This window comes from Massilia sp. DD77 (assembly GCF_036961685.1).
Taxonomy (GTDB): domain Bacteria; phylum Pseudomonadota; class Gammaproteobacteria; order Burkholderiales; family Burkholderiaceae_D; genus Telluria.
Genome location: NZ_JBAMDH010000007.1, coordinates 1 through 115,343 on the forward strand (window position 1 = coordinate 1; position 115,343 = coordinate 115,343).

The following is a 115,343-nucleotide window of genomic DNA, read 5'->3' on the forward strand; positions in this document are numbered from 1 at the left end:
TCCGCACCGCCGGCGCCGCGCACATCGCCGCGCAGGCTGTTGGTTGCGTCAAGACCACCCAGGCGCCCCATGCCGCCGGCGCCGCCCGCCATGCCGCCGAATGACCCTCCCAGCGAGCCGCCCAGTGAGCCGCCCAGTGATCCGCCTAGCAGCTGGGCGTGGGCGACATGGGTCATGCCGATGGCGAGGGCGATGGCGGCGTACTTGGCGATGTGCTTGATCTTCATCTTGGTTTCTCCTTGTGGGTGGCGCGGACTATCCGCTGCCCTTGCAAGGAAAACGAAGCGTGGAGACGTTTTCTTCCATCCAGCTGAAAATAATTTTAGCGCAGTGCGGATGGATCGGTGCGCAGGCTCGCGCCCACGATGCCGTATCCAGTTTCATTACTGACGCTGCCTGGCTTGCCGCCCGCCGCCTCGGCCGCCAGGTCCTTCAGCGCGGCGGCAGCCGCAAGCCGGTCCGGTTTCGGCAGGCGTCCCGCCAGCAAGGCGGCCACGATGGGCGCCGCGAACGAGGTGCCGCGCACCTGCCGGTAAGGCGGCGCACCAGGCGCGGCGCTCACCATCTGGCTGCCGGGCGCGGCGAACATCACCTGCGGCCCGCGCGCCGCTTCCGGCAGCGGCTTGCCGCGCCGGTCCACGCCGGTGACGCCGACGACGCCCCGATAGCTCGCGGGATACAGCGGCGGCGCGCCGGGACCGTCGTTGCCGACCGCCGCCACCAGCAGATGCCCGCGCTCCTGCATGGCGGCGACGGCGCGTCCCAGCAAGGCGTTGGGCGGTCCGACCAGGCTGATGTTGATCACCCCGACCTGCTGCCGGGCCAGCCAATCCAGCGCCGCCGCGATGCGGTCGGCGGCGCCGCCGGCCGGGTCGCCGCAGTAGACGTCGGCTGCGTACAAGGCCGCTTCCGGCGCGGCGCCGCGCAGGACTTCGGAGCGTCCCACCATCAGCGCCGCCACCGCCGTCCCATGGGCGTCCGGAACATGACGGCCGCCGCAGCCCCAGCGCGTAACGGCGGCGCCGCCGAACACGGGGTGCGCGGCGTCGACCCCGCCGTCGACCAGGCCGACGCCGCGTACCCCTTGGGCTGCGCCGCGGCCCTCCGGTACGCCCGGCGCGGCGCCGCTGCCGGTGTAGACGTGATTGAAGTCATAGATCCCTTGCGGATCGAGGACGCGCAGGCGCTCGACCAGCTCCGCCGTCGCCGCGCCGGCGGGCACGCGCAGCACCACCAGCCTCTCATGGAGGGCCGCCAAGGCTTCCTCGCGCACGACCACGAGTCCGGCCTGCGCGGCGGCCTCCAGCGCGGCGGTACTGGGCGACCAGGCCAGGACCTCGCCGCGCACGGCCGGCTCGCCGCGCGGATCGGCTTCCAGCAGCGCGGGATGGCGGCGCAGCAGCGCACGCACCGTATCCAGCCGCAAGCCGCCGAGCTCCGGCAGCGGCGCACGCTGGAGCAGCTGTTCCGCGGGCCGGCGCAGACGCTCCAGCTCGACCGGACCGATCTGCTGGGGCAGCGGCAGGCGCGGCAAGCCGAGCTGGGCACAGGCCGGGCCGGCGGCGGCCAGGGCTGCGATCGCCAGCGCGGTGCGCGGCTTCTTGATATTTACGAGAAGGAACTTCATGCGCAGATCATATATGATTGGAAGAATGAAGGAATAACGCCCGGGACAGGGAAGAAAATCCCTCGCCCATTCGTTTTCTCCCTATGGATACCTGACGACACCATGCTGGACAAGGACATTGCCGCCCTGCTGCCGCGCATGCGCCGCTTCGCGCGTGCGCTGACTTTCCACCGCGAAGACGCCGACGACCTGGTGCAGATCGCGATGGAGCGCGCGCTCGGCCGCAGCGAACAGTGGGAACCCGGCACCCGTCTCGACAGCTGGATCTTCCGCATCATCAAGAACGCCTGGATCGACGAGGTGCGCAGCCGGACCCGGCGCGCCGAGTTGTTCGCGCCCGAGGAAGAAGGCGAGCACGTCGGCGACAACCAGGCCGCCGCCCACCAGCAGCGGCTGGCGGTCCAGAAGGCGATCAGCCTCCTGACCGAGGAGCACCGGCTGGTGGTCGGCCTGGTCCTGGTCGACGGCCTGCCCTACAAGGAAGCGGCCGAGGTGCTCGAGATCCCGGTCGGCACCCTGACCAGCCGCCTGGCCCGGGCCCGCGACGCCCTCCAGCAACTTTTGGCCGACAAACCATAGGCCGACCCACCGGCGAGGAAATCATGACTTTCGACAATGCTACCTTGATGGCCTACGCCGACGGCGAACTGGACCCGGTCCAGCGCGCCGCGGTCGAGCAGGCCATGCGCGACGATCCCCTGGTGGCCGCCGCCGTGGAACGCCACCGCGCCCTGCGCCGCGACGTGTCCGGCGCCTTCGCCGCCATCCTCGACGAACCCGTGCCTGAACGGCTGCAGCCCGACCTGGCGGCGCGGGTGGTGCAACTCAACGCGGCCCGCGTGCGCCGGGTCCAGCCGGCCGAGCAGCCGCAGCGGCCGGCCCGGCGGCGCTGGTCCTGGCCGGAATGGGGCGCGCTGGCCGCGTCCCTGGCGCTCGGCATCCTGCTGGGCCAGAACGGGCCGGGCGGTGGCGCCCAGCCCGCGATCGGAGGCGATGGCGGGACCCTGGCCGCCCACGGCGAACTGGCGCAGGCGCTCGACCAGCAGCCGAGCGGCGCCAGGACCGGCGTGGCCCGGGTGAGCATCAGTTTCGCCGCCCGCGACGGCGGCTATTGCCGCGGTTTTGTCTACGGCCCCTCGGCCGGGTTGGCCTGCCGCCAGGGGGATACATGGCGCATTCCTGTGCTGGCCGAAAGCCCGTCCCAGGCGGAGGGAAGCTACCGGCAGGCCGGCAGCGCCCTGCCGCCGGCCGTGCTGGACGCGATCGATGCCCGCATCGCGGGTGCGCCCCTGGACGCGGAGGGCGAAGCGGCGGCCCGCGGCCGCGGCTGGAAAACCCCCTCCACGCCCAGATAAGGATGCGCCGTCACAAAAGTTGCCTTGACGACAAATATCTGACAAGAAAAACTTAATGCCAGTACAATGATTGTTGCCGAGCACGGTATCGTGCCCGCCTCCCTGTACTGCGCAACGACGGATGAAGACACGTACCTACCTGTTCCTGATGGCGGCCGCCATCCTGCTTCCAGTGGCGATCGCCTTCTGGATCGGGCTGTCCATGCTGCTGGACTGGGAGAGGGAGTCGCGCATCGGCAGTGTCAAGGAAATGGCGCGCGCCACGGCCTTCCAGATCGACCGCGAAATCGCCGCCGCCGAGTCCTCGCTGCGCGGCATTGCCCACTCGGAAAGCCTGCGCAGCAGCGACTACGAACGCCTGCACCGCTGGGCCACGTCGATCAACGAGGGCAGCCTGTGGTCCTGGACCATGCTGGCCGACCAGCGTGGACGGGGCCTGTTCAATACCCTGGTCCCCTACGGCACGCCGCTGCCGGCCAAGGCCGGGGCCTGGGCCGCCCACGTGACGCCGGAACGCGGCACGCGGGTCTCCGGCTACTTCATCGGCGCCCTGTCGCAGCGGCCGACGGTGTCGGTCGACGTACCGGCGCCGGTCGGGGGCGGCAAGCACTACATCGTCAGCCAGATCTTCGACGTGCGCCACTTCGAGCGCATCCTGAACCACGACGCGCTCGGGCGCGATTGGGTGGTCGGCATCTTCGACGCCACCGGCACCACCCTGGTGCGCAACCGCCACGCGGGCAGCACCGTGGGCAAGCCGATGCGTCCCGATTTCCTGGCCGCCACCCGCGCCACCAGCAGCGGTGTGTTCCGCCACACCACCCACGACGGCGCCGAAGTCTATGGCGTCTTCACCCGCTCCCAGACCAGTAACTGGACGGTCGTGATCGGCGTGCCGGTCGCCGAGATCGAAGCGGCCGCGCGCACCGCGACCCTGTACGCGGCCATGGCCCTGATGCTGCTGATGGGCCTGGCCCTCGCGGTGGCCGCCTTCCTGGGCAACAAGCTCGAGGCCGCGCTGCGCCATGCGGCGGCGGCGGCGCGCTCGCTGGGCCAGCGCGCCCTGCCGCGCCCGGAGCCGACCCGGGTGGAGGAGGTCGACGCCCTGCTCAGCGGCCTGCATCACACCAGCGAAGCGCTGGCGCGCGAAAGCGGCGCGCGCCAGTCGCTGCAGGACGAGCGCGAACAGCTGCTGCTGAGCGAGCAGCATGCGCGCAGGCTGGCCGAGGCCCAGAGCCGGGCCAAGGATAATTTCCTGGCCATGCTGGGGCATGAACTGCGCAATCCGCTGGCGGCGATTTCGGGCGCCATGGCGGTGCTCGACATGCCATCCGTGAAGCCGGAGCTCGCGGCCAATGCGCGCACGATCAGCCGCCGCCAGATGCGCCACCTCACCCGCATCGTCGACGACCTGCTCGACGTCCAGCGCATCCTGTCGGGCAAGATCGTGCTGCAGCATGCCCGTGTCGACCTGGCCGAACTGCTGCGCGCCTGCTGCTCGGCCAAGTCGCTGGTGGACGCCGGCAGCCACCAGTGGAGCGTGGAAGTCGAGGACGCCTGGGTCGACGGCGACCGTACCCGCCTGGAACAGATCATCGACAACCTGCTGCACAACGCCATCAAGTACACCCCGGCGGGCGGCAGCATCGCGGTGCGCGCACGCTGTGTCGCGGGCCGCGCCGTGGTCGAGGTCAGCGATACCGGCGTGGGCATCGCGCCCGAGCTGCTGCCGGTGATCTTCGACGTCCTGGTCCAGGGTCCGACCAGCATCGACCGCGCCCAGGGCGGTCTGGGACTGGGCCTGGCCCTGGTCAAGCAGCTGGCGGCCTTGCACGGAGGAAGCGTCCACGTCGAGAGCCCGGGACAGGGCTGCGGCAGCACCTTTACGGTCAGCTTCCCGGCCTGCGCGGCGCCCGAGGACGCTGCCCCGCAAGGCAAGGACAGCACGTCCGCCGCCAGCGCCGCCTGACGCCAGGGGAGCCGGGTTTGTAAATCGGGCCTTGCGCCCATACCTGTCCGGGAACGACTTCGATAGGGACGCCATGCGGAGCTTCCTGCGCAGTATCCTGCTCGCCGCCATCCTGCTCCTGGGCTTCGCCCTGATCGAGCCCTGGCTCCGGCATCTGCTGTATGCGATGCGCCTGACGGCGATGCCGGCGCCCGCCACGCTCGCCATGCCGGTGCAGGGTGTGCGCGCCGCGGGCCTGCGCGACACCTGGCACGCCGCCCGCGGCGCAGGCCGCCGGCACGAAGGGATCGACATCTTCGCCAGGCGCGGCACGCCGGTGCTGTCCAGCACCGAGGGGATCGTGCTGCGGGTCGGGACCAACCGCCTCGGCGGCCTGGTGGTCTGGGTGCTCGGCCCGGCCGGGCAGCGCCATTACTACGCCCACCTGGACGGCTATGCGGACGTGCACGCCGGCATGCGGGTGGCGCCGGGCCGCGTGCTCGGCTATGTGGGCGACAGCGGCAACGCGAAAGGCACGCCGCCGCACCTGCATTACGGAATCTATGCGGCCGGCGGCGCGCTCAACCCCTACCCGCTGCTGCGCGCCCCGGAGCGGGAGCGCGAAGCCGCGGCGCGCTGATCAGAATCCGTCGACCGCGGGCGCGCCCTGCACCTGGGTGGGCGGTGGCGGCGGCGCGATCTCGCTTGGAGGAATCGAGCGCTCCTCGACGGGCACCTCCTCGTTCGCCTCGTCGATTTCTTCCTGGGTCGGCTGAGGCGCCGGCTCGGCTTCTTCTTCGGGCACCATGACTTCCACCGGCATGTCGCCCGGCAGTTCCTCGAATTCCTCCTCGGTCTCTTCCTCGTAGCGCGGCGCAGCCTGCGGACGGCCGCCCGGGAACAAAGCTTCCCGGTCCAGCCTGCCGCTGTCGAGGGCGGAGCGGAAGAAGTCGCCCACCAGCAAGGCCGCGTTGTGGCCGCCCTGGCCCCAGTAGGTGCTGCGGATCGTGACCCGGTTGTCGTTGAAACCGACCCAGGCGCCCGCCACCAGGTTCGGATGCATCAGGATGAACCAGCCGTCGGTGTTGTTCTGGGTGGTGCCGGTCTTGCCGGCGACGTCGCCCTGGATCCCGAATCGGTAGCGCACCCCGCCGCCGGTGCCGCGCGTGACCACGCCGCGCAGCATGTCGATCAGGGTGACGGCGGTTTCCTGCGACAGCGCGCGCTCCGGCACGGCGGCGGCGAAATCGGCCACCACGCGGCCGTCGCGGTCGAGGATGCGGCGCACGAACACGGGCTTGCGGTATTCGCCCTGTGCCGCGATGGTGGCATAGGAACTGACCATCTCGAGCAGGGTCACGGGGCTGGTGCCCAGCGCAAGCGAAGGCACAGCCGAGAGCTTGCTCTGGCGGATTCCCATGCCCTGGGCCAGGCGCACGATGGGCGGAAGGCCGACTTCCTGCATCACCTGGGCGGTGATGGTGTTCTTGGAGTAGATCAGGCCGTCGCGCATGGTCATGCTGCGCCCGCTGTTGCCCGACATGTCGGTCGGGCGCCAGACGGTGCCGTCGGCGGCGCGGATGTCCTGCACCACGTCGCGGTAGGTCTGGTCCGGGGCAATGCCCTTTTCCAGCGCCGCCGCATAGACGAAAGGCTTGAAGGTCGATCCCGGCTGGCGCAGGGCCTGGGCCACGTGGTCGAACTGGTCGCGATCGAAGTCGCGGCTGCCGACCCAGGCGCGTACTTCGCCATTCGCCGGGTCGATGGCGACGAAGCCGGCCTCCAGGCGCGACTTGGACGCCTTCAATTCGTTCATGAACTTGCGATCGGCCTTGAGGCGCTTGAGCACGGCCGCCGGGGTCTCGCCCTCCTCGACCGCGCGCCGGTAGTCGCCGGTCTCGCGCACGAAGGCGTCCAGGGTGCGCTGGCGCGAACTCCAGTAATAGGCGAAGGGGTTCACGTCGCCGCGCATGGACTGGTACATGCCGGCCGACGTCGAGCGCACCAGGCTGGCCTGGGACCATTCGACGTCGGCGACCGCCTGCAGCGCGCTGGCCTGGCGCTCGACCGCGCGCTCCGCGGCTTCCTGCAGGCCCAGGTCGAGCGTGGTTTCGGCCACCAGGCCGTCGAGCTGCAGGTTGTAGTCGTTCTCGTCGGCCCATTCGAGCAGCCACTTGCGCACATGGGCGGTGAAGTGGTCGTCGCGCCCGCTGCGGTCGGGCAGGCGCGCAAAGCGGACCCGCAGCGGACGCTTGGCGAGCTGGCGGTAGCGATCTTCGCTCAGGGCGCCGTGCTTGCGCATCTGCGACAGCACCACGTTGCGGCGCTTGAGCGAACGTTCCGGGTTGGTCACCGGGTTGTAGTAGTGGGTGCCCTTGAGCATGCCGACCAGGGTCGCCGCCTCCAGCACGTCGAGGCGCGCGGCCGGCTTGTTGAAGTAGGTGCGCGCCGCCATCTCGATGCCATAGGCGTTGTACAGGAAAGGGACTGTGTTCAGGTAGGCTTCGAGGATCTCGGTCTTGCTGTAGGTGTTCTCGATCTTGATCGCGGTGATCAGCTCCTTCATCTTGCGGTTGATGCTGCGCGCGCGCCCGATCTCTTCGGGGAACATGTTGCGCGCGAGCTGCTGCGTGATGGTGGAGCCACCCTGGGCGTCGCCCTTCATGGTCGCCCACAGGGCGCCGGCGATACGCGTGAAGTCGACCCCGTGGTGCTCATAGAAGCGATGGTCCTCGGTGGAGATCAGGGCCTTGATCACTTCCGGCGACACCTGCGACAGCTTGACCCGCTCCTGCAGGCCCTGCTCGAAGGTGCCGAGTTCCTTGCCGTCGGCCGACAGGATCTTGGAGGCGCGCGCCGTGCGCGCCTGGTTCAGGTCTTCGATGCCGGGCGTGAGCGGAATCAGGGCCAGCAGGTACACGAAGAAGACCATCAGGAGCCCGGCCAGCGACCACAGGGCGATCAAGGCGCTCTGCTCCCACAGCGGCCGGTCGCGCAGGCGCTCCCTGGCCCTTGTCATCCCGGCCTGCGCGTGCCGGCTCGCGCCCGCCACCAGACGTTTTCCATGGCGTGCTACCTGGTTGCCGGGCCTGCTCGTCTTCTCTTCCTGGTCCACTGATCGTCCTGCTTTCGTGCGCTTGGGTGAAAGGTGGGGATCGCGTCCGCCGCGACCCGCCGTGGCTGAAGTATAGCCGACCGCCGTAGCGCCCACGGTGCGCCAGCGCCCACAGCGCTAGGCGTCGAGCGCCGCCGGCTGCACGCGGCCGGCGCGCAGCAGCGGCTCGACGTCCTGCACCGGCTGCGGCTGGCAATACACATAGCCCTGCACCTCGTCGCAGCCGCAGTTGCGCAGGTAATCGAGCTGCTCCAGCGTTTCCACGCCTTCCGCGATCACGTTCAAGCGCAGGCCGTGGGCCAGCGAGACGATGGCGTCGACCATGGCGGCGCTGTCGGCGCTGGAGACGATGTCCTTGACGAAGGAGCGGTCGATCTTGAGCACGTCCACCGGCAGGCGCTTCAGGTAGGACAGGCTGGAATAGCCGGTGCCGAAGTCGTCGATCGAGAGCTTGACGCCCATGCGCTTCAGGCAGCCCATGGTCTCGATGGCCGCTTCGACGTCGGCCATCATCATGCTCTCGGTCAGCTCGATCTCGAGCGAGTCTGGCGGCAGCCCGGATTCCTCGAGCGCGCGCGCCACCGTCTCGACCAGGTCGGGTTCGGCGAACTGGCGCGCCGACAGGTTCACCGCCACCCGCAGCGGCCCCAGGCCGGCCCGACGCCAGCGCTGGTTCTGGCGGCAGGCGCTGCGCAGCACCCAGGCGCCGATCGGGACGATCAGGCCGGTCTCCTCGGCCAGGCCGATGAAGCGGTCCGGGCGCACGGTGCCGAGCTGGGGGTGGCGCCAGCGGATCAGGGCCTCGGTGCCGACCACGTAGCCGCTGGCCAGGTCCACCTGGGGCTGGAAGTGCAGCTCGAACTGGTTGTCCTGCACCGCGAGGCGCAAGGCGCCTTCGAGCGCCAGCCGGTCGATCGCGCGCGCATTCATGTGCGGGGCATAGAACTGCACCGCGTTGCGGCCGGTTTCCTTGGCCCGGTACATCGCGATCTCGGCATGCTTGACCAGGGTCTCGGCGTCCTTGCCGTCGGCCGGATAGCCGGCCACGCCCGCGGTGCAGCCCAGCGCCAGCACCTGCCCCTCCATCTCGAGCGGCTCGGACACGGCGGCGCGCACCACCTGCAGGCGCGCCGCGGCCTGGCGCTCGTCGGCGCAGCCGCACAGCACCAGCATGAAGTTGTCGCCGCCCACGCGCGCCGCCGTATCGGCCGGGCGCATCGCCGTGCCGATGCGGCGCGCCAGCGCGCGCAGGGCTTCGTCGCCTACGCGCCGTCCGAGGGTATCGTTGATCAGCTTGAAGTGATCGATGTCGAGCGCCACCGCCCACACCGGCTTGTCACCCGCGTTGCCGATCGCGCGCTCGATGCGGTCGGCCAGCAGCGCGCGGTTGGCCAGACCGGTCAGGGTGTCGTACTGGGCGCGGTGCTCGAGCTCGGCCTCGTAGCGCTTGGCCTTGGTGACGTCGTAGACGGTGACGACGAAATGCTCGGTGACGCTGCCGGGGCGGCGCACCGGCGCGATGTACACGTCGCTGTACAGCTCCACGCCGTCGCGGGTCTCCTGGCGCACCAGCGCATGCCCTTCGCGCCGCTCGCGCAGGGCCTGGCGCAGCTCTTCCATGGCGGGTTCATCGGCATTGTCGCCGCCCAGCATCGCCAGCGGCCGGCCGGCCAGCTCCTCGACCGGGTAGCCATAGGTGCGCACGCAGGCCGGATTGGCGTATTCGATCGGGAAGCCCGGCCGCAATGCGCTCACCAGCAGGATCGGATTGGCGCTGGCCTCGATCGCGCGCTCGTACAGGCGCAGCGAGGTGGTGGCCAGGTCGAGGGCCGAGGTGCGCTCGTCGACCAGGGCTTCGATGCGCCGGGTGCGCGCGCTGCGCTGCTGCACCAGGCCCGCCATCGCCAGGCTCAGGACCAGGCCGAAGGCCAGGGCCGCGAGCTCGGCCAGGTGATGCGCGATCCCCGGTGGACGCTGCTCGACCACCAGTTGCCAGCGCGTGCCGCCGACCTGGAATTCGCGCTCCAGGCGCAGGTCGGACTCGCCGGCCAGCTCCTGCCACCAGGGCAGCGGACCAGGCGGCTCGCCCTGGCGGAACGCCCGCAGCATGACGCCGTCCTCGCCCACCGCGTTCACCGCCAGCGAAAAGTCGCTGTCACCCAGCAGGTGCACGGCATCCAGGCTGCCGCCCACCAGCAGGGCCACGTCGATCACCACCACGGTCAGCCCCTGGGCCGCCTGGCGCCGCTCGGCCACGCCGTCGAGGCGCGCGCCCGGCCGGTAGACCGGCATGGCGATCAGGATGCCGCGGCGCTGCCATTCGCCCTGCACCAGGTCGATCAGCGGGCTGGCCACCGGCTCGCCGGTATCCACGGCGCGCATGCTGAAGCCGCGCTGCGCGGGATTGGACAAGGCATCATAGCCGTAGACAGGCTCGTTGCCGACTATCGGTACCACGTAATCGTTAACCAGGTAGCGTTCGCGCGGCGCCGCGCGCACCAGGCCGATGGGACCGCGCTCGCGGATGGAAAAGTCCGGCCACAGGCGGGCCCGCTCGGATTCGAAGGCTGCGCGCTCGCGCCCGCTGACGAAACGCTGGAACTCGAGCGCCTGAAGGTAGCCGTGGCGCCGGATCAGCGGCTGGGCGAAGGCGTCGAACTGGTCGCGGCCCACCTCGCCCGCCACCTGGAAGAACAGGTTCGTCGCGCGCAAGGCGTCCGTCGCCTCGTCGAAGGCGCGGGTGACGGCGGCGGCGCGCACCGCCGCGCGCTGCGCAAACTCGGCCTGCGTCCGCTCGGACTCGGCTTGCCGCAGGCCGGCACACAGCACCACGGTCAACGCGAGACCCAGCAGGAATGTGGCCACCGCCGCGCGCGAGAGGGCGCCTGTCCCCGTGGAGGTTGGGTTCGCTGGCGTGCTTCGCATTGCCCGATGCTAGCAAAGAAGCGCTGCATCCGTTGTGACGTTACGGCGTAGCAAAATATGCACGCCGGTGCGGCGCCCTCCTGCCGCGGGCGGGCCGCTTCGGGTATCATCGCGGCATGCGACCAGATACCCCTTCCCTTCCTTCCGATACGCCGCCACAGCGGGTCTTGCGCCAGTTCCGCATCGTCTTCAACGCCGTCAAAACCCACTTCCGCCAGGTCGAACGCGACACCGGCGTGGGCGGTGCCCAGCTATGGGCCTTGTCCGTGATCGAGCGCCAGCCCGGCATCGGCGCCACCAGCCTGGCGCGCGAACTCGACATCCACCAGTCCACCGCCAGCAACCTGGTGCGCAGCCTGGTCGAACGCGGCTTCGTCGCGGCCAGCCGCGAAAGCGCCGACCGGCGCAATGTCGCGCTGCGCGTGCTGCCCGCCGGCGCCGAAGTGCTGGCGCGCGCGCCCATGCCCTTCACCGGCGTGCTGCCGGACGCGCTGGCGAGTCTCGACGAGCAGACCCTGCTGCGCCTGGAACAGGATCTCGATGTCCTGATCGAACAGCTGGATACCGACGACACCGGCAAGATTCCGCTGTCTCAGCTTTAATTTGCAGCGCGGACGACCAGCTCTGCGCGCAAAAAAAGGCGCTGTGCCGCCATGTGTTGAAGATGCCGAGCGCGCTGCGCAGGCATCGCTCCAACGTGGCGATGCGCGCCCCGTCCAGCGCCCATTGCCAGCCCAGCTAATCCGGCAGGTAGCACGAAGCGACGCCATGAAAGCGCGCCAGCCATTGCCTCAAGCGCACATGCCAAGCGTTCACGTCTTGGACGTGGACGGCTCCACGGAGGCGCTCGCCGGCGCGCAGATCGACGAACTCATGTGAAATGACCGCTTCGCGCGCAAAGGAGCGGTAAGCGGCCTGCCCATCGGTCACCAGCAGGACAGCGGAATCGAGCACGGGCAACAGGTGCTGGTGAGGTTGATCCTTGGTGGGGGCGCCGCGTCCGGTGACGAAGTCGCGGGTGCCGCCGGCGCCGTCGCGCGCGACCAGCACGCACACGTACCCGCGGGCGATGCCGCGGGACGCCGCAGCCAACTGCCGAAGCGCTTCTTTGCCATCGCCGCTCCGCTGGCCTGTGAGAATGCGATCTGGACGCCGACGAAGCTCGGCAGTTCAAATTCAACACCCAGCGGTGACAGCGCAAAAAAAAAGCCCCCGCATATGGCGGGGGACAAAGAAGCGGACGACGCCGCTCCGTAGCTGATCGTGCGCCGAGCCGTTGCAGGCCGGTGCCACCCATCCATACTGCCGTAAAAGTGTTACGAAAGCAATCGCATTTGTGCGAATGCACCACCTTGTTCTCTACTTTCCCTGCACCTGGGCCAGCTCGCAGCGCGACTTGCTGCCTTCGACCGCGCAGCGGTTGCGGCGCCGGCCTTCGCGGTCCCACACGCCCACTTCCCAGCTCGCCGCCCCGGTGCGCTCCAGCGTCATGAATCCGAACCCGTCGACCCAGGAGCTGAAGTGCTCCACGATCGCGCCCGGCGCCGGCCCGGCCCCCGGCGGAATCGCCGCCGGCAGCGGCACCGTGTCCTCGGCGGTGCCCGAGAAGCCGCTCACCAGCTGGGTCGGATGGCGGCTGGAGAAGCTGACCTGCTCCCACAGGTGGACGTGGCCCGACAGCAGCATGCTGATCGAGGCCGGCAGGTAGCCCTTGTCCATGTCGCCGAAGGCGTCCAGCAGTCCCTTGTCGCCGCCGAACAGCGTGACCTTGCCCGTCTTCGCATCCTGGTTGGCGCCGAAGGCGAACAGCGGATGGTGGTCGACACCGATGTTGTAGGACGCGTTGCGCGCCAGCGCGTCGATCCGGCGCCAGGCGTCGCGGTAGCGCGCGCGGCGCGGATCGCTCTCGGGCAGTCCGCGCCAGTTGGTGTTCGAGGTATCGAACACGATCAGCTGGGCGCCGTTGCCGAGCGGCACCGCGTAGGGATCGCCGTGGTCGCCCAGCGCATCGTCGCGCGGCTGGTCGCAATCGCGACCCGCCTGGTAGGGACGGGGGTCGAGGTAGCGCCAGAAGGCCTGGCCCGAGCGGGCGCAGGATTCATGGTTCCCGCGTGTCATGACCCAGGGCGCCGCGCGCAGCAGCGCCGCGCCGGGTGCGAAGAAGTCGGCGCGCCAGGTATCCCAGCCATAGCCCCAGGGGCTGCCGGCGCAGCCGGGCCGGCCGGCCGGGCATGGGTCTTCGCGGTAGTGGTAGTCGCCCACGTGCACGACCAGGTCCGGCTTCCATGCGGCGGCGGCGGCGGCCACCTGGGCGAACGGATAGCTGGCGGGATCGTTGCAGTCTTGCCAGGTGCCCTTCTTGAGGCGGCAGCCGGTATCCCCGAGGACCACGATGCGGCGCGGCGCGGCCGCCGGCAGCGCAAGGGCCTGGCCACGCACGCTGGCGCTGCGCGCGCCGGGCGGGAGCGGGAACTCGCAGGCCAGCACCGCGCTGTTCGGCGCGCCGCGCAGCGCCGGGTCGGCGTTCGGCCGCAGCGGAATCGGGCCATGGGGCACGCGCACGCGCATCGGCGCGGCCTGGCCGTCGACCGCGATGTCCGGACAGGCGCGCGCGCGGGTAACGAGACGGGCCGTGCCCTGCCCCTGTTCCCCCAGCACCACGTAGGCGGGTTCGTCGGCCGGCGCCAGCGGCAATGGCCGGGTGACGCATCCGGCGAACAGGGCCGCGCAGGCGGCGCCGGAAAGGGCGGCGGCGCGCGGGGAGAAGTGTAAACGCATGAAGAGTCCGAAAGGTGGTGAAGCGGATTAGTCCTGGCGCAGGTGCAGCAGCGGATACGGGCGCCCGGCGTCGTCCAGCGGCGAGCGTCCGGTGCGGCGGAAGCCCATGCGCTCGTAGAAGCCGACGGCCGCCGCGTTCTGTTCGTTGACGTCCACCGTGAGATGGCCTTCCAGCCGGGCCGCATGCTCCAGCATGGCGCGCCCGAGCCCCTCTCCGTGGTGGGCCGGGTCGATGAACAAGGCGTCGACGTGGCTCCCGCTGAGGCCCATGAAGCCGACCGGCGCGCCCTCGTGCTCGATCACCCACAGCCTGGCCTGCGGCAGGTAGTGGTCCGCCACCAGGCGCTCGATCTCGACGAAATCTTCCTCGCGCAGGAAATCGTGGGTGGCGCGCACGCTGCGCCGCCAGATCCCTGCCAGCGCCCGCGCGTCATGCGGGCCGGACAGGCGTAGCTGCGTCATGACTCCTCCGGTTTCTGCAAATGCCGCAATTGTGCCCGAGCCGGGCGGCACTGGGAATGGCATTTCCCGCTCGGGCGCCCAATCCGGCGAGCTGCGCAGCAGGAAATGCTTAAGATACCTGGACCATTCGGAGAAAACCATGGAGAGCATGCCAAGCTGGCTCCAGGCGGGTCTCTGGGGACTGGTGGCCGGCGGCGCCTTGCTGCTGGGCGCCGTCGCCGGCTACCGCTTCGCCGTGCCGCAGCGACTGACGGCCGCCATCATGGCCTTCGGCAGCGGCGTCCTGATTTCCGCCTTGTCCTTCGAACTGATGGACGAGGCCTACGCCACCGACGGCCTGGCCTCGTGCGCGGTCGGCTTCCTGTCGGGCGCCGCCGTGTTCACCCTGGCCAACTGGTTCCTGGCGCGCCAGGGCGCCCGCCACCGCAAGCGCTCCGGCGGCCGTCAGCCGAGCGAGGCCCAGGACAGCGGCAGCGGCCTGGCCATCGCCATCGGCGCTCTGCTCGACGGGATCCCGGAGTCGATCGTGATCGGCCTGTCCATGCTGGGCGGGAACGGCGTGAGCCTGGTGGCGGTCGGCGCGATCTTCCTGTCCAACGTCCCCGAAGGCCTGTCCAGCGCGGCCGGCATGAAGCGCGCCGGCCGCTCGCCGCGCTATATCTTCGGCATCTGGGGCGGCATCGCCCTGGCCTCGGCCATCGCGGCGCTGGCCGGCTACAGCGTGTTCGCCGACTCGCCGCCGGAAGTGGTGGCGGCCACCATGGCGGTGGCGGCGGGCGCGGTGCTGGCCATGGTGGTCGATACGATGATCCCGGAAGCCTTCGAGGAGACGCATGACTTCGCGGGGATGATCACGGTGCTCGGCTTCCTGGCCGCCTTCGCCCTCAGCAAGAGCGGCATCTAGGCCGCTAGCGCGCCGGCTGGGTGCGCAGATAGGCCAGCAGGTCGGCGACCTGGCGTTCGCTGGACAGGCCCCAGAAGCGCATGGCATTGCCCGGCACGACGGCGTCGGGGTCGCGCAGGAAGGCGGCGAGCTTCGCTTCGTCCCATGCGAAGCCGGCCTGGCGCAAGGCCGGCGAATACTCGTAATCGGGCAAGCTACCGGCGCGGCGGCCGAGGATGCCGTTCAGCTCGGGCCCGAACACGTTGCGGGCTCCCGGTCCGACCTGGTGGCAGTTGGCGCAGCGCGCGAACACTTTGCGTCCGGCCTCGGGGTCGGCCCGGGAGCCGGACTGCCCCCGCTCCTCCGCACAGCCCGCCAGCAGGGCCGGCGCCAGTGCGGCCAGCAGCAGCGCGGCCGGGCGGGCAGGAAGCCTCACTTGACCCGCTGCTTCTCGAGCTTGCGCGCCAGGGTGCGCCGGTGCATGCCCAGGCGGCGCGCGGCTTCCGAGATGTTGAAGTCGGTCTCGGCCAGCACCGCGTGGATCTTTTCCCATTCCAGGGTCTTGATCGAGGTCGAGCGCTTGGTGACCTCGATGTCGGTGGTGCCTGCCACGTGGCCGAACGCCGCCTCGATGTCGTCGGCGTCCGAAGGCTTGGCCAGGTACTGCACCGCCCCCAGCTTAATCGCCTCGACCGCGGTGGCGATGCTGGCGAAACCGGTCAGCACCACGATCAGCATGTCCGGTTCGTGCTCGTGCAACAGCTGAACGCAGGACAGGCCCGAGCTGTTGCCCTTGAGCTTGAGGTCGACCACGGCATAGCCGGGCGTGTGTTCCCGCAGCACGGCCACCGCTTCCTCGTAGCCGTGCGCCACCAGCACCCGGTAGCCGCGGCGCTCGAAGGAGCGGCTCAGGGTGCGGGCGAAGGCTTCGTCGTCTTCGATGATGAGCAGCAGGGGCTCAGGAGTGGACATCGCGGTTTTCCTCTTCGAGTTCGATCGCGGACAGGGGCAGGCTCAGGACCACTTCAGCCCCTCCCTCGCTGCGGTTGCGCGCACTGACCGTGCCGCCGAGTTTGCGCACCACGTTGACCGCCAGGAACAGGCCCAGGCCGCCGCCGGGCTTGCCCTTGGTCGACTGGTAGGGCTTGCCCAACTGGGCCAGCATGGCGGGTGCGAAACCGGGACCGCGGTCGACCACGGCCAGGCGCAGTACGCCGTCCTCGATATGGGCATCGACGCCGACCCAGTCCGGCGAGGCCTCGAGCGCGTTGTCGAGCAGGTTGTCGATGGTCTGCTTGAGCGCGGAATCCGACGCCACCGGCAGGTCTTCGTGGATGCGGTTATTGTAAGTGAAGCCGCGCACCGGACGGCTGTGCTGCCATTTGTCCACCAGCCCGTCGAGGAAGGCGCGGATCGTGGTGCGCACCGCCGACTCGCCGCGCGCCTCGCCGGCCGAGAGCAGGATGCCGCTGACGATGGACTTGCAGCGCTTGAGCTGGGTCTGCATCTCGGTGATCTCTTCCAGCAGCTCGGGATTCTTCTTGAACTCGGGCATGCGCTTCCAGTCGCCGAGAATGACCGAGACGGTGGCCAGCGGGGTGCCCAGCTCGTGGGCCGCGCCCGAGGCCAGCAGACCCATGCGCACTATGTGCTCTTCTTCCGCCGCGCGCTGGCGCAGCCCGGCCAGCTGGGCCGCTTTCTCGCGCAGGTTGTCCGAGATGCGCGAGATGAACATCACCAGCAGCGCCGCGTTCAGGGCAAAGCAGACCAGCAGGCCCTGCACGTAGATGCTGCCGATGCCGCGCGCGTGGTCGAAGGGCAGCGCGAGCGGCTCGGCGTACATGGCCAGGCCCGCCATGCACAGGATGGTGATGGCGACGATCGACCAGGTCCACGCCACTTCCAGCAGCACCGCCGAAATGATCACCTGCAGCAGGTAGAGGAAGGCGAAGGGATTGGTGGTGCCGCCCGACAGGTAGAGCAGCACGGTAAGGCTGGCGACGTCGACCAGCAGGGCCATGAACATCTCGCCGTTCGATACCGGCCGGTGTTCGTGCCAGCGCAGGTGGCTGGCGATGTTGAAGGCGATCAGGCAGGCCAGCACCTGCAGCATGTGCACCAGCGGCAGCTCGATCCGGAAGATCAGGATAGCCGACGCGATGGTGGTGATCTGGCCGATGACGGCGATCCAGCGCAGCTCGATCAGCTGCAGCATGTTCTTGTGGCCGGCGGCGAATTCCACGTTCGCGGCCGCGGCCGAAGGCGAGCTCTTGGCCGCCTTGGCGAAGAAATCCAGCGGTGATTGCATCAAACCAGTGTCCCGTTCAGTCGTCGGTGTGCCGGGCGCCGTGGCGGCCGACCCACCACCAGGCGCCAAGCACCATCAGGGCCAGAGCATACCAAGTGAAGGCGTAAACGAGGTGGTTATTTTGGAAGGAAATGACAGTCAGTCCACCGACCGCGCGTTCGGGCGCCCCTGTCGGGTCCTGGCCCTTGCCGGCGTCGATGAAGTAGGGGGCGACCGGGGTGAGCCCGCGCGCGGCGCCGATGGCCGCGACGTCGCGCGAGTACCAGCGGTTGCCCGCCGGGTCGTTCTCGCGCAGGAAGCCGCCGCCAGGCTCGTTGATGCGCAGCAGGCCGGTGACCGTCACGGTCTCGCCCGGGGCCGTGCAGGGCGCACCCTGCGCGCGGCGCGCGGGGTAGCGCCCTGCCCGGTTGCCGGCGGCCGGAATGAAGCCGCGGTTGACGAAGACGATGTGGCCCTGGGCCGTGCAGAGCGGGGTGAGCAGCCAGAAACCCGCGCCGAGCTCGGAGAGCGCCTGGACCGGGGTGGTGTATGCGTAGAGGTAGTGCCCGGACAGCTGGACGCGCCGGTATTCGTGGGAGTCTTTGGAGACCGTCGCCCATTGCGCCGCGCCGGGCGCCGCAACGGGGGCAGCGTGCACGCGTGCGTCGACGCGTGCGATCAGGTCCAGTTTCCATTGCAGGCGTAGCACCTGCCAGGTCCCCAGTCCTGCGAACAGCACGACCAGCAGCAGGGCCAGCACCGCCAGCACACGCCGCGCAAGCGCGGAGCGTGGCTGGGGCTGGGATACCGCCTGATCGTCCCCGGCCTGCATTACGGCATGTCGTGGGTGCCGTGCAGGGTGTCGCTCGCGCCACCCATCGCCGGCATCATGTTGGCGTTCATGTGGTGCATGACCCAGATCGAACCGGCCAGCACGATGACCAGCAGGACGACGGTGAGAATCAGCGCCATCATGTTCCAGCCGCCCTCCGACTTGGCGTTCATGTGCAGGAAGTAAATCATCTGCACGACGAGCTGAACGGCGGCGAAGCCCAGGATCACATACTTGGTGGTGTCGGGCGGCAGGACGTTGCCCATCACCAGCCAGAACGGGATCGCGGTCAGGATCAGCGACAGCACGAAGCCGATCGCGTAATCCTTGGCGCTGTAGTGCGTCACATAGACGTCATGGTGGCCGTGATCGTGACCATGAGCGCCGTGCCCGTGGCCGTGGTCGTGGTGGTCGCTCATGGCAGCACTCCCATCAGGTAGACAAAGGTAAACACGAAGATCCAGACCACATCCAGGAAGTGCCAGAACAGCGACAGGCATTGCAGGCGGCGGAAGTTCTCCGCGCCCAGGCCATGCTTGCTGATCTGGATGATCAGGGTCACCAGCCACACGGTACCGAACAGCACGTGCAGGCCGTGGGTGCCGACCAGGGCGAAGAACGCGGTCAGGAAGCCGCTGCGCTGCGGACCTGCGCCTTCATGGATCAGGTGGTAGAACTCGTACAGTTCCAGCGACAGGAAGGCCAGGCCCAGCAGGCCGGTGACGGCCATCCAGCCGATGGTCGCGCCGACTTTCTTGGCCTGGGCCGAGATCATCGCGAAGCCGAAGGTGATCGACGACAGGAGCAGGAAGCCGGTGTTAATGGCGATCAGCGACAGGTCGAACAGCTCGGCGCCGGTCGGACCGCCGGCGTAGTTACGGCCCAGCACCGCATAGGTGGCGAACAGGGACGCGAAGATGAGGCAGTCGCTCATCAGGTAAATCCAGAAGCCGAGCAAGGTGCCCTGCTCCGGATGGTGCTCGCGCACCATGTAGCGCGCGGTCACCTCGTCGGCGCTCAGGGCGCCGTTCATGGTTTTAATCTCAGACATGGCTTTCCAGCAAACGGGTATGCGCTTCCTCGGTGCGGGTCACTTCTTCCGCCGGGATGTAGTAATCGCGCTTGTAGTTGAAGGTGTGGATGATGATCGCGGCCAGCAGGACGACGAAGGACACGGCGGTCAGCAGCCACATGTGCCAGATGATCGCGAAGCCCACCACGCACGACAGCGCCGAGATGCCGAAACCGGCCCAGGTGTTCTTGGGCATGTGGATCGCGACGAAGTCCTTCAGCGGACGCTGGTAGCCGTTCTTCTTCATGTCGGCGAAGGTGTCGTTGTCGTGCACCACCGGGGTGAAGGCGAAGTTGTAGTCCGGCGGCGGCGACGCGGTCGCCCACTCCAGGGTACGGCCATCCCACGGGTCACCCGTCACGTCGCGCAGCGACTTGCGGTCTTTCCAGGTGAAGAAGATCTGCAGCAGCAGCGCGCCGATACCGCCGGCGATCATCAGGGTGCCGAACAGCGAGACCTGGAACAGCCACTGCACCGAGGTGTCCTCGAAGTGGCTCACGCGGCGGGTGTAGCCCATGAAGCCCAGGATGTACGGCGGGGTGAAGGCGACCCAGAAGCCGATCGACCACAGCCAGAACGAGACCTTGCCCCAGAACTGGTTCAGCTTCACGCCGAACATCTTCGGCGCCCAGTAGTTGAAGCCGGCGAACAGGCCGAACACAACGCCGCCGATGATCACGTTGTGGAAGTGGGCGATCAGGAACAGCGAGTTGTGCAGCACGAAGTCGGCCGCAGGGATCGCCAGCATCACGCCGGTCATGCCGCCGATGACGAAGGTCAGCATGAAGGACACGGTCCACATCATCGGCAGTTCGAAGCGGATCCGGCCGCGGTACATCGTGAACAGCCAGTTGAAGATCTTGGCTCCCGTCGGGATCGAGATGATCATCGTCGTGATGCCGAAGAAGGAGTTGACGCTCGCGCCGCTGCCCATGGTGAAGAAGTGGTGCAGCCAGACCAGGTAGGACAGCACCATGATGACGCAGGTCGCATACACCATCGAGGTGTAGCCGAACAGGCGCTTGCCGCAGAAGGTCGAGACGACTTCCGAGAAGATGCCGAAGGCCGGCAGGATCAGGATGTAGACCTCCGGGTGGCCCCAGATCCAGATCAGGTTCACGTACATCATGGCGTTGCCGCCGCGGTCGTTGGTGAAGAAGGCGGTGTCGAACAGGCGGTCCATGCCCAGCATGGCCAGCACGGCGGTCAGGATCGGGAAGGTGATCACGATCAGGATGTTGGTGCACAGCGAGGTCCAGACGAAGACAGGCATCTTCATCAGGCCCATGCCCGGTGCGCGCATCTTGACGATGGTGACGATCAGGTTGACGCCGGACAGCAAGGTGCCGACACCCGCGATCTGCAGCGACCAGATGTAGTAGTCGACGCCGACGCCCGGGCTCGCGAGGATGCCCGACAGCGGCGGGTAGGCCAGCCAGCCGGTACGCGCGAATTCACCCACGAACAGCGAGGCCATCACGAGGACGGCGCCCATGGTGGTCATCCAGAACGAGAAGTTGTTCAGGAACGGGAAAGCCACGTCGCGCGCGCCGATCTGCAGCGGCACCACGTAGTTCATCAGGCCCGTCACCAGCGGCATCGCCACGAAGAAGATCATGATCACGCCGTGGGCGGTGAAGATCTGGTCGTAGTGGTCCGGCGGCAGGAAGCCGTGGTTGGAACCGAAGGCGAACGCCTGCTGGGCGCGCATCATCAATGCGTCGGCGAAGCCGCGCAGCAGCATCACGACACCGAGGATCATGTACATGATGCCGATTTTCTTGTGGTCGATACTGGTGATCCAGTCGCGCCACAAGGTGCCCCACAGGCGGAAGTAGGAGATCAGGCCGATCAGGGCCAGGCCGCCCACGATGACGCCGGCGAAGGTAGCGATCAGGATCGGCTCGTGGAAGGGAATCGCTTCCCAGGTGAGCCGACCGAAGATAAGCTTCGTCAAGTCGAATGAGTCTTGCATGGTTACTTCTTCACAGGATTGTTAGGGGTGCTCTGCGCCGGGGCTACCGGGGTTTCGCACACTTTCGCGTTGGCCACCTGGGCGGCGGCCGCCTTCGGCAGCGCCTTGATCGCGGCGGCGACCTGGTTGCGCTTGTGGTCGTCGGCCATCTGCTGGTTCATGCAGACGGCGCCTTCCGCTACGCAGCGGTTCAGGACGCGGTTGAACAGGGCCGGCTCCACCTGGCCGTAATGACGCACCGGCTCGCGGCTGGACGGCTTTTCGAGCACCAGGTAGTCGGCGCGGTTCAGGACGCCCGGGTTGGCCTTCATCTTCTGGACCCAGGCGTCGAATTCGCCCGCACTCACGCCCTTGTAGGCGAATTTCATGTGCGAGAAGCCTTCGCCGCTGAAGTTGGCCGACAGGCCCTGGTAGTCGCCGGCCTTGTTCAGGACCGCGTTCAGGGTCGTCTCCATGCCCGGCATCGCGTAGATCATGCCGGCCAGGGTCGGGATGTAGAAGGTGTTCATCACGGTCGACGAGGTGATCTTGAAGCGCACCGGCACGTCCACCGGGGTCACCAGCTCGTTGACCGAGGCGATCCCCTGCTCCGGATAGATGAACAGCCACTTCCAGTCCAGCGCCACGACCTGCACCTCGAGCGGCTTGGTCGAAGCCGGGATCGGACGGTGCTCGTCGATGCGATCGAGCGGACGGTAGGGGTCCAGCTTGTGGGTCGACACCCAGGTGATCAGGCCGAGGACGATGATGATCAGGAGGGGCGCGCCCCAGATCACGAGCTCGAGCTTGGTCGAGTGGTCCCAATCGGGTTCGTACTTGGCGTTGGCGCCCTTGCGGTAGCGCCACGCGAACAGGACCGTCAGGATCATCACCGGCACGATGATGATCAACATCAGCAGGACCGAGATGGTGATCAGGTCGGCCTGCTGTTTTGCAATATCGCCGGTGGGGTTCATCACCACCGTGTTGCAGCCCGCGAGGGCGGCTAACAGGAGCAATGGCAGTCCGCGGCGGACAATTTTAGGAATCATGCTAGGTATCTAACGTTACATGGGAATAAGAACATGCTACTGTAATGCCAACGGCCGCCGGCGAACATTGGACGTTTTGTCCCACCCTTGCCAAAAGTGTTGTTTTGACAAGGACTGATTACATTCCGGCGTCCGGGTACTTTAGGAGACGAAGAACATGCAGAGCACGACGACGTACGGCGGCGCAGGTGCCGCTCCGATCACCCACCCGCACAGTGGGGCCCGTAACATCAACGCCCGGGACGGCGAAATCCACCCGGGAGAAATAGCCGTCGGCGTGGTCATCGGCCGCGCTTCGGAATATTTCGACTTCTTCGTCTACGCGATCGCCTCCGTCCTGGTTTTCCCTGCGGTATTCTTCCCGTGGGCCGACCGGCTTGAGGCGACACTCTACTCCTTTACCGTTTTCGCGTTCGCCTTCCTGGCGCGCCCCCTGGGAACGGTGGTCTTCATGGAGATCCAGAAGCGGTTCAGCCGCGAAATCAAGCTCACCATCGCGCTGTTCCTGATGGGCACCTGCACCGTCGTGATTTCCTTCCTGCCGACCTACGGGCAGATCGGGATGACCTCGGTCGTGCTGCTGTCCCTGATGCGGATCGGCCAGGGCGTGGCCCAGGGCGGTTCCTGGGACGGCCTGCCCTCCCTGCTGGCGCTGAGCGCGCCCGAGAACAAGCGCGGCTGGTACGCCATGCTGGGCCAGCTGGCGGCGCCGCTCGGCTTCCTGATCGCCGCCGGCCTGTTCGCCTACCTGCTGACCAACCTGTCCTCGGACGACTTCCTGGTCTGGGGCTGGCGCTATCCGTTCTTCTGCGCCTTCACCATCAACGTGGTGGCCCTGTTCGCCCGCCTGCGGCTGGTCTCGACCAGCGAGTATTCGCGCCTGCTGGACGCCCATGAACTCGACCCGGCCCCGGTCGGCGAACTGGTCAAGAGCCAGGGCAGCAACATCGCCATCGGCGCCCTCGCCGCCCTGGCCAGCTACGCCCTGTTCCACCTGGTGACCGTGTTCCCGCTGTCCTGGATCCAGCTCTACGATACCCGCCCGATGGACGAGTTCCTGCACATCCAGATGTGGGGCGCGGGCCTGGCGGCGCTGGCGATCCTGGCCTCGGGCTACATCGCCGACCGCGTCGGCCGCCGCACCACCCTGGGCACCCTGGCGGCCCTGATCGCCATCTTCTCGGCCTTCGTGCCGACCCTGATGGACGGCGGCGTGGCCGGCCAGAACACCTTCATCCTGGTGGGCTTCACCCTGCTCGGCCTGTCCTACGGCCAGGCGGCGGGCGCGGTGACGGCCAACTTCAAGCAGCAGTACCGCTACACCGGCGCGGCCCTGACCTCGGACCTCGCCTGGCTGGTCGGCGCGGCCTTCGCCCCGCTGGTCGCCCTGGGCCTGTCGGCGCACTTCGGCCTGGGTTATGTCAGTCTGTACCTGCTGTCGGGCGCGGTCGGCTCGCTGGCGGCGCTGAGCCTGAACCGGGCGCTGGAGATTCGCGACTGACGCCGAGCGAGCTTATCAGGAAGCGACAACGGCCCTGCGGGGCCGTTGTTTTTTTGGAACGCTCACCCGTCGTGGTACCGGCGGTGGACGTAAGTGATGATGGCCGCCAGAACGAATGCGGATCCTCCTGCCAGCAGACGGAATCCATACAAGGAGTTCAGCTCAAACTCATGATCGAACAGTCGCTTGAAGATCTGGTCGAGCTTCCCTAGCAAATATCCCGAGCCGAAGGCCGTCACCGACTTGGCAAGCGTACTGAATTGTCGTTGTTCATCGCGCGAATACGGCGCGATCAAGATGCCCGCGGCCCATCCCAGGGACAGGCCGAACACCAGCACAAGCTGGTTGAACGCCGCGTCCGTCCGAGAGGCGCCCACCTGCCATGAAAGCACATATAGCAGCAACAGCAGGAGTACGAAGCAAATGGTGCTGAGTATCAACTTGCCGCTCATCGACTCCCCCTGGGGTAGCTTCCGTGAAAGATTGCTGGCTGACACCGGCATCGGCCGGCCAATCGCGAAGCGCGCGCAGCATGCCGGCACCGCTAAGCGGTCGTTCCAGCGTAGTCCAGTGTGCCATACAGGGTGTTATCCGGCGCGGCTCACGGCGAACCTGTAGCGCGAGGCCAGGGAGCTCCGCAATCCGCCTGAGGTTCGCGCCGGCGTTTGCGGCTCAACGCGGCACGGTATAGATCCCCGGCTCCGCAGACAGTCCACGCTTGACCGCCTGGGTCAGCTCGTCGATCGCGACTTCCGGTGCACCCGCCTCCAGCGCCGCGAAGGCGCGCTCGACCACCACGCCGGCCGTCAGCTTGGGTGCGTCGATGCCGTGGGTCATGTCGGTATCGATGAAGCCCACGTGCAGGCCCAGCACCTGGGTGCCCTGGCCGGCCAGTTCGTTGCGCACCGCATTGGTCAGGCTCCAGGCCGCCGCTTTCGTGACCCCATAGGCCGCCAGCATCGGGCTGCTGATCCAGCTCGCCACCGACAGGATGTTAAGGAAGGCGCCCCCGCCGTTCCTGCCGAGCACCGGAGCAAATGCCTGGCTCACGTTCAAGATACCGAACACATTGGTTTCCAGCATGCGGCGCAGGGCCTCCGCACCGGCCGGATCGAGCACGCCGGTGAGATCGGCGATGCCGGCATTGTTGATGACCAGGTCGACGTCGCCCAGTTCGCGCGCCAGCGCGGCGGCCTGCGCGGCATCGGTGACGTCCAGCGCGACCGGGACCACGCCCTCCAGGGTGACCGAGGCCGGGTTGCGCGCCGCGGCGTAGACCTTGCGCGCCCCGTGGGCGAGCGCCTGGCGGGCGAATTCCTGGCCGAGGCCGCGGTTGGCGCCGGTAACGAGGACGGTGGCATTAGCGAGTTTCATCGCATTCCCTTTCGTGGTGGTGGCGTCCGGTCAGCCCAATGCTCCGTCGGCGCCCTTAAATATGATGGTCGTCATATTTTAGTTCAAAAAGATGGGCCGTCCAAGAACGACCCTCCCGTGAGTCAGGTTACAGCGTATTGGGCGATCAGGCTTTCGCGCGCCTGCCCGAGCAGCTCGCGGCCCCTGTCGTCGCGCCCCATGGTGCGCGCCACCTGCAGCGTCCCGACCAGCGCGCCGGCCAGGGCGACCGCCTGTCCCGCCGGCGCGCCCTCGGGCAAGGCCCTCGCGACATGCTCGATCAGCCTTTGGACCTTGGCGCGGGACGCCTGCAACAGGATCTCGTCCTGGCGCGGCATCTCCGAACCGAGTGCGCCGACGATGCAGCCCTCCTCGGTCGCCATCAGGTGCTCGTCCGACAGGTAGGAATCGATGACCGCCTGCAGCGCAGACATGCCCTGGGCGGTGCGGGCGGCGATGCGCTCGGCCGTGGCGGCCGCGCTTTGCGCCGCGGCCCGCTCGACCGCTTCCAGCAGCAGCGCGTCACGCGACTCGAAATGCGCATAGAAGCCGCCGTGGGTCAGGCCAGCCTGCTTCATGACGTCGGCCACACCGACGCCGGCAAACCCCTGGCGGCGCAAGGCGCGCGCGGCGACATCGACGATGCGCTCGTGCGTTTGTTCGCGTTTGGAAGAAGCAGGCATGGTGCACCTCGAAATATGATGAAGCTCATATTATACCCATCATATTTTGAAGTCAAGCGCTTTTTTCATGCGCCCTTCCCTGTCGACCGATGGCTCAGGAAAGGGCGGTGTCGAGCACCGTCATGAGGATGAAACCGCCGACCAGTGCGATGCTTGCGGCGGTCGCATTGCCGCCACGGTGCGATTCCGGAATCACGTCATGCACGATCACCAGCAGCATCGCGCCGCCCGCCGCAGCCAGGGCGAATGGCAGGAGCCCGGCCGAAATACCGATCAGGGCGACGCCGAAGGCGGCCGCCACGGGTTCGATCAGGCCCGAGACCACGCCCCCGCCCACCGACAGCAGCCGGCCATAGCCGACCGTACGCAGGGCCAGCGCGACCACCAGGCCTTCCGGCACGTCCTGGATCGAGATGCCGGTGGCAAGCGAGTTGGCCTTCTCGATGTCGATCCCGGCGTAGGCCACGCCGATCGCCAGGCCTTCCGGCAAGTTATGCAGGGCGACCGCCCAGATGAAGAGCCAGGCGCGGCGCAGCGAGGTGCCGTCGATGTCGCTCCCCAGGATGCCCTCTGGCTGCACCGCGCGTCCCAGCAGCATGATGCCGCCGGCGCCGGCCATGATCCCGGCGCCCGCCATCAGGCTGGCTTCCCAGCTGCCCGCTCCGGCCGCCTTGGCCGCGGCCAGGGCCGGGATCACAAGCGAGAACGCGGTGGCGCCCAGCATGACGCCCGCGCCGAATCCCAGGAAGCAATCGTAGGTGCGCTTGGAAAAATTCTGCGCCATCAGGACCGGCAGGGTCCCGAGCGCGGTCGCCGCGGCCGCCGTGCCGCCGCCCAGCAAGGCGGCATGCATCTTGGGGTTGGCGTTCATGATCTGCTCGACCAGGCTGCCCAGCAGCACGAGCGCGCCGATGGCGCAGATCGTGAACCCGACCAGGCGCCTCAGGGTGAGCCAGCGCGGCAAGGAGCGCGAAAATGCGCGTGTTCCGTCTGCTTTCTCGGTTCGAAAATTCATGCAATGTCCTGTTCAGCACCCCGCGCAGCCTGGCCGCGCGGGGCTTGGCTTACTGCGTCTTACTTCTTCAGCGACTTCTTGCTGCCTTTGGGATTGCTCATGCCCGTGTCGTCGAGCTGGCCGCCCTTGCTGGCGACGTTGGCTTCGCCCATGGCGTTGCCCGACGATCCACCCATCGTACCACCGCCGGCCGATTGCATGCTCATGCCCAGTTCCGCTCCGGTGCGCGGCGAGGATGCCGGATTCGACTGGGTGCGCATCGCCATCTGCTTGAGCAGGTCGATGTCGCCGGCCGGCAGCGCCACCTCGGCTTCGCCGGAGCCGCCGTCCACCGCCATCTGCTTTTCGCGGTCGCTGACGAAGTCCCAGTCGGCGCCCTGGTTCCAGGGGCCGCGCATCTCGCCCGCGCCTTGCGACATGTTGTAGTACACGCTCGCGAAGCGCGGGTCGGCCGCCATCTTGCCCGGCGGGAAGTTCGGCTCGATGGCGTACAAGGCCTTCTCGAAGGACTTCTGGTGCGCGACTTCGCGCGTCATCAGGAAGCCCAGCGCTTCCTTCACGCCCGGGTCGTCGGTGAGGGCAATCAGACGCTCGTAGACGATCTTGGCGCGCGCCTCGGCCGCGATGTTGGAGCGCAGGTCGGCGGTCGGCTCGGTGATCGAGTCGATGTAGGCCGCGGTCCAGGGAACGCCGGCCGAGTTCACCAGCGGCGTGCCGCCGCCGTACAGCACCTGGGTGATGTGGCTGTCGTTGCCCGGTCCGGTGATGGCCTTGTACATCTCGGCTTCACTGTCGACGGCCTCGGCCAGGCGGCCCTTGCTCCCCTTGTTCAGCATGGCGACGATGTGGCCGATGACCTCCAGGTGGCTCAGCTCCTCGGTCGCGATGTCCATCAGCATGTCCTTGCGGCCTGGATCGTCTTCCGATACCGCCTGGGTGAAGTAGCGCATCGCGGCGGCCAGCTCGCCTTGGGGTCCGCCGAACTGTTCCAGCATCAGGTTGGCCAGTGCGGGATTGGGCTCGCTGACGCGGACCGTGTATTGCAAGCGTTTGTTATGTGCAAACATGAGCGTTTTCCTCCGAAGATGGGTGACTCCGGCCGCCGCGCGTCTGGCGCGCAGCCGGTCCTGGGCTGCCGCCGGGATCGGCAACCGAACGGCTCCATGTTCGCAGGCCGGCAGCCGGTGAGTCATCAGGTGCTCGCTTGTCCTCGTGTAGGACTTATGTGACAAGCTGTTAAGCCAGGCAAACAGTTTTCCGAGAGAACCGTTCAATCAATCACGGTCGAAATTCCCATGATGCTTGCAGGGTAATCGTGCGCGCCCCGCATGAGAAACGCCCTAGGATGAAGGATGACACCGCCGGCACAGCCTGCTGGTCCGACCACCACCAAGGAGACCACGATGTTTTCTCTTAAACAGTTGAGCCCGACGATTACGGACATGATCCGCTTTGACCATTCGCACGCGATGGTCACTTTCCACCAGTATTCGCGCGACAAGCGTCCGACCGTCAAGAAAGCCCTGGCCGACACCATCTGCGACGCGCTCGAGATCCACGCCACGCTCGAGGAAGAAATCTTTTATCCTGCGATGCGCGCGCGCGACGCCAAGGAACCCTTCATCCACAAGGCCGAGCCGGAACACAACGAGATGCGCCGCCTCATCGCCGAGCTGCGCCGCACCAGCGGCGCCGACCCGCGCCACGACGACCTGGTGATGGAGCTGATGCGCGACGTGTTCCACCACGTGGCGGACGAGGAAACCAAGCTGCTGCCCCAGGCCGAAGCCATCTTCAGCCGCCAGGCGCTGTCGGAAATGGGCGCGCGCATGACCAGCCGCCGCATGCAGCTGGTGGGCCCGAAGGCCGGCAAGCTGGCCAAGGAACACGTGGTCGGCTTCTCCGGCAGCACCGCCGCCATGGTGGTGGGCCTGGCCAGCGCCCTGTTCGCCGCCAAGGCGCTGGGACCCAAGAAGACCTGGAAATCGACCCCGGTCTAAGCCACACTGCGTGACCCGCCGGGCCGGTCGGCAAAATAGACCGGCGCCGGATCGAGGGTCGAGCGCACGCCCAGGTGCTGGGCGTGTTCGCGCAGCCAGGTCTCGGCCGTCGCCACGCCCAGATCGTGCAGCAGCTGCAGGAAACCCGGCTCAGCGTTGAACTTGGCCGAGATCTTGTACTCGGACAGCCTGTCGTTGCCCGTGATGAGGTGCAGGCGCACCGGATCGGTGGCCGCACCGGCGCCCCGCACTTCGTCAGGCACGCCATGCAGGTGCTGCAGCGCGCTGATCTCGCGCACGAAGCTGATATTGAAGGCGATCTCGTTGGCGCGGTTGCTGATGTCGGCCATGCTGCGCGGCAGGTCCTGGCGCGCGATCGGGTTGTTCTGCACGATCACCAGGTCGCGCGCGCCGCCACGCCCGACCAGTGGCGCCAGGGGCGGGTTCGCCACATAGCTGCCGTCCCAATAGGTTTCGCCCTCGACTTCCACCGCTGCGAACACGGTGGGCAGGCAAGCCGATGCCAGCACCTTCTGCACATCCAGTTCGCGCCGCTCGAAGATGCGTCCGGTGCCGGTGCGCACGTTGGTGGCCATGATGAACAGGTCCAGCTCCTCGCACTCGCGCACCCGGCTGAAGTTCACCATCGCCTGCAGAAAATGACGCAGGGGGTTGAGGGTCACCGGGATGTCCAGCACCGGCCCGGCCAGCGCGCCCGCCATCTCCAGCATCTGATAGGCGGGCGAATGCTCCATCGTGAAGCCGCCGGCCAGGTGATCGAGCGGGGTGCGCTGCAAGGGGCTGAGCATCGCGGTCTGGCCCAGGGTGCGCCAGAAGCGGTCGAGTGCGCGCCTCGCCCCTTCCCGTCCGCCGCCATGCGCATAGCCGTCCGCCAGCACCACCGCGTTGATGGCCCCGGCGCTGGTGCCGCTGATGGCGTCGATGTCGAGCCACTCCTCGCGCAGCAGCCGGTCGAGGACGCCCCAGCCGAATGCGCCATAGGTACCCCCGCCCTGCAGGCCGAGGCTGATCGTCTTGAATATCGTCACAGTCGACTCCGTCTGAAAAGTGTGACGCGAGTCTACCCGGGCGCATGATGGTGCGGCGCAGCATTGCCGCCCAGAAGTTTTTTAGCCCATCCATCCGACCACGAGCGGCACCAGCCACGGCGCCACCAGGGCCGTCAGGGCTCCGTTCAAGCCCATGGCCAGCCCGGCGAAGGCGCCCATCTCGGCGCTGAGCTGGAAGGCGCGCGCGGTGCCGACGCCATGCGAGGCCAGCCCAAGCGCGAAGCCGCGCGCCGCATGCGACCTGATGCGCAGCGGCTGGAACACGTATTTCGCGACAACCGCGCCGAAGACGCCGGTGCCGACCACCATGGTGGCGGTCAGCGCCGGGATGCCGCCCAGGCGTTCGGAGATCGCCATGGCGATCGGCGAGGTGGCGGATTTCGGGCCCAGCGTGTAGGCCAGTTCGGGCGTGGCGCCGAGCAGCAGCGCCACACCGACCGCCGACACGATCGCCGTCACGCATCCCGCCACCAGGGCCGCCGCGAGCGGCAGGAAGGCCTGGCGCAGGCGCGGCAACTGGCGCACCAGCGGCACCGCCAGGGCCACGGTGGCGGGGCCGAGCAGGAAATGCACGAACTGGGCGCCCGCGAAATAGCGCTGGTAGGACATGCCGGACAGCCACAGCACCGCCGCCAGCAGCGCGATCGCGATGGCCACCGGATTGGCCAGCGGCGAGCCCTTGCTGCGCTTGAACACCCACTGCGCCGCCAGGTAGGCGCACAGGGTCATGGTCAGTCCCAGCAGGGGCGAGGCCGACAGGTAGACCCAGAACGGACCCAAAGCGGGGAGATCAAACACGCTTGTCCTCCCCCTTGCCCTGGGCTTCCTCGCCATCCATGCCACGCAGGATCAGGCCGGTGACCGCGAGCGCCAGCACGGTGCTCACGGCGAGCGAGGCCAGGATCGCGATCCAGTGCCCGCTGCCGCTGGCCGCCGCGGCGACGATGCCGACGCCGGCCGGCACGAATAGCAGGGACAGGTGGGACAGCAGGGTATTGGCCGCCTGTTCGACCAGGGTCTGCAGCCTGGGGAAGGCGATCAGGGCCGCCATCAGGAGCAGCATGCCGGCCACGGGACCGGGCACGGGCAGCTTGAGGACGAAGACGATGCCCTCGCCGAGACATTGAAACACCAGCAGGACCGCGAACGCAGCCAACATATGAGCTCCCGAATGCAGCGGCGGCCCGGGTGGGCCGCCGAAAGCATGCAGGATAACAAACTTGAAGGTAAGGCTCAGGTAGTGTGGACGGGTTTCCCGTCCACCCTACGTGCACAGCTAACGCTTGATCAGGCTTCCGCCGCCGCGCCCTGGATCGCGCCGCGCTTGAGCTGGTCGCGCTCGATCGACTCGAACAGCGCCTTGAAGTTGCCCTCGCCGAAGCCGTCGTCGCCCTTGCGCTGGATGAACTCGAAGAACACCGGGCCCAGCTGGGTCTCGGAGAAGATCTGCAGCAGCAGGCGCGCCTGGCCGTTCTCGGTGCTGCCGTCCAGCAGCAGGCCGCGGGTCTTGAGCGCGTCGACGTTCTCGCCGTGGTTCGGCAGGCGGCCTTCCAGCATCTCGTAATAGGTCGCCGGCGGCGCGCTCATCAGGGGCACGCCGGCCGCGCGCAGCGCGTCGACGGTGGTGATCAAGTCGTCCGACAGCATGGCGATGTGCTGGATGCCTTCGCCGTTGAACTGCATCAGGAATTCCTCGATCTGGCCGCCGCCCGCCTTGCCTTCCTCGTTCAGTGGAATGCGGATCTTGCCGTCCGGCGCGGTCATCGCCTTCGAGGTCAGGCCGGTGTACTCGCCCTTGATGTCGAAGTAGCGGATTTCGCGGAAATTGAACAGCTTCTCGTAGAAGCCGGCCCAATACGTCATGCGGCCGCGGTAGACGTTGTGGGTCAGGTGGTCGATGATCTTCAGGCCGTGGCCCACCGGATGGCGCTCCACGCCCGGCAGGAATTCGAAGTCGATGTCATAGATCGACTTGCCGTCTTCGAAGCGGTCGATCAGGTAGAGCGGCGCGCCGCCGATGCCCTTGATCGCCGGCAGGCGCAGTTCCATCGGACCGGTCGGGATCTCGACCGCCTGGGCGCCCAGTTCCAGCGCGCGCCGGTAGGCCTTGTGCGAATCCTTGACGCGGAAAGCCATGCCGCAGGCCGACGGGCCGTGCTCGGCCGCGAAGTAGGCGGCGTAGCTCTTCGGCTCGTTGTTGATGATGAAGTTGATGTCGCCCTGGCGGTACAGGGTGACGTCCTTCGAACGGTGCACCGCGACCTTGGTGAAGCCCAGCTTCTCGAACACCGGCTCCAGCACGCCCGGCGTGGGCGATGCGAACTCGACGAACTCGAAGCCCATCAGGCCCATGGGGTTCTCAAACAGGTCTGCCATTTTCTCTTCCTTCTTGACTAGGGTTAGGTCGTCTCGTGGCCGCGTGCTGCGCCGCCATGCAATCCATCATTCGTAACATCATTCATTCCGCGAACACTTCCGCGAGCAGGCCGCGCAGCCACTGGTTGCCCGGATCCTGGTTGTAGCGCCGGTGCCAGAACACGTTGGTCTGCAGCGGCGGCAAGTCCAGCGGCGGGGCCGCCCATTCCAGTCCGAAGGGCGCGCCCGCGCGTTCGGCCAGTTTCTGCGGCACCGTCACGACCAGGTCGCTCGTGCTCACGATATAGGGCACCGCCGTGAAATGCGGCACCCGGAAGCGCACCGTCGGTCCCACGCCGGCCCGCGCCAGCACCTGGTTGATGCGGTCGTAGGGGCTTTCGCTCGAATCGACCAGCAGGTGCTCGGCGCGCACGAAGCGCTCCAGGCTCATTGCACCGCGCCCCAGCGGATGGCCCTTGCGGAACATGCTCACATAAGGCTGGCGGAACAGATGGCGCTGGTACAGCGCTTCGGACACATCCTCGAAGGGCCCGATCGCCAGGTCCACCCGCCCGCCTTCCATTTCTTCCTTCAAATTCACGGCCCCGGCCCGCAGCGACGAGATCTCGACCGACGGCGCCAGCTGGCGGCAGCGCTCGATCAGGGTCGGCATGAAATAAATCTCGCCCACGTCCGTCATCGCCAGCACGAAGCGGCGGCCGCTGGTGGCGGGCTCGAAGCGGCTGCGCTGGTTCAGCGCCAGGGCCACTTGCGCCATCGCCACGCCGATCGGTTCCGCCATTTGCATCGCCAGCGGGGTCGGCTGCATGCCGCTCGCCGTTCGCACGAACAGCTCGTCGCCGAAGCTGCGCCGCAGCCGCGCCAGGGCATTGCTCACCGCCGACTGGCTCAGTCCGAGCCGCTTGGCGGCGGAAGAGATCTGGCGCTCCCGGTAGACTTCCTGGAACACGGACAGCAGGTTCAGGTCGATGGTATGCGGTTCTATCATGGGCCTATCATGGGCGACTACGGCCCGGCTCCGTGCCGGCGACAGCATTGTCGGCCTCCGGACTGCGCGGGAATAGGAATATTGATGTGATGAATAGTCTACATTTTTCTATTCATCTCGTAAAACCTCCTGAATTCTTCTAGAGTGAGCGCCAAGCCGATTTCGCATCGTCGTCCCACAGTTTTTGCCAGGAGAATTCCCGCATGAGCCAGCCCATTGGCCAACTTACAGGTCAAAGCACCGGCTACCAGTCCGGTTTCGGCAACGAGTTCGCCACCGAAGCCCTGCCGGGCGCGCTGCCGCGGCACCGCAATTCGCCGCAGCGCGTGGCCCATGGCCTGTATGCCGAACAGATTTCCGGCACCGCCTTCACGGCGCCGCGCAGCCACAACCGCCGCTCCTGGCTGTACCGCATCCGCCCGGCCGCCGTGCACGGCAGCTTCGTCCCCATGGACACGGGCCGCATCGTGAGCCGCTTCGACACCCCGGCCCCGCCCGACCAGATGCGCTGGAGCCCCCTGCCCATGCCGGACGCGCCTACCGATTTCGTCGAAGGCTGGGTCACCATGGCCGGCAACGGTTCGCCCGAAGCCATGAGCGGCTGCGCCATCCACCTGTACGCCGCCAACCGCTCGATGGACGGCCGCTATTTCTATAACGCCGACGGCGAGCTCCTGATCGTGCCCCAGCAGGGCCGCCTGGCCATCTCCACCGAGCTGGGCCTGGTCGAGGTCGAGCCGCAGGAGATCGCCGTGATCCCGCGCGGGGTGCGTTTCGCCGTCAGCCTGCCGGACGGCCAGGCGCGCGGCTATATCTGCGAAAACTTCGGCGCCCTGCTGCAGCTGCCCGACATGGGCCCGATCGGCTCCAACGGCCTGGCCAACCCGCGCGACTTCCTGACCCCGGTGGCCAGGTACGAGGACGTCGAAGGCGAGTTCGAGCTGGTGGCGAAGTTCTGCGGCCGCCTGTGGCGCGCCGCGATTGGCCACTCGCCGCTGGACGTGGTGGCCTGGCACGGCAACTACGCCCCCTATAAATACGACCTGCGCCATTTCAACACCATCGGTTCGATCAGCTACGACCACCCGGACCCGTCGATCTTCCTGGTGCTGCAGGCGCCGAGCGACACCCCGGGCGTGGACACCCTCGATTTCGTGATCTTCCCGCCGCGCTGGCTGGTGGGCGAAGACACCTTCCGCCCACCCTGGTTCCACCGCAACGTGGCGAGCGAGTTCATGGGCCTGATCCACGGCGCCTACGACGCCAAGGCCGAAGGTTTCGTGCCCGGCGGCGCCAGCCTGCACAACTGCATGAGCGGCCATGGCCCGGACGCGGCGACCTTCGACAAGGCCAGCGGCGCCGACACCAGCCAGCCGCACAAGGTGCTCGATACCATGGCCTTCATGTTCGAGACCCGCCACGTCATCGTGCCGACCGAGCATGCGCTGAATTCGCCGCAGCGCCAGGGCGACTACCAGCAGTGCTGGGCGGGCATCCGTAAATATTTCCGACCGGATCAGTAAGCCATTCGTGTTCCGTTCCACGGCCGGGCATGCGATGATGCACGGCACGCCGGCGTGGCGTGCCCGGTAACGGCCCGGAAGAAGTCCGGACAAGGGCTCCCGCCCCACCCTTATGACAGACATATTGATCATCCTCGTTCTGATTCTCATGAACGGGGTGTTCGCCATGAGCGAGCTGGCGCTCGTCTCGGCCAAGCGCATGCGCCTGGAAAGGCGCGCGGAAGAAGGAAGCCGCGGCGCGCGCGCGGCGCTCGCACTCTCCGATAATCCCAGCCACTTCCTCTCCACCGTGCAGGTCGGGATCACCCTGATCGGCATCTTCAACGGCGCATTCGGCGAGGCCTCCCTGGTGTCGCGCCTGGCGCCCGAATTCGAAGCCTACCCCGTGCTGGCCCCGTATGCGCGCGAGATCGCGCTGGGCATCGTGGTGATGGGCATCACCTTCGCCTCCATCGTCCTCGGCGAACTGGTCCCCAAGCGCATCGCGATGCAGTACCCGGAAGCGATGGCGACCCTGATCGCCCAGCCCTTGCGCGTGCTCTCCGCCCTGATGGCGCCCTTCGTCAAGGTGCTTTCCTTGAGCACCGAGGCCATCGTGCGCATGCTCGGCATCCGCGACGGCAAGGACGAGACGCCGACCGAGGAAGACATCGCCGGCATGATCAAGGAAGGCACCGACGCCGGGGTGTTCGAGAAGACCGAATACGACATCGTCTCGCGCGCCCTGCGACTGGACGACCGCCACCTGAAGGCCCTGATGACGCCGCGCGTCGACCTGGTGGTGCTCGATCTCGACGCCGACCGCAAGTCCATCCTGGAGCAGATCGCCGACCATCCCTACAGCCGCTTCCCGGTCTTCCGCGGCGACCGCGCCCACATTCTGGGCTATGTGATGGCGCGCGACCTGTTCGCGCAATCGGTGCGCCACGGCTCGCTCGAGGCGATCAACCTCGACGCCGCCATCCAGCCGCTGCTCTACGTGCCGGAGACCGTCAGCGCCATGGCCCTGCTGGAGCTGTTCAAGAAAAACCGCGCCGAGCTGGCCCTGATCGTCGACGAATACGGCGACATCCAGGGCATGGTCACCCTGAGCGACGTGATGAGCGCACTGGTGGGCGACGTCACCGTGATCGGCGAGGAGTACGATCCCGACGCCGTCCAGCGCCAGGACGGCAGCTGGCTGCTGGACGGCGGCATGCCGCTGGACCGCTTCCGCGACCTGATGGAGTCGGAGCTCGCCTTTCCCGACGAGCACAACGGCGCCTACCACACCCTGGCCGGCTTCGTGCTCTACCAGCTGGGCTACATCCCCAAGGCGTCCGAGTTCTTCGACTGGGAGGACTACCGCTTCGAGGTCGTGGACATGGACGGCAACCGGATCGACCGGCTGCTGGTATGCCGCCGATCCCAGGGTAAACCATGAACATCGCCTGATGGACCCGCTCCGCCTCGGCCCCTTCGTCATCCCCCTCCACGCCGCCCTGGCGATCGGCGCGATCCTGCTCGCCACCACCGTGGCCGACTGGTTCCGCCGCCGCCGCGGCCTCGACGCCGGCCCGGTGCTGTGGAAGACGATCGTCGCCGGCTTCATCGCCGCGCGCGCCGTCTTCGTGCTGCGCCACCACGACCTCTACGCCGCCGCGCCCCTGGGCGCCCTGGACATCCGCGACGGCGGCTTCGAGGCCACGGCCGGCCTGCTCGCCGCCTGCGTCATCGGCGCCGAACTGGTGCGCCGCGAGCGCGCCCTGCGCCGGCCGCTGCTGGCCTCGAGCCTGGCCGGGGCCGCCCTGTGGCTGGGCGGCGCCCTGCTCGGCCAGGCCCTGGCGCCGGCGAACGCCCCGCTGCCCGAGCTGACGGTGCGCCGCCTGGACGGCAGCGACATACCCTTGCGCAGTTTCAAAGGGCGTCCGCTCGTGGTCAACCTGTGGGCCACCTGGTGCCCGCCCTGCCGGCGCGAAATGCCGGCCCTCGGCCGGGCCCAGCGCAGCCATCCGGAGGTCGGCTTCGTCTATGTCAATCAGGGCGAATCGGCCGAGACGGTGGCGCGCTTCCTGGCGGCGCAGAGCTTGCAACTCAGCAACGTCGTGCTGGATCCCGCCGGCCGGGTCGCGGCCCGGACCGGGGCGGCCGGCTACCCGACCACCCTGTTCTACGACGCCTCCGGGGTATTGCGCCTGCGCCATGTCGGCGAGTTGTCGGAGGCCACCCTGCGCGACAAGCTGGCCACCCTGGCCGGACAGCGCTGAGCTGCACGGCGGGCACGGCCGTGCTTTCCAGGGGCCTTGACTTGTGGTACAACATCGGCCGCCACCGAGGAGAGCCGCATGCAAGTCAACCCGATCCAGCTGTTCGACGCCGAGTCGTCCACCTACACCTATATCCTGGTGTCGCCCGACAGCCGCGACGCCGTCATCATCGACCCGGTCGACCGCCATGTGGAGCGCGACCTGGCGCACATCGAACGCCTCGGCCTGCACCTGACCCACGTGCTGGAAACCCATGTGCACGCCGACCACGTGACCTCGGCCGGCAAGCTGCACGCGCTGACCGGCGCCAAGGCCTGCGTGCCGAGCGGCTGCGGCGTCCCGCCGGCGCAGGTCCAGCTCAATGACGGCGACCTGATCCGCTTCGGCGGGCGCGAGCACATCGCCGTGATCCACACCCCCGGCCACACGGCGGGCAGCATGTGCTACCTGTGGCGCGGCAACCTGTTCACCGGCGACACCCTCCTGATCGACGGCTGCGGCCGCACCGATTTCCAGAGCGGCAGCGCGGACGCCCTCTACGACAGCGTGACCGGCAAACTGTTCCGGCTGGACGACGCCACCCGGGTCTGGCCCGGCCACGACTACAAGGGCCAGTCGGTCTCGACCATCGGCTGGGAACGCCGCCACAATGCGCGCCTGGCGAACCGCGAACGCGCCGACTTCGTCGCCCTGATGGCCGCGCTCGATCTGCCGCGTCCCAAGCTGATGGACATCGCCGTGCCCGCCAACCAGAACCTGGGGCTGGCGCACAGCGTCTGAGTCCGCTGTTGCGGCGGCCCCCTGGGGCTGTTCGTTACATTTAATCAATCCACTTCTCCGGCCCGACCGCGCTATCATTGCTCCATCGCCTTCCCGCGCACAGCTGCATGATTGCAGACCGGAGGACTTGTGAAGCGCGCACCCATTCCATTGGCGGCCTGTGTCGTCGACCATCGTGGCGCCATCCTGCGCTGGAGCCGCGCCTGCGAGCAGGTGACCGGCTACACCGCGGACAAGGTTCGCGGCCTGGCCGTGCAAGGCCTGCTCGCCTTCGATTCCCCGCGCGGCGATCCGCCACCGCTGGCCTCGCGGGCCGACACCGCCGCCCTCGCCAAGCTCCTGTGCGCCGACGGGCGCAAGCTGCCGGTGCGGGTGACGGTGTCGCCGGAGATCCTCGACGGCGCGGACGGGGAATCCTACAGCGTGGTGATGTTGCCGGTCGAACCGCCCCCGACGCGCTCGACCCTGATCCGCGAACTCCCGATCGGCGACATCATCGAAGACCTGCCCTGCGTGTTCTATGTCATCGACGAGACGGGCCACCTGATGCTGTGGAACCGCCTGCTGCAACAGGCGCTCCAGCGCACCCCCGAGGAATTGCGCTCCGCCCTGGTGAAGGACTTCTACGACGAGGAGGTGCGCGAGGAGGTGGCGCAATATTTCGTCGCAGCCCTGGAGAACGGCGAGTCCGAGCACGAAGGCGAGCTGGTGGGCAAGTACGGGCGGCGCGCCACCTACATGTTCCATTGCTGCCGCACCGTCCTGGCCGGCCAGCCCTGCATCTTCGGCACCGGCCTCGACATCTCCACGCGCAAGCAGGTGGAGCACGGGCTGCGGGTGCGCGAGCGCGCGCTGTATTCGAGCATGAACGCCATCTGCATCACCGTGTGCAAGGACGGCGACAACCTGATCGAGTACGTCAATCCGGCCTTCGAGCAGATCACGGGCTATACGCTCGACGAGATCAAGGGACGCGATCCGCGCTTCATGCGGGTGGAGGGATGCGATGTCCACGAGCACAAGCGCATCCGCGACGCCATCAAGCGCAAGGAAAGCGTGCGCTCGGTGCTGCGCAACGCGCGCAAGAACGGCGAGATCTTCTGGAACGAGGTGCGCATCGACCCGGTGGCCACCGTCGACGGCGACGTCACCCACTTCGTCGGCGTCATCAACGACATCACCGAGGCGCGCCACTACGAGCGGCGGCTGCACCACCTGGCCCACCACGATCCGCTCACCGGACTGGCCAACCGCACCCTGCTGATGGACCGCCTGCGCTTCGCGGTCGAATTCTCCGTGCACCACGCCACCCTGGGCGCCCTCGCCTTCCTCGACCTCGACAACTTCAAGCATATCAACGACAACTACGGCCACGACGCCGGCGACGCCGTGCTGCGCGAGATCGCCGAACGCCTGCGCACCAACATGCGCGAGGACGACCTGGTCGCCCGCATCGGCGGCGACGAATTCGTGCTCCTGATCCACCAGCAGCCCAGCCACAAGCACGTGGCCGACCTGCTCGAGCGCGTCCGGCGCAGCGTCAGCACCCCGGTTCTGGTCGGCGGGCGCGAGATCGTGCCAGGCACCAGCATCGGCGTCAGCCTGTTCCCCCTCGACGGCGACAACGTCGACCGCGTGATGCGCGCCGCCGACGCCGCGATGTACCATGCCAAGTCCCTGGGCAAGAACAACATCCAGTTCTATTCCGCCGAGCTGGGCCGGGCCATGCACCAGCACCTCGCGCTCCAGGCCAGCCTCAGCCGCGCGATCCGCAACGACGAGATGATGCTCGGCTACCAGCCCAAGGTCGACCTGCGCACCGGCAAGGTGATCGGCGCCGAGGCCCTGGTGCGTTGGAACCGGCCGGAGCACGGCCAGGTGCAGCCGGACAGCTTCATCCCCATGGCCGAGGAGACCGGCCTGATCGTGCCGCTGGGGGAGTGGGTGATCCAGGAAGCCTGCCGCGCCCTCAAGTCGCTGTCCGCCTCCGGCATCAACGACCTGGTCATCTCGGTCAATTTGTCGGCGCGCCAGTTGCGCCAGCGCGAGTTCGCCAAGCGCCTGGCCGCGACCCTGTCGCGCTACGGCGTCGAACCGAACCAACTGGAGCTCGAGGTCACCGAGAGCCAGCTGATGGACAACCCGGCCGACGCCATGGATGCCCTCAGGCAGCTCAAGGCGCTGGGTGTGCGCCTGTCGATCGACGATTTCGGCACCGGCTACTCAAGCCTGAGCCACCTGCGCAAGTTCCCGGTCGATTACATCAAGATCGACCGTTCCTTCCTGTGCGACCTGTATGCGGAAGACCACGCCGTCATTCCGCGGGCGATCATCGCGTTGGGGCACAACCTGCGCCTGCAGGTGGTGGCCGAGGGTGTCGAGACCGAGGAGCAGCTCACCTTCCTGCGCGACCATGGCTGCGACCAGATGCAGGGCTTTTATTTCAGTCCGGCCATTCCCTGCGAACACCTGAAGGACATGGTCCGCCGCGACACCCGCCTGAGCGCCTGAGAGTCCGGCAGCCTAAGAGCCACGGCACGCGTGCGGCTGCCTGCCGACGCGGCCGTTATACTCGTGCCATTGCCTGTTCAAGGCCCCGCGAAGGGATGGCGCATGTTCCTGTTCTTCTCCAACAAGCTCGGCTGCCTCGGCTCGATCCTGGTATCCGTCGTCCTGACCCTGCTGGTCCTGCTGTTCTTCGGCGTGTTCTAGGAAAGCGCTAGCGGCCCGGCGGCCCCAAGGGCCGCATCCCCCCACCCATGCCCGGCCCGCGGTTGCCGCCGCCGGCGGCCGTGCCGAAGCGGTAGGACAGCCCCACATACACGACCCGGCCGCTGTTTTCGCGCAGGCTGCGCTCGCGCAGGCGTTCCGTCTCGGTAATCGTCTCGGTTTTCTGCGAATCGAACAGGTCGTTCACGTTCAGTACCAGGCTCAGCGCCGGCGTCAGATTGCGGCGGTAGCTCAGGTCGGCCGTGCGCACCGGTTCGCGGTAGCCTTCGCCGAACAGTTGCTTGCCCTGGGCGTTGAGCATCAGCTGGAACTGGTTGCCCTTGTCCGGCTGCCAGCTGATGCGGCCGCGGGCGCTGACGGTGGTGGCGCTGCGCGTGCCGCCCGCCGCGGGCTGGCCGCCCAGCACCGACTGCTCGGCATAGCCGATGTTGCCGTTCAGGTTGAGCCGCAGGGTCGGGGTGGCGCGCCCGCTGAACGAGAACTCCAGCCCGCCCGAACGGTTGCCGCCCGCGTTCTCGCGCGTGGTGAGCAGGACGTCGTTCGCCTGCAGGAAGCGGCGCTCCGAGATCAAATCGGTATCCCGGCGCGCATAGAGGCGCAGGTTGGTGTCCACCATGCCCAGCCTGGTGTCGTAGCCCAGTTCCAGCGAATCGGAATGGCTGGGCTTGAGGTTCGGATTGCCGGACGACACATTCAGTTCGTCCCGGTAAACCACAAAGGGATTCAGGTCGCCCGCGCCGGGCCGGCGGATGCGGCGCGCGTAGCTCAGGCGCAGGGTGCCGTCCTCGGACAGGCCATAGGTGACGAAGGCGCTCGGGATCAGGTCGGTCGAGTGGTTGGCCGCGCGGATCGCGGTCGTCACCTGGTGCATGTCGAGCTCGTTGTACTCGGCGCGCAGTCCGCCCAGCACGCTCCAGTCGCTGTTCAGGCGGCGCTGGTAGGAACCGTAGACGGCGAAGGTGGTGTCGTCGAGCTCGAAGCGGTTGGTGCGCGCGGTGTTGACCCGCTCGGCGAAGCTGGCCGGATCGATGTCGAGGAACAGGTTGTCGAAGCTGCTGCTGGTGCGCGCCGCCTTGTAGCCCATCTTGACGATGCCGTCGCTCACCGGCAGCTCGTAGTCGCCGGTGAAATCGATCACCCGGCTGTCGTTCACGCCTTCCTGGCGGTTGAAGGGATTCGCCGCGTTGCTGGGGCGTACCCTGTACTGGCTGCCGAAGCGGGCGTCGCTGTCGTTGCCGGCGCCAGAGAGGCGCAGGTCCAGCTTGAACAGTTCACCGTCCTGGTCGCCCTTGTGGTCCAGGCGCGCGCCCAGGTTGTAGTTGCGGTTGCGGCCGTCGCGCTGCGAGCTGCGCGTGTACTCGCTTTCGACGCTGCCGTCCGGCCGCGCGCCGCGGTAGTGCTCGGCGGAATCGCTGTCGCTGACGACGGCGTTGTAGCCGGCGTTCAGGCCGAGCGTATCCTTGTCGCCCAGGTTGTAGGTCAGCGAGCCATTGAAACCGCCGATGTCGCTGACCGTTTCGCCATGTGAATCCTGGCGGCTGGCCGAGACGGCGCCACTGGCCGCGTCGATGCGCTCGCGCACCGTCTCGCCGCTCGATGCGCGCCGGTTGCGGCGGCCGTAGACGCTACCCTGGACGCTGATACGGCCGGCCGTGTAGCTGCCGAAGGATGAGGCGTTGAAGCGTCCTTCGGTGCCGACGTTGGCGTTGATGGCGCCGAAGCCGCCCGGACGGCGTTCGCGCCGCATCACCAGGTTGATGATCGGGCCGCCGCCGCCCTCGTTGCCGAACTGGGCGCCCGGGTTGTTGATCACCTCGACCGATTCCAGGTCCGCCGCGGGCAATGCGCCCAGGGCCGCGGCGCGGTTATCGCCCTGCATCATGGCCGAGGGCTTGCCGTCCACCAGGATCTGGACGTTGTTGCGCCCGCGCAGCGAGACATTGCCGTCCGGGTCCACCGCCACCGAGGGCACCTTGTTGAGGGTGTCGGCCACCGAGTCGCTCGATGCAGCCGGGTCGGCCTTGACGTCGTAGACCTGGCGGTCGATGCGGTTGGTGGGGCGGGCCGCGCTGACCGAGACGGTGGCTTCGACCGCCGGGGCCGGCGTTGCGGGCGGCTTGGAGGCGTCCTGGGCAGCGCCTTCCTGCACCTGCTGCGGCTGTTGTGCCTGGACCGGAAGGGCCAGCGCCGCCAACAGAAGGACGGCGTCACGCAGGGGCGAAATCGGGGAAGAGTGGATGCGGCGCGGCATGTACATATATGTGGCGGTGATGGAGAACTGAGCGGGACGAAGCCGAAGATTCTCTCACAGATGAGCTCGCCACATCCGCACGCATCCCGCTTCGAAAGCGCTGTTTCCGCCACAGGAAAGAGAAAATGAAGAGGTCGGCTGCAAGACGTCCTCACTTCAGTTACATTGAATGGCCAGATCCGATTTTCGCCCTCCAGGAGATTGTGATGAGCCGCAAGACCCCCATCGAGCGCTACCGCAACATCGGCATCAGCGCCCACATCGACGCCGGTAAGACGACCACGACCGAGCGCATCCTGTTCTACACCGGCGTCAACCACAAGATCGGCGAAGTCCATAACGGCGCGGCCACCATGGACTGGATGGAACAGGAGCAGGAACGGGGCATCACGATCACCTCGGCCGCCACCACGGCCTTCTGGCGCGGCATGGGCGGCACCTTCCCCGAGCACCGGATCAACATCATCGACACCCCGGGCCACGTCGACTTCACCATCGAGGTCGAGCGCTCGATGCGGGTGCTGGACGGCGCGGTGATGGTCTACGACTCGGTGGGCGGCGTCCAGCCCCAGTCCGAGACCGTCTGGCGCCAGGCCAACAAGTACAAGGTGCCGCGCATCGCCTTCGTGAACAAGATGGACCGGGTGGGGGCCGACTTCTTCCGCGTGCACCGCCAGATCAAGGAGCGCCTCAAGGGCGAGCCGGTGCCGATCCAGATCCCGCTGGGCGCCGAGGACCATTTCGAGGGCGTGATCGACCTGGTCAAGATGTGCGCCATCAAGTGGGACGACGCCAGCCAGGGTGTCAAGTTCAGCTACGAGGACATTCCCGCGGACCTCAAGGAGCTGGCCCGCGAATGGCACGAACACCTGGTGGAAGCGGCCGCCGACGCCACCCCCGAGCTGCTCGAGAAATACCTGGGCGGCGAGACCTTCACCGAGCAGGAGATCAAGAGCGCCCTGCGCCAGCGCACCATTCGCAACGAGATCGTACCCATGCTGGCCGGCAGCGCCTTCAAGAACAAGGGCGTGCAGGCCATGCTGGACGCCGTGGTCGACTACCTGCCCTCGCCGGTCGACATCCCGGCCATCGCCGGCCACGACGAGCACGACAAGGAGATCGAGCGCCACCCCTCCGACGAAGAACCCTTCTCGGCCCTGGCCTTCAAGATCATGACCGATCCCTTCGTTGGCCAGCTGAGCTTCTTCCGCGTGTACTCGGGCATCGTCAATTCCGGCGACACCGTGTACAACCCGACCAAGGGCCAGAAGGAGCGCCTGGGCCGCATCCTGCAGATGCACGCCAACGAGCGCAAGGAGATCAAGGAGGTGTTCGCGGGCGACATCGCGGCCGCCGTCGGCCTCAAGGCCGTGACCACCGGCGACACCCTGTGCGCACCGGAGCACGTGATCGTGCTGGAAAAGATGGTCTTCCCCGAGCCCGTCATCTCGCAGGCGGTGGAACCGAAAACCAAGGCCGACCAGGAAAAGATGGGCATCGCCCTCAACCGCCTGGCCCAGGAAGACCCGTCCTTCCGCGTCCATACCGACGAGGAATCGGGCCAGACCATCATGTCCGGCATGGGCGAGCTGCACCTCGAGATCCTGGTCGACCGCATGAAGCGCGAGTTCGGCGTCGAGGCCACGGTCGGCAAGCCCCAGGTGGCCTACCGCGAGACCATCCGCAAGGCGGTCGACGACGTCGAGGGCAAGTTCGTCAAGCAATCCGGCGGCAAGGGCCAGTACGGCCACGTGGTGCTCAGGCTGGAACCGATGGAGCCAGGCAAAGGCTACGAGTTCGTCGATGCGATCAAGGGCGGCGTGGTGCCGCGCGAGTACATCCCGGCGGTCGACAAGGGCATCCGCGAAACCCTGCCGGCCGGCGTACTGGCCGGCTATCCGGTGGTGGACGTGCGCGCCACCCTCACCTTCGGCTCCTACCACGACGTCGATTCGAACGAGAACGCCTTCCGCGTGGCCGCCTCGATGGCCTTCAAGGAAGGCATGCGCCGCGCGGCGCCCGAGCTGCTGGAGCCGATGATGCAGGTCGAGGTGGAAACCCCGGAGGAATTCACCGGCAACGTGATGGGCGACCTGTCGACCCGGCGCGGCATCGTCCAGGGCATGGACGAGATGCCGGGCGGCGGCGGCAAGCTGGTCAAGGCGCTGGTGCCGCTGGCCGAGATGTTCGGCTACTCGACCACCCTGCGCTCGCTGACCCAGGGCCGCGCCACCTACACGATGGAGTTCAAGCAGTATTCGCCGGTGCCCAAGCACGTGCTGGACCAGATCGCGACCGCGCGCACCGCCCGCTAGCTCGCGCCGCGGGGCGCCGAAGGCGGTTATCGTGGGGACTGGCTAACGAAGGCTTCAAGGAGATTCACATGCGCAAGATGATCATGATGGCCGTGGCCGGCTTCGTGTGGCGCCAGATCCAGCGCCGCGTGTTCAAACAGACCTATTCGGTCAAGCCGACGCGGCGTTTCTTCTGACCGTAGCGCCTCAGGCGATATAGATCGCCCTGAAATCGTTGACGTTGGTCTGCGTCGGCCCGGTCACGACCGCATCGCCCAGCGCGCCAAAGAATCCGTGCCCGTCGTTGTCGTCCAGGCTGGCCGCCGGATTGATGCCCAGCGCCCAGGCGCGCGCCAGGGTGTCGGGCGTGACGATGGCCCCGGCCGTTTCCTCGATACCATCGACCCCGTCCGTGTCGCCCGCCAGCGCGTGGATGCGCGGATGGCCGCGCAGCGCCAGCGCCAGGGAGAGCAGGAATTCCACGTTGCGCCCGCCCCGGCCGCGGCCCCGCACGGTCACCGTGGTCTCGCCGCCCGATAGCAGGATGCAGGGCGCCTGGAAGGGTTGCCCCCGTTCGGCCACCTGGCGCGCGATGCCGCCCAGCAGGGCTCCCGCGCTGCGGGCCTCGCCTTCCAGGCTGTCGCCCAGGATGTGCACGGCGACACCCGCCTGCTCTGCCACCCGCGCCGCCGCTTCCAGGGCCATCTGGGGCGTCGCGATCAAATGGCTTTGCGCACGCGCCAGGCGCGGGTCGCCCGGCTTGACGCTCTCGCCTTCTCCGCTCTCGAGCAGCTTGGTGGCCGCTTCCGGCAGCGCCAGCCCATAGCGCCGCACCACGGCGAGGGCGTCGGCGCAGCTGCCGGGGTCGGCCACCGTCGGGCCGGAGGCGATGTCGACCGGGTCGTCGCCCGGTACGTCCGAGATCATCAGGGTCAGCACACGGGCCGGATGGCAGGCGGCCGCCAGGCGTCCACCCTTGATGCCCGACAGGTGGCGGCGCACGCAGTTCATTTCCGAGATCGTGGCGCCGGAGGCCAGCAGCGCCTTGTTGATGGCCTGCTTCTCGGCCAGGGTGATGCCGGGCGCAGGCAGCGGCAACAGGGCCGAGCCGCCGCCCGAGATCAGGCAGATGACGAGGTCGTCCGCTGTCAAGCCCGCGACCAGGGCCAGCATCCGTTCGGCGGCGGCCAGGCCGGCCGCGTCGGGGACCGGGTGGGCGGCTTCGACCACCTCGATGTGGCGGGTCGGCACGGCGTAGCCGTAGCGGGTCACGACCATGCCGGTGAGCGGGCCGTTCCACTGGTCTTCCAGCGCCCGGGCCATGCTGGCGGCGGCCTTGCCGGCGCCGATGACCAGGGTGCGGCCCTTCGGAGGCGGGGGCAGCCAGGGAGCGATGCACAGGCGCGGGGCGGCCGCGCCGATGGCGGCGTGGAACATCTCGGTCAGCAGCGTCCGGATCTCGGACGACGAGCGCTGGATCATTAGCTACTCCTTCCGTAGGGTGGACGGGGTGATTCAGGCCAGTGGCCCGAATCACGAACGTCCACGCGTTCAAACCACGTCACCCGGCCCGTGCGCGAAACCGGAGCTGCAAACTATCACCGCGTGGACGGCGGAGCCGTCCACCCTACGTGACGCGTCGGCAAATTCTAACCTGCTCCCAGCTATGCAGTAGAATTCCTGTCTTTATGGCAATCCCACAAGGCCGACCATGCAAGACGCCAAGCACGAACTCAAGCGCGGGCTGAAGAACCGCCACATCCAGCTGATCGCCCTGGGCGGCGCCATCGGCACCGGGCTCTTCCTCGGGATCGCCCAGACCATCCAGATGGCCGGCCCCTCCGTCCTGCTCGGCTACGCCATCGCCGGCGCAATCGCCTTCCTGATCATCCGCCAGCTCGGCGAAATGATCGTCGACGAGCCGGTGGCCGGGTCCTTCAGCCACTTCGCCGACAAGTACTGCGGCCGCATGGCCGGTTTCGTCTCGGGCTGGAACTACTGGGTCATGTACATCCTCGTCAGCCTGGCCGAACTCTCGGCCATCGGCATCTACATGCAGTACTGGTTCCCCGAGATCCCGACCTGGGTCACGGCCATCGCCTTCTTCGTCCTGGTGAACGGCCTGAACCTGATGAACGTGAAGGCCTTCGGCGAGATGGAGTTCTGGTTCGCGCTGATCAAGGTGGTGGCCGTGGTCGGCATGATCGTGTTCGGTGTCTACCTCTTGAGCACCGGCACGGCCGGCCCCGAGGCCGGCGTGTCCAACCTGTGGCGCCACGGCGGTTTCTTCCCCAACGGCGCGGCCGGCCTGGCGATGTCGATGGCGGTCATCATGTTTTCTTTCGGGGGCCTGGAATTCATCGGCATGACCGCCGCCGAGGCCGACGATCCGAGCCGCACCATTCCGCGCGCCACCAACAACGCGCTGTACCGCATCCTGATCTTCTACATCGGCGCCCTGGCCGTGCTGCTCTCGCTCTACCCGTGGCAAAAGGTCGTCACCGGCGGCAGTCCCTTCGTCCTGATCTTCAAGGAACTGGACAGCGGCCTGGTGGCCAACATCCTGAACTTCGTGGTGCTCACCGCCGCGCTGTCGGTCTACAACGGCTGCGTCTACGCCAACAGCCGCATGCTGTTCGGCCTGGCCCAGCAAGGCAACGCCCCGCGCTTCCTGCTCAAGATTTCCTCGCGCGGCGTGCCGCTGGCGGCGCTCGGGGTCTCGGCCCTGGCCACCTTCGCCGCGATCGCGGTGAACTACTTCCTCCCGGGCGAAGCGCTCGGCATGATGATGCTGCTGGCCGTGGCCGCCCTGATCATCAACTGGGCCATGATCTCGTGGAGCCACCTGCGCTTCCGCCGGCGCAAGGAACAATTGGGCGAGACCACCCTGTTCCGCAGCCCTTTCTATCCGCTGTCGAACTACCTGTGCCTGGCCTTCGTGGCCGCGCTGCTGGTGGTGATGCTGATGAGCCCGGGCCTGAACATCGCCGTCTACCTGATCCCGGTCTGGCTCGGCGCGCTGTGCATCGGCTACCTGGTGCGCCAGCGCCGCGCGGCCGCGGCAGGCGCGGTGCCGACCGTGTGACGCCGAACTAGCCGGCACTGGCCGCCAGCGCCTCTTCCTGGTACTGGCGTCCCATGTGCTCGGCGATTTCGGCGAAGGACATCGGCCTGCCGAACAGCCACCCTTGCGCGTACTGCACTCCGCGTGCGCGCAGGAAGTCGGCCTGGGCCTGGGTCTCGACGCCTTCGGCGATCATGCGCAGGCCCAGGTCGCGCGCGATGGCGATGATGTGCTGGACCACCTGGCTGGTGGGCGCTTCGGTGCCGATCGCCTCGATGAAGCTGCGGTCGATCTTGAGATAGTCGAGCTCCAGCGATTCCAGATAGGACAGGCTGGAGTAGCCAGTGCCGAAATCGTCGATCGCGACGGCGAAACCGCTGCGCCGCAAGCTGCCCGTGGTACTCCTTGCCACGTCCGGGTCCAGGAGTCCCCGTTCGGTGACCTCGAGGATCAGGTTGTGCGGCGACGCGCCCATGGCGTGCAGGGCGGCGTTCACCCTATCGAGGAAATCCGCGTCGTGAAAATCCGCCGGCGCGACATTGATCGCGATATGGAAATGGGGGTGCTGCCTCAGGAAGCCTGCCGTATCCTCTGAGACTTTCTCCAGCACCCGCCGGGTGACCCGCACGATCATTCCATGCTCCTCGGCAATCGCAATGAATAGATCAGGCTGCACGATCTCGCCGGTGGTCCGCCGCCAGCGCAGCAATGCCTCGGCGCCCACCCAGCGTCCGGTGCGCAAATCGACCACAGGCTGGTACTCGAGGAAGAGCTCCTTGCGGCGCAGCGCGGTGCGGATCGCCGCCGGAAGCGCCATCTGGGTGTGGGCCAGGTGCAGGATCGCCAGGGTCAGGAGCACCCCGGCGGCCAGTCCGATCGGCACCAGGCGCTGCGCGACGTCGCTGGAACGGTCGCGCAGGAAGCGCAGCGGAACGGCGGCGATCGCGGCGGTGAGATAGCGCTGGGAGCGCACCACGGCCACGATATAGCGGCCATCCTCGAATACCGCCTCGCCGGCGCCGCCGAGGCGCTGCAGCCATGCCGGATCGATATAGCCGCGCTCGCTCGCAGGCACCGGATTCTGCAGCGAGAGCACAGCGAGCGACACATGGGGTTCGCTTTTGGCTGTGTCGATCGGCAAATTCTTGTGGATGATGGCGGCGAACTGCTTCATTTCGATCACCGCGAACGTGCGCTGCGGTGCGAACGCGAAGCGCACGTCGCGCCGGAAGGCGGCGCCCCTCGTGGTGCGGTAATCCACCGGCCCAAGGGGGAGCGCCGTTTCGCCGCCGGCGATCGACGAGCAAACCAGGCTGTCGTTGCGCACATGGCCGATCGCCTGGATATAGCTCGAACCCACGTCGATCTCGCGCATCGCGTCGATGCTTGCCGCCGAGCATGGCGCTGCGGCATGGTCCCTGACCAGGCGCGTCACCCCGGCCATGATCTGGTCGCCGGTCTCATCCGAGCGGAGCATGACGTCGCGCGCATAGGCCATCGCCTGCGCCGACACGGCGTTGAATCCCTGCCGCTCGGACTGCGAAATGGCGAACCAGATCGGAATGCTGATCGCCGTCATCGCCAGCAGCAGGGTCAGCACCACGGTCGCCGATTTCCTCATGAAGCACCTCCGGTCCGCCCTGCCGTAAGGGGGACAGGTGACTCCATACTATCGCCGTCGCATGGCTTCGGCAATCGTGTGACGGACCCGGCCGCCGGCGCAGGCTAGCCCGCCCCCGCGGCCACGGGCCCGGGGGCGTGCAGCCGCTCGACATGGGCTCTGATCTCGGCAAACGGCATGGGCTTGCCGAACAGCCATCCCTGGGCGTACTGCACTCCGCGCACGCGCAGGAAGTCGGCCTGGGCCTGGCTTTCGACCCCTTCGGCGATCATGCACAGCTTCAGGTCGCGCGCCATGGCGATGATGTGCTGGACGACCTGGCTGATCGGCGCGCCGGTGCCGATGGCCTCGATGAAGCTGCGGTCGATCTTCAGGTAGTCGAGGGCCAGCGATTCCAGGTAGGACAGGCTCGAATAGCCGGTGCCGAAGTCGTCGATGGCCACCGCGAAGCCGCTGGTGCGCAGCGAGCCCGAGGTGGTCCTGGCGACCTCCGGGTCGAGCAGGCCGCGTTCGGTGACCTCGAGGATGAGATTGTTCGGCGCCGCGCGCATGCGCCGCAGCGCGGCCTTCAGGTTGTCGTGGAAGCCGGGGTCGTGGAAATCGGCCGGCGACACGTTGATGCCCACATGGAAGTTCGGATAGTGCGCCAGGAAGTCGCCGACATCGCGCTCGACCAGCTCGAGCACGACCTGGGTCAGGCGGACGATCAGGCCGTGCTCCTCGGCGATCGGGATGAACAGCTCGGGCTGTACCAGTTCGCCGGTGGACCGGCGCCACCGGACCAGGGCTTCGACGCCGATCCATTGGCCGGTGCGCAGGTCGACCACCGGCTGGTAGTCGAGGAACAGCTCCCCGCGCCGCAACGCGGCCTTGACCGCCGCCGGCAGCGCCATCTGCTGCTGCGCCAGGTAGAAGACCGCCCAGGCCAGCAGGATGCCCGCGACCAGGCCCAGCGGCACCAGGAACAGCGCCACGTCGTGCGAACGGTCGCGCACGTAGCGCAGCGGCACGGCAGCCAGGGCGGCGCTGCGGAATTGCGCGGAGCGCACCAGGGCCACCACGTAGGCGCCGTCGGTGAAGACCACCTCGTTGGCGTTCCCGAGCCGGGTGATCCAGCGCGGATCGATATGGCCGCGCTGGCTGGCCGGCACCGGGCTCTCCAGCGAGAACACGGCTAGCGACACGTCCGGCTCGCTGTTGGCCGTATCGATCGGCAAGTCCTTGTGGATGATGGCGGCGTAGTGGTCGATCTCGACCACCATGAAGGACTGGTCCGGTGCGAAGGGAAAGCCGACGTCGCCGCGGAAGCGCATTCCGGGACCGGCCAGGTAATCGACTTTGCCGAGCGCATGCGTGCCGCCGATGGAGGAACAGGCCAGGATGTCGCCGGCGACATAGCCGACCGCCTGGATATAGCTGGAGCTCAGGTCGACCCGGCGCATCAGGTCGATGCTGGCGGGCGAGCATGGCGCCTCGCCGCGCGCGGCGCGCAGGCGCCCGAGTCCGGACAGGATTTGCCGGCCCGTGTCGTCAGCGCGAAAAAGGACGTCGGTGGCATAGCCGAGCGCCTTGTCCGAGGCGGTCTCGATGCCATGCCGCTGCGACTGGGAAATGGCAAACCAGATCGGCACGCCGATGGCCGTGCACGCGATCAGCAGGGTCAACAGCACGACGATCGGCCTCTTCATGGCGCCCCCCCGGTCTGCCCAGGCGCGGCGCAGACACCAGCCTCCATACTATCCCCGCCTGCCCCGCGCCGCAATCGGATGTTGAAGCGTGTCGTCTCCCGCGTGCAAACTCAGCGGTTGGTCAGGGTCACCCCGGCCGCCACCAGCACGCCGCCGGCCACCATCGAGGCCAGCACCGGCTCGCCCAGCAGCAGGGCCGCCAGCGACACGCCGAACACCGGCACCAGGTTGTTGAACACCGCCGTGCGCGAGGCGCCGATGGCCTTCACGCCCTCGTAGTACCAGACGAAGCCGAGCACGGTGCCGAAGGCGCCCAGGTAAAGCAGGCTGGCCCAGACCTCCCAGGCGATCCCGCTCCAGTCCAGGGTGGCCAGGTCGCTCCCGGCACCCACGGCCAGGAACAGCAGGCCCCATAGCGCCGCGTAGGTGGTGGCGGCGATCGGGCTCAAGCCCTTGAGGGCGGCGCGGCCGATCAGGGTGTAGGCGGCCCAGCTGCTGATGGCGCACAGCATCAGCAGTTCGCCGGTGCCCAGCGAGGAGCGGATGTCGTGCAGGGCCGCGCCCGGGTCGCCGCGGGTGATCACGATGGCGGCGCCGCAAAAAGCGACCGCGATGCCGATCCACTTGGCCGCGTGCAGTCGCTCGCGCAGCAGGGCCGCCGCCGCCAGCGCGGTAACGACGGGATTCAGGGCGATGAACAGCGCCGCGCGGCCGGCGGGCATGGTGCCGAGCGCGCCGAAGAAGCACAGGTTGTACAGGAAGATGCCGGTGAGGCCCAGCGCGGCGGTGGCGCCCACCTGCTTCATCGACAGTTTCGGCAATCCGCCTTCCATCTTCCAGGCCACCAGCAGCAGCAAGGCGGCGGCGACCGCGAAGCGCAGGGTGGCGGCCGTCATCACCGGCAGCGCATGGGCGGCGATGCGGCCGGCGATGAAGGTGCCGCCCCAGAACAGGGTGACGAGGACGAGTTTTCCATACACGAGCCGGTTTTTCATGATGTGCTTGCTTTCGAGCTGCAGGAAGCCATACATTAATGCTTATCCCAACTCATGCGCAAATGAGGAAACGCTCATGACCTTCACCCAACTCGACATATTCGTGATGGTGGCCGAGATGCGCGGCTTCACCCTGGCCGCGCTGCGGCTCGGCATCAGCCAGTCCGCCGTCTCGCACGCGATCCGCGCCCTGGAGACCGAGCTCAGCGTCCAGCTGGTGGAACGCCAGCAGTCCGCCGTCGAGGTGACCGAGCTGGGCCGCCGGCTGCTGGTGCGCGCCCGCGAGATCCTCGGCCTGGCCGAGGCGATGCGCCAGGATGCGGCGGTGGCGCGCGGCCTGAACCAGGGCCTGATCCGCATCGGCTCCTTCGGCCCCACCTCCTCGCTCAAGCTGCTGCCCGCCATCCTGCGCGCCTACCGTGCGCGCTATCCCGGCATCGAAGTCCAGATCGACGAAGGGCCGGATGCCGCCGTCATCCAGTGGGTGGCCGACCGCCGGGTCGACGTCGGCTTCGCCGTGCTGCCGGACGAGCGCTTCGACACCGTGCCCCTGGTCGAGGACCAGCTGGTGGCCCTCCTGCAGCGCGACCATCCGCTGGCCGCCAGGCGCTCGGTCGGCCTGCACGAGCTGGTGGACCAGCCCTTCATCATGCCCGAGCAAGGCTGCTCGGCGCTGGTGGAGCCGCTGTTCGCCCAGGCGGGGCTGGCGCCCCGGGTGCGCTACCGGATGTCGCAGATGGTCACCGTGCTCGGGCTGGTGGACACCGGCGACGGCATCACCGTGATGCCGGAGCTGGCCCTGCCGGACGCGCTGCACGAGACCCATCCGCGCATCGTCGCGCGGCCGCTGCGGCCGATGGTGAAGCGGCGCGTGGGGCTGGTGTTCCGCAGCCTGGCGCAGGCCTCGCCGGCGGTGCAGGCGTTTGCGGAGATCGCGCGGATGGCGGCGAGGGACCTGGCACCCGTAGGGTTGGCGGCCTAGCGGCCGACGCGGTGAGGGTTGGCGCCCGGGGTACCGGACAGGACCGGCATCCGCCGTTTGAACGCGTCGGCGCCGGAGCCGCCAACCCTACCTTGCGCTGCGTCAAATCGACGCTCGGCCCACTGTGCTAGCGGCCCAGCCATGCTGCGAAGCAGCATGAAAATAATTGCCCGCCCCTGCCGCGCGGGCACCTGGCCGCTTTATCATGCTCTTTCCGCACATCACCTTACCAAGGGGTTAAGTGTTTATGAGCCAGAGCAATCCTCTGTCGCTGCACGTTCCGGAGCCCACCGGCCGCCCGGGCTGCAAGACCGATTTTTCGTTTCTCCAGGTGAGTCCCGCCGGCGCCGTCCGGCGGCCGCCCGTCGACGTGGCGCCGCTCGACACGAGCGATATCGCCTCCTCCCTGATCCGCGTACTCGACGAGAACGGCGACGCCGTCGGTCCCTGGGCCGAGCCGCCCGACCGCGAACTGCTGCGCTTCGGCCTGCGCACCATGATGAAGACCCGCATCTTCGACGCGCGCATGGTCATCGCCCAGCGCCAGAAGAAGATGTCCTTCTACATGACCTCGCTCGGCGAGGAAGCCATCGGCACCGCCCACGCGCTCGCGCTGCAGGACGGCGACATGAACTTCCCGACCTACCGCCAGCAAAGCCTCCTGATGGCGCGCGAAGTGCCGCTGGTGGAGATGATTTGCCAGCTGCTGTCCAACGAGAAGGACCCGATCAAGGGCCGCCAGCTGCCGGTCATGTACTCGGTGCGGCGCGCCGGCTTCTTCACCATTTCCGGCAACCTCGCCACCCAGTACCCGCAAGCCGTGGGCTGGGCCATGGCCTCGGCCATCAAGGGCGACACCAAGATCGCGTCGGCCTGGATCGGCGACGGCGCCACCGCCGAATCCGACTTCTCGACCGCCCTCACCTTCGCCCACGTCTACCGTGCGCCGGTGATCCTCAACGTGGTCAACAACCAGTGGGCGATCTCGACCTTCCAGGCCATCGCCGGCGGCGAGTCGGTCACCTTCGCCACCCGCGGCATCGGCAGCGGCATCGCCTCGCTGCGCGTGGACGGCAACGACTTCCTGGCCGTGCTGGCCGTGTCGCGCTGGGCCGCCGAACGGGCGCGCAGCAACCTGGGGCCCGCCCTGATCGAATGGGTCACCTACCGCGCCGGCCCGCACTCCACGTCCGACGATCCCAACCGCTACCGTCCGGCCGACGACTGGAGCCGCTTCCCGCTGGGCGACCCGATCGGCCGCCTGCGCCAGTACCTGACCAAGCTGGGCTGGTGGTCGGACGCCGAGCACGATGCCGTCCAGGCGGAGCTGGAAGCCGAGATCGTCGCCGCCCAGAAAGAGGCCGAACAGTACGGCACCTTGGGCGATGGCCGCTCGTGGAGCGCCGCGACCATGTTCGAGGACGTGTACAAGGACATGCCGGAGCACCTGCGCCGGCAGCGCCAGGAACTAGGGGTATGAAGATGGCAAGGGACGACCAACCCAAGGAGTCGGCGGTGACGCCGATGACCATGATCCAGGCCCTGCGCTCGGCCATGGACGTCATGATGGAACGCGACGACAACGTCGTGGTGTACGGCCAGGACGTGGGCTATTTCGGCGGCGTGTTCCGCGTCACCGACGGCCTGCAGGCCAAGTACGGCAAGTCGCGCGTGTTCGACGCGCCGATCTCGGAAGGCGGCATCGTGGGCACGGCGGTCGGCATGGCCGCCTACGGCCTGCGCCCCGTGGTCGAGATCCAGTTCGCCGACTATTTTTATCCGGCCACCGACCAGATCGTGTCGGAAGCGGCGCGCCTGCGCTACCGCTCGGCCGGCGAATTCACCTCGTCGATGGTGATCCGCATGCCCTGCGGCGGCGGCATCTATGGCGGCCAGACCCACAGCCAGAGCCCGGAAGCCTTCTTCACCCACGTCTGCGGCCTGCGCACGGTGATGCCCTCGAATCCCTACGACGCCAAGGGCCTCCTGATCGCCTCGATCGAGAACGACGACCCGGTGATCTTCCTCGAGCCCAAGCGCCTCTACAACGGTCCCTTCGACGGTCACCACGACCGGCCGGTGGTGCCCTGGTCGGGCCATCCGATGGGCGACGTCCCGACCGGCTACTACTCGGTGCCGCTCGACACGGCCTCCATCGTCCGTCCCGGCAACGCGGTGACGGTGCTGGCCTACGGGACCATGGTCTGGGTCTCGGAGGCGGCGGCGCGCGAGACCGGCATCGACGCCGAGATCATCGACCTGCGCAGCCTGTGGCCGCTCGACCTCGACACCATCGTGCGCTCGGTGCAAAAGACCGGCCGCTGCGTCATTGTCCATGAGGCGACCAGGACCAGCGGCTTCGGCGCGGAGCTCGCCGCCCTGGTGCAGGAACACTGCTTCTATCACCTGGAAGCGCCTATCGGGCGCGTCGCGGGGTGGGACACCCCGTATCCGCACGCGCAGGAATGGGCGTATTTCCCGGGGCCGGACCGCGTCGGCGCGGCCCTCAAACGTGCGATGGAGGGTTGAGCCAGATGGGCATTCATGTAATCAAGATGCCGGACCTCGGCGAAGGCATCGCGGAAGTCGAAGTGGTCGCCTGGCACGTCAATCCGGGCGACGATGTGAAAGAGGACCAGGTGCTGGCCGACGTCATGACCGACAAGGCCACCGTCGAGATTCCCTCGCCGGTGCACGGCAAGGTGACCAGCCTGGGCGGCGTGGTCGGGCAATCGCTGGCCGTGGGCGCGGAGCTGATCCGCCTGGAAGTCGAAGGCGCGGGCAATGTCTCGGCAGAGAAAGCGCGCCAGGAGCCGGTGAAGTCGGCCGCGGCCGAAGCGCCGGCCGAGGAAGTGGCCGAGCCGCAGCTGGAAGCGGTGGCCGAGACTGCAACGCCGGCCCGCGCGCCGGCCCCTCCTCCTCCTCAAAAGCCCACGCCCAAGGCGCCGCCCGCGCGCCAGATGCCGGCCCCGGCGCCCGCCATGCGCGCCGAAGGCGACAAGCCGCTGGCGCCTCCCGCCGTGCGCCAGCGCGCCTGGGACATGGGCATCGAGCTGCAGTTCGTGGCCGGCAGCGGCCCGGCAGGCCGCATCACCCACGCCGACCTCGACGCCTACATCGCCGGCCGCCGCCAGGGCGCCGTGACCGGACGCGGCGACAACCGCTACGCCCAGCTGCACGGCGAACACGCGACCCCGATCATCGGCCTGCGCCGCAAGATCGCCGAGAAGATGCAGGAAGCCAAGCGCCACATTCCGCACTTCACCTATGTCGAGGAAATCGACGTCACCGAACTCGAACTGCTGCGCGGCCAGCTGAACGCCCGCTACGGCGCCGAGCGCGGCAAGCTGACCCTGCTGCCGCTGCTGATGCGCGCCGTGGTGCTGGCGATCCGCGCCTTCCCGCAGATGAACGCGCGCTTCGACGACGAGGCCAATGTGCTGACCCAGTACGACCCGGTCCACCTCGGCATCGCCACCCAGACCGACACCGGCCTGATGGTGCCCGTGGTGCGCCACGCCGAGGCGCGCGATCCGTGGTCGAGCGCGGCCGAGCTGCTGCGCCTGGCCGAGGCGGCGCGCAACGCCAAGGCCACGCGCGAGGAACTCACCGGTTCGACCATCACGATCACCAGCCTGGGGCCGCTGGGCGGCATCGTCACCACACCGGTGATCAACCGCCCCGAGGTGGCGATCGTGGGCGTGAACCGCATCGTCGACCGTCCCGTGGTGCTGAACGGCGCCATGGTGGCGCGCAAGATGATGAATCTGTCGTCCTCGTTCGACCACCGCGTCATCGACGGCATGGTGGCGGCCCAGTTCGTGCAGACCATCCGCGGCTACCTCGAGAGCCCGGCAACCCTGTTCGTGGAGTGAGCCGATGGAGACGATCAATACCACTTTGCTCATCATCGGCGGCGGCCCGGGCGGCTACGTGGCGGGCATCCGCGCCGGCCAGCTCAAGGTCCCGACCATCGTGGTCGAAGGCGCCCAGCCGGGCGGCACCTGCCTGAACATCGGCTGCATTCCGTCCAAGGCCCTGATCCACGCGGCCGAGGAATTCAACAAGGCGAATACCTACGCGGCCCAGGAATCCGCGCTCGGCATCACCGTCGACAACCCGCGCATCGACCTGGCGCGCACCGTGGCCTGGAAGGACGGCATCGTCAAGCGCCTCACCGGGGGCGTGGGCGTGCTGCTCAAGAAGCAGGGCGTGCGCCTGGTGAACGGCTGGGCGCGCATCATCGACGGCAAGACGGTCGAGGTGCAGCCGCTGGACGGTTCGGACGGCGCGCCATTGCGCATCCGCTGCGAGCACTTGCTGCTGGCGACCGGCTCCGAGCCGGTCGAGCTGCCCTTCATGCCCTTCGGCGGCGGCGTCGTGTCATCGACCGAGGCCCTGTCGCCGGACTCCATCCCCCAGCGCCTGGTGGTCGTGGGCGGCGGCTACATCGGCCTCGAACTGGGCACGGCCTACCGCAAGCTGGGCAGCCAGGTGACGGTGGTCGAGGCGGCGGAGCGTATCCTGCCGTCATACGATGCCGACCTGGTCAAGCCGGTGGCCGCGTCGCTCGCACGCCTGGGGGTCGAGCTGCGTCTCGGCACCACCGTGCTCGGCTTCGAGGATGGCCTGGTGCGGGTGCGCGACGCCTCCAAGGTCGAGGCCCAGCTGGAGGCGGACCGCGTGCTGGTGGCGGTGGGCCGCAAGCCGCGCACCACGGGCTGGGGGCTGGAAAGCCTGATGCTGGACATGGACGGGCGCGCGGTCAAGGTCGACGCCCAGTGCCGCACCTCGATGCGCAACGTCTGGGCCATCGGCGACCTGGCCGGTGAGCCGATGCTGGCGCACCGCGCCATGGCCCAGGGCGAGATGGTGGCCGAGATCGTCGCCGGCAAGTTCCGCGAGTTCGTGCCGGCCGCGATTCCCGCAGTCTGCTACACCGATCCCGAGATCGTGGTGGCCGGCATGTCGCCGCTGGACTGCGACCGCGAAGGCGTGGAGTTCGTCAGCGCCATGTTCCCCTTCAGCGCCAACGGCCGCGCCATGACCATCGAAGGCACGGAGGGCTTCGTGCGGGTGGTCGCGCGCAAGGACAACCACCTGATCCTCGGCTGGCAGGCGGTTGGCGCCGGCGTCTCGGAACTGGCGGCCGCCTTCTCGCAGTCGCTGGAGATGGGCGCGCTGCTGGAAGACGTGGGCCGCACCATCCACGCCCACCCGACCCTGGGCGAAGCCGTCCAGGAAGCCGCCCTGCGCGCGCTCGGCCACGCCCTGCACATCTGATGCCTCCCGCGCCGCCCGCCCGGGCGGCGCTTCCTTTCCTGCGCATGTCACATTTCGCCGCCCCATGGCGCCCGGCGACGCCCAACCCATTCTGCATTTGTTGCACGCTACCATACGTTCTTTGCACGGCCGTACATAGCGGCAAATATTATTGGCATATGCATCTATTGTGCCAAATTTGTCATTTGTGACATTACCGTGTAATATGCGCGCCCTACGGACGTTCCGTAGACATACAAACAAGGTAATAACATCATGTTCAAGAAAATCGCAGCCCTTGCTGCCCTGATCGTCGCTTCCTCGTCCGCTTTCGCCGTCGAGCCGGGCGCCCTGTACGCCGGCGTCGACGCCGGCAAGACCAAGCTCGAAGGCTGGTCGGACCGCGAAACCAGCTTCGGCGCCTTCGTCGGCTACAAGTTCCACCCGAACTTCGCCGCCGAGTTCAACTACCGCCGTCTGGGCGACGCCGACGTCGGCATGTTCGACGTGAAGGTCGACCAGGCCGCCCTGTCGGTCATCGGCACCATGCCGCTGGGCAACAATTTCGACCTGTACGGCCGCCTGGGCTACAACCGCGTCGAAGTCGACGCATCGTCGGGCGGCTTCACCGGCACCGACTCGACCTCGCGCGCTGTCTACGGCGTGGGCCTCGGCTACGCCTTCACCCCGGCCATCTCGGGCCGCATCGAAGTGCAGAAGCCGACCAGCGACCTGACCAACGTGAGCGCGGGCGTCGTCTTCAAGTTCTAATCGCAGGCAAACGCCAGCGATGCAACAAGCCCGGCTCTGCCGGGCTTGTTGCATTCGTAACTGCGCCATGACGTCCGGCCAGGTAACCAGGCGCGCACATCGCAAGCTGCCCGCTTTGCGCGATAGACAGCGCCGCTGTCACCGACGCCAGCCTCTACGTGTTCGCCCGCGGCGGCGCCAGATCAGGAAAGTCGATCCGGACGGTCATGTGACGACGCATGCCGGCGGCGCCGGCGCGGTGCACCACGGCGCGCGTCAGCGCTTGCAGTCGGGGAAGCGCAGCTTGCCGTTGAAGGTAATGCACATCTCGACCTTGGCCGGCAGGTCGTCGAACTTCCTGGATTCGCCGGCCTTCAGCGTGAATTCGCGCACCAGGAAATGCGTGCACTCCAGTGTCGGCGCCCCGTTGCGCGCCGGACCGTCCTTGCAGTCGGAACCGTACAGCAGGAAGAAGCATTCGCCGCTCGGACTGGCGTCGCAGCGGTAGGATCCGTCGTCGCCGACGGTGGTCGTGGTGCGGGAGGTCTCGGCCAGGGCGGGGCCATGCATGGCCAGGGCCAGGGAGGCGGCCGCGGCCGACAAGTTGAATTTCATGCGTGCTCTCGAAACTGGAAAGTCCGCTAGTCTAGCAAGCGGCGACCGCCAGGAAATTCACACATTCACACTAGGCCGCGCGCGGGCTGGTGGCCAGCACGGTGCCGAGCCGAAGCGCCGACTCGACCGCGGTGTCGACCGGCGGCTGGTAGCCGTTGCCGATCCAGCGCAGCGCGATGCTGATCACGCCGCCGATCACGCCGGCCTGCAGCAGCTCGTCGTCGACGGCGCTGGCCGTCCCGACCATGCGCGCCACCTCGCGTCCGATCGCCTGCAGCGCCTCGTCGAAGGCCAGGTCGACCGCCCGACTCACGCCGCGGATCTCGACCAGGAACACGCGCGCCGCCTTCGGCCCGCCCTGCAGCGCCGAGAAGTAGGCATGCAGCATGGCGCGCGAACGCGCCACGCGCCCGCGGCCCGCGGCCTCGCCGGCGCGCAGGGCTTCGCCCAGCACCGCATAGGTCACCGCATTGAAGGAGTCGATCAGCAGGGCTTCGCTGTTGGCGAAGGACTCGTAGAAATAGCGTTCCGTGAGGCCCGCAGCGTCGCAGACCGCCTTGACCGTCGCGTTGTGATAGCCGCGATCGCCGTAGACGTCGATGGCGGCGGCGATCAAGCGGCTGCGGCGTTCGGCGCGCCGCTGTTCCTGCGATTGTCCTCGGTAGGACCGTGTAGAAGTTGAAGGCTCTGCTGTCATCCAGCTATTTTGACACATTCTTGCAACTGGCATTCTGACAATGTACAGTGTCATTCTTAAAACAAAAACCAGAGACACCATGCGCTCCACCACCCCCGCGGAGCAGGCCGGCGGCGAGCCGCTGGACGTGCTGATCGTGGGCGCCGGCCTGTCGGGCATCGGCGCCGCGGCCACCCTGCGCCGGCGCTGTCCGGACAAGCGCTTCGCCATCCTCGAGGCGCGCTCCGCAATCGGCGGCACCTGGGACCTGTTCCGCTACCCCGGCATCCGTTCGGACTCCGACATGTACACGCTCGGCTATGCCTTCCGCCCCTGGACCGACCCGCAAGCCATCGCCGACGGTCCGGCGATCCGCGCCTACGTCGAGGACACGGCGCGCGAGTACGGCATCGGGCCGCACATCCGCTTCGGGCACAAGGTGGTCAAGGCCAACTGGTCGAGCGCGCAGGCCCTGTGGACCGTCACCACCGCGCTGGCCGACGGCGGCGAGAGCGTGCTGCGCGCCCGCTTCCTCTACCTGTGCAGCGGCTACTACAGCTACGACGAGGCCTATCGCCCGCGCTTCGAGGGCGAGGCGGATTTTCGCGGCCGCATCGTCCATCCGCAGTTCTGGCCGGAGGACCTCGACTACGGCGGCAAGCGCGTGGTGGTGGTCGGCAGCGGCGCCACCGCCGTGACCCTGGTGCCGGCGATGGCCGGCCGCGCCGCCCACGTGACCATGCTGCAGCGCTCGCCGTCCTATGTGGTCTCGCGTCCCGCGCAGGACCGCTTCGCTCGCCGCATGCAGCGCTGGCTGCCGCAGGGCCTGGCCTATGCCGTGGCGCGCTGGCGCCTGATCGCCGAATCGATCTTCCTGTACCGCCTGGCGCGCGGCAGGCCGGCGCTGGTCAAGCGCCACCTGGTAGCCCAGGCCCAGCGCCAGGCCGGACCGCAGGTCGACGCCGCCGTGCACTTCTCGCCCAGCTACAAGCCCTGGGACCAGCGTGTCTGCCTGGTCCCCGACGGCGACCTGTTCCAGGTCCTGCGCACGGGCCGGGCCGAGATCGTGACCGACCACATCGCCCGCTTCACCGAGCGAGGCATCCTGCTTGCCTCCGGCCGCGAGCTCGAGGCCGACCTGGTGGTGCTGGCCACCGGCCTCTCGCTCAAGCTGCTGGGCGGGGCCGCGATCGAGGTCGACGGCAGCCCGCTCGAGCCCAGCCAGGCCATGTCCTACAAGGGCATGATGCTGGGCGACGTTCCCAACTGCGCCATGAGCTTCGGCTACGCCAATGCCTCCTGGACCCTGAAGGCCGACCTCACCGCGGCCTATGTATGCCGCCTGCTGTCCTGGATGGACCGGCGCGGCGTCGCCATCGCCGTGCCGCGCCGCGACCGCTCGGTGGCCAGCCAGCCCTTCCTGAACTTCACGTCCGGCTACGTGCAGCGCGCCAGCCACCTGCTGCCGAAGCAAGGCGCCCGCAAGCCCTGGCAGGTCTACCAGAACTACGTGATGGACCTGCTGACGATCCGCTTCGGCCGCATCGACGACGGCGTCATGCACTTCGGCGCCAAGGGGAGCCTGCCATGAGGCGCACCGGCATGCAGCTCGGTAACCGGGTGGCCGTGGTCACCGGCGCCGGCGGCGGCATCGGCCGCGCCATCGCGCTGTCGCTGGCGCGCCGCTCCTGCCACCTGGCCCTGTGCGACATCGACGCCGCGGCCGCCGCCGCCACCGCCCGGGCGGCGCGCGCCCTGGGCGTGCGCAGCAGCGTGCACCAGATCGACGTCGCCAACCGCGCCTCGGTGCGGGCGCTGCCGGCCGCGGTGGGCCTGGTGCACGGGCGTATCGACCTGTTGATCAACAACGCCGGCGTGGCCCTGGGCGGCAGCTTCGAGCAGGTGGCGGAAGACGATTTCGACTGGCTCATGGACGTCAATTTCAACGCCGTGGTGCGCATGACCCGAGCCTTCCTGCCGCTGCTGCGCGAAAGCGACGAGGCGCGCATCGTCAACCTGTCGAGCATCTACGGCATCGTCGCGCCACCCGGCCAGTGCGCCTACGCCGCCAGCAAGTTCGCCGTGCGCGGCTTTTCGAATGCGCTGCGCCACGAGCTCGAAGGCCAGGTCGGGGTCACGGTCGTGCATCCGGGCGGCGTCGCCACCGGCATCGCCAGGAACGCGCGCGCTCCCTTGGACGCGCCACGGCACGAGATCGAGCGCGGCCGCGCCGCCGCCCAGCGCCTGCTGCGCCTGGACCCGGCCGTCGCCGGCGAGGCCATCGTGCGCGGCATCGAACGGCGCCAGGCGCGCGTCCTGGTCGGCGGCGATGCGAAGTTCGTCGCGCTGCTGGAGCGCCTCAGCCCCGTCAACTACTGGTCCACTTTGAAGAAACTCACGCTCCGATGATCCTGTTCGCCACCGCCTCGGCCGGGCTTGCGCTCGCCGCCCTGGCCCTGTTCTCGCAGCGCACGGCGCGCCGGATCGAGGCCTTCCTGCCGCCCGCCGGCCGCTTCGTCGAGATCGACGGCCAGCGCCTCCACGTACGGGACGAAGGCAGCGGGCCACCGCTGCTGCTGCTCCACGGCCTGGGCGGCAACCTGGGCCACTTCAACTTCGGCGCCTGCGCCGAGCTGTCGCGGCGCTTCCGCGTGGTGGCCGTCGACCGCCCGGGCTCGGGCTATTCGACGCGCGCCGCCAATGCGCCGGCCGACCTCTCGCACCAGGCGCGGGTGCTGGCGCGCCTGGTCGAGTCGCTGGGGCTGGAGCGGCCCACGGTGGTCGGCCACTCGCTCGGCGGCGCCGCCGCGCTCACGCTCGCGGTCGAGCATCCGCACCTGGTGGGCGCGCTGGCCCTGGTGGCGCCGCTGACCCATGCGCCGACCGCGGTGCCAGCCGTTTTCCGTGTGCTCGCGATCCGTCCGCGGTGGCTGCGCAGCCTGTTCGCGCATACGCTCGCGGTGCCGGCGTCGATCGCAAGCAGCCGGCGCGTACTGGAACAGGTGTTCGGACCCGAGCCGGTGAGGCCCGACTTTCCCACCCGCGGCGGCGGCATGCTGAGCCTGCGGCCGCGGCACTTCCTGGCCAGCGCCGCCGACCTGGAGGCCGTGCCCGCCCACATGGCCAAGCTGGAATCCCGCTACGGCGAGCTGCGCGTGCCGCTGGCGATCCTGTTCGGGCGCGACGACCGGCTGCTGTGCTGGCGCGCCAACGGCCAGGCCATGTTGGACAAGGCCCCGTGGGCCCGCCTGGACGTGGTCGAGGGCGGGCACATGCTGCCGGTGACGCGGCCCGAGCTGACCGCCAGCTTCATCGCCGAAGCCGCGGCCGCACGCCAGCCGGCGCCATGAGGAAACGGCCATGTACGTGATCCACACCGCGCGCCTGGACCTGCGCACCTGGCGCCCCGGCGACGCCGCCTCCTTCCACGCGATCAACCAGGATCCGCGCGTGATCGAGCACCTGGCCGGACCGATGAACATGGCGCAGGTCGAGGCCTTCATCGAGACCCAGAACGCCCTGTATGCACGCAACGGCATGTGCTACCTGGCGGCGACCCTGGCCCACAGCGGCAGCCTGATCGGCTTTGTCGGCCTCAGGCATCATCGCGATGTCCAGGGCAGCGGGCTGCCCTTCGCGCCCTGCACCGACATCGGCTGGCGTCTGGGTGCGGGATACTGGGGCAGCGGCTACGCCCACGAGGCCGCCGCGGCCTGCCTGCGCCACGGCTTCGAGCGCCTGGAACTGGAAGAGATCGTGTCCTTCACGACGCCGCGCAACCTGCGCTCGCGCCGCTTGATGGAGAAGCTGGGGATGCGCCGCGACAAAGCCGGCGACTTCGCGCATCCGGCCGTGGCGCCGGACCACCCGCTGTCGCGGCACTTGCTGTACCGCCTCGCGCGCGGCGAGGCGCTGGAAGGTGATAATTAGCGTTCGCGCGCCGAGGTGTCCTGGTCGCGGTCGGTCTCCGTGCTACGCTGGCCGCCTGAACCCTGCTGGTTGAGTTCGCCCGATTGGCGGTTGCCGTCGCCGGCGCCGCTGGCGCTGCCGGGCTTGGCCTTGGCCATGCCGCCCATGCCGACGTCGAGCTGCCCTTCCTTGCTGTCGCGCCGGAAGCCCCGGTCCGCGCACTCGGCCTCCGAGCCGCCGGCAAGCAGGTCGTCGGTGCGCCCGGCCTGCTGGTTGCCGCCCTGCCCGCCCTGTTCTGTTTGCGCATTCCCGGACATGCGGCCGATGTCGCCGGTGCCGCCGGTGCCCATCGTGCCCGCGCTGCTGGTGCCGTCGCGGGTGAGCTGGTCGTAGCTGCGTCCCTTGCTGTCCTTGTCTCCGCTTTGCATTGCCATGCTGGCCTCCTGTAAGGAAAACTATCGGCCTTTCATCATAGACGGCCATGTCGAAACCGCAATAGGCGCACGGGTGAAGTAGCTGTAGGACGGGACGCGCATCCGCCTGCCCGCCGCTGGATGTACAATCAGGCAACAATGATTGAAAGCCAAGCCAGCATGTCCTTATCGCCGCGCGCCCTGGTGGTCTTCGCCGATCCCGCCCTGCACCGCTCCCGTATCAGCCGCCGGGTCGGCGAAGCCGCCCGCAGCCTGTCCCATGTCGTGGTGCAGGATTTGTACGAGCTCTACCCGGACCTGTATATCGACGTGGGGCGCGAACGCACGCTGCTGAAGGAGGCCGACCTGGTGGTCTTCGCCTTCCAGCTGAGCTGGTACGCGATGCCGGCCTTGCTCAAGGAATGGTTCGACACCGTCTTCAAGCCCGAGTGGGCCGAGCCTGGCGCGCAGGCGCGCCTGGCCGGCAAGTCATGCTGGGCCGCGGTGGGCTGCGCCAGCCAGCCTGGCGACTACCAGCCCGGCGCACGCCACGGGCGCCCGCTGGCCGAGTACCTGGCGCCGCTGGAACAGACCGCGCGCGCCTGCGGCATGCGCTGGATCGACCCCCACGTGTTCTACGGCGCCGACGGCGCCGACGCCCAGACCGTCGACGCGCATGCGGAGCAGCTGCGCGCGCTGCTGGCCGGGCATCTCGCACGCCTCGCGCGGGAAGGAGTCGCGCATGGAGCATAACGTGCTCACCGTCGCCGTGGTCTTCCTGGCGGCCGCCGTCATCGCCGTGCCGCTCGCGCGCGCCCTCGGCCTTGGCGCGGTGCTCGGTTACCTGCTGGCGGGAATCGCCATCGGTCCCTGGGGCCTGGGCCTGATCAGCGACGTCGACACCATCCTGCACTTTTCCGAGTTCGGCGTGGTCCTGCTGCTGTTCGTGATCGGCCTGGAGCTCGAACCGCAGCGCCTGTGGTCCCTGCGGCGCTCGATCTTCGGCTGGGGCGCGGCCCAGGTCGGCGGTGTGGCGCTCGTGCTGTTCGGCGCCGCCTGGGCCGCCGGCATTTCCTGGCAGGTGGCCTTGATCGCCGCCCTCGGGCTGTCGCTGTCGTCCACCGCCATCGCCCTGACCACGATGCAGGAACGTAACCTGCTGCCTACACCCGCCGGCCAGGCCGGCTTCTCGATCCTGCTGTTCCAGGACATCGCCGCCATCCCCATGATCGCCCTGGTGCCGGTGCTGGGCGCGGGCGACGCCGATCCGCACGGCGGCTGGGCCGGCGCGCTCAAGCCGGCGGCCGTCATCCTGGGCCTGCTGGCGGTGGGGCACTACCTGGTGCGCCCGGTGCTGCGCGTGATCGCGGGTACCCGCATGCGCGAGATCTTCACCGCCTTCGCGCTGCTGCTGGTGATCTCGGTGTCGCTGCTGATGCAGTGGATCGGCATGTCGATGGCGCTCGGCGCCTTCCTGGCCGGGGTACTGCTGGCCAATTCGGAATACCGCCATGCGCTCGAGACCGATCTCGAGCCTTTCAAGGGCCTGTTGCTCGGCCTGTTCTTCATCGCGGTCGGCATGTCGGTCGACTTCGGGGTGTTCTTCGCCCAGCCCTGGCGCATCGTCGGCATGGCGCTTGCCTTCCTGGTCCTCAAGCTGCTGGTGCTCTACCTGCTGGCGCGCGCCTTCGGAATGGCCGGGCGCCAGCGCACCCTGTTCGCCTTCCTGCTGGCGCAAGGCGGCGAATTCGCCTTCGTGGTGTTCGGCGCCGCCGCCGCGGCCCGCGCCTTTTCCGCCGAGACGGCTTCGATCCTGGTGGTCGTGGTGGCGCTGTCGATGATGGCCACGCCGCTGCTGCTGATCCTGTACGACCGGGTGCTGGAGCCGCGCTGGAACGGCCAGAAGAAGAAACGCAAGGCGGACCACATCGAGGCCAACGAGGGCCATGTGATCATCGCCGGCTTCGGCCGCTTCGGCCAGATCGTCGGCCGCCTGCTGCACGCCAACCAGGTGCCGCTGACCATGCTGGACCACGACCCCGACCACATCGATACCTTGCGCGACTTCGGCTTCAAGGTGTTCTACGGCGACGCCACCCGGATCGACCTGCTGCACGCCGCGGGCGTGGGCAAGGCGCGCGCCCTGGTGATCGCGATCGACGGCATCGACGACAGCCTCAAGCTGGCGGCGGCCGTGCGCCGCGAGTATCCGGAGCTCACCATCCTGGCGCGCGCCCGGAACATCACCCACTACTACGAGCTGATGGACCTGGGCGTGACGGTCATCGAGCGCGAGACCTTCGAGGCGGCCCTCATGATGGGACGCAAGGTGATGGAGCAGCTGGGCTTCGGCGCCTACCTCTCGCGCCAGGCCGCGATGCGCTTCCGCGAGCACAACCTGCAAAGCGTGCACGCGGTCTACCCTTACTACAAGGACCGGGAGCAGTATGTCTCGCTGGCCAAGCGCGCCAACGACGAACTGCATGCAATGTTCGAACGCGACTTCGTCGCCATGAAGCGAGCGCGCGAGGACGGCGACGAATAAGGCCCGGTCGCCCGTCCATGAACGGCGCGGGCCTGCCAGGATGGCATCCTGCGGAGCCGGCAGGCGGATCCCTTGCCGCTCTGTATAGACAGCCTGTCTACAAGTGGGCCCAATGTAGCGTAAACGCATCGCCGTCCAGGGTCCGGAGACAGTTTCCACGCGGCACTGATATATACTCGGCAGCACGATGCCCGACCCTCCCTGGCCGGGCACGGCCCAAGCGCCCGCCGCGCACCCTGGTTCATCTTGGATACCCGACACCCACCGCACCAGCCAGCCGTCCTGGCCGAAGAGAATTCCGCGCTGATCGATAATTCGCTGGACTTGCTGGCGATGCTCGATCACGAAGGCCGCTTCCTGCGCGTCAACGCCGCCGCGCGCGATCTGCTGGGCTACGCGCCCGAGGAGCTGATCGGGCGACATTACGGGGAGCTGGTGCGCCCGGACGACCGCATGCATGCGGCCGCGATCGACGCCAGCCTGCGTGTCGAATCGCCCGCACGTCATGACGTCCAGCTCCATTTCGTGCGCAAGGACGGCGCCGTAGCCTTGATGTCGATTTCGGCCCGGTGGTCCCCGGACCTGCAGTGCATGTTCGCCACCGCGCGCGACATCACCGAACAGCAGCGCGACCGCGATGCCTTGCGCCGCTCCAAGGACAGGCTGGACGCCATGTTGGAGAGCATCGGCGACGCCTTCTTCGCCGTCGATGCGCAATGGTGCATCACCTACGCGAACCAAAGGGCGGGAGCCTTCGTCGGCGTGGAGCTGGGCCAGGCGATCGGACGCCAGCTCCTCGAGGTCGCGCCGGAGCTCGAACACTCCGAGACGCTGGTGCATTACATGGAAGCGATGGCGAGCCGGCAGCCCCGCAACTTCGAGGTATTCTGGGAACCGCACGCGGTCTGGCTAGAGGTCCGCGTCTACCCTAACGAGGACGGCCTGTCGGTCTACTTCCACGAGATCACCGAGAAGCGCCAGGCCGAAGCCGCAGTGCGCGCCAGCGAACAGCGCTTCCGCAGCCTGTTCCAGCAGGCCGGCGACAGCATCATGATCATCGACCGTGACCTGACGATCGTCGCAGTGAACGGCCAGGCCTGCGCCTGCTACGGCTACACCGAGGAAGAATTCATCGGCAGCAAGGTCAACGACTTCAGGCTCGACGGCGCCACGCTGTCTGCCATCGGCCAGGCGCTTCGCGCTGGTCGCCCGCATTTGCTGCGCACACGCAAGCTGCGCAAGGACGGCTCGAGTTTCCCCGCCGAAGTCCACATCTCGCGCATCGAGGACGCCGGCGAGGAGCTCTTCCTGGCCATTATCCGCGACCTGAGCGACCGCGAACAGGCGGAACACCAGTTGCGCGACAGCGAGCGGCGCTTCCGCGAAGTGATCGAGATGACGCCAGCCGGCTACGTGGTGGCGGACGCCGACGGTGTACTCACCGACGTCAATCCCGCCCTATGCGCCCTCACCGGCCATGCGCGCGAGGCGCTGATCGGCCAGCCGCTGAACGAGTTGTTCCTTGCCTTCCCGTGGCAGGCTCTCAGCCAGAACGCAGCCGGCATCGCCACCCTGCAGGGACTGGAGGCGGTGATCCGCCACCGCGACGGCCATCACCTGCACGTGCTGTTCAATGGGAATGCCGAGCGCGGCCCGGACGGGCGCCTGACCAGCCTGACCGGCCTGATGGCCGACATCACCGGAAGCAAGCTGGCCGAGAGCCGCCTGCGCGAGCTGGCCACCCACGACACCCTGACCGGCCTGCCGAACCGCGCCCTGCTCGGCGAGCGCATCCAGGACATGCTGGACCGCTGCCCGCCGGCGGAATCGGTGGCGGTGCTCTTCCTCGACCTCGACCGCTTCAAGGAAGTCAACGACTCCTTCGGCCACGAGATGGGCGACGTGCTGCTGTGCGAAGTGGCGCGCCGCCTGAGCGGCGCCACCCGCGCCGGCGACCTGGTCGCGCGCCTGGGTGGCGACGAATTCGTGGTGGCCGCGTCCTGCGCCAGCGGAACCGCGGGCGCGGCGCGCATCGCCGACAAGCTGCTCGAGGCGATGACGATGCCGGTGATCGTCGGCGGCCACGAGGTGATCGTCGGCGCGTCGATCGGCATCAGCATGTATCCGCGCGACGCGCGCACCCGCGAGACCCTGTTCCAGTCGGCCGACACCGCGATGTACCGCGCCAAGGCGTCGGGGCGCAACCGCTACCGCTTCTTCGAGCCGGAGATGACCGTGGAAACCCAGGTGCGCATGGCGCTCGAGGTCTCGCTGCGTCCCGCGCTGGCGCGGCGTGAATTCGAGCTGCACTACCAGCCGCGCGTCGACCTGCGGAGCATGGAGCCGGTCGGCATGGAAGCCCTCATCCGCTGGAACCACCCTGAGCGCGGGCGCGTGCCGCCCCAGCAGTTCATCGGCATCGCCGAGGAAACCGGGATGATCGCGGCCATCGGCCACTGGGTGCTGCAGGAGGCCTGCGCCCAGACCAGGCGCCTGATCGACGAGTACGGCCGCCCGATCCGGGTCTCGGTCAACGTGTCGGCGCGCCAGCTGGCCCAGCCCGGCTTCGGCGCCGAGGTGCGCGACGTGCTGGCGCGCACGGGCTTGCCGCCGTCCTGCCTGGAGCTGGAGCTGACCGAAAGCGCCCTGATCGAGGATATCGAGCACACCGCCTCGATGCTGCGCGAGCTGAAGAAACTGGGCCTGGTGCTGGCGGTGGACGACTTCGGCACCGGCTATTCCAGCCTGGCCTACCTGCGCCGGTTCCCGATCGACGTGCTCAAGCTGGACCGTTCCTTCGTGATGCAGCAGGACGACACGATCACCGCCTTCGACTTCGTCAAGGCCTTCGTCGGCATGGCGCACGCGCTCAACATGGCGGTGGTGGCCGAGGGGGTCGAAACGGCCGAGGTGCTGGACTTCCTGTGCGCGGCCTCGTGCGACGAGGCGCAAGGCTATTACCTGGCGCGGCCGGCGCCGCTGGAGGCGGTGCGGGATCTGCTGGCACCGAGCGCGCCGCGGCTGGCCGGCTAGCGTTCCGGCGCCTCGCCTCCAGCCACCGCACGCAAGACCGTCACCCCGGCGAAGCCGGGGCCCAAGTTCGCATGCGTCACGGCTGTTCTACGAACTTGGATTCCCGCCGGAAGTCGTAGGCGCCAGTGGCGCGTACGACGTGCAGAGGAAGCCGGCAAAGCTTATGCGGGCCCGGTCTGCGGCGTCCAGGTCGGCCCCGGCGTCGTAGGCTTATCCCCTTCCCACACCAGCGGATCGATGCACATCCTCCGCCCCGTCATGGCCACATCCCAGGCGTGATACACGATCCAGGTCTGGCTCCCATCCGGCGACACCGTGAACGAGTTGTGTCCCGGCCCGATCACATGTCCCGCGCGTGAACCCATCAGGGGCCCGGTGCCCTCGGGCGCCCGCTCCCAGGGGCCGAGAGGATGGTCGGCCACCATATAGCTGACGCCATAGTTCTCGCGCTCCCAGGCGCCGCCGCTGTAGAAGCAGTAGTAGCGGCCGCCGTGGCGCAGCACGCTTGCCCCCTCCACCGTGTGCCAGTCATAGACCGCGTCGTACATCGCGCGGCCGCGCTTGAACAGGTGCCAGTCGGCATGCGGACGCGCCACCAGCACCGGCTTGCCTTCCAGCCGCGTCATCTCGGGCATGCGGTCGACCACGATGCCGGTACCGACCCGGTGGTCGTCCTCCACTTCCAGGAAGTCGACGCAGTAGTACAGGTACCACTGGCCGTCGTGGTCGCGGAACGGATGGGCGTCGATCGAGAACGGCTGGCCGGGCACCAGCAGCACGCCGGCGTCGACAAAGGGCCCGGCCGGGTCGTCCGCGACCGCCACCCGCAGCTTGTGGTGCCGGCCTTCCTCGTCGCCCGATGAGTAATAGAGATAGAACTTTCCTTCCGCAAAGGCCACCTCCGGCGCCCAGAAGTGGTCCTCGCCCGGCTGGTCGATGGCATAGCCCAGATGTTCCCAGTGCACCAGATCGCTTGAACCGAGGATCGGAAAGCGCCCGCCCGCGGCGCTGCCGGGCGCGGTGCCGTAGGCGTAGTAGCGCCCCTCGTGGCGGAGCACGAAGGGGTCGGCCATGATCTCCGGATAGACCGGATTCGTGTACGTGGTCGCCATGGGCTCCTCCTACATGCGGTAGCGCAGGCTCAGCCCGTAGGTGGTCGGCGAGTAGCGGATGTCGCGCGGCCGGACCGGGTCGCCCAGGTAGCTCTCGTAGCGCTCCTTGGTCAGGTTGATCGCGTCGAAGTGCAGGCTCAGGTTCTTGTTCAGCTCATAGCCCACGCTCAGGTCGACATAGGTCGAGGCCTTGACGGTGCGGTCCTGTCCGAAGCGCGGCTCGGCGATCTGCTCCACGTACTTGCCGCGCCGCGTGGCCGCCAGGCGCCCGGTCCAGCCCGCGCGCTCGTAGAGCAGTGCGAAGTTGTAGCTCTGGCGGGCCACGCCGACCAGCGGTGTGGTCGTGAAGTCGCCGCCGTTCAGCGCGGTGCGGGTCTGGTTCTCGCCGTCGATCCAGGTGAAGTTGAACTGGGCGCCCAGGCCGCTCCAGGCGCCCGGCAGGAAGTCGAAGAACTTCTGGATGCCGAACTCCGCGCCTTTCAGCTTGCCCTTGCCCGAGTTCTGGGGCCGGGTGATGCGGTAGGTCTGGCCGTTGATGACTTCGGACTGCTCGAAGTTCTGCAGGTAGCCGTCGATGTCGCGGTGGAACAGCGCGATCTGGGCGAAGCCATTGTTCTCGAAGTAGTACTCGAGGGTGGCGTCGCTGTTGATCGACTCGGTCGGGTCGAGGTTCGGGTTGCCGCCCGAGCCGGTGCCGGGCGCGTTGACGGTCGGCGGGATCAGGGACAAGGCGGGATTGAGCGAGGCGAATTCGGGCCGCGTGATGGTCTTGCCGACGCTGAAGTGCGACTGCAGCTTGTCGGTCCAGTTGGCCAGCAGCGACAGGTTCGGCAGCACGTTGGTCTCGGAAGTCGACAGGTCGACCGGGCTGATGGTGTCGCCGATGCGGATATTCCCTTCCAGCTTGCGCTTGACCTTGACCGCGCGCACGCCCAGGTTGCCCGACACCCCCACGCCCGCCAGTTCGGTCTTGAAGCGCGCGCCCAGGTGCAGGGTGGCGCTGCGCTCGCGCTGCTCGAACAGGCGCATCGGGTCGTCCGGCACGCGGCCGGCGCCGGCGCCGTAGAAGGCGCGCACCACGTCGGCCTGGTCGATCAGGAAGTCGCGCGACGGCGTATACCAGGGGCCGCCCAGGCGGTCCAGGCCCGGCACCAGCTTCTGGAAGGAAGGACCGAAGGCGGCCACCGGCGAGGGCCGCACCGGGCCGGCGACGTCGCTGTGCCCTTCGGCGCCGTGGAAGGAAACCTCGCGCGTGGACAGGCGGATGCCGCCCGTCAGGGCGTTGATGAAGCCGCCATCCAGGCGCCACACGGCGTCGCTGCGGAACTGGGCCTGCTCGCCCTGCGACTCGCCCCAGTTCTGCACCATCCCGCGCAGCACGAACTGGTTGGGGTCGCGCAGCGGATTGCCGCTGGTGGGCGTGGTAATGGCGTTGTAGCCGCCGTGGCCGTCCCGTCCATAGGTGTAGACATTGGAGCTGGCGCCCGGGATCTGCTGGTCGACGATCACGGTGTCGTTGATGAAGTCCGAGCGCGTGAAGGCCAGCCCTGAATCGACCGAGAGCGCGCCCTCGCGGTAGCGCAGGCCGAAGTTCAGGTAGTGGGTGTCGGTGCGTTCCTTGACGCCCCAGGTGCTGGTGGCGGTATAGGGATCCCAGTCGTAGGGCCCGCCGAACTGCGCGGCCGCGGCGAAGGCCGACTGGATCGGGCAGATCATGCCGTTCGGGGTGGCGCAGTAGTCGCCCTCGGGCGCCAGCACCACATTGCTCAGGCGCGGGGTCCAGGTGGCGATGTTCAGGATGTAGTCGACTTCGCTGCGGCCGCGGTAGCTGGTGCCCAGGTACTGGGTCGAGAACTCGAGCGCGGGGCTGATCTTCCACTGGAAGGCGCCGTGGATGCTGCCGCGCTCGCGGTCGCCCGCGTTGTAGATGCCGCCGATGTTGGGCAGCTCGCCCAGGCGGTCGCCCGGGCGCAGCGGCGCGATCGGCTGGTCGTCGTTGAGACGGGTGGCGGTGCCGTCCGGGCTGACCGAGAAGATGCGGTCGGGCCGGTCGACCCATTGCACCGGATAGCCCCAGCGCTCCTTGTTCCAGGCGACGTCGACCAGGAAGCCCATCTCGCCCACGCCGGTCTTCCAGCGGTTGCTGGCCAGGACGCCCACGCCCGGGTTGGTCTTGGTCTTGTGGCCTTCGGAGCCTTCCACTTCCTGGCGCCGCGCTTCCACATAGCCGCTCAGCATTTGTCCCTGGTTCGGCTTCAACGCGTCGAAGGGCGAACGCAGGCGCACGTTGACGGCGCCGGCGATGCCGCCCTCGAACTGGTTGGCGGTGGCCGACTTGTACACGTCCAGGCCGCCGATCGACTGCACCGGCAAGTCCTGGTACGACAGGCGGCGCCCGGTTCCGGTGAAGATCTCGTTGCCGTCGATGGTGGTGGCGACGTCCGGCAGGCCGCGGATGATCACGCTGCTGGTCTCGCCGCGGTCGCGGCCCACCTGCACGCCGGCGATGCGCTGCAGGGCGTCGCCGGCGGCCCGGTCGGGGAACTTGCCGATGTCGTCGGCGTTGATCGAATCCACCACCTGCTCAGCATCGCGCTTGATCTCCTCTGCCGAGCGGATGCCGGCGCGCAGGCCCGTGACCTGCACGGTCTGGATCGGGGCCGCGGCGCCGGGCGCAGGCGCTGCGCCGGCCGGTTCCGTGGTTTGGGACTGTGCGAAAGCGCCGTGGGCGGCGAGCAGGGTGATGGCCGCGCACACCGGCCGGAGTTTCAGGGTCGTCATCGTGTCTCCTGGTTTCTCTGCGGTCCGTGCCGGCGCCGGGGAAGGAGCCGGTTACCGATATGAATATTTTTATTAGTCATAAATATGACCAACTAGACAAAAACCTAACCGAAATTTTTTTGCAACGGCGCACCCGAGAACACGAAAAACTGGGCCGGAATCAGGCGATTTTTGCCACCGATTCGCGCTCCACCAGAGGGCAATCCATCTTGATGCTGGTGCGGCGGACCACCGAGGCACGGGTCTGGTCGACCAGCGCCTGGACCGCCCAGCGCCCCATTTCGTAGTTTGGTAACAACACTGTGGTCAGCGGCGGGGTGGTGTAGCGCGCCAGGTCCTGGTCGTCGTAGCCGACGATCGACACCTGTTCCGGCACCTCGCGGCCCAGCTTGCGGGCCGCTTCGAGGGCGCCGACCGCCATCAGGTCGTTGGCGCAGAACAGGGCCGTGGGCGGATCGGCCAGCGACAGCAGGTCGAGCGCGTGGCGGTAGCCGCTGCCGACCTGCCAGTCGCCTTCGCGCACCAGCAGCGGGTCGAAGGGAATGTCGCAGGTCGAGAGGGCCTGGCGGTAGCCCTTCAGGCGCTCGGCGGCCGCCTCGATCCAGCCTTCGCCGTTGACCAGGCCGATGCGCCGGTGGCCCGCCTGCGCCAGGTGCAGGGTGGCGGCGAAGCCGCCCAGCACCTCGCTCGGCACCACCGAGGAATACTGGCGGTCGCGCGTATGGCAGTTCAGCAGCACCGCCGGCACCCCGTCCAGCTGGGCGGGCAAGGTGACGGCGCGGGTGAAGATGGTGGCGTAGACCACGCCCAGCAGGCCGGGATCGGCCAGCATGCGCGCCAGCACCGCGCCTTCGTGGGCCGGGTCGCCGCAGGTGGCGAACACCGCCAGCAGGCAGCCCTGCTCCCAGGCGCCGTCGCGCGCGCCCTCGATGGTCTGCATCGCATGCGGGCTGGTCGCCAGTTCGTCGCTCAGGTAGACGATCAGATTGCGCTCGCGCGGCGTGGCGGGCAGCGCGTGGCGTTCGAGCGGATAGCCGATCTCGCGCGCGATGCGCAGCACCGCATCACGCGTCGCCCTGCTCACCTTGGCCCCGCTCATCTGGTTGATGACCAGCGACACCGTGGACTGCGACACGCCGGCCAGCTTGGCGATGTCGGTCATGGTCGGCCGCCGCGGGCGGCCGCTTCCGCTCCCGCTTCCGCTTCCGCGTCCGTTCATTCCGCCGGCGGGCGCGCGAAGGCGACGCCCTCCTCGTCGAACAGGTGGCCGCGCGCGGCATCGAAGGCCAGCGCCACCCGCTCGCCGCGCTGCGGACAGGCTTCGTCGGCGCGGCATTTGATGGCCACCATCTCGTCCACCCCGGCCACCTGGGCATAGACGATGGTCGCGTCGCCCAGGTATTCGACCAGGGCGACGTCGGCCGGGATCGCTCCAGCTGCGCCCACCGCGCCATGCAGTTCGTCGGCGCGCGCCACCCGCAGGTGCTCGGGCCGCACGCCCAGCGCCACCCTGGCGCCCGGCGGCGCCCGCCCCACCTCGGCCGCAACGCGCGCCGCGGCGCCGTTGGGCAGGCGCACCAGGACTTCGCGTCCCTCCTCGCCGGCCAGCATCCCGGGCAGGAAGTTCATGCGCGGCGAACCGAGGAAACCCGCCACGAAGCGGTTGGCGGGATGCTCGTACAGGTCCAGCGGCGTGCCCGCCTGCTCGATGCGGCCGCCGTTGAGGACCACGATCTTCTGGCCCAGGGTCATGGCCTCGACCTGGTCGTGGGTCACGTAGATCATGGTGGCGCCCAGGTCCCGGTGCAGCCGGGCCAGCTCGATCCGGGTCTGGCCGCGCAGGGCGGCATCGAGATTGGACAGCGGTTCGTCGAACAGGAAGACCTGGGGTTTGCGCACGATGGCGCGTCCGATCGCGACGCGCTGGCGCTGGCCGCCCGACAAGGCCTTGGGCCGGCGCGCCAGCAGGTGCGTGATCTGCAGGATCTCGGCGGCGCGGGCGACGCGTTCGGCGATCTCCTCGCGCGGCAGTTTCGCCAGTTTGAGGGCGAAACCCATATTTTCGGCCACCGTCATGTGCGGATACAGGGCGTAGCTCTGGAACACCATGGCGATCCCGCGCTGCGAGGGCGCGACGTCGTTGCACACACTGTCGCCGATTTCCACCGTGCCCGAGCTGACCTCTTCCAGGCCGGCGATGATGCGCAGCAGCGTCGACTTGCCGCAGCCGGAAGGGCCGACCAGCACCACGAATTCGCCGTCCGCGATGTCCAGGTCGACGCCCTTGATGACGCTGTTGTCCTCGAACTGCTTGGTGATGCCGAACAGGCGCACATTCGCCATGGGTCTTATCCTTTCAGGCCGGTGGCGGCCAGGAAGCCGTGGGTGACGCGGCGCTGGAACAGCACATAGGCCAGCGCCACCGGGAGCGCCCCGAGCAGCGCGGCCGCCATCAGCTGGGCGTAGCGCACACCGAAGGCGTCGTAGGTCTGGGTCAGGCCCAGCGGTATCGTCATCATGTCGTTCGAGGTGACGATAATGAAGGGCCAGAGGAAGTTGTTCCAGGCGCCGATGAAGGTGACGATCGCCATCGCCCACACGATGTTGCCGGAGAGCGGCAGGTAGACGCTCCACAGGATGCGCAGCGGTCCCGCGCCGTCCATCACGGCCGCCTCGCGGAAGTCGGCCGGAATCGCGTCGAAGAAGCCCTTGAAGACGTAGATCACCACGGGCGCCACCACCTGGGGCAGGACGATGCCGGCATAGCTGTTGATCAGGCCGAGCTGGTTCATCATGCGGAACAGCGGCACCAGCAGGGCCTCGAAAGGCACCAGGAAGGCCAGCATGGCGGCGCCGAACAGCAGCCCGCGCCCGCGGAAGCGCAGCTGCGAGAAGGCGTAGGCCGCCATGAGCGACAGCGCCATCGTGATCACGGTGACCAGCAGCGCCACCAGCGCGCTGTTGAACAGCCAGCGCCCGACGTTGCCGGCTGCGAGCACCTTGCGGAAGGCGTCGAGGGTCCAGTCCTGGGGCAGCCAGCGGAACACGGCGGATACGGTCTCATGCTCCGGCCGCAGCGCGGTGCTGACGGCCCACAGGAGCGGCGCCGCCCACATGGCGGCCAGCAGCAGCGCGGCCAGCGCGCCGCCCAGGGTCCAGCCCAAGCCTGAGCGCGCCCTCATGCCCTCCTCCCGTCCAGCCAGCGTACGAAGGCCGCCTGGGCCAGCGAAAGCACGACCACGATCAGCACGAAGGCCATGGCGATGGCGGCCGCATAGCCTGCGTCGCTCTGGGTGAAGGCGGTCTCGAACATGTAGTGCAAGGTGACGCGGGTGGTGTTGAAAGGGCCGCCGGTGGTCAGGATGTAGGTCTGGCCGAAGATCTTCATCGAGGCGATCAGCTGCAGCACCATCGCCATCCCGGCCACGGGCCGCAGTGCCGGCCAGGTGATGGTGCGGAACAGGGTGAAACCGCGCGCCCCGTCCAGGGCAGCCGCCTCGTACAGGTCGGCCGGGATGTTGCGCAGGCCGGCCAGGAACATCAGCATGTTGAAGCCCACCGTCCACCAGATGGTGGCGATGGCCACCATCGGCATGGCCCAGGTGAGGTCGGCCAGCCAGGCGCGCTGCATGCCCAGCACATGATTCACCACGCCCGACGAGGGCTGCAGCATCCAGTCGGCGATCAGGGTCATGACGGAAATCGGCAGTACATAGGGCAGGAAGAAGGCGCCCTGCAGCCATGAACCTATAGCTCGATTCGGGGTGCGCACGAAGCGGTCGACCAGCAGGGCCATCACCAGACCGAGGGCCGTGAGCGGCACCACCGTCAGCAGGGCAAAGTAGAACGTGTGACGCAGCGCGGCCCAGAAGGACGGGTCCTGCACCAGGGTGGCGTAGTTGCCCAGGCCGACGAAGGCGTTGGTGCGGGTCAGGCTGCTTTCCGTGAGGCTCAGCCAGAACGTCTCCAGGGCCGGCAGGAAAAAGAACAGCAGAAAGACCACGGCAAAGGGCGCCAGCAGCAGCAGCGCGGGCAAGCTGTCGCGCCGGGACGCGGGATTGAGCAGGAAGCGCATCGTGGCTCCTAGTAGCGCGGCGGACGCTTGCGCAGCAGGCGCGCGGCCTCGGTCTCGAACATGCCCAGCGCTTCCTTCGGCGTGAGCTGCGAGGACAGCGCGGCCGGCAGGAACTTGGACGCCATCGCCTGCAGCGGGCCGGCCGCGCCCATGTACCAGGCGTCGGGATCGTAGACCACGTGGTCGGCCACCCCGGCATACAGGGCGTTGGGCATCAGGCTGCGCGCCTGTTCCGATTCGGCCACCGGCCTGTAGGCCACCACGTGGCCGCCCTCCGCCCAGCCGAACGAGTTCTTGCTGACGAAAGCGATGAAGCGCAGGACCGCCTTGACCTTCGCGGGCGGCATCGGGTTGCCTTCGTTGGCGGGAATGGCGAAGGCATGCGAATCGGCCCACACGCTGGCGTTGCCGTACATCCGGGGCAGGGGCGCGATGCCATAGTCGAAACCCAGCGTCCCTTGCCTGGTCGCGCGCACCACCTCGGGCACTTCCCACACGCCGTTGATCATGAAGCCGGCATTCCCGCCCATGAACTGGCTGGTCGAGGCGGCATAGTCGAGGCCGGACTGGGCGTAGCCCTGCTGGAACCAGCCGGCAATGCGCGCCAGCGAGGCCTCGCCGGCAGCGCCGTAGGCGAACTTGCCGTCCTTGATCAAGGGCACGCCCTGCTGGGCCAGCATCGAGACCCACAGCCGCCACACGGCGTAGGAGCTCTGGCTGCTTTCCATCGTCATGCCCGGCCGGCCGGTGGCCTGGCGCACGGCGCGGAAGGCCTTCGTCAGGCCGTCGATACCCTCGATGGGCTTGAGCCTGCCCTCGCCATCGAGCAGGCCGGCGCGCCCGGCCAGGGTCTTGTTGTAGTAGAGGACCAGCGGATGCAGGTCGATCGGCACCGCGTAGATCTTGCCCTGGTAGAGCGACTTTTGCCACTGGCGCGGGTAGAAGTCGGTGTCGCTCAGGTCCGCACCGCTCAGCTCGAAGGGCGCGACGGGGCGCAGGACGCCGCCGCCGGCCAGGTTCACGATGCGCGACAAGTGCACGGTGGCGAGGTCGGGTCCGGCGCCGACCACCGAGGAGGTGATCAGCTTGGTGTAGAAGGGCTCGCCCCACTTCAGCGTGGTGCTGACCACCCTCACCTCGCGCTGGCTGGCGTTGAAGCGCTCGACCAGGGCGCGCATGCGCGCACCGTCGCCGCCGGACAGCAGGGTCCACATCCTGACTTCGACCTGGGCCGGCGCCGGCAAGCTGAGGCCCGCCAAGGCGGCCGCCAGCACGGCGCCAGCCAGGCGCATCGCTTTGGGCGCCAAGCTTGTCTCCTGCAATGTTTGTTGAGTTTTATGAATTAATACTAGCAAATAATTCTTTGGTGGGGAGGGTTTTGGGTCTGCGGTGTGCAACGAACTTGGATCCCGGCCTTCGCCGGGATGACGTGCCTGGGGGCGCGGGCCACCGGTGTGTGTGTCGACACGAAACGGTGAAACCGTCGTCCCGGGACTAGGCGTCCCCCTCGGCCGGAACCTAAGAGCGCCTAACAAAGCCTCCATGGCTGCGTTGCGTCGTCTCGCCGTACAGTTGTACTGTCTTCGACGCCGCGCCTTGCCCTGGAAGTTTTGTTAGGCGCTCCAAGTCCAACCGACGCGCGATATGCCGGACTGTTAAAATCAGCCCTTTTGCAGGTAGTCAAAATGGGCATCGGCGTACTCTGCGGCCTCCTGGCCGGCGCACTCTGGGGACTGGTCTTCATCGTCCCCGAACTGCTGGCGTCGTTCAGTCCCCTCGAACTGGCCGTCGGCCGCTACCTGGCCTACGGCGCCATGGCCTTCGCCCTGCTGCTGCCGCGCCTGCGCAGCCTGCGCGGGCGCCTGACGCGCGCCGACTGCGCCGCCCTGGTCCGCCACGCCCTGGCCGGCAACCTGGTCTACTACATGCTGCTCTCGGTCGGCGTGCAGTACGCCGGCGTCGGCCCCACCTCGCTGATCGTCGGCATGCTGCCGGTGGTCGTCACCCTGCTCGGCCGCCACGACCATGGCGCGCTGCCGCTGCGGCGCCTGGCGCTGCCGCTGCTGCCGGTCGCGGCCGGCATTGCCTGCATCAACGTCGACGCCTTCGCCCACCCGGCAAGCAGCGATCCGGCCCGCACCGCGATCGGCATCGCCTGCGCCACCGGCGCCCTGCTGTGCTGGAGCTGGTACGCCCTCGACAATGCGCGCTACCTGAAGCGCAATCCCCATTTCGGCAGCGGCGAGTGGTCGGCGCTGTACGGCCTGTCCACCGGGATCCTGGCGCTGGTGCTGGGCGCCGCGGCCTGGGCCGGTGGCGATGCCTTCTCCTCCGTGCCCGCCGCGCGCGACTGGACCCTGTTCTGGACCTGCAACGCACTGCTGGCCCTGGGCGCCTCGGTGATCGGCAACCAGCTGTGGAACGTGGCCAGCCGCCGGGTGCCGGTAACCCTCTCGGGCCAGCTGATCCTGTTCGAGACCCTGTTCGCGCTGGCCTACGGCTTCGTCTACCGCGGCCACGGCCCGCGCCCGCTGGAGCTGGCCGCGATCGCCCTGCTTGTGTGCGGCGTCACCTGGTCGGTGCGCGCGCACGCTCCCTCCTTACTTGAGACGGGCCACGGAGACCTGGCTGAAGGTGACGGCGTGGCCGGCGCCGCCCATCGCCACCAGGCCTAGCCTGGCGCCGGCGCCCAGGCGGTGGGTCCAGGTGCCGCCGCCCACCCAGCGATCGCCGTCCTGGCTCGACCAGGCGGTGTAGCGCTCTTCCCCGCCGGCGCGCCGTATGTCCAGGCGCAGCCAGGTCCATTCGCCCGGCGTGCCCGCCACTGTATTGCCGTAGCGCGGGTAATGGGGCTCGACCGGCGCCAACTCCTTCGCGAACTCCACCTGGCGCAGGCCGCCGCGGGCCAGTTCCACCAGCTTGACGTAGTTGTCGTCGTCGCGCAGCACCACCAGGCCGGCCTGCACCGGCCGCGCGCAGCAGTCGAGCGGCGCGTCCAGGCGCAGGCGCGCCTCGATGCGCAGGTCGCCGCCCGGCAGCGGCGTGGCCAGCACGGCCGCGGTGTCGGTGTCCAGGTGCAGGTCGGTGTCCTCGGTGGCCATGCGCAGGCCCGGCTGGGCGGCGGCCCAGCTGCCCGCCGCGCCGGGGCGCACCCAGCTCCAGCGCGGGCCGAGACGCGGCGCATCGAAGCGGTCCTGCCACAGCTGGGTGGACACCGGCTGCGGCGGCGCCGCTGCGGGGGCGCTGCGGACACCCGGCATGGCTTGCGGTCCATCGCTCGGCCCACGCCCGCCGGCGACCACGGGCCAGCCGTCGACCCAGTCGATCCGGTCGAGCAGCACCGGCCTGCGGGTGAGCTTGTCCTTCGCGCTGAAGAAGGGCTGCTTGCGATCGACCGCGTGGTACAGCGTCCACCATTGGCCAGACGGATCCTGGAACACGGTGTTGTGGCCGGCTCCGATCCAGCGGTTGCCATTCTGCGCCAGCACCGGCGTGCCGCCCGCGCGCGCGGCCGCCATGTCGTTGCCCTCGCGGTCCAGGAAGGGCCCTTCCGGTCCCTTGGCCCGGCCCACGTACAGCCCATAGCCGGTAAGCGGCCCGTTGCAGCAATCCGTCGCGGAAGCGAACAGATACCACCAGCCGCCATGGCGCACCACTTCTGCCCCCTCGTAGCGGTCGTTTGCGCCGATGCGCACCGGGTCCCCCACCAGCCCCATGCCATCGGAGGAAAGGCGCTGCACGAACACGCCGCCGCCGTAGCTGCCGTAGTACAGCCAGCGGTCGCCCTGTGCGTCTTCGATCACATCCGGGTCGAAGGTCCAGTGGAAGCTGCAGCCGCCGCCGGCGCGGCGCGGCGGCACCACCGGGCGCGGGACCGCCTTCCATGGGCCGGCCGGCGAGGCGCTGGTCGCCACCCCGATCGCGCTGTCGGAAGCGCAGCCCTTCTCCGGGCTGTGCTCGTCGACGACATCGGTGATGGTGAAATAAAGGAAGTAGCTGCCGTTCATGTACACGGCTTCCGGCGCCCACAGGCCGGCCTTGGGCGCAGCCAGGCCGCGCGGGCGCTCCTCGAAGGCGTCGCGCACGTGGTACCAGTTCACCAGGTCGACGGAGCGGTAGATCGGCATCAGGCGGAAACGCCAGCCGTCGCCATCGCGCTCCTTGCGGCTGACCGGATCGGTGGTGCAGTACAGGTACCAGACGGCGCGGTCGGTGGTGCGGTCGCGCAGCAGCGACGGGTCGGCACAGCTTTCGGCCAGGCTGCCGTCGGCCAGGCGCAGCGGCAAGGGGTTGGTAAACGAAGCTGCGGCCTGCGCCGCCGCGGCAAGCATCAGCTGGATAAGCACGAAGGCGGCGCGCAAGTGTCTGGTCAAGATGGTCTCCCTGGGTTGGTGTGCCGATGCTCATCGATGCCAGAACATAGGCGAAGGCCGGGCATCGCGGCGCACGAATGTGTGTCATTTGTGAACATTGTAAAAATGATGCGTTGCACGCCTGTGTTTTTTTGTTCAAGATGCATCTAAATACTATTTCCTGTAGTAATGACCTGCTAGACTGACAGGATTCTGTATCCATCAGCGCAAGATAAATTGCAAATAAACATATAAAGCTGGGATGCCGTGGGCCTAGGGAGGCACTGATAGATGCTGGCGCGCAGGAATCGGTCACGAGAAATGTGCCCGGCAAGGCCTCGCCGGCCGCGCACAAACCGGAGCGATACCCCGTGGTATCGCGAGGATTTGCAAGGCCGCTGGGCGCATTTTTTCGTGGCCGAGGCCGCCGCCACGAATCAATCGGTGCTTCCCTGGGACGACCACGTATAAAAGAGAAAAGAAGAAACTAGGGAGCTGTTTGAAATGAATGGAATGCGGGGTCGTCCGGGCCCGTCGCTATTGGCGGCGGCTGTCTCGGGCCTATTCGTCGGGGCTGCACATGCGCAGGAATTGAACCAGGCTTCGGCCGCGGGCAAGGGGGAGATCCCGGAAGTCGTGGTCACCGCCCAGCGCATGCCCTCGCTGGCTTCGCGCACGCCGGTCGCGATGAGCGTGCTGACCGGCGAACAGCTGGTCCGGGCCGGCGCCGACAGCCCGGCCGAACTGGGCGCGCGCCTGCCGAATGTCCACCTCGACCAGGCCGCCGACGGCCTGCGCGTGACCATCCGCGGCGTCAGCAACGCCGACGCCACCGACAAGGGCGATCCTTCGGCTGCCTTCATGCTCGACGGCGTCTACATCGCCCGTCCGCCGGGCCAGACCCTGAGCTTCCTCGACATCGACCGCATCGAAGTGCTGCGCGGCCCGCAAGGTACCCTGTACGGCCGCAACACGACGGCGGGGGCCATCAACGTCATCTCGAACGCGCCGGTGAACCGGTTCGAAGGCGCTTTCGGCCTGGAAGCGGGCACCTACGGCAGCCGCAAGGCGGACGGCATGCTCAACCTCCCCGTGAACGATGCGCTGGCGCTGCGCGCGGCGCTGTCGGTGCGCCGCCACGATCCCTACCTGAAGAACGGCCAGGGCACGCCGCACCGCCTGGGCCTGGACCGCGACGACCGCGACGCGCGCCTGTCGGCCAGGCTGGCGCTGGGGCGCGACGCCTCGCTGCTGCTGCGCTACGACCATAGCGAAGCCCAGGACAACAACGACCGCTTCGTCCCCGACGCCAACTTCTTCACCGGCATCGGCAGCGGCAAGCCAAGCTGGCGTCCCGGCAGCACCGACGAGCGCCTGACCAACGCCTTCCGCCCGCCCAACCTGGCGCCGCGGCAGGGACGGCACGACAAGCGCGCGCGCGGCCTGTCGGCCGACCTGAGCTGGGACCTGGGCCCGGCCACCGCGCACTACCTGGGCGCGCGCCGCAAGCTCGACCAGCGCATGCTGATGAACTACTACTACCGCGTCACACCAAGCTTCGCGTTGGGCGTGCTGAACGACTACGACAGCCGCAACACCCAGGATTCGCACGAGCTGCGCGTGGCGACCAAGAGCAGCGGACCGTGGCAGGCCCAGGCCGGCCTGTACTACTTCAGCGAGGAATCGGACACCGGATACAGCTTCCGCGGCCTGGAGATGCTGCGCCTGCCGCCCTACTACGTATTCCGCAACGCGCCGACCCAGGCCACCAGCCGCGCCGTCTTCGGCCAGGCGGCCTACAGCCTGCGCCAGGACCTGCGCCTGACCCTTGGCGCGCGCCGCACCCACGACGACAAGTCGCGCGCCGGCTCGACCAGCTTCCAGCAAGGCCCGGCCTTCAATCCGGCCACCGACCTGCGCCAGCTGAACGCCGCCGACCTCACGACCAGCAAGACCACCTGGCGCCTCGGCGCGGAATGGGACGTGCTGCCCAGCACCGTGGTCTACCTGACCCTGGCCACCGGCTACAAGGCGGGCGGCTTCAACGACGGCTGCGCCGCCGGCAGCACCGCGCTGGGCATCACCTGCCCGGCCGCGGCCGCCGTGCCCACGAGCCTGCTGTACTACCAGCCCGAGACCCTGCGCTCGCTGGAAGCGGGCCTCAAGAGCCGTTTCCTCGATGGCCGCGCAACCCTGAACGCCGCCGCCTTCCGCTACGCCTACGACAACCTGCAGCTGTCGGGCGTGGCCGTGCTGCAGGGCGCGCCGCGCTTCATCACCCGGAATGCGGGCGAAGCCAGCGTCACCGGCCTGGAGCTCGACGGCCAGCTGCGCGTGGGCGCCGCCGGACGCCTGGCCTATGGCCTGACCCTGCTCGACGCCCATTACACGTCCTACTCGCCCAACGGCGTCGTGTCCTGGAACGGCCGCAAGCTCGATCGCGCGCCCAGCCAGGTGTTCACCCTCGGCTACGACCAGCGCTTCGCGCTGTCCATGGGCGAGCTCACGGCCGGCGTGTTCGCCCGCCGCAGCGGCGCCTACGTGATCGGCGTGCCGAGCCAGCTGCTCGAGTACCGCATCCCTGCGCGCACCGCCACCGACGCCACCCTCGGCTTCCAGCCGAACGGCGCGCGCTGGAGCCTGCTGCTGCGCGCGCGCAACCTCGAGAACAAGGTACTGCCGACCGCGATCGACAGCTTCGGAATGACCGTCCCGAGCAGTCCGCGCACGGTCGACCTGCGTCTCGACTACCGTTTCTGAACAAAGAGGCATTCCTTCACCGTCAACCCGCGCCGACGCGCACGCCCATCAAGAGGATCACAATAAATGACGTCCACGCCGCACCGCCTGTCCTGGTTTACCCTGGCCCTGCTGGGCTCCTTCCTGACCGTCCTGCTGCTGCGCGGCTGGACTGGCCAGACCCAGCTGCTGGTCCTGAGCTCCTTCCTCATGTTCGGCGTCTGCTTCGCCAGCGCCAGCCACCTGCTGGGCCTGAAGGCCGCCCTGCGCTTTGCGCTGATCGCCCTGCCGATCGGCTGGTTCGCCGAGCAGATGGGTTCCTCGCACGGCTGGTTTTTCGGCAAGTACACCTACACCGACGTCCTCGGCCCGCGCATCGGCGACGTGCCGATCGTGATCCCCCTGATGTGGTTCGCGCTGGCCTATTGCGGCTACGTGATCGCCAACCTGATCGCCTGGCAAACCCCGTCCGACGGCGTCACCCCGGTCGGGCAGACCCTCACCATGTCCTTCCTGTCGGCGCTGGTGATCACCGCCTATGACCTGGGCGTCGATCCCTACATGGTCTACAAGCTCAAGGCCTGGGAAATGGAGAAGAAGGACGGCTGGTGGTTCGGCGAGACCCTGCAGGGCTTCGTCGGCTGGATGTTCATCGCCTTCGTCATCGTGTTCCTGTTCCGCCTCTCGCTGCGCAAGTGGGCGCCGCGCGCCTCGTCCTCGCTGCTGCTGCGCGACGTCCAGGTGCCGCTCTGGATCTATGGCGGCCTGATGGTGTTCCAGATCACCCAGGGCTTCCCGGTCGAGACCCGCACCATCGCCACCTTCGTGATGGGCATCCCGCTGTTCTGCGCCATGCTCGGCCTGCAGCGCTGGCACGGCGCCCTCCCCCTGCGCGCGGAGGCCGCATGAAACCGGATGCACCGCAACTCCTGCATCCCGCCAATCCGGCCCTCGTCAATCCCGCGCTGCGGGCCGACCCGCTGGCCGACGGCGCCGTCGCGCGGATGCTGGGCGACAGCGCCTCCGACCCGGCGCGCCTGTTCCCGCGCATCGCCGTCATCAACGCCGAACTGGCCCGCTGGGACACCAATGGGAACCTGGCCGGCTGGCGCGCCCTGCCCGGCACCGATCCCGACATCGCCGCGGCGCTCGAGGACTACGTCCAGCGCGGCATGCAGCTGCCCGACTGGGCCGACAAGGACTGCATCGCACGCGCTGAAAAGCTGTTCATGGACATGAGCATGCTGTCCTGCACCCTGCTGTTCTGCACCAGTCTGCCCGAATGCTATATCCTGCCCGACCTGTCGGCCGTGCTGCAGGCCGCCGGCCAGCTCGAGCTGCACACCGACTACCGGGTGCGCTCGACGGCGGCGATGATCTTCCCCGTGATGATGCGCGGCGGGATGACCGACGCCGCCGGCGGCGGCGTCGCCCAGGCGCTCAAGGTACGCCTGATCCATGCCACCATCCGCCACCTGATCCTGCGCGGCGCACCGGACAGCCTGCCCGCGGGCGCGCCGGTGGCGGCCATCGCCCCGGCGGGCCCGGGCATGCACCACACGCTGTATGCGCACGGCTGGGACGGCAAGCGCGACGGCCTGCCCTGCAACCAGGAAGAACTGGCCTATACCCTGCTGACCTTCCACTACGCCTTCCTGCGCGGCCTGCGCCGCCTGGGCCTGGGGCTGCCGCGCGAGGACGAGGAAGCCTACCTGCACGCCTGGAACGTGCTCGGCCACCTGATCGGCGTCGAGCGCGAGCTGATGGCCTGGACCATGGAGGAAGCCGATGCCCGTTTCCAGGCGATGCAGGCGCGCGGCCGCGCCGCCTGGAGCGCGCGCCTGGCCGCCGATCCGGGCGAAGAGGATCCGCGCCCGCCGCTGGCCGCTGCCCTGATGCAGGCGATGGCCAGCGAGCTGCCGCTGCGCGTGCTCAAGCCCTTCCCGATCCTGCTCACCCGCTACCTGTGCGGCAAGCAGGCCAGCCGCGACCTCGGCCTGACGAAACGCGTGTCGCTGATCTCGCGCGCGCTGTTCGCGCTCGGCCTGGGCGCGGTGCGCCTGATCGACGCCGTGGTGCGCATCTTCGTGCCCGGGTTCTCGATCTCGCGCCTGCTGACGCGCGTGGCCGGCTACCGCCTGACCACCCGCTTCCTGATGGACCAGACCCGCCCCCTCAAGCTGCCCGCCGCCCTGCTCGGCCAGGTCGACCAGGTGATGCAGGACTGGCGCCAGGATCCGAAGGCGCCCGCCTTCATGAAACGCATCGAGGCGCACCTGTCCCGCTCCGCACCGGCCTCACAGTCCGCACCGGCTGCACCGCAACCCGGGAACCGCCAGGCATGATGCTTTCCTTCTCCCTGCCGCGGGCGCGCGCCCTCGTCCAAGCCGCCCTTTCACCGCTCTTGTCATTGCTTCTGCTGCTGGCCTGCGCGCTCGCCCTGCCGGCCATCGCCGCGCCCCTCGAGCTAGGCGCCGGCGTCAAGCGCGCCGAGGCCTGGCCCGCGGTGACCGTCCTGGCGGACCCCGGACTGCGCCTGGACGCGGCCGCGGCGATCGCCGCCGGCGATCGCTTCGCCACGCCGAAGACCGCCTATGCCACCCTGGGCATGCAGCGCGGCGCGACCTGGGTGCGGATCCCGGTGGTGGTTCCGGCCGGTGCGCCCGAGAACTGGGTGATGCAGGTCGACTTCGGCCTGCTCGACAAGCTCGACGTCTACGTCGACAGCGGCGGCGCGCTGCGCAAGGTCGGCTCGGCCGGCCGCGCCGACGTGCAGAATGTCTGGGCCCTGAAGGGCCGTGTGCCCTCGGTGGTCATGCACCTGGCGGCCGGCGCCGGGCACACGGTGCTGCTGCGGGTGGAAACCCACGGCCCGACCATCCTGCCGATCGAGTTCTTCCAGCCCGACGCCTTCCATCCGGCCTCGCTGGAGGAGCAGATGCTGCAGGGCCTCATGCTGGGCCTGGGCCTGTGCCTGTTCCTGTACAGCGTGGGGCAATGGATCACCCTGCGCGAGCCTCTGTTCGGCAAGTACGCGCTGCTGGTCGGCGCCGTGACCCTGTATTCCGCCTGCTGGTTCGGCATCGCCGACCAGTTCCTGTGGCCGGGCAAGCTGTGGGTGAGCGAACACGCCACCGGCATCGCGTCGATGCTGGCGTCCTGCGGCGCCTACCTGTTCGTCGAGCAGTCGCTGGCGCGCCCGGGCATGGACCGGGTGTTCAGCCGCCTGATGAAGACCTTCGCGCTGCTTTCCGTGATCAGCGCCATCGGCTTCGGCGCCGGCCTGATCAGTCACCGCTACATGGTGGCCATCATCGGCACCCTGGGCATCATGCCGATGCTGCTCGGGCTGCCCGGCGCCTTCCGCCGCGCCCGCGCCGGCGACGCGGTCGGTACCTATTTCCTGGTCGGCTGGGCGGTGAGCTTTGCCTCCTCGCTGATCTCGGCCCAGATGATCAACGGCGCGCTGCCGGCCAACTTCTGGACCATGCACGCGCTCGAGTTCGGCAGCACCTTCGACATGCTGGTGTTCATGCGGATCCTCGGCCTGCGCACCAAGGCCATGCAGACGGCGATGCTGCGCGCCGAAGCCGGCGCCCGCATGAAGTCGGAGTTCCTGGCCAACATGAGCCACGAGATCCGCACCCCGATGAACGCCATCATCGGCATGAGCCGCCTGGCCCTGATGGGCGAACCCAGCGCCAAGCTGCGCAACTACCTGACCAAGATCCTGGGCGCCAGCGAGCACCTGCTGGGCATCATCAACGACATCCTCGACATCTCCAAGATCGAGGCCGGCAAGCTGGCCATCGAGAAGGTGCCCTTCGAGCTCGACGAGATGCTCGACCATCTCTCGAGCCTGACCGGCCTGAAGACGGACGCCAAGGGACTGGAACTGATCTTCCGGGTCGGCGCCAACGTGCCGACCCAGCTGGTGGGGGACCCGCTGCGCCTGGGCCAGGTCTTGATCAACCTGACCGGCAACGCGGTCAAGTTCACCGAGCGCGGCGAGATCGTGATTTCGGTCGAACTGGAGGAAACGCGCAAGGACGGTGAAGTGGTCCTGGCGTTCTCGGTCAGCGATACCGGCATCGGCATGACGCCGGAGCAGCTGGGACGCCTGTTCCAGTCCTTCACCCAGGCCGACAACTCGATCACCCGCAGGTACGGCGGCACCGGCCTGGGCCTGTCGATCTCGCGCCAGCTGGTCGAACTGATGGGCGGCTCGATCGCCGTGACCTCGAGCCCGAACGTGGGCAGCTGCTTCCGCTTCATGGTGCCGCTCGGGATCGCCGCCGGCCAGTCCAGCACCGCCGCCGTGCGCCAGGCCACCTTGCAGGACGTGCGCGCCCTGGTGGTGGACGACAGCGCCACCGCGCGCGAAGCCCTGGTCGAGATGCTGCACACCCTGGGCGTGCGCGCCGACGCGGCCGCGTCGGGCGAGCAATGCCTGGTGGCGCTCGAACGCGCCCAGCGCGACGGCCATCCTTACCAGGTGGTGCTGATGGACTACCTGATGCCTGAACTGGACGGCATGGAAACCATCCGCCGCATCCGCCGCTGCGCGCGCGACGCCGCGCCGCCGGCGATCCTGATGGTCAGCGCCTGCACCCGCGAGTCGGTGCTGCAGCAAGAAGGCGAACTGCCGCTCGACGGCTTCCTGCACAAGCCGGTCGGCCCGGCCCTGCTGTACCACAGCCTGCTGCAGGTGCTGCATCCGTCGGCCGATGCCTCCGCGCTGAGCGCGCCGGCCCCGATTCCGGGCATGCCCGCCCTGCCGGACATTCCGCGCCTGGACGGCGCGCGCATCCTGCTGGCCGAAGACAACGCCAACAACCGCGAAGTGGCGCTCGACTTCATGGCCGCCGCGCGCATGGCGGTCGATGTCGCCTTCGACGGCGTGCAGGCCGTGCGCATGGCCGAGGAAGGCGACTACGACCTGGTGCTGATGGACATCCAGATGCCGGAGCTGGACGGCTTGAGCGCCACGCGCGAGATCCGCCGTCATCCGCGCCTGCGCGAGCTGCCGATCGTGGCCATGACAGCGCACGCCCTGCCGAGCGACCGCGCCAAGAGCCTGGCCGCGGGGATGAACGACCACGTCACCAAGCCGATCGACCCCGACCTGCTGTTCTGCACCCTGCTCAAGTGGATCGACCCGGCCCGCCTGCAGGGCCGCGCGCTGCCGCCGGCGGCGCCGCTCGCCGCCCACCAGTCTGCGGCCAGGGAACCGGTGGGCACGCTGCCGCCGGTGCCGGGCATCGACTGGCGTCAGGCCCTGGACAACGTCGACGGCCAGCGCAGCCGGCTGGAGAAACGCGCCGGCAGTTTCGTGCGCGAATACGCGGGGGCCCCGCGCATCCTGCGCGAAGCCCTGAGCGGCGGCGACCACGCGCGCCTGCAATCGCTCGCGCACAACCTGAAGTCGAGCGCGGCCTACGTCGGCGCCTTCGAACTGTCCGCCGCCGCCAACCGCCTGGAGCAGGACCTGCGCGCCGGACAGTTCGCGCGCTTGTCGGTGCAGGTGCCGGGCCTGGTGTCCAGCACCGAGATCGTGCTGGCCGGCCTGGCCCAGCTTGCCGCCGCGGCCTTGCCGCGCCAGGCCGATCCACGCGCGGTGGCGCAGGTGATCGCACGCCTGCAATCCTACCTGGCCGACGACGACGCCCGCGCCGAGGACGCGCTGTCAGAACTCGAGAGCCTGCTGGCCGGGACCGCCCATGCGCAGTCCCTGGTGGCAGTACGCCGCGCGGTGGCGGACATCGAGTACACTGCTGCGCTCGCGCCGCTGGGCGTGCTGGCAATGGATCTCGAATTGAGCCTGGAGGGCGTGGCATGATGAACGTCGTGGAGACGCAGAAGGTACTGGTGGCGGACGACGACGCCATCAACCGCGAGGTGCTGGGCGACCTGCTCAAGCCGGAGTACACGGTGCTGCTGGCCAAGAACGGCGCCCAGACCCTGGAACGGGCGGCGCGCCATGCGCCCGACCTCATCCTGCTCGACGTGATGATGCCGGACATGGACGGCTACGAGGTGCTGCGGCAGCTGCGCGCCGATCCGCAGACCGAGCACATCGCCGTGATCTTCATCTCGGGCCTGGACCGCCCCGAGGACGAGGCCAACGGCCTCAAGATGGGCGCCTCGGACTACATCGTCAAGCCCTTCAATCCGACCGTCGTGATGGCGCGCGTGGCCCTGCACCTGCAGGTGGTACGCCAGCGCAGGATGCTCGAGCGGCTGGCCAATATCGACGGCTTGACCGAGCTGGCCAACCGCCGCCGCTTCGACGAAATGTACGCCCTCGAGTGGCAGCGCGCGCGCCGTTCCGGGCGCCCGCTGTCGCTCGCCCTGCTCGACATCGACGCCTTCAAGCAGTTCAACGACCGCTACGGCCACCCGGCCGGCGACCGCGCGCTGCGCTCGGTGGCGCGGGTGGCCGGCGCCGCCATGCGCAGGCCGGCCGACCTGGCGGCGCGCTACGGCGGCGAGGAACTGGTGCTCTTGATGCCGGAGACCGACGCCGAACACGCGCGCCAGGTGGTGGAAGCCCTGTGCGAGGCCGTGGCCGAGCTGAATATTCTCCATGAAGCCTCGGCCGTGGCGCCGATGCTGACCGTGAGCGTCGGCGGGGCCACCCTGGCGCCCGAGAGCAGCGAGCTGCAATCCGACCTGTTCGAGGCGGCCGACGCCGAGCTCTATCGCGCCAAGCAGGCGGGACGCAACCGTATCACCTGGCGCGAAAGCGCCGCCTGAACCCCGGACTGCGCGTCAGCCGCGGCAGGCCAGGCCGAACTTGGTCGCGCTGCAGCCGCGCTTGATGCACAAGGTGGCGTGGTAGCCGGCGGCGCGGCACTGGCGCAGGGTTTCGGCCAGCGCATCGTCGGCCGGTGGGGTGTCCAGCCTGGCCGGCGGCGCCTGGGGTGATGGGGCGGGAATGCGCGCCACTGTGGCCGGCGCCCGCCGTTGTGGCGCAGCTTCGGAACGGGTTGGACGCGCCGGCTCGCGGCGCGCCACGGCACGCGCCGGCATTTTCTTCGGGACCGGCTTGCGTAGCGCCGGCGCAGGCGCCTTCTTCACTTCCTTCTTCACTTCCTTCTTCATTTCCGGAGCCGCGCTCGCGACGACGGGCGCCGCAGCGATGTCTGCTGACGCCTCCACCGCCTCTTCAGCCTCGATGCTGGCGACGGGCGTCGGCTCGGGCGTCGGCGGCGCGGGGATGGCGGCTGTCGGTGGCGCCGGGGGAGCGGACTGCGGTGCGGCCGGTATCGCGGCCGGTATCGCGGCTGGTATCGCGGCCGGTATCGCGGGTGGCGGCGAAGGCGCGGCAGGCGGCGTCTGGTCCGCTATCAGGGCCAGGGTCGATTCGACCTGGGTCTCTCCGTACAGCCACAGCCCCGCGCCGGCCAGGCCGGCCACGACAGCGGCGGCGAGCGTCCAGCCGAAGGCCTTGCGGCCCCAGCGGTCCATCCACGGGACCGCTTCGTCGGGCAGCTGGATAGCCAGGTCCGGCTGCTGACTTGAAAAAGAGAAAAGATCTGGCGGCGGCTCGGGCGACGGCACCGTCAGGTCCGGTGGCGGCGATCGCGGCAGCGGCGGCTGGACTGGCTGCTCGACAGGCGGCCGCCTGCCGCGCCATACCTGCGGACGCACGGCGCCAGCGGGTGCGGGCCGCGGAGGCGGCGCCGCACTGCTGCGCGATCTGGGTGGCAAGGCCGGGTGGGCGTCGCCGATATCTTCCAACAGCTGGTTCTTCATTGACCAACACCTGCATGCGAACATGCCGATTGTAGCCAAACCCGCAAAATGCCCGCGCCGCGCAGGTTCGCCCTGGCCTTGGGTTCAGGTCTTGGCCGGCTTCCAGGTGATGACGCGATAGACGTACCAGGCCACCAGCAGGGCCAGGATGCCTTTCGACACCGGGTCGACATACTCGGCCACGCGCTCGTACTGGCTCTCGAGCAGGAAGCCGGCGCCCGTCAGGATCGCGGTCCAGATGAGCGAACCAATGGTCGAGTAAAGCAGGAACTGCGCCATCGGCATGCAGGCCAGCCCGGCCGGCACCGAGATCAGGGTACGGATCGCGGGAATCAGGCGTCCGAACAGCACCACCTTGCGGCCATGGCGCTCGAAGGCCTCCAGCGCATGATCGATCTCGCCGTGGGTCACCGTCATCCAGCGGGCATGCTTGTCGGCAAATTTTTCCAGCCTCTCCTTGCCATAGATCTTGGCCGCGTAATACCAGGGCAAGGCCCCCGCGATCGAACCCGCCGTCCCCGCGATCAGCACGCCGGCCACATGCAGGTCGCCGCGGGCGGCGACGAAGCCGGCGAAAGGCATGATCAGCTCGGAAGGGATAGGCGGGAACACGTTCTCCAGCGCCATCAGGGCGAAGACGCCCAGATAGCCGCTGGATTCGAGGAATTTGGTGATGAAATCGAACATCTGATGTCGCTCCTGGTATCGTCTGCAGCCGCTACCATACCAAAAACGCGGGTATTCTTCCGTTCGCCATGCGCCGCTAGGCCGCTTCCAGCGCTGATCCCTGCCGCCGGCGCCAGGCCTGGGGCGCGACGCCGAGCACCTCGTGGAAGGTGCGGGTGAAGTGCGACTGGTCGCAGAAGCCGTGGTGGTGGGCGATCGCGGTCAGCGGTTCGTTCGAGACCAGCATCGCCTCGCAGGCGGCCGCCAGGCGGCGCCGGATCACGTAGACACGCGGCGGTACGCCGACGCTCTGCTTGAAAGCGCGTGTGAAATGGCTGACGCTCAGGCCAAGGATCGCGGCCAGGGTGCCGGTGCGCAGGGTGGTGCCGAGGTTGGCATCGATGTGGGCGGTAATCCGTCGTATCTGCCAGTTGCACAGGCCACCCACCGGCTGCGGCCGGCACAAGGCGATGGGGCGTGAGGCCGGAGACGGGCCTGAAAGCGGAGTACGAAGCGGGGTCGGTGGCGCAAGCTGCACGGGTTTCTCCATGGTCTACGAACGATGCGTTCAAGACAGCATGGTGCAGCGCGCAAACCGCCCTGAACAGACAAGTTCGGGGCAGGCGCAACCCACACGAAAGTGGGGGTTTCAGATCTCCAGGAAGCCCCGCTCGATGCCGATCGTCACCGCATGGGTGCGGTTATTGGCCCCGAGCTTGTCCATGATGCTGCGCATGTGACCCTTCACCGTGTCTTCCGACAGGCCCAGGGTGACACCGATCTGTTTGTTGGCATGGCCGCGCGCGATCAGTTCCAGCACCTGCAGCTCTCGCACCGTCAGCGCTTCCTGTCCGATGTGCTCGGCCAGTTCGGCTGCGATCTGCGGCGGAAAGTAGCGGTGGCCGGCCGCCAGCTGGCGCACGGCGTCGGTCAGTTCCTTGCGCAGCGCACTTTTGAGCAAGTAGCCCTGCGCCCCGGACTTGATCGCCTGCATTGCCCTAGCATCGCCGCGGTAGGTCGTCAGAATGGCAAGGCAAGCCTGCGGAAACTCGCCGCGGATTGCCTGGATCGCTTCCATGCCATTCAGGTTCGGCATCTGGAGATCGATCAAGCAGACGTCCGGACGCAGGACCCGGTAAAGCGCGACGACTTCCCTCCCATCGCCGGCCTCCCCGGCGACGACCATGTCTGGCTGGCTGGCAATCACGGCGGCGATACCCTCGCGCATGAGTGGATGGTCATCGGCGATCAGTACCTTGATCGGTGTCGTGTTCATGTTCATATCCTGTCCAATCCTTGTTGCTTACGAAGGCGCCACCGCCCTTCCCCGCCGCGATAGGCCCGCTTTGCCGGCACGAGCAGCCGCATCCGGCTACCCTCTCCCGGCGCTCCTTGCAGCGCCAGCGTGGCGCCGATCTGCCGCGCGCGTTCGAACATCCCGCGCACACCCCAGTGGTCGGGCCGTCCGTCGGGCCCGGCATAGTCCGAAGGTATCCCGGTCCCGTCGTCGCACACGCACAGCTCGAGTGCGCCCGGGCCGAACCTGAGTGTTGCCCTCACCTGGCTGGCACCGGCATGCGCAAAGGCATTCGCCAGCGCTTCGTAACCGATCCGGTAGACTTCTTCCCACGCCTCGTCGCGCACGTGCCGCGGCTGGCCGTCCACGCCGAACACGAATCCGGCGTCCCGTCCCGCGGACAGTTCCGCGCCGCCGGCACGCAATGCTTCCGCCAACGTGGTGCGGCCCCCCTTAACGCCGCGCAGACCGCGCACCTGGTCGCGGCCCTCCACCAGCACCTCGTCTGCACGGTCGAGGACGCATTCGATCTCGGCCCGCGCCGGATGGTCGGCGGCGAGTGAATTCGCGATCACTTGCATCCTCAGCACCAGGCCGTTGAAGCCCTGAAGCAGCGTATCGTGAAGCTCGCGCGCGATCCGCTCGCGTTCTTCGTGGCGGGCTTCGAGCCGCTGGCGCAGCTGCACGGCGGCGCGCCGCAAATTTGCCCTGTGCAGCAGCCACAGGCTTGACAAGATGACGGCCGCCGCCAGCGCCAGCAGCTCCGGACGGCGGTAGAATGCCGGTTCGATCCGGAAGCCATACCGGGCTTCGCTGGTGCTCGGCGCGCCTTCTTCGTTATACGCGACCACCCGAAAGGTGTAGCTGCCCGGGCCGAGTCCCGTGTACACGGCTTCGCGCTGGCGGCCCGCATCGTGCCATGCGCGGTCGTAGCCGTCGAGCCGGTAACGAAAGTTGATCCGTTCCGGCGCCGAAAGGCTTGGGGCGGTGTATCCGAAGACCACCCGCCGCGTGGAGGCGCCGAGCCTGGCCGGTTCTCCGGCCGGCGCCGGTGCGCCGTCGACACTGACCGATTCGATCGCCACCACCGGGCCCGGGACGTCTGCTGCCGGGCGTGCCGGATCGATCCAGGCCACGCCGGCGCTGGCCGAGAACCACAGGCGTCCGTCGCTGGTCCGCACGCCGGTCGGCAGCGGCAACACCTGGAACGGATCGTTCGCCAAGCCGCCGAGCAGGTCGTAGGACCGGTAGCGTATCCGGTGCCCCGGATCGAGAAGCGCGCTGCGCAGCTCGCCGCCCTCGAGCTGGAAGATGCCTGAACGCGATTGCAGCCACAGGTCCGCGCCGGGTCCCCGGCCCTGCACTGGCAGGATCGCGTAGATGAACTCGAACAGCCCATTGGCCGGTAGGCCCACCCTGCGGAACGTGCCGTCTTCGACGACGCCAAGACCCCGTTTGCCGCCGAGCCAGGTGCGCCCGTTCTCGTGAGCGATGGCGGTGACATGGCCGATGTCGAGTCCATCGGCCGGCGTCCACTGGCGTTCCCCGTCCGCGCCGTGCGAAACCGCCAGATTGTCCCGATAGCCGAACCAGAGCCGTCCGCCGGGTTCGGCCGCGGCGACGACCGGCATGCGCTGGCTGGGCGCCGCCGTCGGCGGCGGGATCGCCTTCCAGCGCCCGGACTGCCAGCGAAACAGGCCGATGCGGTTGATCGACACCCAGAGCGCGCCTTCCGCGTCGCGCAGCAGCGCCCGCACTGGCGATTCGGTGGCGGCCACGGCGGGCAGAGGCGCCACCTCGACCAGGCGCCGGCCCTCGGACCGGTAGATGCCGGCCGGCCCGCCCATCCATACCCTGCCTTCGGCATCGGTGGTGGCGGCGCTCGCCGTACCGGGCATGCCGGCGGCAGTAAGCGACCCGTCCGGGCCGAGGCGCACGGCCGGCTGGTTCCCGGCCCCGGCCCACAGGCTGCCATCCGCGCCGGCAGCCAGCGCGACATTCAGCGCGCCCGGCGGCAGCCCGGCCGGAACCAGGGTGCGCGCGCGGAAGCGGTCCAGGCCGGCGCTGGTACCGGCCCAGATGTTGCCCTCGCGGTCGGCATACAGGCGCCACACCACATCGCTCGACAATCCGTCGCGCACGCCGAAGCGCTGCGCCGTGTCCAGCGCCGCCACGCTGCGCGGAGCCGACAGGTACAGGATGCCCGCCCCATAGGTGCCGATCCAGAGATCGCCGGCACGGTCGAACAGGAGGCTGCCGCCAGGGGCGTCCAGGGTGCGCCAGGCATGGTCGACCGCGCCGCCGCGCAGAAGGACCCGGTGCAGCCGGCCGCGGCGGCGCTCGGCGATCCACAGCGCTCCATCGGGCGCCTGCGCGATCTGGCTCGCCCATTGCACGTCGACCGGCAGGGCGCGGAAGCGCACCGCCCCCTGCGCCAGGTAGAACAGGCGGTCCCGGCCCGCGGCCCACAGCCCGCCCTCGCGGTCGACGAAGACCGCACGGGCCTTGCGCTCAGGGAAACCCCACGCGGCGTCCACCGTCCGCCAACGTTGCCCGTCGAAGCGCGCCAGCCCGTCGTCCAGGGCGGCCCACACCGCGCCGCTCCGGTCGCGGGCGAAACCGTAGACGGCGCCCTCGGGCAGGCCGTCCCGTGGCGGGAAGGCGTCCGCCTTCCCCGCTCCGATGCGCCGGATGCCGCCGTAGCGCAGGCCGACCCACAGCAGCGGCCCGTCCGCGAACAGGGCCGAGACGATATTGAGGCTGTTCGCGTGCGCCGGTTCGAAACGCACGAAACGCGCGCCGTCGAAGCGCAGCAGCGAATCGTTGGTGCCCAGCCAGAGGAAGCCGTCCGGGGCCTGCACGATGGCGCCGACCTGGTTCGGGCCCTCCTCGGCGGCGATCCAGCGCCGATGCTCGAGACGGTCGAGCGGCACGGCTGCGGCGGAACGCGAAAGCGAAAGGGCCAGCACCAGCAGGCACAGGGTGACTCGGGGGCCCGGCCAGCGATGTCGCGCGCGTTCCATGGCCGGACTCAGGCTTGCGCCTCGCCGCGGGCCGGTACCAGCCACAGGACCGCCAGCAGTACGTGGATGACGGCGCCCAGCGGCGCATACACCAGCGAAAGCAGGACCGCGAGCGCGTACAGGGCGATCGACAGGCGGCTCTTGGCGCTGCGCCAGGACAGCGCGTGCGGCGCGGCGCCGCCGGCATCGATGCTCCATGCCAGCACGGAGAAGGAAATCGAGCACAGCAGCAGGACCACACCGTACAGCGCCACCGGGCCGGACGCCATCGGATTTTCTCCGGCCCAGGCCGTGACGAAGGGGATCAGCGACATCCAGAACAGCAGGTGCAGGTTGGCCCACAGGGTGCGCCAGTCGACCCGCGCCACGCGCTCGAACAGCGCGTGGTGGTTGACCCAGTAGATGCCGACGTAGACGTAGCTGAGCGCATAGCGCAGCCATCCCGGCAGCACCTCGGCCACGTGGTGCAGGTCGGCCGAATGGGGAGGCTTGAGCTCCAGGACCATGATCGTGATGATGATCGCGATCACGCCGTCGCTGAAGGCCTCGAGCCGGTTCTTGTTCATGGATGTGCGGGCGCTGCAGCCGGTTCGGGTAAACAAAGATGCAGGCATAGTAGCGCAAGCGGCACCGCCAGCGCCACGAAGCCCACCGCCACGTAGGCAAAGGCGGCCATGGCGCAGCCCAGGGCGAAGGCCGCCACCGGCCAGAAGAACTTGCCGCAGCGCGCGCGGGTGGCGGCGTCGCCCGCCCCGCGCAGCCAGTCGACGCCGTCGATCACGAGCTGTGTGACGTTCCCGGTCATCATCGAGGTCGGCGCCAGGTGGGTGAGCAGCAGCTTGCTGGCCGCGCTGTGCGCGCCCATCGCCAGGGTGCCCAGCAGTCCGGCCGCCATCGCGAGCGGACCGGCGCTGTTCCCGACCGGCTCGGCCAGCATGCCGCAGCCCATGAAGCCCAGCAGCAGCACCAGCTGCAGCGCATAGGACGGCTTGACCGCCGACACGCCGCGCCGCTCGCAGCTTGCCACCAGCAGCCGGGCCGCCGCCACGCCCAGGATGAAGGCCGGGAAGGCCAGCAGCTTGAGCAAGGAAGGCGTCTGCGCCGGCTCGGCCAGCGAGACCGCGATCAGGACGAAGTTGCCGGTCACGTGGGCGGTGAACAGCCCGAACAGGGCGATGAAGCCGAGGGTGTCGACATAGCCCGCCAGCAGGCCCATGCTCACGCCCTGCAGGCGTTGAAAGGAGGCGGCCTTCATGTCAGAACGCGAAGCAGCTGCAGCCCAGCGCGCCCCAGAAGCCGCTGAAGTCCGACACCGGCATATTCGAGCGCCGCGCCCGGTCGTGCTCGTGGGCGTGCACCCCGCAGGCGCCGCGGCACTGGTGGGCCAGGCTGGCGGCGGCAGGCTGAGGCGCCGCCTTGCGGTAATGGCCCGGCACCTTCCGGACCGGCGACCATTCCGGCAGCACCGGCAGCGGCGGCGGCCCGAGCGCCGTGAACTCGGCCGCGCCGTACACGATCTTGCCGCCGACCACGGTCAGCACCGACTCGATCGACTTGATCGCTTCTTCGTCGACGCTGAAGAAGTCGCTTGACAGGACCGCCAGGTCGGCCAGCATGCCTTCCTGGATCTTGCCCTTCTTGCCCTGTTCGTTCGAGAACCAGGCGCTGCCGGTGGTCCAGAGTTCGAGCGCGACGCTGCGCGGCAGGTGGCCGCCGCTGCCGTACAGGGGCAGCCCGCCCACGGTGCGGCCCGAGACCAGCCAGTAGAGTGCGGTCCACGGGTTGTAGCTGGCCACGCGGGTGGCGTCGGTGCCCGCGCCGACCGGCACGCCGGTCTCCAGCATGCGCTTGACCGGCGGGGTGGCGCGCGCCGCCTCGGCACCGTAGCGGTCGACGAAGTATTCGCCCTGGAAGGCCATGCGGTGCTGGATCGCGATGCCGCCGCCCAGCGCCTTCACGCGGTCGATGTTGCGCGGGGTGATGGTCTCGCAGTGGTCGAACATCCAGTGCAGGCCGTCGAAGGGGATGTCGCGGTTGACCTTCTCGAACACGTCCAGCATGCGCGAGATCGATTCGTCGTAGGTGGCGTGCAGGCGGAAGGGCCAGCGGTTGGCGACCAGGTGGCGCACCACCTTCTCCAGTTCGTCCTCCATGCCTGCCGCCAGGTCCGGGCGCGGTTCCAAAAAGTCCTCGAAGTCGGCGGCCGAGAACACCAGCATCTCGCCGGCGCCATTGTGGCGGTAGAAGTCGCTGCCCTGCCCCGGCGTGACCAACTCGGTCCAGCGCTGGAAGTCTTCCAGTTCCTTGCCCTTGTTCTGGGTGAACAGGTTGTAGGCGATGCGGATGGTGAGCTGGCCGGCGCGTTCAAGTTCCTCGATGACGGCATAGTCCTCGGGATAGTTCTGGAACCCGCCGCCGGCGTCGATGGCGCTGGTCAGGCCCAGGCGGTTCAGCTCGCGCATGAACTGGCGGGTCGAGTTCACCTGCAGTTCGCGCGGCAGGGTCGGGCCCTTGGCCAGGGTGGCGTACAGGATCATCGCGTTGGGACGGGCGATCAGCATACCGGTGGGGTTGCCGGCGGCGTCGCGCTGGATCTCGCCGCCCGGCGGGTTCGGGGTGTCCTTGGTATAGCCCACCGCGCGCAGGGCCGCGCGATTGAGCAACGCGCGGTCGTACAGGTGCAGGATGAAGACCGGGGTATCCGGCGCGGCGGCGTTGATCTCGTCCAGGGTGGGCATGCGGCGCTCGGCGAACTGGAACTCGTTCCAGCCGCCGACCACGCGCACCCATTGGGGATGCGGGGTGCGCGCGGCCTGCTCCTTCAGCATGCGCAGCGCGTCCGCCAGCGAAGGCACGCCTTCCCAGCGCAGCTCCAGGTTGTAGTTCAGGCCACCGCGGATCAGGTGCAGGTGCGAATCGTTCAGGCCCGGGATCACGGTACGGCCGTTCAGGTCGATGACCTGGCTGCCTTCGCTGCGGTGGCGCATGACGTCGTCGGTATCGCCCACGGCCAGGATGCGGCCGTCCCGGATCGCGACCGCGCTGGCCTGGGGCTGGCTCTTGTCCACCGTGTGGAAGCAACCGTTGAAGAGGATGAGCGCGGGCGACGTAGCCTGGCCCTGGGTCGTCTGTGTTGGCATGATGTCGTACTCCTGGAGACGCCGGCGCCATTGGGATGGCGCCGGCGGGTTGATGCGAGCCGGCCCGCGCCTGGCGCGGGCCGGATTCAAGCTGGCGCGCTTAGCGCACCGGTGCCGGGACCGGCGCCAGTACTTCGTTCTGGCCCTGGTTGCGGGCCGCGGCCTTGTGCACCATGGTGTAGGCGTAGTCGACGCCCATGCCGTAGGCGCCCGAGTGCTCGGTGACGATCTTCATCACGGCCTCGTAGGTGTCGCGGTGCGCCCAGTCGCGCTGCCATTCCAGCAGCACCTGCTGCCAGGTGACCGGCACGGCGCCGGCCTGCACCATGCGCTGCATGGCGAAGTCGTGGGCATCCTTCGAGGTGCCGCCCGAGGCGTCGGCCACCATGTAGATCTCGTAGTCGCCTTCGAGCATGGCGCACAGGGCGAAGGTGGTGTTGCAGACTTCGGTCCACAGGCCGGCCACGATGACCTTCTTGCGGCCGTTCTCCTTCAGCGCGTCGCGGACTTTCTGGTCATCCCAGGAGTTCATCGACGTACGTTCCAGGATCTTGTGGTTCGGGAACACGTCCAGGATCTCCGGATAGGTCTTGCCCGAGAAGGAATCGGTCTCGACGGTGGTGATCACGGTCGGGATGTCGAAGGCCTTGGCCGCCTTGGCCAGGCCGACCACGTTGTTCTTCAGGGTCTGGCGGTCGATCGACTGCACGCCGAAGGCCATTTGCGGCTGGTGGTCGATGATGATCAGCTGCGAGTTTTGCGGGGTCAGGACTTCGAGTTTTGGGTTGGTCATGATGTCTCTCCTTCTGGTCAAGTAAAAGCCGGGCGTGGCCGCGGCCGTGGGAAATAGGGGGTCAGCTATGCTGCTGCGGCTCGTCGGCCTTCGGCGTGACGCCGGTGATCTTCGGCCGGCATTCCTGGGCGAACCAGGCCGCGCTCAGCGGCGCGCCGTCGATCAGGCGCCTGGCCACCGGCACCACCTGCTCGCCGATCAGCATGCCGAGCAGGCCGACCAGGGCGATAGCCGGCGGGGCCGGCGAGCGCACGTTGAGAAAACCGTACAGGATGCCGGCCAGGATGCCGGCGCCGAGTGAAATCAGGTACATCGTCCGCTCCTTTGCTTGTCGGCGCCGCGGCTCGGCGCCACCTGTTACCAGTATCGTCACCGGGGCGCCCCGGCGCTAGAATCAGATTGCTCTTTTCGCCGGCCGGACAAAGCCGCTACCATGTCGGGACCGCCACCACAGGACAGCCCCTTGCTCAAGCTCAGCCTCGACGCCCTCCAGATCATCGAAACCATCGCCCGCAGGGGCTCCTTCGCCAGCGCGGCCAAGGAACTGTTCCGCGTGCCCTCGACCATTTCGTACACCGTGTCCAAGCTCGAGGACGACCTGGGCGTGCGCCTGTTCGACCGTTTCGGCCCCAAGGTGGCCCTGACGCCGGCCGGCCGCGAACTGCTCAAGGAAGGCCGCTACCTGCTCAAGGCCGCGGGCGACCTCGAATCCCGCGTGCGGCGCGTGGCCTCGGGCTGGGAGACCGAGATCGCGCTGGGCATGGACTCGATGCTCTCCGCCGCCGGGCTCGAGCCCGACATCGCGGCCTTCTACGGGGTGGCCGACCAGACCCGGCTGCGCATCGTGCGCGAATCGCTGTCGGGCACCTGGGACGCCCTGCTCGACCGCCGTGTCGACCTGCTGGTCGGCGCTGCCGGCGAAGGGCCTTCCGGCGGCGGCTACACCCTCGAACCCATCGGCAGCAGCCGCTTCGTGTTCGCCGTCGCGCCCTGCCACCCGCTGGCCGCCGCCACCGGCCCGCTCGACAAGGCCGACCTGCTGCCGCACCGCGCGGTGTCGGTGTCGGATTCGGCGCGCCTGCTGGGCGCCCGCACCGTCGGCCTGCTGTTCGGCCAGGACACCCTGGCCGTGCCCGACATGATCACCAAGTACGAGTTCCAGGTGCGCGGCCTCGGTTTCGGCTTCCTGCCCGAGGCCTGGGCCCGGCCTGCCATCGACAAGGGCCTGCTGGTCGAAAAACAGGTGGTCGAACCGAAGGCCGAGGAAACCTTCTACCTGGCCTGGCGCAGCGGCGAAGACGGCGCCGCGCTCAGGTGGTGGATCGACCGGGTGCGCAGCAGCTCGCCCTTCGCCCGCATGATCGCCGAACCTTGCGGGGCCACGCTCACCGGGCTGGGCTGAGCGCCGTACCTCACACATGTCACACCGCTTCGGTCTCGATGCGGATCGCGCCCGACAAGGTCTTGTGCACCGGGCATTTGTTGGCGATGTCGGTCAGGCGCTGCCTGTCTTCGTCACCCAGTGCGCCGACGTACTCGATGTGGCGCTTGAACACGTAGGCGCCGTCCTGCTGGCCGTGGTCGATCCGCACCCGGATGTCCTCGAGCGCCATGCCTTTGCGCGTCGCGTACAGCTTGACGGTGAGCGCGGTGCAGGCGGCCAGTGCGGCGGCCAGAATGTCGTGCGGTTCCGGACCGCTGTCCTCGCCCCCGATGGCTTCCGGGATGTCGGTCAGCAGCTGGTGCTTGCCGATCTGGATCACGTGCTGCATTTTTCCGGTACCGCGTGCGGCTGTCACTTGCATGGCTTCCTCCCTGGTCTTGTCTGATGTGCGCCGCCCCGGCCCCGGGGCGGCGGATGAAGATTACTGCGGCAGGTCGAACACCAGCACTTCGGCGGCCTCGGCCTGGTCCAGGCTGACCAGGTCTTCCCCGGTCACTTTCAGGGCGTCGCCGCCGGCCAGCCCCACGCCGTTGATGGTGACACGACCGCGCACCACGTGGACATAGGCCTGGCGTCCTGGCGCCAGCCGGTGGCTGACCGCGTCGCCGCCGTTGAGGATCGAGGCGTAGATCGACGCGTCCTGGCGCATCGACACCGACCCATCGCGGCCATCGTTCGAAGCGATCAGGCGCAGGCGGCCGGTCTTGGACGCCGCGTCGAAGTGCTTCTCTTCGTAGCCCGGCGCTTCGCCGACGGTATTCGGCTCGATCCAGATCTGCAGGAAGTGGACTCCTTCGGTCTTCGAGTGGTTATACTCGCTGTGCACCACCCCGCTCCCCGCGCTCATGCGCTGGACGTCGCCGTAGCGCAGCACCGAACCGTTGCCCATGCTGTCCTTGTGTTCCAGCGCGCCGTCCAGCACGTAGGAGATGATTTCCATGTCGCGGTGGCCGTGCGAGTCGAAGCCGCGGCCGGGCTGCACATGGTCTTCATTGATCACCCGCAGCGGGCCGAAACCCATGTGCTTCGGATCGTGGTAGTGACCGAACGAGAAGGTGTGGCGGGATTTCAGCCAGCCGAAGCTTGCGGCGCCGCGATCATTGCTCTTACGTACGTCTAACATGGTGTGCTCCTTTCGTGATTGGAATCATCGAACGCTTCGATGCTTGGCGCTTGCTTTGCCGTGCTTCGCTGCGTTGTCTTCGATGCGATGGAGTCATTATGCGCGTCGTAACCAGGGATGAAAAACGGATAATTTGCCGCCCTATGATCGAAATTTTCGATCACCCTCCAGGGCGAGATCGGCGTCTCCGGCGAAGAGGCCGGCGAGCCAGTGGGCGAAGGCTTGCAGGCGCGGGCTGGCCATGCGGCCGCGCGGATACAGCAGCGAGACCGGCATCGAGGTCGGTCGCACGCCCGGCAGCACCTCGACCAGCTCTCCGCTCTCGAGGTAGCGGCGCGCCTGGTAGCGCCCCAGCTGGGCCAGGCCCAGGCCCTGCAGCGCGCAACACAGGTTGGCCTCGGCGTCGTTGACGGCCAGGGCGCCGCCCACCGCCACCTTGCGCACGCCGTCCGCGCCCTCGAGCTCCCAGTCGAAGGGACGCCCTGTGCGGCCCGAGAAGTGCACGATACCTTCGTGGGCCGCCAGTCCGTCCACGCTGGCCGGCACGCCGCGCCGCGCCAGGTAGCCGGGCGCCGCCGCCAGCACGAAGCGCATGCAACCCAGCGGGCGCGCCACCAGGGCCGAGTCCTGCAGCGCCCCGACGCGGACGGCGCAATCGATGCCCTCCCGGGTCAGGTCGACCAGGCGGTCGCTCAGGCTGATCGTGAGAGCCAGCTCGGGATAGGCCGTGCGGAAGGCGCCGATATGCGGGAGGACCATAGCCCGCCCCAGACCGCCCGGCAGGTCGATGCGCAGCTTGCCGTGCAGCGGCCGCGCCGATTCGCCCAGGAAGTCGGCCTCGGCCGCCTCGATCGCGGCCAGGATGTCGGCGCACTGGCGGTAATAGCGTTCGCCCTCGGGCGTCAGCGACAGGCGGCGCGTGGTCCGCTGCAGCAGCTGGGCGCCGAGGTGGCTTTCCAGGTTCTTGATGGCGGCGCTGAGGGCGGCGCGCGGCAGGCTCAGGGTCTCGGCGGCCTTCGAGAAGCTGTTGGCCTCGACGATCCGCACGAAGGCCTGCATCGCCTTGACTTTGTCCATGATTGTTCAGAAAAAATGACAGGTATGGATGCATTATGCCCAGATTATCTTTGCCATATGCCTCTCTACAATGGCCCATACCGTCAACCATCCACACGACCTGGAGCCCCGCATGTCTTCCGCCATTCCCAACCCGCCTTCGCGCGCCATGGTCTTCCTGCTGGCCGGCGCCGCCGGCATCATCGTCGCCAACCTGTACTACGCCCAGCCGCTGGTCGGCCTGATCAGCGTCGCGATCGGCATGCCGGAGTCCGCCTCCGGCCTGGTCGTCACCTTGACCCAGCTCGGCTATACCCTCGGCCTGCTGTTCGTGGTGCCGCTCGGCGACCTGCTGGAAAACCGCCGCCTGGTCGTGTGCGGCCTGCTGGCTACCGGCGCGGCCCTGGTGCTGGCCGCCACCGCCGACGGCGCCTGGCAGTTCCTGCTGGCGGCCCTCGGCATCGGCCTGGGGGCCGTCGTGGCCCAGGTGCTGGTGCCCTTCGCCGCCCACCTGGCGCCCGAAGCCACGCGCGGCCGTGTGGTCGGCCAGGTCGTCAGCGGCCTGCTGCTGGGGATCATGGTGGCCCGTCCCGCCGCCAGCCTGCTGGCCGACCTGGCCGGCTGGCAGGCGGTGTTCGGCGTCGCCGCGGTGCTGGTGCTGCTGCTGGCAGCGGTGCTGCGCGCCAGGCTGCCCGAACGCAGGCCGGCCGCCGCGCTGCCCTACCCGGCCCTGATCGCCTCGCTCTGGACGGTGCTGCGCACCACTTCGGTGCTGCGCCGCCGCGCGCTCTACCACGCCGGCCTGTTCGGCGCCTTCAGCCTGTTCTGGACCGTGGTCCCGCTGGCCCTGGCCGGTCCGGACTTTGGCCTGAGCCAGGCCGACATCGCGGTGTTCGCCCTGGTCGGCATGGCCGGCGCCGTCGCCTCGCCCATCGCCGGCCGCCTGGCCGACGCGGGCCTGACGCTGCCGGCCACCGCCGCCGCCCTGGCCCTGGGCGCCGCCAGCTTCGCCTTGCCCCTGCTGGCGCCCGCGGCGGCGCCGCACTGGCTGTCGCTGGGCCTGCTGGCCGCGGCCGCCATCGTGCTCGACGCCGCCGTTGCCGCCAACCTGGTGCTCGGCCAGCGCGCCCTGTTCGCCCTGGGCGCCGAGTTGCGCAGCCGTCTCAATGGCCTGTACTTCGCGCTGTTCTTCCTTGGCGGCGCGCTGGGGTCGGGCATGGGGGGATGGCTGTACGCGCGCCATGGCTGGCATGCCGCCCTGCTGGCGGGCATGGCCCTGCCATTGACCGGGCTGGCCGCCTGGGTCGGGGAGTACCTGCGGCACGCCGGGGCGCGCCGGGCGGCATGAGCGTGCGGGCCGGCCCCTGGCGCGCTGGAAGGCGCGCACAGCAGGGCGGCGTTTGCAAATGTCCGGCACATCTGGCGTAATAGGTTCAATGCCCGGCCTCGGGCGGCTCGGAAAATGCTTTATGGAAAAACCGCGTATTCCACCAGAAGAAGCCCACCGTATTGCGTCGCTCTACGCGACCAGCCTGCTCGGCACCGGCCCCGAGGAAGCCTTCGACCGCATCACCCGCCTGACCGCGCGCCTGCTGATGGTGCCGATGGCCGTCATCTCACTGGTCGGCAAGGACACCCAGTGGTTCAAATCGCGCACGGGCACGGACCTGCAGCAAACCCCGCGCGACGTCTCGTTCTGCGGCCATGCGATCCTGAGCGACGAGCCGCTGGTGGTGCCCGACGCCGTCAACGATCCGCGCTTCTCGGATAACCCACTGGTGGTGGGCGGCCCCGGCATCCGTTTCTATGCCGGGGTGCAGCTGCATTCGGTCGACCGCATGAAGCTGGGCACCCTGTGCGTCATGGACCACAAGCCGCGCACCCTCAGCAGCGAGGAGCTGGAGGATTTGCGCGAGCTGGCGCGCCTGGTGGAACAGCAGATCTACCACCGCCAGCTGGCGCAGGCGGCCCAGGCCCTGCAGCAGGAGCTGGAGGCCGGTCCGGCCGGGACGGATTTGCCGGCGGCGGGCCAGGTCGCCTATCTGCTGAACCACGACATGCTCACCGGCCTGGCCAACCGCCCGGCCCTGGTGCGGGCGATCCGGAACGGCATCGCCGGCTGGCGCGAGCGCGGCGAGCACGCCATCGTCGCCTGCATCAACCTGGACCGCTTCAAGCGCCTCAACGAACTGCTTGGCCACCGCGCCGGCGACGAGGCCCTGGTGGCCATCACCCGCAGCCTGCAGGACAACCTGCGCGACGGCGACATGCTGGCGCGCGCCGGCAGCGACGAGTTCATCCTGCTGCTCGGCGATGTCGGCCATGTAGGCGATGCCGGTGGCGACCCGGGGGGCGACACCGAGGCGCGCGCCTTGCTGGAACGCCTGCTGAGCGCGGTGAACCGCCAGATCATCTCGGGCGGGAACGAGATCGCCCTCACCTGCAGCATCGGCTACGCGCGCTACCCCGACAACGGCGACGACGCCGACGCCCTGCTCACCAGCGCGGCGCTGGCGATGCGCTACGCCAAGTCGCTGGGCGGCGGGGCCATCCATCAGTTCTCGAACGAGCTGCGGCGCGAACAGGGCCGCCGCCTGACCCTGGAAAGCCACCTGCGCCGCGCCGCCGAGCACAATGAGCTCTTCCTGACCTACCAGCCCAAGATCTGCCTGCGCAGCGGCGGCATCGCCGGCTTCGAGGCCCTGGTCTGCTGGCAGCATCCGGAATATGGCCTGATCCGCCCCGACGAATTCATTCCCATCGCCGAGGAAACCGGCCTGATCGTGGCGATCGGCGAATGGGCGCTGCGCACCGCCGTGTCGCAGCTGGCTGCCTGGCGCGAGGAAGGCCTGCCGCCGATCCCGGTGGCCGTCAACCTGTCCGCGCGCCAGTTCCTGCAGACCGACGTGGTGACCCTGGTGGACGAGCTGCTGCACACGTCCACGGTGGAGCCGCGCACCCTGGAGCTGGAGCTGACGGAATCGGTGTCGATGACCGATCCGGTGGCGAGCGCCTCCATCATGCGGCGCCTGCGCGAACTGGGTGTCACGCTCAGCATCGACGACTTCGGCACCGGCTACTCGAGCTTCTCCTATCTCAAGCGCCTGCCGATCGACAAGCTCAAGATCGACAAGTCCTTCATCACCGACATGACGCAAAGCGCCGAGTCCCTGGCCATCGTGCAGGCCATCGTGGCGATGGCCCACCGCCTGCACCTGGTGGTGGTGGCCGAAGGGGTGGAAACCGCGGACCAGGTGGCGGCCTTGCGCAAGGCCGAGTGCGACCAGATCCAGGGTTATTACTACTCGCGCGCCTTGCGCGCCGCCGATACCGCGGCCTACATCCGTACCCAGGGAGCCGCGCCCATCCCCGCCGCGCGCGCGCAGGATGCCGCGGCCGCCTGAGCGCCGTCAGGCGGCCTGCGCCCCCGTCACGCCGGCGGCGCTGCGCTCGACCTGGCGCCGGAAGAAGAACAGGCCCACCAGCACCAGCGCGATCGGCACCAGCGTCAGATAGAAGGCGAACTGGCCGTCGTAGCGGCCGAACACATAGCCGGTCACCATCGAACCCGTGGTGCCGCCCAGCGCCGAGAAGATCACCAGGAGCCCGGTCATCGGCGCATGCTGGTGCTTGGGCAGGGAGCTGAGCATCACCGAGTTGATCCCCGGGTAGATCGGCGCCATGAACAGGCCGATAAGCGGGAACACGAAGGCCGCCAGCGGCGCGCTGGCCCAGCTCACCTTGGGGTCGTGCGCCACGCCATGGCTGAGCGGCAGCGCCAGCAGCACGACGGCGCCCATCGCCAGCACGCAGGCGACCATCACCGGGAACCAGTTCAGGCGGCGCATGATGAAGCCGGCCGACAGGCGCCCGACCGCCAGGCAAAAAGCGAAGATGCTGGTCACCTGCACGCTCATCGCCGCCGGCAGCTTGAGGATCTCGTTATTGAAGGTCGGCAGCCAGGTGCCGACGCTCTGCTCGATCAGCACATAGAGGAAGGCGGTCAGGACGAATACGCAGACCAGCGGGCGCAGGAACAGGCGCAGCATCTCCATGAAGTCCTGGACCGGGCCGCGGCTGGCGGGCGGGACCGCCTCGCTCTCGTCGAAGCGGGTCAACAGCACCAGCACGAAGGTCAGCGCGCACAGGCCGGACAGCACCCAGTACACGTTCAGCCAGCCCGTCGACGCCGGGTTCTCGGAATCGATGAACCAGCCGAAGATCCAGTAGGCCGACAGCACGCCGACCATGAAGAAGCCCTCGAGCGTGTTCATGATGCCCGCATGCTGCTTGCGGTCCTGGGCCACCAGGCCCACGGTGGTATACACCGAGACCTTGACCAGGGCGAAGGCGACGCCCACGCACAGGAACAGCAGCTTGGCGGTGCCGAAAGCGGGCAGCAGCGGCATGGCCAGGCAGGCGACGGCCACGATGGCCAGGGCCAGCAGCATCGCCTTCTTGTAGCCGAAGCGCGGCAGGCTGGACGCGGCCAGGAAGGACACGATCGCGATCGGCAGGTCCTTGAAGCCTTCCAGCACGCTGGCCGAGGACTTGTCGATCCCGTAGTTGTTGATCACCTGAAGGATCACCGTGCCCACGCTGTTGAGCAGGATGGCGAACACGAAGTAGATCAGGAAGAGTGCGAGCAGTATGCGGCGTTGGTTCACGCTGTCTCCTATATGGTTATGATCGCGTGCCGGTCGTTCAGTAGTCTTCGAGCCGGAATTCCAGCATCGACGGGATCACCCGGTCGGCCCGGGTCAATACCTCCGGCTTGCCGACCCCTACCGCCACCATCCCGGCATCCTTGATCGAGGCGACTCCCGCCACCGCATCCTCGACCCCCAGGCAGTCGCCGGGATCGAGGCCCAGCTGTGCGGCCGCGGTCAGGAAGATCTCCGGGTGCGGCTTGCTGTTGGCGATCCTGGCCGCATCGACCACGGTATCGAAGCGGTCGCGGATGCCCAGGCGGTCCAGCACCGTGAAGGCGTTCTTGCTGACCGAGGCCAGCCCGGTCTTGAGGCCGGCGGCGCGCACCGCCACCAGTGCTTCCAGCGCGCCCGGCAGCAGGTCGCCTGGGGTCATGGTGGCGATCAGCTCCTGGTAGTGGCGGTTCTTGGCGTCGGCCAGGGCCAGCTTCTCCTCGCTTGAAAAGCTGCGCGGCGCGCGCGCCAGGATCAGTGCGAGCGATCCCATCCGGTCCACGCCCTTGAGCTGCTCGTTGAATTCCTCGTCGAAGGGCGCGCCGACCGCATCGGCGGTCCGCTTCCATGCCAGGTAATGATAATGCGCGGTGTCCGTGATGACGCCGTCCAGGTCGAAAATCACTGCCTTGTAGCGCGTATTTGCGTGTGTCACTGCGCGGCTCATGCTGCCTCCATGCGGATATCGGGATTGGAACCCGTCAGCGCGACCGGGGTTCCGTGGTGGGTGAAAGCGAGCGACTCGCCGTCGGCCAGGCGGTAGTGGACACCCTTGGCGTCGACCGTCACCGCCAGCAGCGCGCCCTGCACGTGCACCTGGAAGCGGTAGCTGGTCCATTTGGCCGGCAGGGTCGGGGCGAAGCGCAGGCCGCTGCCCGTCAGGCGCATGCCCCCGAAACCGTAGGCCACGCCCAGCCAGGTGCCGGCCATGGCCGCGGTGTGCACGCCGTACTCCGTGTTGGCGTGGGTATTGTCCAGGTCCAGGCGCGCGGTCTCCATGAAGTAGTGGTAGGCCTTGTCGGCATATCCGACTTCGCTGGCGATCATGCTGAAGATGCACGAGGACAGCGAGGAATCGTGGGTGGTCACGCCTTCATAAAAGTCGAAGTCGCGGCGCTTGTCGTCGAGCGTGAATTCGTCGGACAGCAGCAGGAGGGCCAGCACCACGTCGGCCTGCTTGCACACCTGGTGGCGGTAGATCACCAGCGGGTGGTAGTGCAGCAGCAGCGGATACTTGTCCTTGGGCGTATTGGCGAAGTCCCAGGGCTTCTTCGACAGGAAGCTGTCGTCCTGCTCGTGGATGCCGAGGGCCGCGTCGTAGGGCAGGCGCATCGCGCCGCTGGCCGCGCGCCAGCCGGCGATCTCGCCCTCCTCCAGTCCAATCGCCGCAGCCACGCGCGCATAGTCTTGCGGCCGCTCGGCGCGCAGGCGCTCCCCCATGTCGGCGGCGAAGCTCATATGCATGCGCGCCATCGCGTTGGTGTAGTAGTTGTTGTTGACCAGGGCCGTGTATTCGTCCGGGCCGGTGACTTCGTTGATGCAGAAGCGCCCTTCGCGGTCGTAGCCGCCGATCCCGGTCCAGATGCGCGCCGTCTCGAGCACGATCTCGGCGCCGTAGTCGGCGATGAAATCGAAGTCGCCGGTGGCCAGCAGGTAGAGGCGGATCGAATAGGCGACGTCGGCATTGATATGGTACTGGGCGGTGCCTGCCGGGTAATAGGCCGAGCATTCCTCGCCCGCGATGGTGCGCCACGGGTACAGGGCCCCGGACGCGTGCGACATCTGGCGCGCCCGTTCGCGCGCCTTGGGCAGGCCGTTGTAGCGGTACTGCAGCAGCGCACGCGCAATTTCCGGGCGCGAAAACAGGAAGAAGGGGAAGACGTAAATCTCGGTGTCCCAGAAATAATGCCCTTCGTAGCCTTCTCCGGTCACGCCCTTGGCCGCGATATTGGTGCGGCCGTCGCGGCCTACCGACTGCAGCAGGTGGTACTGGTTGAAGCGCACACCCTGCTGGAGCGCGTCGTCGCCGGCGATGGCCACGTCGGCCTCGCGCCAGAAGCGTTCCAGGTAGACACCCTGCTCGGCCACCAGGTGGGCGAAGCCGTCCTGGGCGGCGCGCGCCAGTTCGTCCCTGGCTAGGCGCGCCACGTCGGCGTCGGCGGCGTCGCGCGAGCTGGCGTAGGCGATGAACTTGTGCAGGGTGAGCGATTCCCCTTCGCGCAACCGGGCCTTGACGACGTGAGCGCCCTCGCCCGGGCCGGCGCCGGTGGCGCCGCTGGCCGCATGCCGGACGCCGGTCGCCAGCAGGAAGCCGCTGTTGCGGGTGCGCTGCAGCAGCAGTTCGCCGTCGGCATCCTGCTCGCGGCCGACGACCGACAGCGCCGGGCCGGTCACGGCGGAACCGACGCGCGGATCGTCGCCGGCCTGCAGGTTGCTCACTTCGCTGTCGATGCGCGAGGCGACCTCCACGCGGCCGGCGAAGTTCAGGGCCGTGACCCGGTATTCGATCGCCGCCACGTGCTTGCGGCCGAAGCACACCAGGCGCCGGCTGTCGATGCGCACCCGGTGGCCGCGCGGGCTTTCCCATTCCACCGTGCGCTCCAGCACGCCCTTGCGGAAATCGAGGCGGCGCTCGTAGGCCAGCAGCTTGCCGGCGTCGAACCCGAAGCGCTCGCCCTCGACCGTCAGGGCGATGCATTTGGCGTTCGGCACGTTCAGCATGAACTCGTTGGTGCGCGCCAGGCCGTAGGCGTTTTCCGGGTAGTGAATGGATTCGGTCTCGTGGAAACCGTTCAGGTAGCTGCCTTCCAGCCCGGCCGCCCCGCCCTCTTCATGGGTGCCGCGCAGGCCGATGTAGCCGTTCCCAAGCGCGAACAGGGTCTCGTGCAGGAAGGCGCGCGGCCCCAGGGGCGCGGTCTCGCGGATCTGCCAGGGTTCGGCGGGCACAGGATGGGCAGATGCGATGACATCGATAACATTTTCCACTTCGGTTTCCTCGTCTAGGCCGCCTCGTCGCGGCATTTGCTTGCTCGGTGGTGCTCGGTTCTTGGTAAAAGAGGTCTAGGCCTGCGAACTATGTCTGCCTGACGATCAGGGTGGTGGGCAGCATCTCGGATTCGCTCGGCTGGCCTTCGATCATGGCCAGCATTTTCTTCGCCAGCAGCACCCCGCCGTCGCGCAGGTACTGGTGCACGCTGGTCAGCGGGGGCACGAAGCTGGCCGCGCCCGGGGTATCGTCGTAGCCGATGACGGAGATATCATCCGGCACGCGCATGCTGGCCTCGGTCAGCGCGCGGATCGCGCCCATGGCCAGCAGGTCGCTGGCGGCAAACAGGCCGTCGAAGACGATGCCCGGCCTCTTCCTGAGCAGGGTCTGGACCGAATCGAAGCCCGCTTCGAAGGTAAAGGCCTTGGGCCGCAGGATGTGGACGGTGGCGCGGCTGGCGAGGGTATCGATGAAGCCGGCGCAACGCTCCTGCACCTCGGCGTGGTCGACGTCGCCCAGGAAGATCAGCTTGCGCCTTCCCTGGTCGATGAAGCGTTCGGCCGCGCTGGCGCCGCCCTTGCGGTTGTCGCTGCCGACCACCACGTAGTCGCCGCCGCGCTCGGGGGCGCCCCACACCACCAGCGGCAAATTGGTCTGCTGCAGGGTGCGCACCGCCTCGCCGTGCGAGCCCTGGCCCAGCAGGATCAGGCCGTCGGCGCCCTGCACCGGGGCGGTGTCGAGCAGCTGCTTGGAGGTCAGCACCACGCTGTAGCCGGCCGTGGTCAGTTCCTGGGTGATACCGCCCAGCAATTCGAGCGGATAGGGATCGGACATCGGGCGCCCTTTGACCGGCGTCATCTCGACCACCACCGCCACCGAATACGAACGCCGCATGCGCAGGTTGCGCGCGCTGATGTTGAAGCGGTAGCCCTGCTCGGCCGCCAGCTGGCGGATCTTCTCGCGGGTCTTCTCGGTCACCAGCGGGCTGTCGCGCAGGGCGCGCGACACCGTGATGGTCGAGACGCCGGCGATTTTCGCCAGGTCTTCCATCGTGGGGAGCGCGTCGCCCTTTACCTTGTTTTGCTTTGCCGGTGCCATGTTTTGTCGAGTGCTTCAATACGGCATGCATTATGACAGAACTTTTTGTTTTGTCGACATGAAATGACATCGATAACAATGTCGTTGACATCGATAACATTCGATGATTCAATGGCACGACTTTCCCGACAGATCATTGATCAGGAAGGGACAGGCAGGGAGGAGACGCCCCGCCGGCAACGATTTTCATACAACAGAGAGCTAACAATATGACAACCACGACTAAGTTCCCGCAACTGTCCGCCATCGCCCTCGCCGTCCTCGCGCTCGGCGCGCACTGCCAGGCCATGGCCCAGGAGACCGGGACGGCCGACGCTCCCGCAACGCCTTCCGCAGTACAGAAAGAGATCCAGCAGGTGGTCGTCACCGGCACCGCCTCGGCGGCCGGCACCCGCAAGATCGACGCCGCCTTCAGCATCACCACCGCCAGCGAGGAACAGCTCAAGGCCGCGGCCCCGATCAGCACCGCCGACATCATGAAGATCGTGCCGGGCGCCTACGCCGA

The 115,343-nt window shown here is 68.2% G+C and carries 95 protein-coding genes and 1 pseudogene (1 of these 96 running past the window's edge); 38 read left to right on the forward strand and 58 right to left on the reverse strand.

Features of this window, described 5'->3' with window-relative positions:
• Positions 1-227: hypothetical protein (locus V7778_RS05210; protein ID WP_335552462.1), on the reverse strand; the 227-nt coding region annotated here is incomplete at its 3' end.
• A 95-nt stretch (positions 228-322) separates the two neighbouring features.
• Positions 323-1,627, reverse strand: coding sequence for a S8 family serine peptidase (locus V7778_RS05215; protein WP_335552464.1), 1,305 nt, complete (start codon positions 1,625-1,627; stop codon positions 323-325).
• Between the two features lie 102 nt (positions 1,628-1,729).
• Between V7778_RS05215 and V7778_RS05220 the strand changes: the two genes are divergently transcribed.
• The 4 genes from V7778_RS05220 (at position 1,730) to V7778_RS05235 (ending at position 5,570) form a co-directional block, all read left to right on the forward strand.
• Positions 1,730-2,206 carry an RNA polymerase sigma factor gene (locus tag V7778_RS05220; protein WP_335552466.1) on the forward strand — a complete coding sequence of 159 codons (477 nt, stop codon included), beginning with the start codon at positions 1,730-1,732 and terminating at the stop codon, positions 2,204-2,206.
• 23 nt (positions 2,207-2,229) lie between these two features.
• Positions 2,230-2,982 carry an anti-sigma factor family protein gene (locus V7778_RS05225; protein WP_335552468.1) on the forward strand — a complete coding sequence of 251 codons (753 nt, stop codon included), beginning with the start codon at positions 2,230-2,232 and terminating at the stop codon, positions 2,980-2,982.
• A gap of 121 nt (positions 2,983-3,103) precedes the next feature.
• Positions 3,104-4,951, forward strand: coding sequence for a sensor histidine kinase (locus tag V7778_RS05230; protein WP_335552471.1), 1,848 nt, complete (start codon positions 3,104-3,106; stop codon positions 4,949-4,951).
• 73 nt (positions 4,952-5,024) lie between these two features.
• Complete coding sequence (locus V7778_RS05235; RefSeq protein WP_335552473.1) at positions 5,025-5,570, forward strand: M23 family metallopeptidase; 546 nt, start codon at positions 5,025-5,027, stop codon at positions 5,568-5,570.
• Here V7778_RS05235 and V7778_RS05240 read toward each other — a convergent pair whose 3' ends face one another.
• Positions 5,571-7,949 (reverse strand): penicillin-binding protein 1A, encoded by a 2,379-nt coding sequence (locus V7778_RS05240; protein ID WP_335552475.1) that lies wholly within the window; start codon positions 7,947-7,949, stop codon positions 5,571-5,573. It abuts the gene before it with no gap.
• Between the two features lie 213 nt (positions 7,950-8,162).
• Positions 8,163-10,910 carry a bifunctional diguanylate cyclase/phosphodiesterase gene (locus V7778_RS05245; protein WP_335552477.1) on the reverse strand — a complete coding sequence of 916 codons (2,748 nt, stop codon included), beginning with the start codon at positions 10,908-10,910 and terminating at the stop codon, positions 8,163-8,165.
• Positions 10,911-11,086: 176 nt separating this feature from the next.
• Here V7778_RS05245 and V7778_RS05250 point away from each other — a divergent pair, with 176 nt between their 5' ends.
• Positions 11,087-11,572, forward strand: coding sequence for a MarR family winged helix-turn-helix transcriptional regulator (locus V7778_RS05250; RefSeq protein ID WP_335552479.1), 486 nt, complete (start codon positions 11,087-11,089; stop codon positions 11,570-11,572).
• A 58-nt stretch (positions 11,573-11,630) separates the two neighbouring features.
• On the opposite strand, the pseudogene V7778_RS05255 reads toward V7778_RS05250, so the two are convergent.
• From V7778_RS05255 to V7778_RS05265, 3 genes and pseudogenes are all read right to left on the reverse strand, one after another.
• Positions 11,631-12,056, reverse strand: a pseudogene (locus V7778_RS05255) (IS1595 family transposase); the annotation flags it as partial.
• Positions 12,057-12,329: 273 nt separating this feature from the next.
• Complete coding sequence (locus V7778_RS05260) at positions 12,330-13,748, reverse strand: metallophosphoesterase (protein ID WP_335552481.1); 1,419 nt, start codon at positions 13,746-13,748, stop codon at positions 12,330-12,332.
• A gap of 27 nt (positions 13,749-13,775) precedes the next feature.
• Positions 13,776-14,210, reverse strand: a complete 435-nt coding sequence (locus V7778_RS05265; protein WP_335552483.1) for an acetyltransferase — start codon at positions 14,208-14,210, stop codon at positions 13,776-13,778.
• 139 nt (positions 14,211-14,349) lie between these two features.
• Here V7778_RS05265 and V7778_RS05270 point away from each other — a divergent pair, with 139 nt between their 5' ends.
• On the forward strand, positions 14,350-15,114 hold the full coding sequence (locus V7778_RS05270) for a ZIP family metal transporter (RefSeq protein ID WP_335552486.1): 765 nt from the start codon (positions 14,350-14,352) through the stop codon (positions 15,112-15,114).
• Between the two features lie 4 nt (positions 15,115-15,118).
• Here the strand turns inward: V7778_RS05270 and V7778_RS05275 are convergent, their stop codons facing one another.
• From V7778_RS05275 to cyoA, 8 genes are read right to left on the reverse strand one after another with little or no spacing between them, the layout of a single operon-like run.
• Positions 15,119-15,472 carry a c-type cytochrome gene (locus V7778_RS05275; protein WP_442920697.1) on the reverse strand — a complete coding sequence of 118 codons (354 nt, stop codon included), beginning with the start codon at positions 15,470-15,472 and terminating at the stop codon, positions 15,119-15,121.
• A gap of 53 nt (positions 15,473-15,525) precedes the next feature.
• On the reverse strand, positions 15,526-16,065 hold the full coding sequence (locus V7778_RS05280) for a response regulator transcription factor (protein ID WP_335552490.1): 540 nt from the start codon (positions 16,063-16,065) through the stop codon (positions 15,526-15,528).
• Positions 16,052-17,401, reverse strand: coding sequence for an ATP-binding protein (locus V7778_RS05285; RefSeq protein ID WP_335552491.1), 1,350 nt, complete (start codon positions 17,399-17,401; stop codon positions 16,052-16,054). Before V7778_RS05285 ends, V7778_RS05280 begins: the two co-directional genes overlap by 14 nt.
• 16 nt (positions 17,402-17,417) lie before the next feature.
• A complete protein-coding gene (locus V7778_RS05290; protein ID WP_335552494.1) occupies positions 17,418-18,212 on the reverse strand; it encodes an SURF1 family protein in 795 nt (264 codons plus the stop codon).
• Positions 18,212-18,631, reverse strand: a complete 420-nt coding sequence (gene cyoD / locus V7778_RS05295) for a cytochrome o ubiquinol oxidase subunit IV (RefSeq protein ID WP_335552497.1) — start codon at positions 18,629-18,631, stop codon at positions 18,212-18,214. Before cyoD ends, V7778_RS05290 begins: the two co-directional genes overlap by 1 nt.
• Positions 18,628-19,263, reverse strand: a complete 636-nt coding sequence (gene cyoC / locus V7778_RS05300; protein ID WP_335552499.1) for a cytochrome o ubiquinol oxidase subunit III — start codon at positions 19,261-19,263, stop codon at positions 18,628-18,630. The genes cyoD and cyoC overlap by 4 nt, the downstream gene beginning before the upstream one ends.
• Positions 19,256-21,259, reverse strand: coding sequence for a cytochrome o ubiquinol oxidase subunit I (gene cyoB / locus V7778_RS05305; protein WP_335552500.1), 2,004 nt, complete (start codon positions 21,257-21,259; stop codon positions 19,256-19,258). The genes cyoC and cyoB overlap by 8 nt, the downstream gene beginning before the upstream one ends.
• Positions 21,260-21,261: 2 nt before the next feature.
• Positions 21,262-22,290 carry a ubiquinol oxidase subunit II gene (gene cyoA, locus V7778_RS05310; RefSeq protein WP_335552502.1) on the reverse strand — a complete coding sequence of 343 codons (1,029 nt, stop codon included), beginning with the start codon at positions 22,288-22,290 and terminating at the stop codon, positions 21,262-21,264.
• Positions 22,291-22,447: 157 nt separating this feature from the next.
• Between cyoA and V7778_RS05315 the strand changes: the two genes are divergently transcribed.
• Entirely contained in the window at positions 22,448-23,791 is a 1,344-nt protein-coding gene (locus tag V7778_RS05315; protein WP_335552503.1) for an MFS transporter, read from the forward strand.
• A gap of 62 nt (positions 23,792-23,853) precedes the next feature.
• Here the strand turns inward: V7778_RS05315 and V7778_RS05320 are convergent, their stop codons facing one another.
• From V7778_RS05320 to V7778_RS05340, 5 genes are all read right to left on the reverse strand, one after another.
• Positions 23,854-24,243: a hypothetical protein gene (locus tag V7778_RS05320; RefSeq protein WP_335552506.1), complete on the reverse strand. Its 390-nt coding sequence runs from the start codon at positions 24,241-24,243 to the stop codon at positions 23,854-23,856.
• 220 nt (positions 24,244-24,463) lie between these two features.
• Complete coding sequence (locus V7778_RS05325; RefSeq protein ID WP_335552508.1) at positions 24,464-25,165, reverse strand: SDR family oxidoreductase; 702 nt, start codon at positions 25,163-25,165, stop codon at positions 24,464-24,466.
• Positions 25,166-25,287: 122 nt separating this feature from the next.
• Entirely contained in the window at positions 25,288-25,866 is a 579-nt protein-coding gene (locus tag V7778_RS05330; protein WP_335552511.1) for a TetR/AcrR family transcriptional regulator, read from the reverse strand.
• A 94-nt stretch (positions 25,867-25,960) separates the two neighbouring features.
• Positions 25,961-26,881: a ZIP family metal transporter gene (locus V7778_RS05335; RefSeq protein ID WP_335552513.1), complete on the reverse strand. Its 921-nt coding sequence runs from the start codon at positions 26,879-26,881 to the stop codon at positions 25,961-25,963.
• Between the two features lie 59 nt (positions 26,882-26,940).
• Positions 26,941-27,948 (reverse strand): manganese catalase family protein, encoded by a 1,008-nt coding sequence (locus V7778_RS05340; RefSeq protein WP_335552515.1) that lies wholly within the window; start codon positions 27,946-27,948, stop codon positions 26,941-26,943.
• A gap of 336 nt (positions 27,949-28,284) precedes the next feature.
• Between V7778_RS05340 and V7778_RS05345 the strand changes: the two genes are divergently transcribed.
• The gene (locus V7778_RS05345) at positions 28,285-28,881 is read left to right on the forward strand and encodes a hemerythrin domain-containing protein (RefSeq protein ID WP_335552517.1); all 597 of its coding nucleotides are present in this window, start codon (positions 28,285-28,287) and stop codon (positions 28,879-28,881) included.
• Here V7778_RS05345 and V7778_RS05350 read toward each other — a convergent pair.
• From V7778_RS05350 to V7778_RS05370, 5 genes are all read right to left on the reverse strand, one after another.
• A complete protein-coding gene (locus V7778_RS05350) occupies positions 28,878-29,930 on the reverse strand; it encodes a patatin-like phospholipase family protein (RefSeq protein ID WP_335552519.1) in 1,053 nt (350 codons plus the stop codon). The genes V7778_RS05345 and V7778_RS05350 overlap by 4 nt on opposite strands.
• 81 nt (positions 29,931-30,011) lie before the next feature.
• Positions 30,012-30,749 carry an LrgB family protein gene (locus V7778_RS05355; protein ID WP_335552521.1) on the reverse strand — a complete coding sequence of 246 codons (738 nt, stop codon included), beginning with the start codon at positions 30,747-30,749 and terminating at the stop codon, positions 30,012-30,014.
• The gene (locus V7778_RS05360; RefSeq protein ID WP_335552523.1) at positions 30,742-31,110 is read right to left on the reverse strand and encodes a CidA/LrgA family protein; all 369 of its coding nucleotides are present in this window, start codon (positions 31,108-31,110) and stop codon (positions 30,742-30,744) included. Before V7778_RS05360 ends, V7778_RS05355 begins: the two co-directional genes overlap by 8 nt.
• Before the next feature lie 128 nt (positions 31,111-31,238).
• Complete coding sequence (hppD, locus tag V7778_RS05365; protein WP_335552524.1) at positions 31,239-32,327, reverse strand: 4-hydroxyphenylpyruvate dioxygenase; 1,089 nt, start codon at positions 32,325-32,327, stop codon at positions 31,239-31,241.
• Between the two features lie 82 nt (positions 32,328-32,409).
• Positions 32,410-33,315, reverse strand: coding sequence for a LysR family transcriptional regulator (locus tag V7778_RS05370; protein ID WP_335552525.1), 906 nt, complete (start codon positions 33,313-33,315; stop codon positions 32,410-32,412).
• Positions 33,316-33,518: 203 nt separating this feature from the next.
• Here V7778_RS05370 and hmgA point away from each other — a divergent pair, with 203 nt between their 5' ends.
• The 5 genes from hmgA to V7778_RS05395 all read left to right on the forward strand — a co-directional run bounded on the left by hmgA (position 33,519) and on the right by V7778_RS05395 (position 40,375).
• Positions 33,519-34,838: a homogentisate 1,2-dioxygenase gene (gene hmgA, locus V7778_RS05375; protein ID WP_335552526.1), complete on the forward strand. Its 1,320-nt coding sequence runs from the start codon at positions 33,519-33,521 to the stop codon at positions 34,836-34,838.
• A gap of 112 nt (positions 34,839-34,950) precedes the next feature.
• On the forward strand, positions 34,951-36,261 hold the full coding sequence (locus V7778_RS05380) for a hemolysin family protein (RefSeq protein WP_442920696.1): 1,311 nt from the start codon (positions 34,951-34,953) through the stop codon (positions 36,259-36,261).
• A gap of 10 nt (positions 36,262-36,271) precedes the next feature.
• Positions 36,272-37,084, forward strand: a complete 813-nt coding sequence (locus V7778_RS05385; RefSeq protein ID WP_335552528.1) for a TlpA disulfide reductase family protein — start codon at positions 36,272-36,274, stop codon at positions 37,082-37,084.
• 78 nt (positions 37,085-37,162) lie between these two features.
• Positions 37,163-37,864: an MBL fold metallo-hydrolase gene (locus V7778_RS05390; RefSeq protein WP_335552529.1), complete on the forward strand. Its 702-nt coding sequence runs from the start codon at positions 37,163-37,165 to the stop codon at positions 37,862-37,864.
• Positions 37,865-37,993: 129 nt separating this feature from the next.
• On the forward strand, positions 37,994-40,375 hold the full coding sequence (locus V7778_RS05395) for a sensor domain-containing protein (RefSeq protein ID WP_335552530.1): 2,382 nt from the start codon (positions 37,994-37,996) through the stop codon (positions 40,373-40,375).
• A 208-nt stretch (positions 40,376-40,583) separates the two neighbouring features.
• Here the strand turns inward: V7778_RS05395 and V7778_RS05400 are convergent, their stop codons facing one another.
• Complete coding sequence (locus tag V7778_RS05400) at positions 40,584-42,851, reverse strand: outer membrane beta-barrel family protein (RefSeq protein WP_335552531.1); 2,268 nt, start codon at positions 42,849-42,851, stop codon at positions 40,584-40,586.
• A gap of 200 nt (positions 42,852-43,051) precedes the next feature.
• Here V7778_RS05400 and fusA point away from each other — a divergent pair, with 200 nt between their 5' ends.
• On the forward strand, positions 43,052-45,160 hold the full coding sequence (fusA, locus tag V7778_RS05405; RefSeq protein ID WP_335552532.1) for an elongation factor G: 2,109 nt from the start codon (positions 43,052-43,054) through the stop codon (positions 45,158-45,160).
• Between the two features lie 186 nt (positions 45,161-45,346).
• On the opposite strand, the gene V7778_RS05410 is transcribed toward fusA, so the two are convergent.
• A complete protein-coding gene (locus V7778_RS05410) occupies positions 45,347-46,621 on the reverse strand; it encodes a glycerate kinase type-2 family protein (RefSeq protein ID WP_335552533.1) in 1,275 nt (424 codons plus the stop codon).
• 229 nt (positions 46,622-46,850) lie between these two features.
• On the opposite strand from V7778_RS05410, the gene V7778_RS05415 reads away from it, so the two are divergent.
• A complete protein-coding gene (locus V7778_RS05415) occupies positions 46,851-48,224 on the forward strand; it encodes an amino acid permease (protein WP_335552534.1) in 1,374 nt (457 codons plus the stop codon).
• A 7-nt stretch (positions 48,225-48,231) separates the two neighbouring features.
• Here V7778_RS05415 and V7778_RS05420 read toward each other — a convergent pair whose 3' ends face one another.
• The 3 genes from V7778_RS05420 to V7778_RS05430 form a co-directional block, all read right to left on the reverse strand.
• Positions 48,232-49,824 (reverse strand): EAL domain-containing protein, encoded by a 1,593-nt coding sequence (locus tag V7778_RS05420; RefSeq protein ID WP_335552536.1) that lies wholly within the window; start codon positions 49,822-49,824, stop codon positions 48,232-48,234.
• A gap of 104 nt (positions 49,825-49,928) precedes the next feature.
• Positions 49,929-51,512: an EAL domain-containing protein gene (locus V7778_RS05425; RefSeq protein ID WP_335552538.1), complete on the reverse strand. Its 1,584-nt coding sequence runs from the start codon at positions 51,510-51,512 to the stop codon at positions 49,929-49,931.
• A gap of 110 nt (positions 51,513-51,622) precedes the next feature.
• Positions 51,623-52,507, reverse strand: coding sequence for a DMT family transporter (locus V7778_RS05430; protein WP_335552540.1), 885 nt, complete (start codon positions 52,505-52,507; stop codon positions 51,623-51,625).
• A gap of 76 nt (positions 52,508-52,583) precedes the next feature.
• On the opposite strand from V7778_RS05430, the gene V7778_RS05435 reads away from it, so the two are divergent.
• The 6 genes from V7778_RS05435 to V7778_RS05460 all read left to right on the forward strand — a co-directional run bounded on the left by V7778_RS05435 (position 52,584) and on the right by V7778_RS05460 (position 59,522).
• Positions 52,584-53,489: a LysR family transcriptional regulator gene (locus tag V7778_RS05435; RefSeq protein WP_335552542.1), complete on the forward strand. Its 906-nt coding sequence runs from the start codon at positions 52,584-52,586 to the stop codon at positions 53,487-53,489.
• Positions 53,490-53,736: 247 nt separating this feature from the next.
• On the forward strand, positions 53,737-54,969 hold the full coding sequence (locus V7778_RS05440; RefSeq protein ID WP_335552544.1) for a 3-methyl-2-oxobutanoate dehydrogenase (2-methylpropanoyl-transferring) subunit alpha: 1,233 nt from the start codon (positions 53,737-53,739) through the stop codon (positions 54,967-54,969).
• Positions 54,966-56,018 (forward strand): alpha-ketoacid dehydrogenase subunit beta, encoded by a 1,053-nt coding sequence (locus V7778_RS05445; protein ID WP_335552545.1) that lies wholly within the window; start codon positions 54,966-54,968, stop codon positions 56,016-56,018. The genes V7778_RS05440 and V7778_RS05445 overlap by 4 nt, the downstream gene beginning before the upstream one ends.
• Positions 56,019-56,023: 5 nt before the next feature.
• Complete coding sequence (locus V7778_RS05450) at positions 56,024-57,364, forward strand: dihydrolipoamide acetyltransferase family protein (RefSeq protein ID WP_335552548.1); 1,341 nt, start codon at positions 56,024-56,026, stop codon at positions 57,362-57,364.
• 4 nt (positions 57,365-57,368) lie between these two features.
• Positions 57,369-58,772, forward strand: a complete 1,404-nt coding sequence (gene lpdA, locus V7778_RS05455; protein WP_335552551.1) for a dihydrolipoyl dehydrogenase — start codon at positions 57,369-57,371, stop codon at positions 58,770-58,772.
• Positions 58,773-59,027: 255 nt separating this feature from the next.
• Positions 59,028-59,522 (forward strand): outer membrane beta-barrel protein, encoded by a 495-nt coding sequence (locus V7778_RS05460; protein ID WP_335552553.1) that lies wholly within the window; start codon positions 59,028-59,030, stop codon positions 59,520-59,522.
• Between the two features lie 255 nt (positions 59,523-59,777).
• On the opposite strand, the gene V7778_RS05465 is transcribed toward V7778_RS05460, so the two are convergent.
• Both V7778_RS05465 and V7778_RS05470 read right to left on the reverse strand, forming a co-directional pair.
• Complete coding sequence (locus V7778_RS05465; RefSeq protein WP_335552555.1) at positions 59,778-60,116, reverse strand: hypothetical protein; 339 nt, start codon at positions 60,114-60,116, stop codon at positions 59,778-59,780.
• Positions 60,117-60,186: 70 nt separating this feature from the next.
• Positions 60,187-60,813, reverse strand: coding sequence for a TetR/AcrR family transcriptional regulator (locus V7778_RS05470; protein WP_335552557.1), 627 nt, complete (start codon positions 60,811-60,813; stop codon positions 60,187-60,189).
• Between the two features lie 79 nt (positions 60,814-60,892).
• On the opposite strand from V7778_RS05470, the gene V7778_RS05475 reads away from it, so the two are divergent.
• From V7778_RS05475 to V7778_RS05490, 4 genes are read left to right on the forward strand one after another with little or no spacing between them, the layout of a single operon-like run.
• Positions 60,893-62,383, forward strand: a complete 1,491-nt coding sequence (locus V7778_RS05475; protein WP_335552560.1) for a flavin-containing monooxygenase — start codon at positions 60,893-60,895, stop codon at positions 62,381-62,383.
• Positions 62,380-63,201, forward strand: coding sequence for an SDR family NAD(P)-dependent oxidoreductase (locus V7778_RS05480; RefSeq protein WP_335552562.1), 822 nt, complete (start codon positions 62,380-62,382; stop codon positions 63,199-63,201). Before V7778_RS05475 ends, V7778_RS05480 begins: the two co-directional genes overlap by 4 nt.
• Positions 63,198-64,142, forward strand: coding sequence for an alpha/beta fold hydrolase (locus tag V7778_RS05485; protein ID WP_335552564.1), 945 nt, complete (start codon positions 63,198-63,200; stop codon positions 64,140-64,142). Before V7778_RS05480 ends, V7778_RS05485 begins: the two co-directional genes overlap by 4 nt.
• A gap of 10 nt (positions 64,143-64,152) precedes the next feature.
• On the forward strand, positions 64,153-64,722 hold the full coding sequence (locus V7778_RS05490; protein ID WP_335552566.1) for a GNAT family N-acetyltransferase: 570 nt from the start codon (positions 64,153-64,155) through the stop codon (positions 64,720-64,722).
• On the opposite strand, the gene V7778_RS05495 is transcribed toward V7778_RS05490, so the two are convergent.
• Positions 64,719-65,135 (reverse strand): hypothetical protein, encoded by a 417-nt coding sequence (locus V7778_RS05495; protein ID WP_335552568.1) that lies wholly within the window; start codon positions 65,133-65,135, stop codon positions 64,719-64,721. The genes V7778_RS05490 and V7778_RS05495 overlap by 4 nt on opposite strands.
• A 159-nt stretch (positions 65,136-65,294) precedes the next feature.
• Between V7778_RS05495 and V7778_RS05500 the strand changes: the two genes are divergently transcribed.
• The 3 genes from V7778_RS05500 (at position 65,295) to V7778_RS05510 (ending at position 70,692) form a co-directional block, all read left to right on the forward strand.
• Positions 65,295-65,867 (forward strand): NAD(P)H-dependent oxidoreductase, encoded by a 573-nt coding sequence (locus tag V7778_RS05500; protein ID WP_335552569.1) that lies wholly within the window; start codon positions 65,295-65,297, stop codon positions 65,865-65,867.
• Positions 65,857-67,659 (forward strand): glutathione-regulated potassium-efflux system protein KefC, encoded by a 1,803-nt coding sequence (gene kefC / locus V7778_RS05505; protein ID WP_335552571.1) that lies wholly within the window; start codon positions 65,857-65,859, stop codon positions 67,657-67,659. Before V7778_RS05500 ends, kefC begins: the two co-directional genes overlap by 11 nt.
• Positions 67,660-67,905: 246 nt before the next feature.
• The gene (locus V7778_RS05510; protein WP_335552573.1) at positions 67,906-70,692 is read left to right on the forward strand and encodes a bifunctional diguanylate cyclase/phosphodiesterase; all 2,787 of its coding nucleotides are present in this window, start codon (positions 67,906-67,908) and stop codon (positions 70,690-70,692) included.
• A 161-nt stretch (positions 70,693-70,853) separates the two neighbouring features.
• Here V7778_RS05510 and V7778_RS05515 read toward each other — a convergent pair whose 3' ends face one another.
• The 7 genes from V7778_RS05515 to V7778_RS05545 form a co-directional block, all read right to left on the reverse strand.
• On the reverse strand, positions 70,854-71,804 hold the full coding sequence (locus tag V7778_RS05515; protein WP_335552575.1) for a glycoside hydrolase family 43 protein: 951 nt from the start codon (positions 71,802-71,804) through the stop codon (positions 70,854-70,856).
• A 9-nt stretch (positions 71,805-71,813) separates the two neighbouring features.
• Positions 71,814-74,585 (reverse strand): TonB-dependent receptor, encoded by a 2,772-nt coding sequence (locus V7778_RS05520; protein ID WP_335552577.1) that lies wholly within the window; start codon positions 74,583-74,585, stop codon positions 71,814-71,816.
• A 160-nt stretch (positions 74,586-74,745) separates the two neighbouring features.
• Entirely contained in the window at positions 74,746-75,747 is a 1,002-nt protein-coding gene (locus V7778_RS05525) for a LacI family DNA-binding transcriptional regulator (RefSeq protein ID WP_335552579.1), read from the reverse strand.
• Between the two features lie 53 nt (positions 75,748-75,800).
• Positions 75,801-76,928 (reverse strand): ABC transporter ATP-binding protein, encoded by a 1,128-nt coding sequence (locus tag V7778_RS05530; protein ID WP_335552581.1) that lies wholly within the window; start codon positions 76,926-76,928, stop codon positions 75,801-75,803.
• Between the two features lie 5 nt (positions 76,929-76,933).
• Positions 76,934-77,767 carry a carbohydrate ABC transporter permease gene (locus V7778_RS05535; RefSeq protein ID WP_335552583.1) on the reverse strand — a complete coding sequence of 278 codons (834 nt, stop codon included), beginning with the start codon at positions 77,765-77,767 and terminating at the stop codon, positions 76,934-76,936.
• Complete coding sequence (locus V7778_RS05540) at positions 77,764-78,660, reverse strand: carbohydrate ABC transporter permease (protein WP_335552585.1); 897 nt, start codon at positions 78,658-78,660, stop codon at positions 77,764-77,766. Before V7778_RS05540 ends, V7778_RS05535 begins: the two co-directional genes overlap by 4 nt.
• Before the next feature lie 8 nt (positions 78,661-78,668).
• Positions 78,669-79,967, reverse strand: a complete 1,299-nt coding sequence (locus tag V7778_RS05545) for an extracellular solute-binding protein (protein WP_335552587.1) — start codon at positions 79,965-79,967, stop codon at positions 78,669-78,671.
• Between the two features lie 378 nt (positions 79,968-80,345).
• Here V7778_RS05545 and V7778_RS05550 point away from each other — a divergent pair, with 378 nt between their 5' ends.
• On the forward strand, positions 80,346-81,335 hold the full coding sequence (locus tag V7778_RS05550; RefSeq protein ID WP_335552589.1) for a DMT family transporter: 990 nt from the start codon (positions 80,346-80,348) through the stop codon (positions 81,333-81,335).
• Here the strand turns inward: V7778_RS05550 and V7778_RS05555 are convergent.
• Positions 81,261-83,033, reverse strand: coding sequence for a family 43 glycosylhydrolase (locus V7778_RS05555; protein ID WP_335552591.1), 1,773 nt, complete (start codon positions 83,031-83,033; stop codon positions 81,261-81,263). The genes V7778_RS05550 and V7778_RS05555 overlap by 75 nt on opposite strands.
• A 570-nt stretch (positions 83,034-83,603) precedes the next feature.
• On the opposite strand from V7778_RS05555, the gene V7778_RS05560 reads away from it, so the two are divergent.
• From V7778_RS05560 to V7778_RS05580, 5 genes are all read left to right on the forward strand, one after another.
• Complete coding sequence (locus V7778_RS05560; protein ID WP_335552593.1) at positions 83,604-85,772, forward strand: TonB-dependent receptor; 2,169 nt, start codon at positions 83,604-83,606, stop codon at positions 85,770-85,772.
• Positions 85,773-85,838: 66 nt separating this feature from the next.
• The gene (locus V7778_RS05565) at positions 85,839-86,660 is read left to right on the forward strand and encodes a carotenoid biosynthesis protein (RefSeq protein ID WP_335552595.1); all 822 of its coding nucleotides are present in this window, start codon (positions 85,839-85,841) and stop codon (positions 86,658-86,660) included.
• Positions 86,657-88,096, forward strand: a complete 1,440-nt coding sequence (locus V7778_RS05570) for an oxygenase MpaB family protein (protein WP_335552597.1) — start codon at positions 86,657-86,659, stop codon at positions 88,094-88,096. The genes V7778_RS05565 and V7778_RS05570 overlap by 4 nt, the downstream gene beginning before the upstream one ends.
• Positions 88,093-91,590, forward strand: coding sequence for a hybrid sensor histidine kinase/response regulator (locus V7778_RS05575; RefSeq protein ID WP_335552599.1), 3,498 nt, complete (start codon positions 88,093-88,095; stop codon positions 91,588-91,590). The genes V7778_RS05570 and V7778_RS05575 overlap by 4 nt, the downstream gene beginning before the upstream one ends.
• Complete coding sequence (locus V7778_RS05580; protein ID WP_335552601.1) at positions 91,587-92,507, forward strand: diguanylate cyclase; 921 nt, start codon at positions 91,587-91,589, stop codon at positions 92,505-92,507. The genes V7778_RS05575 and V7778_RS05580 overlap by 4 nt, the downstream gene beginning before the upstream one ends.
• A gap of 15 nt (positions 92,508-92,522) precedes the next feature.
• On the opposite strand, the gene V7778_RS05585 is transcribed toward V7778_RS05580, so the two are convergent.
• From V7778_RS05585 to V7778_RS05630, 10 genes are all read right to left on the reverse strand, one after another.
• Entirely contained in the window at positions 92,523-93,509 is a 987-nt protein-coding gene (locus tag V7778_RS05585) for a hypothetical protein (protein ID WP_335552603.1), read from the reverse strand.
• 84 nt (positions 93,510-93,593) lie between these two features.
• Positions 93,594-94,196, reverse strand: a complete 603-nt coding sequence (locus V7778_RS05590; protein WP_335552605.1) for a DedA family protein — start codon at positions 94,194-94,196, stop codon at positions 93,594-93,596.
• Between the two features lie 76 nt (positions 94,197-94,272).
• Positions 94,273-94,713, reverse strand: coding sequence for an AraC family transcriptional regulator (locus tag V7778_RS05595; protein WP_335552607.1), 441 nt, complete (start codon positions 94,711-94,713; stop codon positions 94,273-94,275).
• A gap of 111 nt (positions 94,714-94,824) precedes the next feature.
• Positions 94,825-95,451: a response regulator transcription factor gene (locus V7778_RS05600; RefSeq protein ID WP_335552609.1), complete on the reverse strand. Its 627-nt coding sequence runs from the start codon at positions 95,449-95,451 to the stop codon at positions 94,825-94,827.
• Between the two features lie 2 nt (positions 95,452-95,453).
• Positions 95,454-98,495, reverse strand: a complete 3,042-nt coding sequence (locus tag V7778_RS05605) for a sensor histidine kinase (RefSeq protein WP_335552611.1) — start codon at positions 98,493-98,495, stop codon at positions 95,454-95,456.
• A gap of 8 nt (positions 98,496-98,503) precedes the next feature.
• The gene (locus V7778_RS05610; RefSeq protein WP_335552613.1) at positions 98,504-99,061 is read right to left on the reverse strand and encodes a TMEM175 family protein; all 558 of its coding nucleotides are present in this window, start codon (positions 99,059-99,061) and stop codon (positions 98,504-98,506) included.
• A complete protein-coding gene (locus V7778_RS05615) occupies positions 99,058-99,750 on the reverse strand; it encodes a YoaK family protein (protein ID WP_335552615.1) in 693 nt (230 codons plus the stop codon). The genes V7778_RS05610 and V7778_RS05615 overlap by 4 nt, the downstream gene beginning before the upstream one ends.
• A 1-nt stretch (position 99,751) precedes the next feature.
• Entirely contained in the window at positions 99,752-101,635 is a 1,884-nt protein-coding gene (locus V7778_RS05620; protein ID WP_335552617.1) for an amidohydrolase, read from the reverse strand.
• 100 nt (positions 101,636-101,735) lie between these two features.
• Complete coding sequence (locus tag V7778_RS05625) at positions 101,736-102,428, reverse strand: hydrolase (RefSeq protein WP_335552619.1); 693 nt, start codon at positions 102,426-102,428, stop codon at positions 101,736-101,738.
• 61 nt (positions 102,429-102,489) lie between these two features.
• Positions 102,490-102,741, reverse strand: a complete 252-nt coding sequence (locus tag V7778_RS05630; RefSeq protein WP_335552622.1) for a XapX domain-containing protein — start codon at positions 102,739-102,741, stop codon at positions 102,490-102,492.
• A 150-nt stretch (positions 102,742-102,891) separates the two neighbouring features.
• Between V7778_RS05630 and V7778_RS05635 the strand changes: the two genes are divergently transcribed.
• Entirely contained in the window at positions 102,892-103,830 is a 939-nt protein-coding gene (locus V7778_RS05635) for a LysR substrate-binding domain-containing protein (RefSeq protein WP_335552624.1), read from the forward strand.
• A gap of 19 nt (positions 103,831-103,849) precedes the next feature.
• Here the strand turns inward: V7778_RS05635 and V7778_RS05640 are convergent, their stop codons facing one another.
• From V7778_RS05640 to V7778_RS05650, 3 genes are all read right to left on the reverse strand, one after another.
• On the reverse strand, positions 103,850-104,233 hold the full coding sequence (locus V7778_RS05640; RefSeq protein WP_335552626.1) for an OsmC family protein: 384 nt from the start codon (positions 104,231-104,233) through the stop codon (positions 103,850-103,852).
• A gap of 60 nt (positions 104,234-104,293) precedes the next feature.
• A complete protein-coding gene (locus V7778_RS05645; RefSeq protein ID WP_335552628.1) occupies positions 104,294-104,995 on the reverse strand; it encodes a pirin family protein in 702 nt (233 codons plus the stop codon).
• Positions 104,996-105,136: 141 nt separating this feature from the next.
• Entirely contained in the window at positions 105,137-106,072 is a 936-nt protein-coding gene (locus V7778_RS05650) for a LysR family transcriptional regulator (RefSeq protein ID WP_335552630.1), read from the reverse strand.
• A gap of 112 nt (positions 106,073-106,184) precedes the next feature.
• Between V7778_RS05650 and V7778_RS05655 the strand changes: the two genes are divergently transcribed.
• Together V7778_RS05655 and V7778_RS05660 are read left to right on the forward strand one after the other, a co-directional pair.
• On the forward strand, positions 106,185-107,399 hold the full coding sequence (locus tag V7778_RS05655) for an MFS transporter (protein WP_335552632.1): 1,215 nt from the start codon (positions 106,185-106,187) through the stop codon (positions 107,397-107,399).
• A gap of 121 nt (positions 107,400-107,520) precedes the next feature.
• Positions 107,521-109,455: a putative bifunctional diguanylate cyclase/phosphodiesterase gene (locus tag V7778_RS05660; protein ID WP_335552634.1), complete on the forward strand. Its 1,935-nt coding sequence runs from the start codon at positions 107,521-107,523 to the stop codon at positions 109,453-109,455.
• 6 nt (positions 109,456-109,461) lie between these two features.
• Here V7778_RS05660 and V7778_RS05665 read toward each other — a convergent pair whose 3' ends face one another.
• From V7778_RS05665 to V7778_RS05680, 4 genes are all read right to left on the reverse strand, one after another.
• Positions 109,462-110,718 (reverse strand): MFS transporter, encoded by a 1,257-nt coding sequence (locus V7778_RS05665; protein ID WP_335552636.1) that lies wholly within the window; start codon positions 110,716-110,718, stop codon positions 109,462-109,464.
• Between the two features lie 37 nt (positions 110,719-110,755).
• Positions 110,756-111,409: a beta-phosphoglucomutase gene (gene pgmB, locus V7778_RS05670; protein ID WP_335552638.1), complete on the reverse strand. Its 654-nt coding sequence runs from the start codon at positions 111,407-111,409 to the stop codon at positions 110,756-110,758.
• Between the two features lie 8 nt (positions 111,410-111,417).
• Positions 111,418-113,739 carry a glycoside hydrolase family 65 protein gene (locus V7778_RS05675; RefSeq protein WP_335552640.1) on the reverse strand — a complete coding sequence of 774 codons (2,322 nt, stop codon included), beginning with the start codon at positions 113,737-113,739 and terminating at the stop codon, positions 111,418-111,420.
• A gap of 88 nt (positions 113,740-113,827) precedes the next feature.
• Positions 113,828-114,838 (reverse strand): LacI family DNA-binding transcriptional regulator, encoded by a 1,011-nt coding sequence (locus tag V7778_RS05680; RefSeq protein WP_335552642.1) that lies wholly within the window; start codon positions 114,836-114,838, stop codon positions 113,828-113,830.
• Between the two features lie 209 nt (positions 114,839-115,047).
• Between V7778_RS05680 and V7778_RS05685 the strand changes: the two genes are divergently transcribed.
• Positions 115,048-115,343: the 5' portion of a TonB-dependent siderophore receptor gene (locus tag V7778_RS05685; RefSeq protein ID WP_335552644.1), read on the forward strand. The gene runs 2,182 nt beyond the window's last position; 296 of the gene's 2,478 nt are visible here — the first part of the coding sequence; its start codon is at positions 115,048-115,050; its stop codon lies off the right edge, out of view.

What these genes read in the sequence shown, in the direction of transcription:
- V7778_RS05410 (WP_335552533.1), bottom strand. Translation starts at nt 46,621, where the DNA reads ATGATCCAGCGCTCGTCGTCCGAGATCCGGACGCTGCTGACCGAGATG.
- V7778_RS05575 (WP_335552599.1), top strand. Translation starts at nt 88,093, where the DNA reads ATGATGCTTTCCTTCTCCCTGCCGCGGGCGCGCGCCCTCGTCCAAGCC.
- V7778_RS05680 (WP_335552642.1), bottom strand. Translation starts at nt 114,838, where the DNA reads ATGGCACCGGCAAAGCAAAACAAGGTAAAGGGCGACGCGCTCCCCACG.
- V7778_RS05280 (WP_335552490.1), bottom strand. Translation starts at nt 16,065, where the DNA reads ATGTCCACTCCTGAGCCCCTGCTGCTCATCATCGAAGACGACGAAGCC.
- V7778_RS05640 (WP_335552626.1), bottom strand. Translation starts at nt 104,233, where the DNA reads ATGCAAGTGACAGCCGCACGCGGTACCGGAAAAATGCAGCACGTGATC.
- V7778_RS05645 (WP_335552628.1), bottom strand. Translation starts at nt 104,995, where the DNA reads ATGTTAGACGTACGTAAGAGCAATGATCGCGGCGCCGCAAGCTTCGGC.
- V7778_RS05480 (WP_335552562.1), top strand. Translation starts at nt 62,380, where the DNA reads ATGAGGCGCACCGGCATGCAGCTCGGTAACCGGGTGGCCGTGGTCACC.
- V7778_RS05385 (WP_335552528.1), top strand. Translation starts at nt 36,272, where the DNA reads ATGGACCCGCTCCGCCTCGGCCCCTTCGTCATCCCCCTCCACGCCGCC.
- V7778_RS05630 (WP_335552622.1), bottom strand. Translation starts at nt 102,741, where the DNA reads ATGTACCTGATTTCACTCGGCGCCGGCATCCTGGCCGGCATCCTGTAC.
- V7778_RS05655 (WP_335552632.1), top strand. Translation starts at nt 106,185, where the DNA reads ATGTCTTCCGCCATTCCCAACCCGCCTTCGCGCGCCATGGTCTTCCTG.
- V7778_RS05540 (WP_335552585.1), bottom strand. Translation starts at nt 78,660, where the DNA reads ATGCGCTTCCTGCTCAATCCCGCGTCCCGGCGCGACAGCTTGCCCGCG.
- V7778_RS05660 (WP_335552634.1), top strand. Translation starts at nt 107,521, where the DNA reads ATGGAAAAACCGCGTATTCCACCAGAAGAAGCCCACCGTATTGCGTCG.
- V7778_RS05495 (WP_335552568.1), bottom strand. Translation starts at nt 65,135, where the DNA reads ATGGCAATGCAAAGCGGAGACAAGGACAGCAAGGGACGCAGCTACGAC.
- V7778_RS05570 (WP_335552597.1), top strand. Translation starts at nt 86,657, where the DNA reads ATGAAACCGGATGCACCGCAACTCCTGCATCCCGCCAATCCGGCCCTC.
- V7778_RS05450 (WP_335552548.1), top strand. Translation starts at nt 56,024, where the DNA reads ATGGGCATTCATGTAATCAAGATGCCGGACCTCGGCGAAGGCATCGCG.
- V7778_RS05330 (WP_335552511.1), bottom strand. Translation starts at nt 25,866, where the DNA reads ATGCCTGCTTCTTCCAAACGCGAACAAACGCACGAGCGCATCGTCGAT.
- V7778_RS05435 (WP_335552542.1), top strand. Translation starts at nt 52,584, where the DNA reads ATGACCTTCACCCAACTCGACATATTCGTGATGGTGGCCGAGATGCGC.
- V7778_RS05535 (WP_335552583.1), bottom strand. Translation starts at nt 77,767, where the DNA reads ATGAGGGCGCGCTCAGGCTTGGGCTGGACCCTGGGCGGCGCGCTGGCC.
- cyoD (WP_335552497.1), bottom strand. Translation starts at nt 18,631, where the DNA reads ATGAGCGACCACCACGACCACGGCCACGGGCACGGCGCTCATGGTCAC.
- V7778_RS05515 (WP_335552575.1), bottom strand. Translation starts at nt 71,804, where the DNA reads ATGGCGACCACGTACACGAATCCGGTCTATCCGGAGATCATGGCCGAC.
- fusA (WP_335552532.1), top strand. Translation starts at nt 43,052, where the DNA reads ATGAGCCGCAAGACCCCCATCGAGCGCTACCGCAACATCGGCATCAGC.
- V7778_RS05445 (WP_335552545.1), top strand. Translation starts at nt 54,966, where the DNA reads ATGAAGATGGCAAGGGACGACCAACCCAAGGAGTCGGCGGTGACGCCG.
- V7778_RS05430 (WP_335552540.1), bottom strand. Translation starts at nt 52,507, where the DNA reads ATGAAAAACCGGCTCGTGTATGGAAAACTCGTCCTCGTCACCCTGTTC.
- V7778_RS05615 (WP_335552615.1), bottom strand. Translation starts at nt 99,750, where the DNA reads ATGAAGGCCGCCTCCTTTCAACGCCTGCAGGGCGTGAGCATGGGCCTG.
- V7778_RS05650 (WP_335552630.1), bottom strand. Translation starts at nt 106,072, where the DNA reads ATGGACAAAGTCAAGGCGATGCAGGCCTTCGTGCGGATCGTCGAGGCC.
- V7778_RS05320 (WP_335552506.1), bottom strand. Translation starts at nt 24,243, where the DNA reads ATGAGCGGCAAGTTGATACTCAGCACCATTTGCTTCGTACTCCTGCTG.
- V7778_RS05315 (WP_335552503.1), top strand. Translation starts at nt 22,448, where the DNA reads ATGCAGAGCACGACGACGTACGGCGGCGCAGGTGCCGCTCCGATCACC.
- V7778_RS05460 (WP_335552553.1), top strand. Translation starts at nt 59,028, where the DNA reads ATGTTCAAGAAAATCGCAGCCCTTGCTGCCCTGATCGTCGCTTCCTCG.
- V7778_RS05485 (WP_335552564.1), top strand. Translation starts at nt 63,198, where the DNA reads ATGATCCTGTTCGCCACCGCCTCGGCCGGGCTTGCGCTCGCCGCCCTG.
- V7778_RS05525 (WP_335552579.1), bottom strand. Translation starts at nt 75,747, where the DNA reads ATGACCGACATCGCCAAGCTGGCCGGCGTGTCGCAGTCCACGGTGTCG.
- V7778_RS05345 (WP_335552517.1), top strand. Translation starts at nt 28,285, where the DNA reads ATGTTTTCTCTTAAACAGTTGAGCCCGACGATTACGGACATGATCCGC.
- V7778_RS05415 (WP_335552534.1), top strand. Translation starts at nt 46,851, where the DNA reads ATGCAAGACGCCAAGCACGAACTCAAGCGCGGGCTGAAGAACCGCCAC.
- V7778_RS05235 (WP_335552473.1), top strand. Translation starts at nt 5,025, where the DNA reads ATGCGGAGCTTCCTGCGCAGTATCCTGCTCGCCGCCATCCTGCTCCTG.
- V7778_RS05225 (WP_335552468.1), top strand. Translation starts at nt 2,230, where the DNA reads ATGACTTTCGACAATGCTACCTTGATGGCCTACGCCGACGGCGAACTG.
- V7778_RS05465 (WP_335552555.1), bottom strand. Translation starts at nt 60,116, where the DNA reads ATGAAATTCAACTTGTCGGCCGCGGCCGCCTCCCTGGCCCTGGCCATG.
- V7778_RS05240 (WP_335552475.1), bottom strand. Translation starts at nt 7,949, where the DNA reads ATGACAAGGGCCAGGGAGCGCCTGCGCGACCGGCCGCTGTGGGAGCAG.
- hmgA (WP_335552526.1), top strand. Translation starts at nt 33,519, where the DNA reads ATGAGCCAGCCCATTGGCCAACTTACAGGTCAAAGCACCGGCTACCAG.
- V7778_RS05470 (WP_335552557.1), bottom strand. Translation starts at nt 60,813, where the DNA reads ATGACAGCAGAGCCTTCAACTTCTACACGGTCCTACCGAGGACAATCG.
- V7778_RS05625 (WP_335552619.1), bottom strand. Translation starts at nt 102,428, where the DNA reads ATGACCAACCCAAAACTCGAAGTCCTGACCCCGCAAAACTCGCAGCTG.
- lpdA (WP_335552551.1), top strand. Translation starts at nt 57,369, where the DNA reads ATGGAGACGATCAATACCACTTTGCTCATCATCGGCGGCGGCCCGGGC.
- V7778_RS05475 (WP_335552560.1), top strand. Translation starts at nt 60,893, where the DNA reads ATGCGCTCCACCACCCCCGCGGAGCAGGCCGGCGGCGAGCCGCTGGAC.
- V7778_RS05425 (WP_335552538.1), bottom strand. Translation starts at nt 51,512, where the DNA reads ATGAAGAGGCCGATCGTCGTGCTGTTGACCCTGCTGATCGCGTGCACG.
- V7778_RS05420 (WP_335552536.1), bottom strand. Translation starts at nt 49,824, where the DNA reads ATGAGGAAATCGGCGACCGTGGTGCTGACCCTGCTGCTGGCGATGACG.
- V7778_RS05360 (WP_335552523.1), bottom strand. Translation starts at nt 31,110, where the DNA reads ATGTTGGCTGCGTTCGCGGTCCTGCTGGTGTTTCAATGTCTCGGCGAG.
- V7778_RS05390 (WP_335552529.1), top strand. Translation starts at nt 37,163, where the DNA reads ATGCAAGTCAACCCGATCCAGCTGTTCGACGCCGAGTCGTCCACCTAC.
- V7778_RS05440 (WP_335552544.1), top strand. Translation starts at nt 53,737, where the DNA reads ATGAGCCAGAGCAATCCTCTGTCGCTGCACGTTCCGGAGCCCACCGGC.
- V7778_RS05530 (WP_335552581.1), bottom strand. Translation starts at nt 76,928, where the DNA reads ATGGCGAATGTGCGCCTGTTCGGCATCACCAAGCAGTTCGAGGACAAC.
- cyoC (WP_335552499.1), bottom strand. Translation starts at nt 19,263, where the DNA reads ATGTCTGAGATTAAAACCATGAACGGCGCCCTGAGCGCCGACGAGGTG.
- V7778_RS05370 (WP_335552525.1), bottom strand. Translation starts at nt 33,315, where the DNA reads ATGATAGAACCGCATACCATCGACCTGAACCTGCTGTCCGTGTTCCAG.
- V7778_RS05340 (WP_335552515.1), bottom strand. Translation starts at nt 27,948, where the DNA reads ATGTTTGCACATAACAAACGCTTGCAATACACGGTCCGCGTCAGCGAG.
- V7778_RS05550 (WP_335552589.1), top strand. Translation starts at nt 80,346, where the DNA reads ATGGGCATCGGCGTACTCTGCGGCCTCCTGGCCGGCGCACTCTGGGGA.
- kefC (WP_335552571.1), top strand. Translation starts at nt 65,857, where the DNA reads ATGGAGCATAACGTGCTCACCGTCGCCGTGGTCTTCCTGGCGGCCGCC.
- V7778_RS05215 (WP_335552464.1), bottom strand. Translation starts at nt 1,627, where the DNA reads ATGAAGTTCCTTCTCGTAAATATCAAGAAGCCGCGCACCGCGCTGGCG.
- V7778_RS05220 (WP_335552466.1), top strand. Translation starts at nt 1,730, where the DNA reads ATGCTGGACAAGGACATTGCCGCCCTGCTGCCGCGCATGCGCCGCTTC.
- V7778_RS05400 (WP_335552531.1), bottom strand. Translation starts at nt 42,851, where the DNA reads ATGTACATGCCGCGCCGCATCCACTCTTCCCCGATTTCGCCCCTGCGT.
- V7778_RS05285 (WP_335552491.1), bottom strand. Translation starts at nt 17,401, where the DNA reads ATGCAATCACCGCTGGATTTCTTCGCCAAGGCGGCCAAGAGCTCGCCT.
- V7778_RS05270 (WP_335552486.1), top strand. Translation starts at nt 14,350, where the DNA reads ATGGAGAGCATGCCAAGCTGGCTCCAGGCGGGTCTCTGGGGACTGGTG.
- V7778_RS05490 (WP_335552566.1), top strand. Translation starts at nt 64,153, where the DNA reads ATGTACGTGATCCACACCGCGCGCCTGGACCTGCGCACCTGGCGCCCC.
- V7778_RS05565 (WP_335552595.1), top strand. Translation starts at nt 85,839, where the DNA reads ATGACGTCCACGCCGCACCGCCTGTCCTGGTTTACCCTGGCCCTGCTG.
- V7778_RS05605 (WP_335552611.1), bottom strand. Translation starts at nt 98,495, where the DNA reads ATGGAACGCGCGCGACATCGCTGGCCGGGCCCCCGAGTCACCCTGTGC.
- V7778_RS05520 (WP_335552577.1), bottom strand. Translation starts at nt 74,585, where the DNA reads ATGACGACCCTGAAACTCCGGCCGGTGTGCGCGGCCATCACCCTGCTC.
- V7778_RS05260 (WP_335552481.1), bottom strand. Translation starts at nt 13,748, where the DNA reads ATGCGTTTACACTTCTCCCCGCGCGCCGCCGCCCTTTCCGGCGCCGCC.
- V7778_RS05230 (WP_335552471.1), top strand. Translation starts at nt 3,104, where the DNA reads ATGAAGACACGTACCTACCTGTTCCTGATGGCGGCCGCCATCCTGCTT.
- V7778_RS05620 (WP_335552617.1), bottom strand. Translation starts at nt 101,635, where the DNA reads ATGCCAACACAGACGACCCAGGGCCAGGCTACGTCGCCCGCGCTCATC.
- V7778_RS05590 (WP_335552605.1), bottom strand. Translation starts at nt 94,196, where the DNA reads ATGTTCGATTTCATCACCAAATTCCTCGAATCCAGCGGCTATCTGGGC.
- V7778_RS05250 (WP_335552479.1), top strand. Translation starts at nt 11,087, where the DNA reads ATGCGACCAGATACCCCTTCCCTTCCTTCCGATACGCCGCCACAGCGG.
- V7778_RS05610 (WP_335552613.1), bottom strand. Translation starts at nt 99,061, where the DNA reads ATGAACAAGAACCGGCTCGAGGCCTTCAGCGACGGCGTGATCGCGATC.
- V7778_RS05380 (WP_442920696.1), top strand. Translation starts at nt 34,951, where the DNA reads ATGACAGACATATTGATCATCCTCGTTCTGATTCTCATGAACGGGGTG.
- V7778_RS05325 (WP_335552508.1), bottom strand. Translation starts at nt 25,165, where the DNA reads ATGAAACTCGCTAATGCCACCGTCCTCGTTACCGGCGCCAACCGCGGC.
- V7778_RS05335 (WP_335552513.1), bottom strand. Translation starts at nt 26,881, where the DNA reads ATGAATTTTCGAACCGAGAAAGCAGACGGAACACGCGCATTTTCGCGC.
- V7778_RS05500 (WP_335552569.1), top strand. Translation starts at nt 65,295, where the DNA reads ATGTCCTTATCGCCGCGCGCCCTGGTGGTCTTCGCCGATCCCGCCCTG.
- V7778_RS05600 (WP_335552609.1), bottom strand. Translation starts at nt 95,451, where the DNA reads ATGAACACGACACCGATCAAGGTACTGATCGCCGATGACCATCCACTC.
- V7778_RS05580 (WP_335552601.1), top strand. Translation starts at nt 91,587, where the DNA reads ATGATGAACGTCGTGGAGACGCAGAAGGTACTGGTGGCGGACGACGAC.
- V7778_RS05265 (WP_335552483.1), bottom strand. Translation starts at nt 14,210, where the DNA reads ATGACGCAGCTACGCCTGTCCGGCCCGCATGACGCGCGGGCGCTGGCA.
- cyoB (WP_335552500.1), bottom strand. Translation starts at nt 21,259, where the DNA reads ATGCAAGACTCATTCGACTTGACGAAGCTTATCTTCGGTCGGCTCACC.
- cyoA (WP_335552502.1), bottom strand. Translation starts at nt 22,290, where the DNA reads ATGATTCCTAAAATTGTCCGCCGCGGACTGCCATTGCTCCTGTTAGCC.
- V7778_RS05585 (WP_335552603.1), bottom strand. Translation starts at nt 93,509, where the DNA reads ATGAAGAACCAGCTGTTGGAAGATATCGGCGACGCCCACCCGGCCTTG.
- hppD (WP_335552524.1), bottom strand. Translation starts at nt 32,327, where the DNA reads ATGGCAGACCTGTTTGAGAACCCCATGGGCCTGATGGGCTTCGAGTTC.
- V7778_RS05290 (WP_335552494.1), bottom strand. Translation starts at nt 18,212, where the DNA reads ATGCAGGCCGGGGACGATCAGGCGGTATCCCAGCCCCAGCCACGCTCC.